The organism is Bacillus sp. TL12, from assembly GCF_022625245.1.
Classification (GTDB): domain Bacteria; phylum Bacillota; class Bacilli; order Bacillales; family Bacillaceae_G; genus Bacillus_A.
Genome location: NZ_JAJJBY010000004.1, coordinates 1 through 115,343, shown reverse-complemented (window position 1 = coordinate 115,343; position 115,343 = coordinate 1). Strand labels below are relative to the sequence as shown.

Annotated in this window: 119 protein-coding genes, 6 pseudogenes and 2 other annotated features (1 of these 127 running past the window's edge); of the genes and pseudogenes, 31 read left to right on the top strand and 94 right to left on the bottom strand. The window is 34.7% G+C overall.

Annotated elements, in window-relative coordinates; genetic code table 11:
* The 15 genes from LOK41_RS05610 to LOK41_RS05540 all read right to left on the bottom strand — a co-directional run.
* Positions 1–136: the beginning of a 2-keto-4-pentenoate hydratase gene (locus LOK41_RS05610; RefSeq protein ID WP_241815624.1), read on the bottom strand. It extends 653 nt beyond the left edge of the window; 136 of the gene's 789 nt are visible here — the first part of the coding sequence; it begins with the start codon at positions 134–136; its stop codon lies beyond the left edge, outside the window.
* Positions 127–1,164 carry a 4-hydroxy-2-oxovalerate aldolase gene (gene dmpG, locus LOK41_RS05605; RefSeq protein ID WP_241815623.1) on the bottom strand — a complete coding sequence of 346 codons (1,038 nt, stop codon included), beginning with the start codon at positions 1,162–1,164 and terminating at the stop codon, positions 127–129. Before dmpG ends, LOK41_RS05610 begins: the two co-directional genes overlap by 10 nt.
* Entirely contained in the window at positions 1,151–2,050 is a 900-nt protein-coding gene (locus tag LOK41_RS05600; RefSeq protein WP_241815622.1) for an acetaldehyde dehydrogenase (acetylating), read from the bottom strand. Before LOK41_RS05600 ends, dmpG begins: the two co-directional genes overlap by 14 nt.
* A gap of 33 nt (positions 2,051–2,083) precedes the next feature.
* Positions 2,084–2,863: a 2-keto-4-pentenoate hydratase gene (locus LOK41_RS05595; protein ID WP_241815621.1), complete on the bottom strand. Its 780-nt coding sequence runs from the start codon at positions 2,861–2,863 to the stop codon at positions 2,084–2,086.
* A 76-nt stretch (positions 2,864–2,939) separates the two neighbouring features.
* The gene (locus LOK41_RS05590) at positions 2,940–4,409 is read right to left on the bottom strand and encodes an aldehyde dehydrogenase (protein WP_241815620.1); all 1,470 of its coding nucleotides are present in this window, start codon (positions 4,407–4,409) and stop codon (positions 2,940–2,942) included.
* Between the two features lie 11 nt (positions 4,410–4,420).
* On the bottom strand, positions 4,421–4,879 hold the full coding sequence (locus tag LOK41_RS05585) for a RidA family protein (protein WP_241815619.1): 459 nt from the start codon (positions 4,877–4,879) through the stop codon (positions 4,421–4,423).
* Positions 4,851–5,894, bottom strand: a complete 1,044-nt coding sequence (locus tag LOK41_RS05580; protein WP_241815618.1) for an amidohydrolase family protein — start codon at positions 5,892–5,894, stop codon at positions 4,851–4,853. The genes LOK41_RS05585 and LOK41_RS05580 overlap by 29 nt, the downstream gene beginning before the upstream one ends.
* Positions 5,879–6,418 (bottom strand): 3-hydroxyanthranilate 3,4-dioxygenase, encoded by a 540-nt coding sequence (nbaC, locus tag LOK41_RS05575; RefSeq protein ID WP_241815617.1) that lies wholly within the window; start codon positions 6,416–6,418, stop codon positions 5,879–5,881. The genes LOK41_RS05580 and nbaC overlap by 16 nt, the downstream gene beginning before the upstream one ends.
* Before the next feature lie 23 nt (positions 6,419–6,441).
* Positions 6,442–6,990, bottom strand: a complete 549-nt coding sequence (locus LOK41_RS05570; protein WP_241815616.1) for an FAD synthetase family protein — start codon at positions 6,988–6,990, stop codon at positions 6,442–6,444.
* 19 nt (positions 6,991–7,009) lie between these two features.
* Positions 7,010–7,756 carry an IclR family transcriptional regulator gene (locus tag LOK41_RS05565; RefSeq protein ID WP_241815615.1) on the bottom strand — a complete coding sequence of 249 codons (747 nt, stop codon included), beginning with the start codon at positions 7,754–7,756 and terminating at the stop codon, positions 7,010–7,012.
* A gap of 152 nt (positions 7,757–7,908) precedes the next feature.
* Positions 7,909–9,381, bottom strand: a complete 1,473-nt coding sequence (locus LOK41_RS05560) for a 4-hydroxyphenylacetate 3-hydroxylase family protein (protein WP_241815614.1) — start codon at positions 9,379–9,381, stop codon at positions 7,909–7,911.
* A 203-nt stretch (positions 9,382–9,584) separates the two neighbouring features.
* Positions 9,585–10,736 carry a stage II sporulation protein P gene (gene spoIIP, locus LOK41_RS05555; RefSeq protein ID WP_241815613.1) on the bottom strand — a complete coding sequence of 384 codons (1,152 nt, stop codon included), beginning with the start codon at positions 10,734–10,736 and terminating at the stop codon, positions 9,585–9,587.
* A 15-nt stretch (positions 10,737–10,751) separates the two neighbouring features.
* Positions 10,752–11,003, bottom strand: coding sequence for a hypothetical protein (locus tag LOK41_RS05550; RefSeq protein WP_241815612.1), 252 nt, complete (start codon positions 11,001–11,003; stop codon positions 10,752–10,754).
* Positions 11,004–11,058: 55 nt separating this feature from the next.
* Positions 11,059–12,027 (bottom strand): SPFH domain-containing protein, encoded by a 969-nt coding sequence (locus LOK41_RS05545; protein ID WP_241815611.1) that lies wholly within the window; start codon positions 12,025–12,027, stop codon positions 11,059–11,061.
* Between the two features lie 2 nt (positions 12,028–12,029).
* Positions 12,030–12,458, bottom strand: a complete 429-nt coding sequence (locus LOK41_RS05540; RefSeq protein WP_241815610.1) for an NfeD family protein — start codon at positions 12,456–12,458, stop codon at positions 12,030–12,032.
* A 263-nt stretch (positions 12,459–12,721) separates the two neighbouring features.
* Between LOK41_RS05540 and LOK41_RS05535 the strand changes: the two genes are divergently transcribed.
* Positions 12,722–13,954, top strand: a complete 1,233-nt coding sequence (locus LOK41_RS05535) for an MFS transporter (RefSeq protein ID WP_481748795.1) — start codon at positions 12,722–12,724, stop codon at positions 13,952–13,954.
* Positions 13,955–14,036: 82 nt separating this feature from the next.
* Here LOK41_RS05535 and LOK41_RS05530 read toward each other — a convergent pair whose 3' ends face one another.
* The 4 genes and pseudogenes from LOK41_RS05530 to spoIIP (LOK41_RS05515) form a co-directional block, all read right to left on the bottom strand.
* A complete protein-coding gene (locus LOK41_RS05530; RefSeq protein WP_241815608.1) occupies positions 14,037–14,483 on the bottom strand; it encodes an NUDIX hydrolase in 447 nt (148 codons plus the stop codon).
* 23 nt (positions 14,484–14,506) lie between these two features.
* Positions 14,507–15,247: a M15 family metallopeptidase gene (locus LOK41_RS05525; RefSeq protein WP_241815607.1), complete on the bottom strand. Its 741-nt coding sequence runs from the start codon at positions 15,245–15,247 to the stop codon at positions 14,507–14,509.
* 11 nt (positions 15,248–15,258) lie between these two features.
* Positions 15,259–15,755, bottom strand: a pseudogene (locus tag LOK41_RS05520) (N-acetyltransferase family protein).
* Between the two features lie 212 nt (positions 15,756–15,967).
* Entirely contained in the window at positions 15,968–17,122 is a 1,155-nt protein-coding gene (gene spoIIP / locus LOK41_RS05515; protein ID WP_241815606.1) for a stage II sporulation protein P, read from the bottom strand.
* Positions 17,123–17,211: 89 nt separating this feature from the next.
* Here spoIIP (LOK41_RS05515) and LOK41_RS05510 point away from each other — a divergent pair, with 89 nt between their 5' ends.
* On the top strand, positions 17,212–17,505 hold the full coding sequence (locus LOK41_RS05510) for a hypothetical protein (RefSeq protein WP_241815605.1): 294 nt from the start codon (positions 17,212–17,214) through the stop codon (positions 17,503–17,505).
* 26 nt (positions 17,506–17,531) lie between these two features.
* Complete coding sequence (locus LOK41_RS05505; protein ID WP_241815604.1) at positions 17,532–17,831, top strand: permease; 300 nt, start codon at positions 17,532–17,534, stop codon at positions 17,829–17,831.
* On the opposite strand, the gene LOK41_RS05500 is transcribed toward LOK41_RS05505, so the two are convergent.
* The 4 genes and pseudogenes from LOK41_RS05500 to cbpA all read right to left on the bottom strand — a co-directional run bounded on the left by LOK41_RS05500 (position 17,819) and on the right by cbpA (position 21,095).
* A complete protein-coding gene (locus tag LOK41_RS05500; protein ID WP_241815603.1) occupies positions 17,819–18,334 on the bottom strand; it encodes a DUF1572 domain-containing protein in 516 nt (171 codons plus the stop codon). The genes LOK41_RS05505 and LOK41_RS05500 overlap by 13 nt on opposite strands.
* Positions 18,335–18,441: 107 nt before the next feature.
* Positions 18,442–18,592: pseudogene (locus LOK41_RS05495) on the bottom strand (tRNA-binding protein); the annotation flags it as partial.
* Between the two features lie 66 nt (positions 18,593–18,658).
* Positions 18,659–19,996 carry a branched-chain amino acid transport system II carrier protein BrnQ4 gene (gene brnQ4, locus LOK41_RS05490; protein ID WP_241815602.1) on the bottom strand — a complete coding sequence of 446 codons (1,338 nt, stop codon included), beginning with the start codon at positions 19,994–19,996 and terminating at the stop codon, positions 18,659–18,661.
* A 451-nt stretch (positions 19,997–20,447) separates the two neighbouring features.
* Positions 20,448–21,095, bottom strand: coding sequence for a cyclic di-AMP binding protein CbpA (gene cbpA / locus LOK41_RS05485; RefSeq protein ID WP_241815601.1), 648 nt, complete (start codon positions 21,093–21,095; stop codon positions 20,448–20,450).
* A gap of 448 nt (positions 21,096–21,543) precedes the next feature.
* On the opposite strand from cbpA, the gene LOK41_RS05480 reads away from it, so the two are divergent.
* From LOK41_RS05480 to LOK41_RS05470, 3 genes are all read left to right on the top strand, one after another.
* Positions 21,544–22,431 carry a hypothetical protein gene (locus LOK41_RS05480; protein WP_241815600.1) on the top strand — a complete coding sequence of 296 codons (888 nt, stop codon included), beginning with the start codon at positions 21,544–21,546 and terminating at the stop codon, positions 22,429–22,431.
* A gap of 212 nt (positions 22,432–22,643) precedes the next feature.
* Positions 22,644–23,951 carry a hemolysin family protein gene (locus LOK41_RS05475; RefSeq protein WP_241815599.1) on the top strand — a complete coding sequence of 436 codons (1,308 nt, stop codon included), beginning with the start codon at positions 22,644–22,646 and terminating at the stop codon, positions 23,949–23,951.
* Between the two features lies 1 nt (position 23,952).
* The gene (locus LOK41_RS05470) at positions 23,953–24,435 is read left to right on the top strand and encodes a DUF456 domain-containing protein (RefSeq protein ID WP_241815598.1); all 483 of its coding nucleotides are present in this window, start codon (positions 23,953–23,955) and stop codon (positions 24,433–24,435) included.
* A 24-nt stretch (positions 24,436–24,459) separates the two neighbouring features.
* On the opposite strand, the gene LOK41_RS05465 is transcribed toward LOK41_RS05470, so the two are convergent.
* Together LOK41_RS05465 and LOK41_RS05460 are read right to left on the bottom strand one after the other, a co-directional pair.
* The gene (locus LOK41_RS05465; RefSeq protein ID WP_241815597.1) at positions 24,460–25,080 is read right to left on the bottom strand and encodes an NAD(P)-dependent oxidoreductase; all 621 of its coding nucleotides are present in this window, start codon (positions 25,078–25,080) and stop codon (positions 24,460–24,462) included.
* 112 nt (positions 25,081–25,192) lie between these two features.
* Positions 25,193–25,375 (bottom strand): hypothetical protein, encoded by a 183-nt coding sequence (locus tag LOK41_RS05460; RefSeq protein WP_241815596.1) that lies wholly within the window; start codon positions 25,373–25,375, stop codon positions 25,193–25,195.
* A gap of 188 nt (positions 25,376–25,563) precedes the next feature.
* On the opposite strand from LOK41_RS05460, the gene LOK41_RS05455 reads away from it, so the two are divergent.
* Positions 25,564–26,349: an SDR family oxidoreductase gene (locus tag LOK41_RS05455; RefSeq protein WP_241815595.1), complete on the top strand. Its 786-nt coding sequence runs from the start codon at positions 25,564–25,566 to the stop codon at positions 26,347–26,349.
* Between the two features lie 44 nt (positions 26,350–26,393).
* On the opposite strand, the gene LOK41_RS05450 is transcribed toward LOK41_RS05455, so the two are convergent.
* Both LOK41_RS05450 and cls read right to left on the bottom strand, forming a co-directional pair.
* On the bottom strand, positions 26,394–26,852 hold the full coding sequence (locus tag LOK41_RS05450) for a spore coat protein (protein WP_241815594.1): 459 nt from the start codon (positions 26,850–26,852) through the stop codon (positions 26,394–26,396).
* A 32-nt stretch (positions 26,853–26,884) separates the two neighbouring features.
* Positions 26,885–28,069 carry a cardiolipin synthase gene (cls, locus tag LOK41_RS05445; protein WP_241815593.1) on the bottom strand — a complete coding sequence of 395 codons (1,185 nt, stop codon included), beginning with the start codon at positions 28,067–28,069 and terminating at the stop codon, positions 26,885–26,887.
* A 159-nt stretch (positions 28,070–28,228) separates the two neighbouring features.
* On the opposite strand from cls, the gene LOK41_RS05440 reads away from it, so the two are divergent.
* Positions 28,229–28,315, top strand: coding sequence for a YjcZ family sporulation protein (locus LOK41_RS05440; protein ID WP_000505094.1), 87 nt, complete (start codon positions 28,229–28,231; stop codon positions 28,313–28,315).
* A gap of 128 nt (positions 28,316–28,443) precedes the next feature.
* Here LOK41_RS05440 and LOK41_RS05435 read toward each other — a convergent pair whose 3' ends face one another.
* From LOK41_RS05435 to LOK41_RS05405, 7 genes are all read right to left on the bottom strand, one after another.
* Positions 28,444–29,313 carry a TIGR03943 family putative permease subunit gene (locus LOK41_RS05435; RefSeq protein ID WP_174102563.1) on the bottom strand — a complete coding sequence of 290 codons (870 nt, stop codon included), beginning with the start codon at positions 29,311–29,313 and terminating at the stop codon, positions 28,444–28,446.
* Positions 29,314–29,316: 3 nt separating this feature from the next.
* Complete coding sequence (locus LOK41_RS05430; RefSeq protein WP_174102562.1) at positions 29,317–30,213, bottom strand: permease; 897 nt, start codon at positions 30,211–30,213, stop codon at positions 29,317–29,319.
* 199 nt (positions 30,214–30,412) lie between these two features.
* Positions 30,413–31,354: a magnesium transporter CorA family protein gene (locus tag LOK41_RS05425; protein WP_000932385.1), complete on the bottom strand. Its 942-nt coding sequence runs from the start codon at positions 31,352–31,354 to the stop codon at positions 30,413–30,415.
* A gap of 184 nt (positions 31,355–31,538) precedes the next feature.
* Entirely contained in the window at positions 31,539–32,918 is a 1,380-nt protein-coding gene (locus tag LOK41_RS05420) for a putative polysaccharide biosynthesis protein (protein WP_174102561.1), read from the bottom strand.
* Between the two features lie 96 nt (positions 32,919–33,014).
* Positions 33,015–33,617 carry an undecaprenyl phosphate transporter UptA gene (uptA, locus tag LOK41_RS05415; RefSeq protein ID WP_241815592.1) on the bottom strand — a complete coding sequence of 201 codons (603 nt, stop codon included), beginning with the start codon at positions 33,615–33,617 and terminating at the stop codon, positions 33,015–33,017.
* A gap of 188 nt (positions 33,618–33,805) precedes the next feature.
* Positions 33,806–34,423, bottom strand: coding sequence for an NUDIX hydrolase (locus LOK41_RS05410; RefSeq protein ID WP_241815591.1), 618 nt, complete (start codon positions 34,421–34,423; stop codon positions 33,806–33,808).
* Positions 34,424–35,013: 590 nt separating this feature from the next.
* Entirely contained in the window at positions 35,014–36,090 is a 1,077-nt protein-coding gene (locus LOK41_RS05405; RefSeq protein ID WP_241815735.1) for a CotH kinase family protein, read from the bottom strand.
* 199 nt (positions 36,091–36,289) lie between these two features.
* On the opposite strand from LOK41_RS05405, the gene LOK41_RS05400 reads away from it, so the two are divergent.
* Complete coding sequence (locus LOK41_RS05400; protein ID WP_241815590.1) at positions 36,290–36,754, top strand: CotG/ExsB N-terminal domain-containing protein; 465 nt, start codon at positions 36,290–36,292, stop codon at positions 36,752–36,754.
* 42 nt (positions 36,755–36,796) lie between these two features.
* Here the strand turns inward: LOK41_RS05400 and LOK41_RS05395 are convergent, their stop codons facing one another.
* From LOK41_RS05395 to LOK41_RS05370, 6 genes are all read right to left on the bottom strand, one after another.
* The gene (locus LOK41_RS05395; RefSeq protein WP_241815589.1) at positions 36,797–37,414 is read right to left on the bottom strand and encodes a phosphoserine phosphatase 1; all 618 of its coding nucleotides are present in this window, start codon (positions 37,412–37,414) and stop codon (positions 36,797–36,799) included.
* Positions 37,415–37,429: 15 nt separating this feature from the next.
* On the bottom strand, positions 37,430–37,825 hold the full coding sequence (locus LOK41_RS05390) for a Rossmann-fold NAD(P)-binding domain-containing protein (protein ID WP_241815588.1): 396 nt from the start codon (positions 37,823–37,825) through the stop codon (positions 37,430–37,432).
* Positions 37,826–37,848: 23 nt separating this feature from the next.
* On the bottom strand, positions 37,849–38,265 hold the full coding sequence (gene fosB, locus LOK41_RS05385) for a FosB/FosD family fosfomycin resistance bacillithiol transferase (protein WP_241815587.1): 417 nt from the start codon (positions 38,263–38,265) through the stop codon (positions 37,849–37,851).
* A gap of 57 nt (positions 38,266–38,322) precedes the next feature.
* Entirely contained in the window at positions 38,323–39,984 is a 1,662-nt protein-coding gene (locus tag LOK41_RS05380; RefSeq protein WP_241815586.1) for a peptide ABC transporter substrate-binding protein, read from the bottom strand.
* Between the two features lie 147 nt (positions 39,985–40,131).
* Entirely contained in the window at positions 40,132–41,076 is a 945-nt protein-coding gene (locus LOK41_RS05375; RefSeq protein WP_241815585.1) for a DUF2628 domain-containing protein, read from the bottom strand.
* A 155-nt stretch (positions 41,077–41,231) separates the two neighbouring features.
* Entirely contained in the window at positions 41,232–41,684 is a 453-nt protein-coding gene (locus LOK41_RS05370; RefSeq protein WP_241815584.1) for a methylated-DNA--[protein]-cysteine S-methyltransferase, read from the bottom strand.
* A gap of 132 nt (positions 41,685–41,816) precedes the next feature.
* Here LOK41_RS05370 and namA point away from each other — a divergent pair, with 132 nt between their 5' ends.
* On the top strand, positions 41,817–42,857 hold the full coding sequence (gene namA, locus LOK41_RS05365; RefSeq protein WP_241815583.1) for an NADPH dehydrogenase NamA: 1,041 nt from the start codon (positions 41,817–41,819) through the stop codon (positions 42,855–42,857).
* Positions 42,858–42,898: 41 nt separating this feature from the next.
* On the opposite strand, the gene LOK41_RS05360 is transcribed toward namA, so the two are convergent.
* Complete coding sequence (locus LOK41_RS05360; protein ID WP_174102551.1) at positions 42,899–43,558, bottom strand: oxidoreductase; 660 nt, start codon at positions 43,556–43,558, stop codon at positions 42,899–42,901.
* 548 nt (positions 43,559–44,106) lie between these two features.
* On the opposite strand from LOK41_RS05360, the gene LOK41_RS05355 reads away from it, so the two are divergent.
* Both LOK41_RS05355 and LOK41_RS05350 read left to right on the top strand, forming a co-directional pair.
* A complete protein-coding gene (locus tag LOK41_RS05355; protein WP_241815582.1) occupies positions 44,107–45,060 on the top strand; it encodes a metal ABC transporter substrate-binding protein in 954 nt (317 codons plus the stop codon).
* A gap of 138 nt (positions 45,061–45,198) precedes the next feature.
* A complete protein-coding gene (locus LOK41_RS05350; protein WP_241815581.1) occupies positions 45,199–45,669 on the top strand; it encodes a GNAT family N-acetyltransferase in 471 nt (156 codons plus the stop codon).
* 10 nt (positions 45,670–45,679) lie between these two features.
* Here LOK41_RS05350 and LOK41_RS05345 read toward each other — a convergent pair whose 3' ends face one another.
* Both LOK41_RS05345 and LOK41_RS05340 read right to left on the bottom strand, forming a co-directional pair.
* Positions 45,680–46,630: a CobW family GTP-binding protein gene (locus LOK41_RS05345; RefSeq protein ID WP_241815580.1), complete on the bottom strand. Its 951-nt coding sequence runs from the start codon at positions 46,628–46,630 to the stop codon at positions 45,680–45,682.
* Positions 46,631–46,732: 102 nt separating this feature from the next.
* Positions 46,733–46,918: a hypothetical protein gene (locus LOK41_RS05340; RefSeq protein ID WP_241815579.1), complete on the bottom strand. Its 186-nt coding sequence runs from the start codon at positions 46,916–46,918 to the stop codon at positions 46,733–46,735.
* An 18-nt stretch (positions 46,919–46,936) separates the two neighbouring features.
* On the opposite strand from LOK41_RS05340, the gene LOK41_RS05335 reads away from it, so the two are divergent.
* Positions 46,937–47,839, top strand: coding sequence for an aldo/keto reductase (locus LOK41_RS05335; RefSeq protein ID WP_241815578.1), 903 nt, complete (start codon positions 46,937–46,939; stop codon positions 47,837–47,839).
* Positions 47,840–47,875: 36 nt separating this feature from the next.
* On the opposite strand, the gene LOK41_RS05330 is transcribed toward LOK41_RS05335, so the two are convergent.
* Both LOK41_RS05330 and LOK41_RS05325 read right to left on the bottom strand, forming a co-directional pair.
* Positions 47,876–48,460, bottom strand: coding sequence for a GNAT family N-acetyltransferase (locus LOK41_RS05330; RefSeq protein WP_241815577.1), 585 nt, complete (start codon positions 48,458–48,460; stop codon positions 47,876–47,878).
* A gap of 255 nt (positions 48,461–48,715) precedes the next feature.
* Positions 48,716–50,185, bottom strand: coding sequence for a flavin monoamine oxidase family protein (locus LOK41_RS05325; protein WP_241815576.1), 1,470 nt, complete (start codon positions 50,183–50,185; stop codon positions 48,716–48,718).
* 184 nt (positions 50,186–50,369) lie between these two features.
* Between LOK41_RS05325 and LOK41_RS05320 the strand changes: the two genes are divergently transcribed.
* Positions 50,370–50,573, top strand: coding sequence for a DUF3896 family protein (locus LOK41_RS05320; protein ID WP_241815575.1), 204 nt, complete (start codon positions 50,370–50,372; stop codon positions 50,571–50,573).
* Positions 50,574–50,668: 95 nt separating this feature from the next.
* Entirely contained in the window at positions 50,669–51,670 is a 1,002-nt protein-coding gene (locus tag LOK41_RS05315) for an LLM class flavin-dependent oxidoreductase (RefSeq protein ID WP_241815574.1), read from the top strand.
* Between the two features lie 56 nt (positions 51,671–51,726).
* On the opposite strand, the gene LOK41_RS05310 is transcribed toward LOK41_RS05315, so the two are convergent.
* From LOK41_RS05310 to LOK41_RS05300, 3 genes are all read right to left on the bottom strand, one after another.
* Entirely contained in the window at positions 51,727–52,680 is a 954-nt protein-coding gene (locus tag LOK41_RS05310; protein WP_241815573.1) for an alpha/beta hydrolase, read from the bottom strand.
* A 304-nt stretch (positions 52,681–52,984) separates the two neighbouring features.
* On the bottom strand, positions 52,985–53,440 hold the full coding sequence (locus tag LOK41_RS05305) for a DUF3939 domain-containing protein (RefSeq protein WP_241815572.1): 456 nt from the start codon (positions 53,438–53,440) through the stop codon (positions 52,985–52,987).
* A gap of 97 nt (positions 53,441–53,537) precedes the next feature.
* A complete protein-coding gene (locus LOK41_RS05300; RefSeq protein WP_174102540.1) occupies positions 53,538–53,981 on the bottom strand; it encodes a Dps family protein in 444 nt (147 codons plus the stop codon).
* 239 nt (positions 53,982–54,220) lie between these two features.
* On the opposite strand from LOK41_RS05300, the gene LOK41_RS05295 reads away from it, so the two are divergent.
* Positions 54,221–55,261, top strand: a complete 1,041-nt coding sequence (locus LOK41_RS05295) for a YkvI family membrane protein (protein WP_241815571.1) — start codon at positions 54,221–54,223, stop codon at positions 55,259–55,261.
* Between the two features lie 32 nt (positions 55,262–55,293).
* Here the strand turns inward: LOK41_RS05295 and LOK41_RS05290 are convergent, their stop codons facing one another.
* The 4 genes from LOK41_RS05290 to LOK41_RS05275 all read right to left on the bottom strand — a co-directional run bounded on the left by LOK41_RS05290 (position 55,294) and on the right by LOK41_RS05275 (position 58,077).
* A complete protein-coding gene (locus LOK41_RS05290) occupies positions 55,294–55,662 on the bottom strand; it encodes a DUF3979 family protein (protein WP_241815570.1) in 369 nt (122 codons plus the stop codon).
* A gap of 182 nt (positions 55,663–55,844) precedes the next feature.
* Positions 55,845–56,159, bottom strand: coding sequence for a hypothetical protein (locus LOK41_RS05285; RefSeq protein WP_241815569.1), 315 nt, complete (start codon positions 56,157–56,159; stop codon positions 55,845–55,847).
* Positions 56,160–56,315: 156 nt separating this feature from the next.
* Positions 56,316–57,365 (bottom strand): ribosome small subunit-dependent GTPase A, encoded by a 1,050-nt coding sequence (gene rsgA, locus LOK41_RS05280; protein WP_241815568.1) that lies wholly within the window; start codon positions 57,363–57,365, stop codon positions 56,316–56,318.
* Between the two features lie 184 nt (positions 57,366–57,549).
* Positions 57,550–58,077, bottom strand: a complete 528-nt coding sequence (locus tag LOK41_RS05275; protein ID WP_241815567.1) for a DinB family protein — start codon at positions 58,075–58,077, stop codon at positions 57,550–57,552.
* Between the two features lie 199 nt (positions 58,078–58,276).
* Between LOK41_RS05275 and LOK41_RS05270 the strand changes: the two genes are divergently transcribed.
* The 3 genes and pseudogenes from LOK41_RS05270 to LOK41_RS05260 form a co-directional block, all read left to right on the top strand.
* Positions 58,277–58,624 (top strand): DUF4257 domain-containing protein, encoded by a 348-nt coding sequence (locus LOK41_RS05270; protein ID WP_174102534.1) that lies wholly within the window; start codon positions 58,277–58,279, stop codon positions 58,622–58,624.
* A gap of 84 nt (positions 58,625–58,708) precedes the next feature.
* A complete protein-coding gene (locus tag LOK41_RS05265; RefSeq protein WP_174102533.1) occupies positions 58,709–58,933 on the top strand; it encodes a hypothetical protein in 225 nt (74 codons plus the stop codon).
* Positions 58,934–59,050: 117 nt separating this feature from the next.
* Positions 59,051–59,251, top strand: a pseudogene (locus LOK41_RS05260) (ArsR/SmtB family transcription factor); the annotation flags it as partial.
* A gap of 40 nt (positions 59,252–59,291) precedes the next feature.
* On the opposite strand, the gene LOK41_RS05255 reads toward LOK41_RS05260, so the two are convergent.
* The gene (locus tag LOK41_RS05255) at positions 59,292–60,242 is read right to left on the bottom strand and encodes a S8 family peptidase (protein WP_241815566.1); all 951 of its coding nucleotides are present in this window, start codon (positions 60,240–60,242) and stop codon (positions 59,292–59,294) included.
* Positions 60,243–60,463: 221 nt separating this feature from the next.
* Positions 60,464–62,344: an FtsX-like permease family protein gene (locus tag LOK41_RS05250; protein ID WP_241815565.1), complete on the bottom strand. Its 1,881-nt coding sequence runs from the start codon at positions 62,342–62,344 to the stop codon at positions 60,464–60,466.
* 269 nt (positions 62,345–62,613) lie between these two features.
* On the opposite strand from LOK41_RS05250, the gene nadE reads away from it, so the two are divergent.
* Positions 62,614–63,432 (top strand): ammonia-dependent NAD(+) synthetase, encoded by an 819-nt coding sequence (nadE, locus tag LOK41_RS05245; protein ID WP_241815564.1) that lies wholly within the window; start codon positions 62,614–62,616, stop codon positions 63,430–63,432.
* Between the two features lie 141 nt (positions 63,433–63,573).
* On the opposite strand, the gene LOK41_RS05240 is transcribed toward nadE, so the two are convergent.
* From LOK41_RS05240 to LOK41_RS05230, 3 genes are all read right to left on the bottom strand, one after another.
* On the bottom strand, positions 63,574–63,771 hold the full coding sequence (locus LOK41_RS05240) for a DUF4083 domain-containing protein (protein WP_241815563.1): 198 nt from the start codon (positions 63,769–63,771) through the stop codon (positions 63,574–63,576).
* Between the two features lie 127 nt (positions 63,772–63,898).
* Positions 63,899–65,059, bottom strand: a complete 1,161-nt coding sequence (locus LOK41_RS05235; protein ID WP_241815562.1) for a transglutaminase domain-containing protein — start codon at positions 65,057–65,059, stop codon at positions 63,899–63,901.
* Between the two features lie 206 nt (positions 65,060–65,265).
* Complete coding sequence (locus LOK41_RS05230) at positions 65,266–66,018, bottom strand: YwqG family protein (protein WP_241815561.1); 753 nt, start codon at positions 66,016–66,018, stop codon at positions 65,266–65,268.
* 236 nt (positions 66,019–66,254) lie between these two features.
* Between LOK41_RS05230 and LOK41_RS05225 the strand changes: the two genes are divergently transcribed.
* Positions 66,255–66,395 (top strand): YjcZ family sporulation protein, encoded by a 141-nt coding sequence (locus LOK41_RS05225; RefSeq protein WP_241815560.1) that lies wholly within the window; start codon positions 66,255–66,257, stop codon positions 66,393–66,395.
* A gap of 88 nt (positions 66,396–66,483) precedes the next feature.
* Complete coding sequence (locus LOK41_RS05220; protein WP_241815559.1) at positions 66,484–67,449, top strand: patatin-like phospholipase family protein; 966 nt, start codon at positions 66,484–66,486, stop codon at positions 67,447–67,449.
* Positions 67,450–67,544: 95 nt separating this feature from the next.
* Here LOK41_RS05220 and LOK41_RS05215 read toward each other — a convergent pair whose 3' ends face one another.
* The 5 genes and pseudogenes from LOK41_RS05215 to LOK41_RS05195 all read right to left on the bottom strand — a co-directional run bounded on the left by LOK41_RS05215 (position 67,545) and on the right by LOK41_RS05195 (position 71,235).
* Entirely contained in the window at positions 67,545–67,856 is a 312-nt protein-coding gene (locus LOK41_RS05215; protein ID WP_241815558.1) for a hypothetical protein, read from the bottom strand.
* Positions 67,838–68,860 carry an anti-sigma factor gene (locus tag LOK41_RS05210; RefSeq protein ID WP_241815557.1) on the bottom strand — a complete coding sequence of 341 codons (1,023 nt, stop codon included), beginning with the start codon at positions 68,858–68,860 and terminating at the stop codon, positions 67,838–67,840. Before LOK41_RS05210 ends, LOK41_RS05215 begins: the two co-directional genes overlap by 19 nt.
* A pseudogene (locus LOK41_RS05205) lies at positions 68,850–69,350 on the bottom strand (sigma-70 family RNA polymerase sigma factor). The gene LOK41_RS05210 and the pseudogene LOK41_RS05205 overlap by 11 nt, the downstream one beginning before the upstream one ends.
* A 197-nt stretch (positions 69,351–69,547) precedes the next feature.
* On the bottom strand, positions 69,548–69,715 hold the full coding sequence (locus LOK41_RS05200; RefSeq protein ID WP_174102521.1) for a DUF3933 family protein: 168 nt from the start codon (positions 69,713–69,715) through the stop codon (positions 69,548–69,550).
* 68 nt (positions 69,716–69,783) lie between these two features.
* Positions 69,784–71,235 (bottom strand): aminotransferase-like domain-containing protein, encoded by a 1,452-nt coding sequence (locus LOK41_RS05195; protein WP_241815556.1) that lies wholly within the window; start codon positions 71,233–71,235, stop codon positions 69,784–69,786.
* Positions 71,236–71,356: 121 nt separating this feature from the next.
* Here LOK41_RS05195 and LOK41_RS05190 point away from each other — a divergent pair, with 121 nt between their 5' ends.
* Entirely contained in the window at positions 71,357–71,968 is a 612-nt protein-coding gene (locus tag LOK41_RS05190; protein ID WP_241815555.1) for a LysE/ArgO family amino acid transporter, read from the top strand.
* Positions 71,969–72,163: 195 nt separating this feature from the next.
* On the opposite strand, the gene LOK41_RS05185 is transcribed toward LOK41_RS05190, so the two are convergent.
* The 8 genes from LOK41_RS05185 to LOK41_RS05150 form a co-directional block, all read right to left on the bottom strand.
* Entirely contained in the window at positions 72,164–73,417 is a 1,254-nt protein-coding gene (locus tag LOK41_RS05185; protein ID WP_241815554.1) for an MFS transporter, read from the bottom strand.
* A gap of 241 nt (positions 73,418–73,658) precedes the next feature.
* Entirely contained in the window at positions 73,659–73,865 is a 207-nt protein-coding gene (locus LOK41_RS05180; RefSeq protein ID WP_174102517.1) for an alpha/beta-type small acid-soluble spore protein, read from the bottom strand.
* A 142-nt stretch (positions 73,866–74,007) separates the two neighbouring features.
* Complete coding sequence (locus LOK41_RS05175; RefSeq protein ID WP_174102516.1) at positions 74,008–74,850, bottom strand: sugar phosphate isomerase/epimerase family protein; 843 nt, start codon at positions 74,848–74,850, stop codon at positions 74,008–74,010.
* A gap of 150 nt (positions 74,851–75,000) precedes the next feature.
* Positions 75,001–75,981, bottom strand: coding sequence for a DUF6005 family protein (locus LOK41_RS05170; protein WP_241815553.1), 981 nt, complete (start codon positions 75,979–75,981; stop codon positions 75,001–75,003).
* Positions 75,982–76,004: 23 nt separating this feature from the next.
* Positions 76,005–76,277, bottom strand: coding sequence for a petrobactin biosynthesis protein AsbD (gene asbD / locus LOK41_RS05165; RefSeq protein ID WP_174102514.1), 273 nt, complete (start codon positions 76,275–76,277; stop codon positions 76,005–76,007).
* Complete coding sequence (locus tag LOK41_RS05160) at positions 76,274–77,512, bottom strand: AMP-binding protein (protein WP_241815552.1); 1,239 nt, start codon at positions 77,510–77,512, stop codon at positions 76,274–76,276. Before LOK41_RS05160 ends, asbD begins: the two co-directional genes overlap by 4 nt.
* Entirely contained in the window at positions 77,499–79,346 is a 1,848-nt protein-coding gene (locus LOK41_RS05155; RefSeq protein ID WP_241815551.1) for an IucA/IucC family protein, read from the bottom strand. Before LOK41_RS05155 ends, LOK41_RS05160 begins: the two co-directional genes overlap by 14 nt.
* Before the next feature lie 66 nt (positions 79,347–79,412).
* Positions 79,413–81,248 carry an IucA/IucC family protein gene (locus tag LOK41_RS05150; protein WP_241815550.1) on the bottom strand — a complete coding sequence of 612 codons (1,836 nt, stop codon included), beginning with the start codon at positions 81,246–81,248 and terminating at the stop codon, positions 79,413–79,415.
* Between the two features lie 640 nt (positions 81,249–81,888).
* Between LOK41_RS05150 and LOK41_RS05145 the strand changes: the two genes are divergently transcribed.
* Positions 81,889–82,335, top strand: coding sequence for a GNAT family N-acetyltransferase (locus LOK41_RS05145; RefSeq protein WP_241815549.1), 447 nt, complete (start codon positions 81,889–81,891; stop codon positions 82,333–82,335).
* 130 nt (positions 82,336–82,465) lie between these two features.
* On the opposite strand, the gene LOK41_RS05140 is transcribed toward LOK41_RS05145, so the two are convergent.
* Together LOK41_RS05140 and LOK41_RS05135 are read right to left on the bottom strand one after the other, a co-directional pair.
* Complete coding sequence (locus LOK41_RS05140; protein WP_241815548.1) at positions 82,466–82,942, bottom strand: DinB family protein; 477 nt, start codon at positions 82,940–82,942, stop codon at positions 82,466–82,468.
* A 231-nt stretch (positions 82,943–83,173) separates the two neighbouring features.
* A complete protein-coding gene (locus LOK41_RS05135; protein ID WP_241815547.1) occupies positions 83,174–83,710 on the bottom strand; it encodes a GNAT family N-acetyltransferase in 537 nt (178 codons plus the stop codon).
* Positions 83,711–83,863: 153 nt separating this feature from the next.
* On the opposite strand from LOK41_RS05135, the gene LOK41_RS05130 reads away from it, so the two are divergent.
* Positions 83,864–84,853 carry a Gfo/Idh/MocA family protein gene (locus tag LOK41_RS05130; protein WP_241815546.1) on the top strand — a complete coding sequence of 330 codons (990 nt, stop codon included), beginning with the start codon at positions 83,864–83,866 and terminating at the stop codon, positions 84,851–84,853.
* A gap of 73 nt (positions 84,854–84,926) precedes the next feature.
* Here LOK41_RS05130 and LOK41_RS05125 read toward each other — a convergent pair whose 3' ends face one another.
* The 13 genes from LOK41_RS05125 to LOK41_RS05065 all read right to left on the bottom strand — a co-directional run bounded on the left by LOK41_RS05125 (position 84,927) and on the right by LOK41_RS05065 (position 101,821).
* Complete coding sequence (locus tag LOK41_RS05125; RefSeq protein WP_241815545.1) at positions 84,927–86,252, bottom strand: aspartate aminotransferase family protein; 1,326 nt, start codon at positions 86,250–86,252, stop codon at positions 84,927–84,929.
* Positions 86,253–86,318: 66 nt separating this feature from the next.
* Complete coding sequence (locus LOK41_RS05120) at positions 86,319–87,743, bottom strand: sodium:solute symporter family protein (protein WP_241815544.1); 1,425 nt, start codon at positions 87,741–87,743, stop codon at positions 86,319–86,321.
* A gap of 23 nt (positions 87,744–87,766) precedes the next feature.
* Positions 87,767–88,723, bottom strand: coding sequence for an agmatinase (gene speB, locus LOK41_RS05115; RefSeq protein WP_241815543.1), 957 nt, complete (start codon positions 88,721–88,723; stop codon positions 87,767–87,769).
* Between the two features lie 286 nt (positions 88,724–89,009).
* Positions 89,010–90,383 (bottom strand): sigma-54 interaction domain-containing protein, encoded by a 1,374-nt coding sequence (locus LOK41_RS05110; RefSeq protein ID WP_241815542.1) that lies wholly within the window; start codon positions 90,381–90,383, stop codon positions 89,010–89,012.
* Positions 90,384–90,561: 178 nt separating this feature from the next.
* Positions 90,562–91,239: an MgtC/SapB family protein gene (locus tag LOK41_RS05105; RefSeq protein ID WP_174102502.1), complete on the bottom strand. Its 678-nt coding sequence runs from the start codon at positions 91,237–91,239 to the stop codon at positions 90,562–90,564.
* 268 nt (positions 91,240–91,507) lie between these two features.
* A complete protein-coding gene (locus tag LOK41_RS05100) occupies positions 91,508–92,158 on the bottom strand; it encodes a YkyA family protein (protein ID WP_241815541.1) in 651 nt (216 codons plus the stop codon).
* A 17-nt stretch (positions 92,159–92,175) separates the two neighbouring features.
* The gene (locus tag LOK41_RS05095; protein ID WP_241815540.1) at positions 92,176–92,997 is read right to left on the bottom strand and encodes a peptidoglycan-N-acetylglucosamine deacetylase; all 822 of its coding nucleotides are present in this window, start codon (positions 92,995–92,997) and stop codon (positions 92,176–92,178) included.
* A 162-nt stretch (positions 92,998–93,159) separates the two neighbouring features.
* Positions 93,160–94,158 (bottom strand): LCP family protein, encoded by a 999-nt coding sequence (locus LOK41_RS05090; RefSeq protein WP_241815539.1) that lies wholly within the window; start codon positions 94,156–94,158, stop codon positions 93,160–93,162.
* A 217-nt stretch (positions 94,159–94,375) separates the two neighbouring features.
* A complete protein-coding gene (locus LOK41_RS05085) occupies positions 94,376–96,685 on the bottom strand; it encodes a glycoside hydrolase (RefSeq protein WP_241815538.1) in 2,310 nt (769 codons plus the stop codon).
* A 187-nt stretch (positions 96,686–96,872) separates the two neighbouring features.
* Entirely contained in the window at positions 96,873–97,778 is a 906-nt protein-coding gene (thrB, locus tag LOK41_RS05080; RefSeq protein ID WP_241815537.1) for a homoserine kinase, read from the bottom strand.
* Entirely contained in the window at positions 97,775–98,833 is a 1,059-nt protein-coding gene (gene thrC, locus LOK41_RS05075) for a threonine synthase (RefSeq protein ID WP_241815536.1), read from the bottom strand. Before thrC ends, thrB begins: the two co-directional genes overlap by 4 nt.
* A complete protein-coding gene (locus tag LOK41_RS05070) occupies positions 98,826–100,121 on the bottom strand; it encodes a homoserine dehydrogenase (RefSeq protein WP_241815535.1) in 1,296 nt (431 codons plus the stop codon). The genes thrC and LOK41_RS05070 overlap by 8 nt, the downstream gene beginning before the upstream one ends.
* Positions 100,122–100,279: 158 nt before the next feature.
* Positions 100,280–100,513, bottom strand: a binding site (T-box leader).
* Positions 100,514–100,626: 113 nt separating this feature from the next.
* Positions 100,627–100,862 (bottom strand) — a binding site (T-box leader).
* Between the two features lie 320 nt (positions 100,863–101,182).
* The gene (locus tag LOK41_RS05065; protein WP_241815534.1) at positions 101,183–101,821 is read right to left on the bottom strand and encodes a pyridoxamine 5'-phosphate oxidase family protein; all 639 of its coding nucleotides are present in this window, start codon (positions 101,819–101,821) and stop codon (positions 101,183–101,185) included.
* A gap of 87 nt (positions 101,822–101,908) precedes the next feature.
* Between LOK41_RS05065 and LOK41_RS05060 the strand changes: the two genes are divergently transcribed.
* Positions 101,909–102,514 carry an NUDIX hydrolase gene (locus LOK41_RS05060; protein WP_241815533.1) on the top strand — a complete coding sequence of 202 codons (606 nt, stop codon included), beginning with the start codon at positions 101,909–101,911 and terminating at the stop codon, positions 102,512–102,514.
* 164 nt (positions 102,515–102,678) lie between these two features.
* On the opposite strand, the gene LOK41_RS05055 is transcribed toward LOK41_RS05060, so the two are convergent.
* The 6 genes and pseudogenes from LOK41_RS05055 to LOK41_RS05030 form a co-directional block, all read right to left on the bottom strand.
* Positions 102,679–103,020 (bottom strand): SdpI family protein, encoded by a 342-nt coding sequence (locus tag LOK41_RS05055; RefSeq protein ID WP_241815532.1) that lies wholly within the window; start codon positions 103,018–103,020, stop codon positions 102,679–102,681.
* Between the two features lie 175 nt (positions 103,021–103,195).
* Positions 103,196–104,041, bottom strand: coding sequence for a peptidoglycan-N-acetylglucosamine deacetylase (locus LOK41_RS05050; RefSeq protein WP_241815531.1), 846 nt, complete (start codon positions 104,039–104,041; stop codon positions 103,196–103,198).
* Positions 104,042–104,166: 125 nt separating this feature from the next.
* Entirely contained in the window at positions 104,167–105,039 is an 873-nt protein-coding gene (locus LOK41_RS05045; RefSeq protein ID WP_241815530.1) for an aminoglycoside 6-adenylyltransferase, read from the bottom strand.
* Between the two features lie 162 nt (positions 105,040–105,201).
* Positions 105,202–105,848 (bottom strand): annotated as a pseudogene (locus LOK41_RS05040) (O-methyltransferase).
* A 136-nt stretch (positions 105,849–105,984) separates the two neighbouring features.
* Positions 105,985–106,704, bottom strand: a complete 720-nt coding sequence (locus LOK41_RS05035) for a 3-ketoacyl-ACP reductase (protein WP_241815529.1) — start codon at positions 106,702–106,704, stop codon at positions 105,985–105,987.
* Between the two features lie 292 nt (positions 106,705–106,996).
* The gene (locus LOK41_RS05030) at positions 106,997–108,757 is read right to left on the bottom strand and encodes an ABC transporter ATP-binding protein (protein WP_241815528.1); all 1,761 of its coding nucleotides are present in this window, start codon (positions 108,755–108,757) and stop codon (positions 106,997–106,999) included.
* Positions 108,758–109,072: 315 nt separating this feature from the next.
* Between LOK41_RS05030 and LOK41_RS05025 the strand changes: the two genes are divergently transcribed.
* Positions 109,073–109,837 (top strand): alpha/beta fold hydrolase, encoded by a 765-nt coding sequence (locus tag LOK41_RS05025; protein ID WP_174103443.1) that lies wholly within the window; start codon positions 109,073–109,075, stop codon positions 109,835–109,837.
* Between the two features lie 176 nt (positions 109,838–110,013).
* On the opposite strand, the gene entFM is transcribed toward LOK41_RS05025, so the two are convergent.
* Positions 110,014–111,315 (bottom strand): enterotoxin EntFM, encoded by a 1,302-nt coding sequence (entFM, locus tag LOK41_RS05020; protein WP_241815527.1) that lies wholly within the window; start codon positions 111,313–111,315, stop codon positions 110,014–110,016.
* Between the two features lie 652 nt (positions 111,316–111,967).
* Here entFM and LOK41_RS05015 point away from each other — a divergent pair.
* Positions 111,968–112,150 (top strand): hypothetical protein, encoded by a 183-nt coding sequence (locus LOK41_RS05015; RefSeq protein WP_241815526.1) that lies wholly within the window; start codon positions 111,968–111,970, stop codon positions 112,148–112,150.
* A 55-nt stretch (positions 112,151–112,205) separates the two neighbouring features.
* On the opposite strand, the gene LOK41_RS05010 is transcribed toward LOK41_RS05015, so the two are convergent.
* Together LOK41_RS05010 and LOK41_RS05005 are read right to left on the bottom strand one after the other, a co-directional pair.
* Positions 112,206–112,805, bottom strand: coding sequence for a nitroreductase family protein (locus tag LOK41_RS05010; RefSeq protein ID WP_241815525.1), 600 nt, complete (start codon positions 112,803–112,805; stop codon positions 112,206–112,208).
* Between the two features lie 237 nt (positions 112,806–113,042).
* Entirely contained in the window at positions 113,043–114,026 is a 984-nt protein-coding gene (locus LOK41_RS05005) for a D-alanyl-D-alanine carboxypeptidase family protein (protein WP_241815524.1), read from the bottom strand.
* A 100-nt stretch (positions 114,027–114,126) separates the two neighbouring features.
* On the opposite strand from LOK41_RS05005, the pseudogene LOK41_RS05000 reads away from it, so the two are divergent.
* From LOK41_RS05000 to LOK41_RS04990, 3 genes and pseudogenes are all read left to right on the top strand, one after another.
* Positions 114,127–114,342 (top strand): annotated as a pseudogene (locus tag LOK41_RS05000) (LD-carboxypeptidase); the annotation flags it as partial.
* A 284-nt stretch (positions 114,343–114,626) separates the two neighbouring features.
* A complete protein-coding gene (locus tag LOK41_RS04995) occupies positions 114,627–114,968 on the top strand; it encodes an EamA family transporter (protein WP_174103433.1) in 342 nt (113 codons plus the stop codon).
* Entirely contained in the window at positions 114,961–115,299 is a 339-nt protein-coding gene (locus LOK41_RS04990) for an EamA family transporter (RefSeq protein WP_241815523.1), read from the top strand. Before LOK41_RS04995 ends, LOK41_RS04990 begins: the two co-directional genes overlap by 8 nt.
* Positions 115,300–115,343 lie beyond the last annotated feature (44 nt).

Sequence of the window (115,343 nt, the reverse complement as noted above, 5' to 3'; positions counted from 1 at the left end):
GTTTTTGTAATATGTAAGCATCTTCTACTGTTAAATCCGGATGCTGATCCGTTACCTTTATCACTTCTTTTCGTTCTCTCTCTGCCTGAAGTAAATATTCAATAATCTCTGAATCTGCGCCTTTAACTAAAGCCATATTTTACACCCCGTTTTTATCTTCGCTAATTCAGCTGCTACATCTAAAATCATATCTTCTTGCCCACCAACTACTTTTCGTCTGCCAAGTTCTATTAAAATATCACGAGCATCTACACCAAATTTACGAGCAGCTCTCTCGGCATGTAGTAAAAAGCTTGAATAGACACCGGCATATCCCATGACAAGACTACCTTTTTGAATTTCTTGTGGTCCTGGTAACAGCGGAGCAACAATATCTTCTGCCAAGTCCATCATTTTATATAAATCTATATCTAGCTTATATCCCATGCGATCCAGTACAGCTAACAATACCTCTGTTTGCGCATTCCCTGCTCCTGCTCCAAGACAGCGAACACTTCCATCAATACGAGTTGCTCCTTCTTCAATTGCAGCAATTGTATTTGCTACTGCAACAGAAAGATTATTATGACCATGAAAGCCAATTTCAATATTTAAAGATTGACGTAATGCCTGAATTCGTTCCCTTACTTCATGCGGTAATAAAGCTCCCGCTGAATCTGTTACATAAACCGCTTGTGCCCCGTAACTTTCCATAAACCTTGCTTGTTCTACTAATTTCTCAACTGGTGCCGAATGCGCCATCATTAAAAATCCGCACACTTCCATACCTAACTCCCGCGCAAAATGAATATGTTGTGCAGAAACATCCGCTTCCGTTACATGAGTTGCTACACGAACAAGCCTTGCTCCAACGCTTTTTGCTTGTTTTAATTCATGGATAGTACCAATACCAGGAATTAGTAAGACAGCTACCTTTGCCTGTTTACATTCTTCGACTGCCGCTTCAATGAGTTTCATTTCATCTACTAACGATCTTCCATATTGCAGCGTAGAACCACCTAATCCATCTCCATGACTGACTTCAATATAATGCATACCAGCCTCATCTAACGACCCGGCTACAGACCTAACTTGTTCCTCAGTAAATTGGTGCCTCATTACATGACTTCCATCACGCAAACAAACTTCCGTTATTTTAATTGGCATGTCACTATTTCGTTTCATTCATCACACCTCGCTTCTGCTCTTCTATTATTCGGGATGCAAATTCTTCACCAACTTTTAATGCGGCTGCTGTCATAATATCTAAATTACCAGCGTAAGGAGGAAAGTAATCCCCAGCTCCTTCTACCTCTAAAAATACAGTCACACGGTTCCCGTCAAACATCGGTTCTTGTTTTAAAGCATATCCTGGAACATACGATTTCACTACTTCAACCATCTTGTAGATTGCTTCACTAATTGATAATTCATCCATATGTTTGACTTCACAATATACAGTGTCCCTCATTAAAATCGGAGGATCAGCAGGATTTAATATAATAAGCGCTTTTCCGTAGTCCGCTCCCCCAACTTCTTCGATCCCACGCTTTGTTGTAATCGTAAATTCATCGATATTTGCCCGCGTACCTGGCCCTGCACTTAAACTCGAAATGGTAGCAACTATTTCCGCATATGTAACGTCCGCTATTTCGTTAATAGCATGGACAATTGGAATTGTTGCTTGCCCGCCACATGTAATCATGTTGACGTTTCGTGCCTCTACATCATTATCGTCTTGTATAGCTGGACAAACAAATGGTCCACATGCCGCTGGTGTCAAATCTATCACTAACTTCCCTAACTCTCTTAATACGTCCGCATGATACATATGAGCTTTAGCTGAAGTAGCATCAAATATAATATCTGCTATGCTAGGATTCTCAATAATTGCTTGAATACCATTATCAAAAATCTCATATCCTTCTTCCTTTGCTCGCTTTAACCCGTCTGATTCAGAATCTATCCCTATCATAGCAGCCATTTCAATGACTTCACTTTTTTTTGCTTTATACATTAAATCCGTACCGATATTTCCAGAGCCTATAATAGCCGCCTTCACTTTTCCCACATATATTCCCCTCCTTTTCAAACAACCATAGAACTATACAAATTTAATAGAAACCGAACCAAGTGATCCAAAGTCAGCTTGAATAACATCATTACATTCAACCGAAACAGCTCCTGATAATGCACCTGGTAAAATTAATTCCCCAGCTTTCAATGAAATTTGAAATTCACTAAGTTTATTCGCTAACCAAGCAACAGCTTGCGCAGGATGCCCTAATGCTGCCGCCCCTGCTCCAGTAGCAATTAAACTATTGTTTTTATAGAGTGTCATTCCAGCTGTACGCAAATCTACTTCAGACACATTAGAAAACTTATCACCAACAACTACTCTCGCAGAAGAGCCATTATCTGCTACTGTATCGGCAAGCTTAATCTTCCAATCTGCAATACGACTATCAATAATTTCAAGTGTAGGTACAATATATTTCGTTGCCATTAACACATCTACATATGTAATATTCGGGCCACTCAAATCCTCTGCTAAAATAAATCCAATTTCCGCTTCTACTTTTGGAGATACAAACGAATCTACAGCTATTACACTTCCACTTTCTACTTTCATATCATCTAGCAAATGTCCGTAATCCGGTTCATCCACTCCAAGCATTTGCTGCATTACATCACTCGTAAGCCCGACTTTCTTCCCAATCACTGTGCGTCCTTGTTTTAACTTTTGTCCAACTACTTCGAGTTGAATGTTATACGAATCTGAAACGGATAGATTTGGATACCTTTCCGTAAAAGGAGAAATTGGTCTACACGTTTGTTCTGCCTGTAATAGTTCATCTGCTAATTCCTTTATTAACACTTGCATATATCTCACCTCATTTTTAGAATCTATATTTAGAACCCATCAACGGAAATACCATTCCGCTGATGGAAGTTTCACTTTATAATTTCATCGTAACTGTCTTTGCTTCTGTATAAAATTCAAAACTATGGCGTCCACCTTCTCGGCCAATACCACTTGCCTTAGAACCACCAAATGGAGTACGTAAATCTCGTACATACCAACAATTAATCCATAATAAGCCCGAATCAATTTGCGAAACAACTCGCTGTGCTCTTCTAAGATCATTTGTCCAAACAACTCCTGCTAAACCATAAATAGAATCATTTGCGATACGAATTGCATCTTCTTCTGTCTTAAATGGTATAACAACTAAAACTGGACCAAAAATCTCTTCTTGAGCTACACGCATACAATTATCAACATCATATAGTACAGTTGGTTCATAGAAGTTTCCTTGTGCTAAACTTTCAATTCTTTTTCCACCATGTGCTAATTTCGCTCCTTCTGAAAGACCTATTTGTACGTATTGATCAACTGTTTCCAAATGTGATTTTGAAACAAGCGCTCCCATATCTGTATCTTCATCAAGAGGATCTCCTACTTTTATCTTTTTCACAGCTGTTACAAATTTCTCTAGAAACTGTTCATATATGCTTTCTTGTACAAGTAATCTTGAACCAGCTAAGCAAATTTCTCCCTGATTCCGATAAATTGCTTCAATCGATCCTTGTACCGCTTCATCTAAGTCAGCATCTTCAAATACAATATTTGCTGATTTTCCACCTAATTCTAACGACACTGGTATTAAGTTTTCTGAGGCATTCCGCATAATCGTTTTCCCTGTATTACTTTCTCCAACAAATGAAATACGTCTTACAGAGGGGTGCGTCGTCATTTTCGTTCCTACCGTACTTCCTGGTCCAGTAATAATATTGAGTACACCTGGAGGTAGCCCAGCCTCATTCGCAATTTCACCAAGTATAACCGCACTTAACGGCGTGTAAGATGCTGGTTTCACAACTACTGTATTACCAGCGGCTAGCGCAGCTGACGCCTTCCATGTCATCTGCATAAATGGTAAATTCCAAGGAATAATTAAGCTTGTTACCCCTGCTGGTGCATATTTTGCATACGACATAAAGTTATGTTTATCATAATGTTCATGTACCATATACTTTGCCATCTCAGCGAAGAAACGAAAATTATGGGCAGAACGTGGAATATCAAAGCCACGGCTTTCTTTTATTGGTTTTCCGACATCAAGCGTCTCTATATACGCTAATTCATCTACCTTTTCCATGATCAAATCTGACATTTTGCATAAAATAGCTGAGCGTTCTTCCACAGGCATTTTACTCCATATGCCGCTTGTAAATGTGCGCCCTGCCACGTCTATTGCTCGCTTAGCATCCTCTTCACTTGCTTGCGCAACAGAGGCAAGTCTGCTATTTGTTGATGGATTAAATGTATCGAACGTTTCGCCGGACATCGCATCGACATATTGACCATCAATAAATAACTTCGCATCTTTTACTTTTATTTTTTCAGCTAATAGTTCTTTATTCATATTCTTGCCTCCTACTCTTCAATTTCTAAAACCATCTCGATTTCAATTGTTGTGTTATTCGGCAATTGAGCCATTCCAACAGCGGAACGAGCATGTTTCCCCTTTTCTCCAAAAACATCTACTAATAAATCAGATGCCCCATTCATCACCTTTGGTTGATCAATAAAATCTTCCGTACTGTTTACAAAGCCAAGTAACTTTACAACTCGTTTCACCTTACTTAAATCACCTAATTCATTCTTTACCACACTTAATAAGTTCAACATCGACTGTCTTGCTGCCTTATATCCGTCTTCTATCGATATATCCTTACCTAATTTCCCATGGTACTGGTCAACACCTTGTCCAGCAGTAAATAATAAATTTCCAACCCGCACACATCCAACATAATTCCCCACCGCTGGACGAATAGCTGGTAACGTAAGTCCCATTTCATTTAATTTACTCTCTGGTGTTTGTACTTTCTGCATATACTACACCTCTTCTTTTCATATCAATATTTAAGAAGCTCGCTGCATTTCCACCAAGCATCGCTTCCTTTTGTTCCTCCGATAGCTCAGGCGTCTCGTCAATTACTTTACCTGGATGAATTTCTCGTAGTAAAAATGGATAATCCGATCCCATAAAAATCTTTTCATGCCCAAATCGTTCAATCATGTATTTAAGGTTAATAGGATCATAGTTTAAAGAATCAAAATAAAATTTCTTTGCATAATGGCTAGGAGGATATGTAGTTAATCTTAGATGCGGCCATACTTGCCATCCTTGATCTAATCGCGGCAAAATATATGGAAAAGAACCACCACCATGAGCAAAACAAATCTTTAATCCAGGAAACTTTTCCATCATGCCGCTCCAGATAAGTGTAGCTGCTGCAAGAGCCGTTTCACTTGGCATCCCAACGGTATACATAAAATTATGATGCGGCATTCTATCTCGTCCTAACGTTTCCCATGGGTGAATAAAAATTGGAACCTGCCATTTTTCAGCCATTCGGAAAAATTCAATAAATGAAGAGTCATCTAAATTTTTTCCATTTACATTCGTTCCAATTTCGATTCCATGTAAATTTAATTCCTTTATGCATCGCTCCATCTCACGAACTGCAGTTTCTCCATCTTGCATCGGCACTGTCCCCAATCCAACGAAACGATCTGGATATGCCGAGACTGTTTCCGCAATAAAATCATTTTGAATACGCGCCATCGCTTCAGCTTCTTCTGGTTTTGCCCAATAAGAAAATGTAACAGGGATCGGTGATAATACTTGTATATCAACACCTTCGCGGTTCATATCTTCAATTCTTTTCTCCGGACACCATACTTGATCTGTCACATCGCGAAAGTTTTTCCCTCCAACCATAATGGCAGCACCACATGTACAAGTGCGATTTAATATCGGCCACCGGTCACCACCAAACTTCTCTTCAAAATCCGGAAATGTTTCAGGAATAATATGTGTATGAAAATCTATTCGCACTTCCATTCCTCCACTTCTTCTGGCATAATATATCCACAGTTTTTACACGCTCGAATTTCCTTATTTGAATTAAAGCTATGAATTGCTTCTTTCACTTGTTTTTCAATATCGCTTAATTGCACTCGTACGCGATGCATTTCATGGTTACATTCGTCGCAGAACCAAACAAAATCCTCAAGCTCTCCTTGATTACGCTTCCTTTCAATTACTAATCCAAATGTGTCTGCGACGCGATGTGGTGAGTGTGGTACCATAGCTGGCAACATAAACACGTCACCTTCTTTCACTGTAACGACTTCACGTTTTCCTTCTTCCGTAATACATTCCACATAGCATTCACCTTTTATTTGATAAAAGAATTCATCTGAAGGATCCACATGGAAATCACGTCTTCTATTTGGTCCTCCTAAAATCATGGCAATAAACTCTGAATCTTGCCAAATCACCTTGTTATTCACCGGTGGTTTCAATAGTTCTTTATTTTCATCAATCCATTTTAGTAAATTAAAAGATTGTAATGTTTTTGACATGCTTTTTCCTCCTTATAATTCACTTATAGTGTTTTAATAGGCCATCCTAATAAGGAATGAGACCTTTGTAATTCTCCTTGAAACAAATGATTTCGGATCCTCGTTGAAGAAATTCGTTCCCCATCTTCACAACAAATCTCTTCAACGATAGAAACTGCAAAATATTTCATCAGTAGCTCTATATCACCCTCGCGATTTTTTCCAAATCGAAAGTCTTCTCCTACATAAATTCCAGCTGGACATAGCCTTTGTAACTCTTGAATAAAGTGACTAGCCGTTCTCGTTACATACGATTCATCAAAACGATTCACAACTACATGTTCAACACCAAGGTCTTGAAATCGATTTAATTTCTCATCAATTGATGTTAATACTTCAGCTCCCTGAAAATAAGTACGTGGTGGTGGATCAAATGTATACACGACATTTGTAATTTTCAATTCTTTAGATTTCTCCACCGCGTTTCTAATAACAGTTTGATGTCCTTTATGAACACCATCAAAAGCCCCAATGGAAACAATCGATTTTATTAATTTTGGTACATAATTATCATGTATATAAATGATTTTCACCTCTCTTTTTTAATCGGTGTCAAATATCTAAATAGCCAAATTCCTTTGAAATCAAATTTGCAGTATGCATCACACTTCGAATCATCACTTGGCGATTGCTTCCTTGCATATACGTGACTGGACCAACTATATTAAGAGCCGCAATCGTTCTTCCAGTGTAAGAACGGATAGGAGCTGCAATACCATATAAACCATGCTCGTTTTCGTTATCACTTATGGAATATCCTTGCTTACGAATTGTCTGTAGCTCCTTTTGAAATTTCTTCATACAGGTAATTGTATTTGGTGCCCTAGGCAAAAGCGCATGCTCTGAAGTGTACTCTAAAGAAGAAGGGTTAAATGAAAGAAGTACTTTTCCCGTACTTGTACAATATGCAGGCTTTCTAGATCCAACATGAGTTGAAATTTGAACTGAATCCTTTGATGAAACTTTCAAAATAAATACAACGTCTCCTCGATCAAACATACCAATATGTACTGTTCCATTAAATTTCTTCACAAGTTCCTCTACAATGGGAATTGCCCCACTATAAATCTCTTGTTGGAACATCACTTGATTGCCCCACTCTAACAATTTCCAACCCAATCGATATTTTCTTTGCTCATCTTGAATAAGCATCCCTTCTTCACATAATGTACGAACAAGATGGTGAACTGTACTCGGATTCATATTTAATCTCGCTGCAATTTCAGAGTTTCCTAATACTGGTTCATCACTCGTGAAACAATTTAGAATTTTGCAAATTTTACTGATAGAAGCGATCAAAATAACTTACCTCCCCTATTCCAGTTACATATTTTCAGGTTCATATATAGCTAAACATATAAGAAGATTTACATCCTAACAGTAAAATTCTTGTTATCTATTTGTAGCTCCTTCCTTTTTCACCCAAAATGTAAGCGTGAACATTTTTGAGTTTAACTTAATGCACTTTCAGACGAACTTGTTTGCAAAGCATTATTCACAAGAGAAAGAGATTGCTGCTTTTTATACGCGTTATAAAACATCCCCATTTTTCGAACTGGATCACCAGAATAATAACGCTCATATTGTAATAAACGTTGTCCAAAAGCTTCACCACATAAATCCCAAGCGAGTTTAAATAAGCGCACACGTTCCTCAGAAGATATCCCTTCACGCCCAATATAATATTTATGCATATCATCTTGAATCTCTGGATTCATAAAATCAGCACCCGTTGGTGACATCAACAGTCCACCAGCACCAATGGTTTGAATAATTTCAATAGCTCGTGGATACATTTTTGGTAATAAACTACGTATTGTATCAAGCGGTAATCTCGCAGGAACAGCTTCGCCATATGCATTCGTTTCATACTCATATTCTGCTACTTGTAAGAGAGCACGAATTGTTTCTACATCTTGCATAAGTTCCGCTAACTGATTTTGTACATTTAAAAAACCATCTACTCCAATTGAATCTGCTAGCTTTATAGCTATTTCAGCTGCAAAAGAAAGTTTCACTAGGCCTCTTACTCCCGATTGGTGCGCAGGCTGATGTCCAATTCCAGTTTTCGGATACAGTTGATTTCCAGCTTCTACACTTTGATAAATGAATACTTTGTCCCAAGGGATGAATACATTATGAAAAACAAGTAATGCATCCATTTCTTCAAACCTTGAAGCCAGTGGATGATCAAACAAAGAACGTTTGCCATCTTGCATTGGCTCGCGACAAAGAATCCTTAATCCTGGTGCATCAATTGGAACTGCAAAAGAAATCGCATGACGCTCATCACCTGGTTTAAAACTTGGATAGGAGTAAATGATTACTTCATCTGTAATTGGAGCAAGTGTTGCTAGCATTTTCGCGCCACTTACATACATTCCTTCCTCCGTTTCTTTCACCACACCTAAGTGCATCGTTGCATCTTCTTGCTGATGTGAAGCTTTACTTCGATCATTTTGTGGATTGATAATCGCATGTGTTAAAAACAAATCTTGATCACGTATATGTTTATAATAATTTTTTATATTTTTTCCCCATTCAGGATCGAACTTTTCAAAAAACCAAGAGTTACTTGCCATTGAAGTGACTGTAACATTTAAAAAGTCTGGCGTTCTTCCCATTAAACCAAACGTCGCTTTTGCCCACACCTCAAATAATTCCCGACGCGCTTTTAAATCCTCATAATTTCTTGGTACTAAAAATGCATTGGAAATCCGTTCTCCTGTCTCTTCACATATATGGGTAATTTTGTCCTGACACTCTGGATCATGTTGCATATCATACAATTTAGCAATTTGTAAAATCGGTTCCCGAAAAACATCTTCATTTACAACATCCGTTACTCTTCTTCCACCAATCCAAATTTCAGGATTTCTCGCCTTTAATCCTTCAATATACTGAGCCCCTGTTCGAATCGCCATTTTTACCCCTCCAATATATACATTTTGAAGTTTATTATACAAATAAGTTTAGAAATTCTAGTCACTCTTTTTAATTGACAGAATTATTAATTATTATAAACCAATCTCTACTCGAAACGACTGCCTTATTTCACATTATGAAATTCCAGTAAAATTTTTAAGGGACATATAAAAAAGGAACAGTTTCCTGTCCCTCTCTTACATCATTCATTCACCTTCTCTGCATCCCAATAATATTTACTAAACGCTTCTGTCAAAACACCAATTGTGTTATACAGTTCTTCCAAATTATTATCAACACCACCAACTTCAATAAGCATTGCGTTTTGAGATAAATCTTGATTATAAACCCCATTTCCGTCCTTTTTATATTTCGGGAAAATCCCTCTACTTAATCCGTAATAATTTTCATCTAAATATGAATTTATTGCTCTTGCAATCTTTTCATTATGGGAACGTCCTTTATTCTCCATTCCAATAATAAAATATAGTCTCGCATAAGATTTCCCATTAATCACTTTTGTCGTAACATTCTTCCGCTGATCATCCCTGTGAATATCAATTGGAAACATAATTTTATCATTTTGCGCTAATGCTTCTTTTACATATCCATGAGATGCGGTATATGCTTGATACCATTTCCATTTCTTATTCGCTAATAAATCCCCCATGTTTGTTTTATCATGAAGAACAGGTATTCCCTGTCCTTCCAACTGTTCTTTTAGACGTTCGCCTAAAAGCGAGACATTTACATCAGGACTTGATGGATTTTCCGCTCCAGGTAACAATGGATAGAAAGATTCCCAACTATGCGTGTGATAAATATATACGGCGCTCTCACCTTTTACATTGTTTTTATTTTTTTGTACAGGATTCTTTTTACCTGCTTCTGTGACTTTATCTTTTGCCACTTCTCGCTCTTTCGTTATCTCTTCAATCGGGACACTCGATTCATTCGGAATGTTTGTATAGTCCGTTCCTTCTCCAGCTACGATAATATGAGAATAGTACTTTGACATCCCTGGCACTTCTTTCCCAACAAACGTTCTTAAATCTTGTATTTTAAGATCCGTCGCAATAGAAAATAACACATTCCCAATTGATTCTCGTTTATTCGTTTTAAAATAATCCGATGCAAAATAGCGATTTTCACTCTCAAACATTTGCACAAAACCTTGCATCGAAACTTTACCAAACCACTGACTCGCATAATACGATTTCATTGTATGTAAAAGTGAAGTTACAATAGACGCCACTACTATCACTACAAATACATATGATAAGATTAAAAATGGGAATTTCTTTCCATGTATACGAGTTGCATACTTTTTCAATGTATCACCCTCTTTATACATGGGTATGTACAAGCTTTATATAATATACATTTTCACTAGACTTGTTACATTTAATATAACCGCTAAAAAGAGTAGTAACGCAAATACCCTTTTATTTGATAGATATGCGTTAATAGAACTTATAGAAAAACAAGCGATATACAGCCAATGTAACCAAACAGAATAATTTAAGTATGTATGAAAAATAATATCTTTCATCACCCAGCACCAAATCAATGTAAATGCTACAGTTCCGCAGATTTCCAAAACTTTCAAAGTTCGGTTCACTCCATCACCTCCTAAACAAAAAAGAGAAATGGCAGCCCATTTCTCTTTCTCGTTGCTATTGTTCTTTCGGTGTATCAGAAGAAGGCAATTTTTTCGCTTGTTTTTCTTTAAAAATTTCTCCAATTGCACCAAGTGTACCAAGTGTTTCAATTGCATTTGATGGAATGAAGACTTTATTGGCAGGTCCTTTTGCAACCTCGGCCAATGACTCAAATGATTTATAAGCAAGAACGCGTTCATCTAAGTCAGCTTCACGTATTAATTCAATACGGTTTTGTTCTGCTTTCGCAATCGTTTCAATCGCTCTTGCTTCCCCTTGTGCTTCCAGCTCTTTTGCTTCTCGTATACCTTCGGCTTCGCGAATACGCGCTTCTTTATCCCCTTCAGCCATCAAGATTTTACTTTGTTTTTCCCCTTCAGCTCGAAGGACTTTATCTTGTTTCGCTGCTTCTGCTTCTAAAATAATTGCACGCTTATTACGCTCTGCTTTCATTTGTTTTTCCATTGCTGCTTGCACATCTTTTGGCGGATTAATATCCACTACTTCTACACGTTCAATACGAACGCCCCATTTTTCTGTCGCTTCATCGAGTGCTAAACGAATTTCTGTTGAAATCTTTTCACGTCCTGATAACGTTTCATCCAGTTCCATCTTACCAATAATTTGACGCATTGTTGCAGATGTAATATTACGAACACCATATTCATAATTTGAAATACCGTATGTTGCAAGTTCCGGTTCCACGATTTGATAGAAAATAATCGTATCAATTTCTACTTGTACGTTATCTTTCGTAATCACTTTTTGCGGCGGTACATTTGTTTGTTGAATACGTAAATCATGATAAACACGAACACGATCTACAATAGGAATTAAAATGTTTAAACCCGGATGCATGATGCGTTGGAATTTACCAAATCTTTCAATAACTGCCACCTTTTGTTGTGAAATGATTTTAATTGTTAATGCTACAAATACAACAACAATTAATGCAAAAATAATCGTTAATGTTAATGCTACCATTTTTATTCACTCTCCCTTTTCACATGTAAAACAGTGCTGCTCCTCTTTATAACAATAACTTTTTCTCCAGCGGAAATGGGAACATCTGAAATCGCAGTCCAAGTATCTCCATCCACTTTCACAATTCCATTCTCTCCAGTTGTAATCGCTTGCACGATAATTCCTTGTTTGCCAGTCAGTTTATCGACAGTATCAGTAAACCCCTTCGCCTCTCGAAAATTTTTAGAGATTCGTTTCGTAAAGAAAGTTAATGTTAAACTTACAATCGCCCCTACAACAACTTGTAGGAATAGCGCTTCTGGGGCAAATAGTGCAATTAGACCTCCGACAACCGCTCCAATTCCAAGCCATAACATGTAAAAGGTAATCGATAACATTTCTGCGATAAATAAAATACCAGCTATAATAAACCAAATTACCCATCCAGCCATATGCAACCCTCACTTTCTTTTTTATTTTCTATATGTATATGAAAAAAAGAATTGTTTATCACGTCCTCCTCATGAATACAGGACGTTTCAACGGAAGCTACTATACATATTCACTGCTACAATGAGTATTGCTAAAATAGTATATTAATATATTCTTTATTATACATGAAAATCCCTGTATAAAAGTTACAAAAAATAAAATTATTTCAAAACTCTATTCATCAGATTATAATGAATATAAATAAAAATTAATTATCATTTGGATGGAGGTACTAATATTGCACCAACAATCATTGTCTTTTTACTGGTTTTCCAAAATGTGCATCACTCTCGCTGATGTTATGTATGTAATGATTCTTACTACTCATATTTATATAACGACCAAATCTGCTACCATTACTGCTCTTTTTCCATTACTAGGAGTCATCGCTAGTTTTATTGCAAGTATATCTGCACCACTTTTAATGAACCGTTTCCGATCTTATTCCTTACTTTTTACATTACAAGGGATTAGGACTTTCCTTTTGATTCTTTTAACCGCACTATTTCCCTTACTATCATCTAACATCACTGCCCTTCTTATTTTTATTATTCTCATTTCATTATGTGGGGGCTGGAGTTCTCCTTTATTATACGCTGTTATTCCACGCCTCACCTCACAAGAAAAATTAGTAAAAGTTAATAGTGTCTTTTCCTTTTCAACACAAATTGTTCAAGCAGCTGCTTATTCGTTCACTAGTTTAGTTGTCCTTTTCATTGGAGCTACTTCTACACTTATGATAAACAACATATTAATGATTTTGGGATGTATTGCATTATACATTTCATTGCGCACTATACAAGTTGAACAAACAACAGAAAAGTCAGCTTCTAAATTTGCTACTTTAATAGAGGGTTGGAAACTATTATTCCAACATCCACCTCTCCGTACAGTGATATATATGGATTTAATCGAAACATTTGCTGGAACGATTTGGATTGGGGGCATTACGATGGCGTATGTAACAACCGCTCTTCATAAAGGAGAAGAATGGTGGGGCTATATTAATACAAGCTACTATATCGGAACATTAATTGGGGGATTATTAGCATGGCGAATAAGTACGTATATTCAAAATAACTTAATACGCTCAATGGCTTTAGGATCACTTCTATTTAGTGTGCTCACTTTCTTATATGGCATAACAAGCAACGGATTTATTGCACTGCTCCTTTGCATTCTAATGGGACCTGCTTATCAAATTAGGGATATTTCTCAAACAACCGTTTTACAATCAAGCATGCCACCACCTCTATTATCAAAAATATATACAGCTCACGGCACACTTATTTCGGCTGTTTCCGGAATTTCTATGCTAAGCGTCGGTATTATTACCGATATGTTCGGTGTCCTGACAATATATATCATTGCTGCTTTTCTCATTTTATGCTCTGCTTGTTTATCTTTTATTTTGTTAAAACATACGAAGCAGCAAGAAAAGGATGTTTCTCTTTGATTACACATTCAAGGAAAATAAAAAAACGTCTTAGACGAACAAAATCTGTCTAAAACGTTTTTTAGTGCATGAACAAATCTTTTCATTTCACATACATCTCTTCAAGTAAATAAATAAATTCGCCTTGATTTCCTGCTAATACAGGGCATTTTTCGATATCAACCCATTCATAACAAAACACTAAGCCTCGGTCGTCCTCTCCCGCACTTACCATATGTTCCCATGTATCCTTTACATGTGTTAGCAGCGAAATATGAAAAAAGTGGCGTTTTTGATATTCCTGTTTTTCTTTCACATGAATGATATAATCACCAATGAAACGTTCTATATATACATGCCGTAAACCCGACTCTTCTAACACTTCACGCAGTACTGCTTCTTCTAATTTTTCTCCCTCATCAACTGTTCCACCCGGAACCTGTATACCCGCTTCTGGCATATCACGATGTGTAAAAACAAGTAGCTGCATAACTCCTTCTTTCTCCCTTGTAATGTATGCGTATACCTTTTTCTTATATAACATCGTCATCTATCCCCTCTCCCCTCAACTCATTATTTCATTGCTTCTTCTAAGGTGAGTTGATTTTCATATAAATACGTAGCTTGTGGATTTCCTACATAGCGTACATGCCACGGTTCATACCGATAACCCGTAATCGATTCCTTCTCTTTTGTATATCGGATGACAAAGCCAAATTTATGTGCATTTTCAGCTAGCCATTTCCCTTCTTTTGTATCCCCAAAAATGGCTTCTAATTGAAACTTGGCAGATTGTGATGTAATATCCATCGCGAGTCCCGTTTGATGTTCACTCGTTCCTGGTACCGCACTCGACATCGCTGTTTTCGCTTCTCCATCTTGAATCTTATACATTGTATTTAGTGCTTTTTGTCGATCAAAAGACCTGAAACCTGAGACTGCAAAGAGAAAAACCCTCTCTTGATCACCTTGCTTGAACATATTTTCAAGTGCCTGTGCTGCCTCTTTCCTCATTTTCTTCTTCTCTTGATCTCCTTCACTTGAATAACGCACTTTTGGAACGACTAAATCTTGCGGCTTATAACGATCCGGTAACCGTCTACTTTTATTTACAAGCACAAGTATAGAATCCGGATTATTCACAACTGCAATATCTCCTTCTACTTGAGCAATAGTTTCTTGCTCTTTTGGAAATGTAACTATACTATTCACTTCTTGTGCTTGCTTATCTTTATACATTTTATAGTTAATGCCTGCTACTCCAATAATAATTGCAACTACTACGACACTCAGCAGTGTCCACCTTTTTTTCATAAAACGACCTCTTATTTTAATAATTTGGCCATATAATACTCGTCGATATTTTCCCCACCAACAATGAGAGAAGCTTTTTGACACCTTCTTGTTCAAATCCTACTTTTTTATATAGTACTTGAGCTCGCGTATTATGGGCCATTACTGTTAGTTTTAAACGCCATACATCATGTAATTTTGCCCATATCTCTACCTCTTTAAACAAATCTGTTCCAATTCCTTTTCCGCTATACTCTTGTAAAATTCTAATTACAATCGCTGCTGCATGTTTGTTTCTTTGCACATTACCACCATTAACTAAAATAAATCCGACTAATTGCTCACCTTCTACTGCTACAAATATTGTAGAATTATTGTTTTCTATAAAGCGTTTAATCATACTTTCTTGCTGCTCCACTGTCATATTCCGTTCCCCTGGTTCCAATAACATAAAAGAAGTTTCTTCATCTAATTGTTTTCCTAACAATAAAAATGCTGCTGCGTCCTCTACTTGAATTTCTCGTATCATCTCTATCACCCTGTCGATTTTATAATGTAAAAAAGTCTTATCTATAAAGAGGATTTCGCTATTTTTTTATGAAATACCTTTCTATTTTTCACAGGAGAAATAGACAAATTTCGATATTAGTATAATGAAGATAAAATTCTTTTTATAAAAAGAGCTTGGTTCCTATTTTCCTATTCTTTTTGAACAAAAAAACGTAAGCACCACGCCTACGTTTATCCATTCACCTTTTCTGCTTGCCAAAAATATTCACTAAATGCTTTCGCCAATACATCGATGGAACGATTTAATTCTTCAGAGGTGTTATCTACACCCCCTACTTCAATTAAAATTGCTTGTCCTGACAAGTCCTGATTATAAACACCGTTCCCTGTTTGAAACCCCTTTTGTATAACTCCTCGACTTACACCTGGATATTTTTTATTAATCGCTTCATGTAGTGCAGTTGCTAATTGTAAGTTTTGGGCGTAATTTTTATTCCCTTTTCCAATGACAAAAGCAAGCTTCGCATACGATTTATCTCCAATTGCTTTTGTCGTGACATTTTTACGAGCGCTATCCCGGTGTAAATCAAAAAAGTATTGTAGTTCTTTATTGCCTGCCATCGCCTCCTGTACAATTTCCCGAGACATTTTGTAAGAACTTGTATCATTTAACCCTCTACTAATCAGTCTCTTCCCAACATCTGTTTTATCAAGAACTGCTCCTATTCCTTCATTTTCTAATTGTTCACGGAATCTATCTCCGAAAATAGAAATATTCGTCACAGAACTCGTCGCTTTATTTGCGTTTGGATTATTTGTCAAATTTAATAACGGCAAATAAGACTCCCAGCTGTGAGAATGATAGATAAATGCAACTTGTCTTTTCCCCGTCGTTTGAGCAGGTTCTTTCTTTTCTTTATTTGTATCCGTTTTAGGAACCTGTCCAGTTTCTCCCGTTCTTTCTTTCACCAATTCTTCAAGCGGAACACTTGATTCTATTGGTAAATTAGAATAATCGGTCCCTTCACCAGCAATGACAATTTCTGTATCATATTTTCCAAACCCAGGAAGTTCTTTTCCGACGAAACTACGCACATCATCAAAACGAATATTTGTCGCTGTTGAAAAAAGAAAAGATGAAATCGAAAAATCTCGATTTAAATTTCGATATTCTTGTGTAAAATAATGATTTTCCTTTCCAATCACATACATATATCCATTCATTGATAACTCATTCAACCAATTATATAAATATGCTGACTTTGTTTCTTTCAATGAAGTCACCATCATACTAATAAGAAAAAAAGTTGCTAACATCATAAGGACAACAAATACAATAAGCTTACGTACACTTGTTAGTTTCACATAAAAAAAGCCTCGATTCATAACATCACCCTCTCTGTTCCAACTTATGTACAAGCTATAGAGAATAGACCGCCTAAATTTCGGCTATATTGTCATAGAGGTGAAATGAATTGAAGCTAATTATCGGTATAGTTCCTATTGTTTTATCCGGTGTTTTTTTATTATTTGCAGCACATCCTAAAATTCGTGTTTTCTTAGATATTTGTGCATATCTTTCATTATATATACTTGGTGTACTAATTGCTTTTAGCATATATGATGTTGTGCTGCACGGATTAGTATTTATGACAACCATCCACGGTGTCTTGTTGAATCCATTATTTCTCATCACCGGGGCTTATATAGGAGTATATTCTTTATATCTCCTTATTTATAAACTAGTAACAAATGTAAGAAGAACATAATACCTATTTTTTAATGGAGTGTAAAAATGAGACCAACTTTTATTTGTCATAAATGCAAAAAAACAATTACCAGAAAGCAAGATCTTGTTACCACAATGTTTTACATACGCATCTACTTATTCCACAACACTTGTTTTAACCAACAAGTTTTCTTTTCCAGTTTTATTCCTATTAATACGCTATTTGGAGCATATTTCATTTGGTATACTCTCGCTATAGGGAGTATTTTAACCATAAGCGATCCATCAGTTATTTGGATCTTCTTTTTAGTACCTACTCTATACCATTTCATTTCTTACTATTATATTGAACGTCACTTTCGCTGATAGCGATTTGACTGTCCTTTCGGAATACTTAAACACTTCCACTCTTTTTCTTTCAGCAATTTTCCAACATAAATAATTTGTCCAATATGTGATGCATAATGAGCAATCTGCCTTTCAATCGCTTGCATAACACTATGGGCTTCCCCTCGAATATGCACGATCTTTAAAAGGTCTTGCGGAGTTAATGATTGCAGCGCTTGAAAAACATACTCGCACCCTACTTTCCATGCTATTAGCACTTCTGCTTTTGAAGCATAACCCCCTTCAAATTCACCATCGCGATTTCGATCTAGCTTTTCACCATCTGTCGTTAAAAAGTCCGTCCATCTTGAGCGCATATTCCCATGTAAATGTTTGATTATAATTGCAATACTATTTGCTTCTTCATGAGGCTTCCAACTGATTTGTTCATATGATAACTGTAAAAGTGTCCGTTCTCCTTGCTTTTGCATCGCCTTGAAGTTTGAAATCGCACATTCTAAATAGACCTTTCCAACATCCATTCTTAATCCTCTCCCCTATTAACTAATTGGTGTTCCATTAGGGATTTTTATATCTAGCTGCATTGACCACTTCATGGCTAAAGCACGTGGGCTTTCCCGCTCACAAATTCTGTAATTTGAGCACTGAACTGCTTCATACCAAGTTCACCAAAGTCAATTTCTAACTTAATCGCAGGTACACGCGCTTCTTTAAACTCTTCTGCTTTTTTATCGTTCCTACACGTACATCTAACTGTAAAAACCTTCAAAATTATCCATTTCATCACTCCTTCCAAGCTAATATTTAGACAAAACATACAAATTCCCTCTAAAAAAGAAAGATGCCTAAGCACCTTTCTTTTGTAACTCACTTGATTCATTTGGTTTATATAAAAAGTAACCGATAACCCCACCAATACAGGATGGTAATAACCATCCAATGCCTTCTTTATATAGAGGAAGCATTTGCAGGACATTTGTTATTGCATCGAACTTAATATTTACACTTTCTAAGCCGTTAAATATACTAATTACTAATGCGCCCAAAATTGCACCGATATATATTGTATTTCGCTGTCCGATCCATTTATGGAAATAAGACAGTACAATTAGTACAATCGCAACAGGATAAATAATCATCAATACTGGCAATGTTACAGCAATAAGCTGTGTTAACCCTAAGTTTGATACAACTAAACTAAACACGCATACCAATGTCACGATCATTTTATGTGATAATTTTGGGAATAAATTTGTAAAGAATCCTGCACACGCTGATGTAAGTCCAACTGAAGTTGTTAAACAAGCAAGTGTAATAACAAGGGCCAATAATATTTTGCCACTCGTTCCATATAACTCATTAACAACTTTCGTTAAAATAAGACCTCCATTATCAGAAACGCCAAGTGATGTACTTGTCGAACCAAGATAAGCAAGTGATAAATAAATTAATGTTAAACCTAATACAGCAATAATGCCGGATACAATTGTTGTTTTTGCAATTTGTCCACTCTCTTTTATCCCTTTTGAACGAATAACTTGTACAACAACGATGCCAAAGACAAGTGCACTAATCGCATCCATCGTTAAGTATCCTTGAATAAATCCACCAAAAAACGCATTCTCTTTATATGCCTCTATAGGTGCAGCGGGTGCTCCGATTGGATCGATAATGGCTTTCCCTACAATTACAGCAACAATTAATACTAATAATGGAGTTAGAAACTTGCCAAACCAATCAATCAATTTTGATGGGTTTAATGATAAGTACCACGTAATACCGAAGAAAACTGCTGTGTAGAGAAACAACATGTACCATTCTGAAGCCATTGTTTCCGTTAAAAATGGTTTCATCCCCATTTCAAAAGAAACCGCTCCTGTACGTGGGATGGCAAAGAATGGTCCAATTGCTAAATAACTAATCAGTGGGAAAATAAATGCAAATATGGGGTGCACTCTAGAAGATAGCGCTTTCAAATCCCCTTCTACAAAAGCGACAGCCGTTACAGCTAATAGAGGAAGTCCGACTCCTGTCACAAGGAATCCAATTGTGGCAATCCAAACATTTTCTCCTGCTTGTTGACCTAATACCGGCGGGAAAATTAAATTTCCTGCTCCTAAAAATAATGCAAATAACATTAAACCGATTGCTAGTGTATCTCCTGGCCTTAATCGTCCCTTCATCTCTCTTTTGCATAGCATGTCTTCATTGTTTTTGTCTCTTTCACAATATACTATGCATCCTCCTCTCTATCCATAGTGATTATATATACCCCTTAAAAAGCAATGTCTTTTCCCATAATTTCTCCATTTCCCCTTTTCTTACTCTGATTAATAATTTTGATTTTTTAGAATATTCAAAACATCAGAGTGTTATACCACAGAGTTACTAGGTCAGACCTCTTTGCTTTTGTCAAACATATAGTAACACATTTAGTTGAAAAATAAAAACATATTTTTTATACGAAATTTTTAGAAAAACTAAATAGTATGCAAACCTTTCATTATTCTTTTAGAAAAATATTTTATAAACAAATAAGCTACTGTTCATTTTGTTATTTTTAAATAACGATAGGTTTTCTCTTCCTATATATAATGAAAAGCCACCTAAATCATACAGATGGCCTTTCATCTTCTACTCTATTGTTTCCACTTCACGTGGATTATTCATTTCTTCTACGTATACAACACGAAATCCATGATCTTCTAAATCCTTTAATAAAATTTCTAACTCTTCTGCTTTAAATTCTTCACCTAGTGTGAACATAATTCTACGCACTAATAAAGCATTATTGTCGAATGTCATTAAACTTTGAATACCACTATATTTTTTTAGAACGGTGGATAATTTTTGAATGGCTCCATTATAATCCTGCGTTCCAACCATGACAGAGTATACACTAGAATGAACTCCCCATGCATCTTCTAATAGTTCAAACACCTTTTTATGAGTTAAAATCCCCAAGAATATCCCTTTTTCATCTACTACTGATAAGTATGGTAACTTCTTAATAGTAAAGAATACTTTGAAGAAAGAAGAATCTTCCCTCACATACCCTTCTTTATCATTTAACAATTCTGATAAATCATCTTCTAACGATCCTTTATATTCTAAAATATCTACTTTGTACACATTTCCTAGAAATTTCCCTTGTTTTGCATCTAAAACTGGAACACAACGATAACCAGTTTTATTTAAATGATCCAGCGCTTCTCCAACTGTAAATGAATTAGAACAAAATAGTACTTCCTTTTTAGGCACATAGTTCCCTTTAATCCTCATAAAAAGCCTCCTTATGTTAAAATACTTTCTGTGCCATAACTATATTATATTTTCAGAAAAAAATAAACGTTTTATTTTACTTTTCTGAAAACTCCCTGTATTGTTGTCATCATTTGTTCATGAATGATTCATTTTTTGAAAAAGTTAATAGCTTATCATTCTGTACCTAATTGCCGACTAGAAAAATTATCCTGAATTAACTAGAAGTAACATCCTCATTCATGAATCCTCCACTGATGGAAGTTTTCCTTTGTAAATGGGGCTTCGCTTTTTATCATTATATTTAACTTCGTAAATAATGCCGAGCTTCCTGCAAATGAATTACTTAAGTATCGTAACTTATACCCATATGTAAAAAAAAAGATATTGTAACTTGTCCAAAAAAACGTTAGAATAATAATAATAATAATAAGAATTTTCTGAATATTCAAAGAGTAGGTGAGCAATTATGTCTTCATTATTTCGTTCTTACACATATCGCTTTTTAATTGGATTCCTAATCATTCTTATCATAAGCCCTCTTCCCGCTATATTATTAACGCATGAATCTTCTTATTTAAAAGGTTTACTTGGGATTTTTTATAATTTCGCTCATTTCCCGTCCATTTCTATTCCAATGATTGATTGGATACGTGAATCCATTCTTTTTTCATCTCAACCTATTATAGATTCTACTACAACGGTACATGTTCCAGGACACTCTCCCCTTCTATTCCCTTATATATGGGAAGTATACTTTTTATCAATCGTTCGCTTTACGCTCACACTAGCAATTGGTTTTTTCGTTAGCCTAGCAATTGGACGTTTATTCTTAAAAACACCAAAGCAATTTAAAAAGTACATTTCAATATTGCGCTGGATTCCATACTCATTCAGTACTGCTCTATTACAATGTTCTATCATTTTAATTTCTTTATACATTGCAAGGTACATAACCATTCCATTTCTTTCTTCCCTCATCATCATATGTAGTACATCAATGATTATCGTTATACAGGCAATCAAAAAATGGATTCCGTTTTTAAATAACACTGAAGAACATAATATACGTAATTCATCGTTTCTTATTAATACGCTATTTATGGCAATAGCTTCAAACCATAAATCTATTTTAAGCTCCATTATTCTGTCATTTTTTTATATGGAATGTATTTTTCATACGAAAGGATTGCTACAATTTATGATTCAATTTGGAGGAAATTCACCAACTGTTATTACAATTGGACTGCTACTCATTTATATTCCGTATATCATTCTTTCCTTTCTTCAATCTGCATGGACAACAAACCAGTCTAAACATCAAACTTACGCTATCTCAAAAACAATAATTAAATAAATTAACTTTAAACAAGCTCCCTCCTTTTCAAAATGGAGGGTTATTCCCCTTTTATTCAGGGTAAAATACCAACAAATTCATGAATGTTTAGAAAAAAATTCCAATATTTACTCATTTCCTTTGACTATTATTTTCATTTCGATTTATTATAAAAGTATAACATACTTGCAGGAGGTGACATCTTTATTCCCGCTTCGGGGTAGAGAACACACTTGGACATATTAAATATTTTTCTCATTTTTGTACTTATTCTCATTTCTGGCTTTTTCGTGGCATCTGAATTTGCGGTGGTAAAAGTACGAAAAAGCCGAATTGATCAGCTTGCAAATGAAGGAAATAAGCAAGCATTAGCTGCCAGAAGTGTTGTTTCTAACTTAGATGTGTACTTATCAGCATGTCAGCTTGGTATTACCATCACTTCTTTAGGACTCGGTTGGCTTGGCGAACCAACTGTAGAACACTTACTACGACCCTTATTTGAAAAAGTAAACATTACTGGCACAATGGCTAATACACTATCATTCATCATTGCATTTAGTATCATTACTTTTTTCCATGTTGTATTAGGGGAACTTGTTCCAAAATCTTTCGCGATTCAAAAAGCTGAAGCAATTGCATTGAAATTTGCTAAGCCACTCATTTGGTTTGATCGAATCATGTATCCTTTCATTTGGTTGCTTAATAGTACAGCCGTATTCTTTACAAAACTATTTGGCTTAGAACCAGCAAAAGAAAATGAACTTGCTCACTCAGAAGAAGAATTACGATTGATTTTAGGTGAAAGCTTTAAAAGTGGTGAAATTAATCAAACTGAATATAAATATGTAAATAATATTTTCGAATTTGATGATCGTGTTGCCAAAGAGATTATGGTACCTCGTACAGAAATGGTTTGTCTATCTATCGAAAATACATTAGAAGAAAATATGGACATCGTGGCATCTGAAAAATATACACGTTATCCGATTATTGAAAAAGATAAAGATGATATTATCGGGATGCTAAATACAAAAGAAATTTTTCACGATCAAACGAAGGGGATTCATAAACCTTTAGAAGCTTATATACATCCAGTCTTAACTGTATTTGAAACAGTGCCCATCCGTAAAACATTAATTCATCTTCAAAAGAACCGTGTGCAAATGGCAATTGTAATGGATGAATACGGCGGAACAGCTGGACTATTAACAATGGAGGATATTATTGAAGAAATTATTGGTGAAATTCAAGATGAGTTTGATGCAGATGAATCACCAATGATTGAAAAGCGCACGCCAAAACTCACTGTACTAGATGGAAAAGTACTCATTTCAGAAGTAAATGATATGTTTGGTTTACATATTGATGATAGTGATTTAGATACAATTGGTGGCTGGCTACTCTCCCAAGCTGTTGATCTAAATATTGAACCTGGATATTCAATTGAATATGCTGGTTTCCAATTTAAAGCTTTAGAACTTGACGGGCATCAAATTAAGAAAGTTGCTGTACATAAACTAGATAGTAAAAAGGAGATATAAAGTGACTGTTTTATTAACACTTTGTATAATTGCTTGTTTTATCATATCGTTTATTGCGTTTATCTATCCAATTATCCCTGGCATACTTGCACTGTGGGCTGGATATCTTATTTATCATTTTGGTATAAATGGCGGGGAGCTAACAACAAGTTTTTGGATCCTCCAAATCATTTTTACCATCATTATTTTCGTTGCTGATTTTATTGCAAATGGATACTTCTTAAAAAAATACGGAAGTACCAAATGGAGCGAACGCGTGGGAATGATTTCTATTATTGTCGGTTCCTTTTTCTTCCCACCATTTGGTCTCATTATCATTCCATTTCTATCAGTTTTCGTGACAGAAATAATGCATAAAAAAACACCGCAAGAAGCGTTTATGGTAGGAATTGCTACAGTCGTCGGCTTTTTAAGCAGTACAGTGGCAAAAGCGATTTTACAAATTATTATGATTATCATTTTTGTATGTTACATTCTTTTTTAACCATCCCTTTTCAGGGATGGTTTTTTAATATGCAATGCCTACGCGGCTATTTTCATATACTTCTTCTTTGATTAAAGACCACGCAAAACGCGCCGTATCTCCTATCGTAATTTTCGATCCATCCAGTGGTAACATATTTATCTCTGTCCGGTATGTCCCTGTTTCTTCACCATCAACTAAATGTGTAGGACAAACAACGGTCCAGCATAGTCCACTATTTTTTAATGCTACATAAGCTGATAAATGATCCTCAGCAGCTATCGTACTTCTTCTTTTTGATTCATCCGATTGAAACCGATATATCTTCGGATTTGTTCGTGCTTGTAAAATGCCAGCAGTTCCTATTGCAATAATCCTTGTTATCTTATCTTCTTTCATATGTTTTATAATACTAGGCATGCTGTCCGATAAGGTTCCATTCCCATCAGTTCCAAGAGCACTTAAAACGATATCAGCCCCCTTTAACGCTTTCTTCACATCATTTTCCTGTAATACATCCCCTTCTACTATATGTAGATTGTTATGTTTTACTACAAGCTTATTTTGATTACGAACTAATACTGTGACATCATGTGAATCTTTTAATGCTAGTTTCATTAACTGTGACCCAACTCTTCCAGTTGCTCCAAATATGCATATTTTCATCTCTCTGCTCCTTATTCTCTATTTCTCTCTATTTTTTCTCAAAAACGAAAAATATACAACTAAAAAAGCTTCCTCATCACCTGAGGAAGCTCCACTATACAATACTATGCTATTATTTTTTTTCCTTTGAATCTGAAGAATTGCTATCTTTACTCGTTTCCTGATCTGTCTTCTCATCTTGCTGCGTTGTTGTTTCTTCCTCTTTCTTCTCTTCCTCACCATTATTATTACAACCTACCAGAAATAAAGAGCTCGCAAGTGCCATTACAGTTAAAGATTTAACCCATTTATTCATTTGCTTATCCCCCTTTTGATAGAATATGTACAATCTCATATTACTTCTCTTTTTTGAAGGAAATATGAGAAAAGAGTAAAGATACGGTAAATGTTTGTAAATTTTCTGATAACATCAATCTTATCTTTTTAATTTCTCAGTGTTTTCACATATAATAAAAGTAATATAAAACAGAAAGGTTGATACATATGGAACTTGGATTAGCTGGAAAAACTGCTCTAGTTGTCGCTTCTAGTCAAGGATTAGGAAAAGCAATTGCTACGGAGCTCATAAAAGAAGGAACAAACGTTATGCTACTTAGTCGTAATGAGGAAAAGCTAGCATCTTTACAAACAGAATTAATCACGCTTAATAAAGGTACCGCCATGTATATAGTTTGTGATGTTACAAATAAAGAAAGTATAAAACAAGCCGTAGAATATACTGTACAAACCTTTGGTGCAATTGATATTTTAGTAAACAATGCCGGCGGTCCTAAGCCCGGTACATTTGAACAATTAACAGACGAAGATTGGTACAATTCATTTGAACTTAATTTATTAAGCTACGTTCGTATGATTCGTGAAGTACTTCCATATATGAAACAGAAAGGTGGGAAAATTATTAACATTGCATCGTCTTCCATTAAAGAGCCTATTCCCGGATTACTATTATCAAATACATTCCGCGTCGGCATTACAGGTTTAGCAAAAACATTAGCATCCGAGCTTGCTCCATATAACATTTTAATTAATACCATTGCTCCAGGACGTATTGCTACAGACCGCATCGCATCTCTCGATGAAACAGCTGCCGAAAAACGTGGAATTGCAGTAGAAGACGTTCAAAAACAATACGAAGCAATTATACCTCTTGGAAGATATGGTCGTCCTAGTGAATTCGCTAAATTTGCTACATTCCTTGCATCTGATGCAAATACTTATATGACCGGACAATCTTTTCTTGTTGATGGTGGAATGGTGAAAAGTTTATAATTCTTATATAAAAAAACAAGACGGTTACTATTCCGTCTCGTTTTTTATGCAAATTTTTCATTTTCGTATATATGTCCAATCTTATATTCTCTTTTCACAACGTATTGCCATACACTATATGCATACCGATTCATTTTAACGAAACAACTTTCCAGAAAAGATCGAAACTCTGGATTTGCAACTTCTACTGCAACTTGGGCAAACCTGAGTGCTAATCTTTTTAAATTTGAAATATAAGAAATAGCAATTTCGATATCGCTTTTATTGGTATCTTTCATTGGTATGTTATTTTGTATAAGGGGAGACTCCAGTTGTTCACAAATTATATGCTGTACATTTTCACCCTCTTGAAAATTTACCTGTTCATTGTAAGCTTGTAAAATATAGGGCAAATGTTGTTTTAATATATTTCCTAGTTCTTCATCATTCACCTTATTCATACACTCACCAATCATATGAATCACTTCATAACTACACTTCATTAATTCTTCCATGCATCTCATATTATAGCTCCCCCCTTCTTCTAAATATATGCCTATAAATAGAAAGCCAGAACATTTGCCACCTTTGCTAGAAACCAATCCCAACTACTAATTTTGTCAAAATCTTTGTCCGTTAATCGTTTAGAATCATGAAAATCCTTCTGTAATTTCCCCCATACTTCCGCAACAACTGCTTTATCATAGATAAAACAGTCTGATTCTGTATTTATATAAAAACTACGCATATCAAAATTTGCTGTCCCTACATCAGCACTTATATCATCAATGATTGTCACCTTCCCATGAAAAAAGCCATCTCGGTATTGATAAATTTCCGCTCCTTCATCTAGCATCTTTTTTAAATGTGGATAAGCAGCTTGTTTTAACAACAGTGCATCACTTTTAAAAGGAACAAGAATTTTTACAGCAACTCCACGCTGTAATGCCTCTTGCAAAACACTTATCATTTCTTTTCCTGGTACAAAGTATGGCGTTGCAATAACAATTGACTTTTTAGCCTGCTTCAATAGTCCACTATACTCTTTCCAAAATCCTTTTCCATCAGAAAATATATACTGATATTTTGCACTTCCTTGTATAGAATTCCCTTTATATAAAGAAAGCTTTTCACCAGTATCCGTATGCCAATCTTCTGCAAATTTCCGCTCCATATCAACTGCTCCATCTCCTTCAATACGCAGTTGATAATCACGCCATCTCCCGAATTTAGGATCCTTTCCGAGATACTCCTCTCCAATGTTAAAACCACCAACATAAGAAACTTTCCCATCAATCACTGCAATACGACGATGATTACGTTGATGCAGTGAATAAAAAAGATTCTTTAATTTAGGTTTTTTACTAAAAGTAAACTTAACACCCTTTTCTTTTAAGCGTTGAATCACTTTTTTCTTAATTTTATAGCCACCAATACGGTCCACTGATAATTTCACATCTATACCACTCAATGCTTTTCTCTCTAATAGTTGTAAGAAATCACGACTTACTTTATCTTTACCTACAATATAAAAATGAAGATAAACAAATTTTTCAGCACGATTTATATCTTCAAACAAGTTTCGATTCAAATCTTCCCCGTTTGTATACAATTGAAAATTCCCATTTCGAATTTGTGATATTTCAAGTTGATTCGTCATTTTCTTCCCCATTTCTAGATCGATGTTCATCCATATGACTACACCTATGATACATAACAAGATGGTTATACATTTTTTCATGGATAAAACCCTTTCTTCAAAAGCCGTCATTTCTATATCTTTCCTTTTTCTTACGTTAACATACAAGAAAAATCCACAAATTCGTGATATATGTCCCTGTCAAACAAGAGTGAATTTGCATATTGTATGTTGTATCTTACAATAAAAGGAGGAAATAAAATGGGCTTCGCACATGGAAATGGATTTGCGTTACTTGTTGTATTATTTATCCTCTTAATTATCGTCGGCGCTGCTTGCTTTTGCTAATTAGCTCCTCTAAGGCGATATGTAGATGAAAAAACTATAAAAGCGGACACCTAAATTTAGGTGTCCGCTTTTCATTTCATATCACTTATAAAGTTAATAACGTTGCAATAATAAAGAACCGATTATAATCAATCGGCTCCTCTAAATACATATTGTTCTTTCGGCTGTTCAACTTTATTCCACTTTGTTACTTCTAAAACCGGAATGTTTGCGTGGAATGGTTGATAAAACTCAGTTGAAATTTCACCTTCTACTTCAATCCAATCATCGTTTTTCCATTCTACTCCCTCTGGTTTTTTCACCAGCATACCATATACACCTGAATCGGCTACGCAGTGAATAATACCAAAGCGGAATAAGAAGTATTGCTCTTTCTTTGCAGAATCATCTCGGAAGACAAATCCTTTAAAAGTAAGTTTCTTTCCTGTAAATTCTCCAGGATAATTATAGATTGTTTCCATTCCTTTTAAGAAGTTCTCATCATTTAAAGCAACTTTATCTTTATTTACAAATTGCTTTTTCCCTTTCTCCATTACATCTCTGTATCCTTCTTTCGCATAATAAATACTCGTATCCGGTCTTAAAAATTGTCTTCTCATAAATGGATCTTGACTATCTGGTTGTGAAACTGGAAAATGAAACCCTTTTGCTTTCACAATGTCCGAATCTAATGTCGCGATTGGAAAGAATAACCCTGTAATAATAGGAAAACAAAATAAGGTATACGAAAAAGTACGTTTCCACCATGTATTCTCATCTTTTGAATGATCATGTCCACAGTGACTATGATCGCAACCACAATTATGCTGATCCTTTTCCTTTTGATGTTCCTTTTGGAAAACAACAATAATTTGAACAATTGTTAAAAATCCTAAAATAATTGCAGCAGTTGTTGATAAATACGCGTACTTCATATTAATATATTTCGTTATATTTCCAGAAATATGAAGTTGTGCAATTAAAATTGTAAACCCGAGTAAAATATATGCTCGAAACATAACCTACCACCCCATCGCATAAATGAGTAGTGAGCTTGCATAAACAACGAGTGTAACAGTCACAGTCACAACAATTACAAATTTCGTTTTAAATGTCGCAAGCATCATAAACATATTTTTAATATCCACCATCGGTCCATATACGAGGAACGCGACAAGTGACGCTGTTGAAAACGTACTTTGGAACGAGGAAGCAATAAAGGCATCCGCTTCTGAACATAGTGATAAAATAAAAGCAAGTCCCATCATAACAGCTGATGAAGAAAACGGCCCTTGACCTATATCAAGCAGTGTTGAAGTTTGTACAAACGTTTGAACAGCAGCAGCAATTAACGCTCCCATAACTAAGTATTTTCCCATTGAGAAAAACTCTTCAACCGCATGTGTACAAACATCCCACATTTTTTTACGCAGCGGACGCTTATGATCCACTTCCGGAAAATGGTCATCACGTAGTTGATGATCTTTAAACATAAATGATAATATAAGTCCAACAATAATTGCGACAATAATTGCCACAATTGAACGATACCATACCATATGCATACTACTTCCAAACGCAACATATGTTGCAAATAATACGACCGGGTTAATAATTGGCCCTGTTAACATAAATGCAATTCCAGCATATGGCGGGACACCTTTCCCAATTAAACGCCTTACAATCGGAACGATTCCACATTCACAACCTGGAAACATCATGCCAAGAAAAGTAGCCAATAAAACAGACAGAAATCGATTTTTTGGCATCCATTTTGCCACCATATCTTCTGTCACAAACATTTGAATGAATCCTGAAATAAATACACCAATTAGCACAAATGGTAGTGCTTCAATTAAAATTGAGATGAAAATCGTATTCATTTGCAGGAATGCTTTCGGTAACTGAAACAATTCCATGATGTATTTCCTCCATCTTTTCATTAACAATATGTAATTTTAACGTCAAATAACAATTTGAACAAGTCTTATAAAATTTTAAAATAATAATATCCCATTTATTTACAACAATATTCCACATACTAAAAAGCCATCACTATAAGCAAAAAAGCTGCTCTAGCGCAGTTTCATAACTATGCTAGAGCAGCTTTCTTGAACGTTAAAAATAACGTTTTTTCCAAAAAATAAACGCTAAAGTGCAAGATAATGTTGCACATATAATCATTACAATTATAAAACCATGCGGATTTTCTTGCAAAGGAATCGTCACGTTCATTCCGAAGAAGCTTGAAACCATTGTCGGCAATGATAAAATAATCGTAATAGAAGTCAATAACTTCATAACACTGTTTAAGTTATTCGAAATAACGGAACTAAACGTATTCATCATACCACTTAAAATATTACTATATATTTCAGCCATTTCAATAGCCTGTTTATTTTCAATTAACACATCTTCTAATAAATCTTGATCATCTTCATACATTTTAATAAACGTATTATTACGCATTAACTTTTGAATAACAATTTTGTTTGCTTTTAAAGATGTTGTAAAATACACTAAACTCTTTTCAAGACCGAGTAATGTAAAAATCTCTTTATTTTTCATCGACTTATTTAACTCGTGCTCTAAGTCGATTGTTTTTCGATTAATTTGTTTTAAATATCGTAAATAATAAGTAGAAATCGTATATAAGAGCTGCAGTGCAAAACGAGTCTTTTTAAAAGTATAAAATTCTTTAATACGCTGATTAATAAATCGTTCGAAAATTGGATTTTCTTCTAAACAGATTGTAACGAAGCATTCTGGCATTACAATCATACCAATTGGAATTGTATCGTATATTGAATTTCCTTCTTCATCATGCCTTACTGTTGGAATATCAACGATAATTAATGCATTATCGTCCTCTTTTTCAATCCTGGATCGTTCTTCATCATCCAAAGGGTCTTTAATAAAATCCAATTCTACATTCAATGTTTGCACGAGAAATTGAATTTCTTCTTCTGTTGGATGGAGTACATTAATCCAACAACCTTTTTGAATTTCTTCTATTTCTTGTAGTTTTCCGTTTCGGTCTGTTAAATAAATATTTAACATACTATCACCCCGATTCTTTTTACATGTGGGAATCTACCTCACTTAAACAACAGTTTTTGAACCGCTATTTTCAGCATATGAAACAAACGTTCAAATTTCAATAGAAAATTATTTTGAAAACGCTTTTCTTCACAATTTCTTTCAAAATAGAAAAAGACAGAGATTGCTCTGCCTTTTCGAAAGCTCATGTTGCCTTTATAACATATTTAGAAAGCATCCACAAGTTAAACGTCACTGAAACAGTGTAGCCTGCATATGTTGAGATGATAAAACTGGTATAGTCAAAGTGCGGCAATAATACAATATTTAGTACGACCTTTACTATAATTCCTAAGCTTAAACCTAGAACTGTTTTTTGTTGTTGATCAACCCCCTGCAACATCGCAGCAGTAACTGTAAATAACGAAAACAATATACATGCTGGTGCGTAGTACTGTAAAACAACACTTCCTACACTTGGATCATTTCCTATTCCAAATAAAAGAGTGTAGATAGGTTTTGCTAATACCATCATTCCGATTGCTGCCGGAATAGTAATCCCTACAACAAGTATATTTGTTTTCGTGAAATGTTTATATAGTAATTGTTCATTTCCAGCTGTATAAGCTTTCGTCATCTCAGGAACGAGAGACATACTAAAAGCTGTTGCAACGGATACAGGAATAAGTACAACCATTTGTACAAGCCCAATTATCGCATTTATTTTTTCGGCCTCGCTTTGTACATAACCTATCTCTATTAACAGTTTATTGATTGTAAACGTATCAATTGTTTGATACAACGGAATCGCGAGTCCAACAGCAACAAATGGGATTGAATACGTAAATAGCTCTTTATATAAAGCAAAAAAAGACTTCGTTGTTTGCGGAATACTTGCAATCTCTTTTTGCTTTAAGTATTTCCTTCTTCTCATATAAAACCCAATCAAAACGGTTAATCCCGCTACTGCTCCCATGAATGCTCCAAAAGTTGAGACTCCAACAGCTAACGAAACAGACGCTTTCAAAACATGCAACACAACAAAGCTTCCTATTAAAATTGTTAACACACGAAAAAACTGTTCCACAACTACACTAGATGCTGATGGCCCCATAGATTGAAACCCTTGAAAAAAACCACGTAATAAACTCATCACTGGTACAATCAATAAAGCAAAACTAACAATTTGAATATTATACGTAACAGCAGTCATACTATTACCAGTTTGATCACTTCCATCAATCACTAGCTTCGCAAGATACGGTGCTAACATATAAAGAACTAGAAATGAAACAGTCCCCATAAAAATCATGAAAAACATTCCACTTTTCAACACCCGTTTTACCGTATGATAATCATTTAGCTCATCATATTTTGAAACCATTTTAGAAACAGCAAGTGGCAATCCCATCGTTGCAATACTTAACATAATCGTATACGGCCGATATGCATACGTATATAATACATATCCGCTCGTACCAACCATTGCCGTAAACGGAATAACATATATAAATCCGAGCATTTTAGATATCATCGTTGCCATCGTTAAAAATAATGTTCCACGTAAAAACGGTGATCCTTTCATTTCATTCCTCCGCTACGCTTTATTACTACACATTATGGACAACTTCTTTATTTTAGAACTAAAACACATGAAAAAAAGCCAATGAAATCATTGACTTTAACGAACAGTTTTTCTCTTTTTCAAAACTTTCAAACCGAAATAAAGTGCTATAAAGAGTACCGCTCCAATAATTATGTAATGCGTATAATCCGCTGCATATTCTTTAATATGACGCCAATTTCCACCTAGTTTTTCTCCTAAATAAATAAAGAGAATTGACCATGGAATAATCGCAACTACAGTATATACTGTGAAAAGTTTTAATGGCATTTTCGCTAATCCTGCTGGTATTGAAATAGCATGACGTACAACTGGAATGAAGCGAGCAGAGAAGATTACTCCCGCGCCATAACGTTTAAACCAACTTTCAGCTACATCTAAGTGATGCTTGTTAATCAATAAATATTTACCATACTTTTCAACTACTGGACGTCCTCCGTAATACCCTAACCAATATAAAAAGATTTGTGCTAATGTACCACCAATTGTACCGGCGATAACTGCACCAACGAAACTTATTTTACCTTGCGCGACTAAAAAGCCAGCATAAGAAAGGACGATCTCACTCGGAATGATTTCAATCATTAATCCTAAGGCAACACCAAAGTACCCTAAACTTGCAAAAAATTGCAACAACTGCTCTATTAAATTCGCTAACATTTGCTTTCCTATCTCCTTTTCTGCTCACATACCTTCCTATTATCTCACAAAGATTTATGTATGCCAATATATTCCTCATTCTCTACCAAAATATGTACACTTCTTTACAAATATACCAGACACAAGTAGAGGAAAAAAGAGATTTATACACGGTGAAAGATACTAAATATTACCTGTACACCTTTTTCTTAATCAAGTATGGCATTTTTATTTCTATCTTTCATACAAGCAAACATTTCTTTAATTTGCCACTCTGTATTTCTAGCGGTTGATAACTCTGGGATTTCGTTTTCACCAAAAAAGTTTACTTCCTCTGTTTCAATACCTGTTTGTTTTTCTCCTCCAACGATTTCACAACCAATGAATATTTTATATACATGTGTTGCTGCTGGCGATGGAAAATACTTTTCTTTGTCAAATACTGCTAATAATCGAAAATGGTCAACTTTATAGCCCGTTTCTTCCCAAACCTCTTTTGCTGCCACTTCTGTTGGCGTATAACCAACATCCGCCCATCCACCTGGAAGAGCCCATTTCCCATCACTTGTTTCTTTCACAAATAATAATTTGTCATCCTTATATACGACAGCCCGAATATCTACTTTCGGTGTTTGATAACCTGTTTCATTAGCAAATAATTTTTCTACCACTTCCCAATCAGTCTTCGTGTAATGAGACATCATCGTAACTGAAAGATCACGTAATTGCCCGAAACGTTCAATATCATACACATCTTTTGAATACGTTAAACCCGCCTGAGCAATGGCTTGTATTTGTTTTACCCAATCGATCCATTTCGCTTCCATATTCTCACCATCCTATAAATAATATAATATTTGCATTTATTTACCTCACCTACACAAATAGTATCCTATTCACGCAAAATTTAAAAGAAATCAAATAATTTTATAAAAGTCTAGTGTTTTTTTTTATGAAATATATTAATCTATTTTGATTTTCCGACATACAGGTTGCTGCTACGAAGAAGAAAAGGTTACTTGCACTCATGTTCTCTCCCTATTTTGACTTGGCATGGGGCGGAAGAGGATACGATTGTTTCTATGCATAACCGGATGCTCTCCGCCTAAAAAGAAAGAGTTTAATATCGATTTTTTAATTTGAATTTCTATAAAACAAGAAAGAGATTGACAATATATCAACCTCTTTCTTGTTTTATCTTGCTATATATATCCATTTTAATTTTCCGACATATAAGCCACGGTTATGAAAAGAAAAGAAGGTCTTCACTCGTTTTCTCCTTCTGTTTTCACATGACATGGGCGACTACCCATGAGCGGATCCTCTCTCCTACATAAAAGGAAGGGGTTTATGTAGGTCTTTCAATCCACATTTATATATTTGCGAGCAGTAAGCCCCCACTGATTAAACTTTCACTTTATGACAACTCATCTAAATGTTCATGTATATATTCACGCCGCTTATTTATATATTGAAAAATAAACTCTGCTTCTTGATCAAAAATATCTATTTTATCTTTCATATAGGGATCTTGTATAAGGTATGGACGAATCGCTTCACACATCTCATCTACTTTCGGCTTTATAAAAGAAATTGTGAATTTTTCTTCCAAAATTTCTTCAAGAATATTGCGGTATTGTTTTCGAAATACCGGTATATCAAGAATTCTGGCACTCAACGTATTATATCCTTGTATTCGAATGTATTCATGGTTAAGTGGCCTTCCCTCTACATCACGTCCCCATGTAGCGTCATAGTCCCATGGGATTATTTCAAATAAACTCGTTTCATCATTATGATACAATGCATAGTTATGAACAAAACCATCAAAGTTTTGAGTCAAAATAACACCTGCTAACCACCGCAAATACTTTTCAACATCAAGATAATTTACAATTCCTTTTTCATATTTTTCTCGTGATAGTACATTTGCCTGATAAACAAATTCACTAAGCTGCTCTTCACTATGTTCATTTGCACATTTAAACTCGTAACCTGCAGATAGATTTGTTTTAACATCCTTTTCACGCTCACTTATTAATGAAAAATTCGCATCATCATCAATTGCATAATAAATTGATCCACTCGGTAATTTACGGCTTTTCAAAAAGTTTTCATCTACAGATTCTAATTGTAAATATACCCCTTGAATTTGACCATTGATTTTAATAAAAACATGCTGTGATTTTGGCGATAATACACCAATATCACTAAAGAAGTCAAGTGATAATTTATTTCTTATAAGTGACGGATCCTTGAACTCTGAATTCAAATGAAACTCTTTTACCCCTTGAAATTGTTTCGGTTTATAGAACATAACTTGATATGATTTTTTATCAAATTCTCGAATATGCGCTCCCCGGTATACAATGTCAATATCATACTTTCTTTTTCCGTACGTTAACTTAGCAGGCACTGGATTATCAGACCAAATGTCCTTTTTTAGTTCAACAAGATACATTGGATGAATAAAAAAGTCATAAGAAGGCAACATGTTCTCCCATCCCTTCTTCTTCTCTTTCTCTTCATTCAATGTATGCTCATGATTTTGTCCATACATCCGCTATCTACCTATTTTCTATAACAATTAAACTCTTGTCACATACAGGGTGATAAACACTTTCATATCATGATTAATGTAAAAGGCCACAAAAGGCCACTTTTTCATTTTATAAGCGATAAGGAGGATTTCTATGAAACGTGATATTCAAAAAGCCGTCGAGGAAATCAAAAGTGCGGGGATGGAGGAGTTTTTACATCAAGACCCATCTTCTTTTGAGTACGATGAAGAACATTCAAATGAAGATTGTGATTGTCATAAAGATTGTGATTGTCCAAGAACACGCTGTAAGCGTATTAAAAAATGTACATTTGTTACAAAGATTACACGTGTAAAAAAATGTACGTTTGTTACAAAAGTTACACGCGTAAAAAAATGTAAACTCGTTACAAAATGCGTTCGCTTTGAAAAGAAATTTTTCTGGACAAAACGATGGTTTTGTAAAAAATCTGTATTTTATCGTGATCATGATTGTGATCATCGCAAAGATTCATTCTGTGATGATGACTCTCATTCAAGTTGCCATGATCACAAACATTCATTCTGTAAAAAGAAGAAAAAATTCGATCACTTCTGGTATAAAAAGCGTAATTGCTAATCCTTTATGCCTTCTTGTTAAAAGACCGCTCTCGCGGTCTTTTTATGCTTGCTGGAAATGACTTATATCAGCAAACTGTTTCACGCTAGCCTTTTTTTCTTCAAATTCAATAACACTTAGGCTCGCACTATGCATAAATGGATCGTCCCACACTTGTTCAACAGAAAGACCCGCAAAATGCCCCACCAACAATTTTGCAGCTGCTGCGTGTGATACGATTAAAATATTTTGTCCACTATGTTTTTCTAAAAGAAGGCTTACTCCTTCCATCACCCTACTATGCACATCATAAAAATTTTCGCCCGATGTCGAACAAAAGCGATGTGGTTCATTCCAAAACACATGTACTTCCTCCGGATACTGCGCTTCCAAATCCGCTAACATTTGTCCTTCCCAGCTCCCCATATTAATCTCGTAAAAGTGTTCATCAGCTATAATCGGAATACTTCGCTCACCCTTGATTAACTCTGCGGTATGCATGGTTCTTCCACTTGGACTACTATATATCGCATGAAGTGGTATATCCTTTATACGTTCCCCTAACTGTTTTGCTTGTAGCATTCCTTTCTCAGTTAAATTCGAGTTCTTTCTTCCTTGCATACGCCTTGCTATATTCCATTCTGTTTCTCCATGACGTGTTACATATAAAGTCGTTTTCATTCGTTTCCTTCCTCCTCATAAAATTGGTCGTAATCCCCATGGCTCTATTGTCCCTACAATATACTCATCTTCTTTACTCTGAATTCCTGCTATAACCCCTTCAGCAATTTCTTCATGAGTCAACCATCTTGAATGTTCACCTTGTAAAATAAATCCTAATATAACTCTATGATAATTACATAAAGGACTCTCTATTTTTCGGCGTTCCAATCGAGAAGCACTACTCCCTAATATATGAAACAGACTATATGATTTAGAATGTAATTCAATTTTTGGAGCATTACATGTATTCTTTACACCTTCTAACTTATCTTTATCTCGCCCAATAATAGAAACGTAAAACTCTTGATTACAAAGCCAAACAGATACGTTTTTCAGCATCCCTGTGCCACCAATAACAAGAGCATGCATACTCTCCCCCATCCCCTTATTCATCAATAAAATTTCATATGTGGTTTCTCTTCCTTATAATACTTCAAGCGATCCTCTAATGTACCTGAATGAAATTCAAACTTATGTCCATCTGGATCAATAAAATAAATAGACTGACAGTCTCTTACATCACGTTCTCTTCCTTGTAAAATATGAACTTTATTTTCCTCTAAGCGCTTTAATAGATGAACAAAATCCTCTTGTTGAACAGAAAATGCAAGATGTGTATATGACTGATGAATTTCATTTCTTGCAATATCTGTTTCTTCATTGAGTGCGATCCACACTCCACATACATCAAAATATGCAAGTTTTCTTCCTTTTACTAATAACTTCCCCTCTAATACTGTTTCATAAAATTGAATAGACTCTTCTAAATCTGAAACTGAAAAACAAAGATGATTAAGGCCGTTTATCAACATAAATCCTCCTTACAAAATAAGAGATGAGCGAATATTCACTCATCTCTTATTTTACTATTTTTTTGTAACATATGCCCATTTATAACTAAAATCTCCACCGAATGTATGGTTTGCAATTCCTTTTACATATGGTTTTTCCAAATATGCGGTACTTTGCTGATAAGTAGGTGAAATTGCAACATCTTCTCCAATTAAGATTTTTTCTGCTTCAGCCAGTGCTTTCCAGCGTGCAGCATCGTCTTTTAACAACTCACCTTTTGACTTAGCAACTAAGTCATCATATTTTGGATTTGAGTACGCCATTTCATTAAATGAACTTCCTGTCACAAACATGTCAATATACGTCATTGGATCTGGATAATCCGGACTCCATGCCGATAAAGAAAACTCATACTGTAATTTTTTCTCTAAATCTAATTTTTGTTTATATGGTTGTTGTTTTAAATTCACTTTAATTCCAGGTAAATTTTTCTCAAGCTCTTCTTTAATAAAGTCGCCAACTTTTTTCCGACTACCATCATCATCGTTTAGTAATTCAACTGTAATTGTATCTTGTCCCAATTCTTTTTTCGCTTCTTCCCATAACTTTTTCGCTTTTTCTACATTATCTTTGCTGTCACGGAAATTTTTATTAACTGTACGGAAATCCTTCCCATCTGGACCCGTTGTAAATTTTTCTGGTACTAAGAAATATGCTGGTAATGAACCATTATTTAAAATGACATTCGCAATCCCTTTTTTGTCATAAGCTAAATCAATCGCTTCTCTCACCTTTTGGTTTTTAAAAGTTGGATTTTGCTGATTAAAACGTAAGAAATACATACGTGGGTCTAATTTCGTTTTAAACTCATCTGCTTTGCTCTTTTTATATTTATCTACAAACTCAGAAGTTAAGATGACACGATCTGCTTGATCACTATCATACAGGTTCACACCTGTGCTCGTTTCCTTGACAATACCAACGTTAATCTCTTCTAGTTTTACAGTGTCTTTATCCCAATAGTTTGGATTTTTCTTTAATTGATAACTTTGTTCATGTTTCCACTCACTTAACGTAAATGGTCCATTATATAAAATTTTATCAGCTTCTAATGCATAATTTGCCCCTTGCTCTTTGACGAACTTCTCATTTAAAGGGAAGAACGTTGGGAAAGATGTAAGTTCAAGAAAGTACGGTGCTGGTTGCTCTAGTTCAACTACTAATGTTTTATCGTCTTTTGCTTTAACACCTAATTGCTCTAATGGTAATTCTCCTTTATTTACTTTTTGTGCGTTTTTCACATCAAATAAAATAAATGCATATTCAGCCGCTGTTGCTTTATCAAGCGCACGTTGCCAACCATATACGAAATCTTGTGCGCGAACCGGCTCACCATTCGACCATTTTGCATCTCGCAATTCGAAAGTATATGTTTTCTTATCCTCACTAATTTTCACATCTTTTGCCATTCCTGGAGTTGGTTTATTGTCTTTATCTAACCGATATAACCCCTCCATTGCATTAACAAATACTCGGAATGATACGGAATCTGTTGATTTTGACGTATCCATCGAAGGAATTTCTGCTGCTTCTAGTAAATTTAGCACTTGTTTATCGGCCATTCCCTTATTCGTTTCTTTCTTCGTTGTCGATGCTTTCTCCCCATTCCCGCAACCTGCAACGAACATACTTGTTGATAATGCAAGTGCCGCAAGCGTTGAAACTTTTTTCTTCATTCTTCCTTCCCCCAATCTGTATGTATACAATAAAGCATGTATGATAGTATTATACAAAAAATTCTGATTATTTCAAATGTTTTTCTAGTATAAAACAAAAAAAGAAATGAATATAAAAGCTACTTCATTTACTCTTACATCCATTTCTTATAACATTTCTTTCTTATCGTCTTTGTGTAATCCATCTTCCAACTCAAAAAGATCTTGCGTCCGAAATACATTTTCCATCATTTTTAAAAATTCTTGTTCACCTTGCGGCTCACCGTTAACTGTAAGAGAATAAGGTTCAATTTCATGTAATCTGTAATCGACAACAAATTGAATAACGATTTTCTGTCTTGTCATTCCACTAGTGTATCCATGAAACTCTACTAATTCTAGTCCATCTTCACCGCGATAATACACCCAGTTTGGTTGCTGAAAATGCTGTTCAAACGATTCTCCAATTGAAAAGAACGGATACTCATAAAGAGAACTTGCTCGTACTTTTTGAATAACATCTTGATCTGTCGGAAAGAAAAAGTGACTCATAAATATACTAGCAGCTGTCAAAATTGTAACAATAGTCGCTCCAATTCTACTTGTTCCACCACTATCACGAATAAGATAACCTTCAACATCGTTATTCTTTATTCCTCTTGCTTTTATCCGATATATTTTCCGTTCAGCAAATCGATAATATAATCCATTGGCAAAAATCCCAATTCCAATCATCATTAAAATAAGCAATAAAAAAGTAAGCGGCACCATATTAATGACTGGAAGTGCAATATTGAACCCCATATAATAGGAGAATGCATCACAAGCTACTAATAAGGTTACAAATAAACAAGCAGGTAAGTAATACTTTCGATATCCAAACCACCCAACATTAAAAATAGCAGCCCATCCATTCCAGCTCCATCCTGCTATTCGTTTCTTTTCTGTGTTCCATTTCCTTTTATAATACGGATAGTGTGCTCCCACATATTGTTCCATATCTTTTTCTAGTGGTGAGATTTCCGTTTTTGTTCTATTATGTAAAACTTGCTGACAATCTTCACAATTGAACTGACCGTCAGGACAAGGATTCCCACAATTTATACAACGCAAAATAATCCCTCTTCCCGTGATTTATCCCCTACTTATGCTTCTGTTGTTCAACCTACTTAAAAACTTAGTTGGTTGAAGAAAAAGCCTTTCATACGATGATACCTTCCCATAAATAATAGATTAAACCATTCATTTTAATACAAAAAGTTTCATCATTATTTCAAAATCCCCTCATGTTTTAATAACCATTCTTTTCGCCATAGACCACCTGCATAGCCAACTAACTTTCCACTTTTTCCAATTACTCGATGACACGGAACAATAATAGAAATTGGGTTGCGACTATTCGCTCCGCCAATCGCACGCACTGCCTTTGTGTTACCAACCTTTTCCGCAATATCTAGATAAGAAGCACTCACTCCATATGGGATCGTATAGAGCGCATCCCAAACATTCTTTTGAAATTGCGTTCCAATCGCTGACAATGGTACTGTAAATTCAGTTCGCTTTTGATGAAAATATTCATCTAATTCAGTAAGACACTGTTCTACAATTTGATTTTTAATCTCTTCTTTCCGTTCCTCTACAAAAATAACAGACATAATTCCTTCATCATTTGCAGTGATTTCAAGCAAACCTATTTCGCTATCATAATACGCTCGGTACATGCCCCTATCCTCCAATTTGATTCATTTCAATCATTGTAACATATATATACAAAATTTCGAGAATAAGCGTTTCATTATGGAAACAAAAATGATAATGATACAATAAAGGAAACTACATAAGGGGGAATAACTATGGACTATCATCTTTTTTCACCTTATACGATTAAAGACATTACATTAAAAAATCGTATTGTTATGTCACCAATGTGTATGTATTCTTCAGAAAACGAGGATGGAAAGGTCACAAATTTCCATCATATCCATTATGCATCTCGAGCAGCTGGTCAAGTAGGCCTTGTTATGCTTGAAGCTACAGCTGTTGTACCTGAGGGACGTATTTCTAATAAAGATTTAGGTATATGGAATAATAATCATATTCCAGGGTTACAAAAAACGGTGTCACTCATCCATGAAAATGGCGCAAAATCAGCTATTCAGTTAGCACATGCTGGACGAAAAGCTGAATTACATACAGATGCTGTAGCACCCTCGGCTATTGCCTTTAATGATACAATGAAAATCCCGGTAGAAATGAGTAAACAGCTAATCAAAAAAACAATTTCCGCTTTTCAAGATGCTGCATATCGTTCCAAACAAGCAGGATTCGATATCATTGAACTCCACGCGGCTCATGGTTATCTCATTAATGAATTTCTTTCACCATTATCAAACAAACGAACTGATGAATATGGTGGACCTCCTGAAAACCGTTACCTTTTCTTAAGAGAAATCATTGATGCTGTAAATGAAGTTTGGAATGGCCCTTTATTCGTTCGTATTTCTGCAAATGACTATCATCCTGAAGGATTAACAGTACATGACTATGTTCAATTTGCAAAATGGATGAAAGAACAAGGTGTAGCTGTAATTGATTGTAGCTCTGGTGCAGTTGTCCCTACTCAAATCGACGTTTACCCTGGCTATCAAATAAAATATGCAAATCATTTAAAAAAACAAGCGGACATCGCGACAGGTGCAGTAGGACTCATTACAAATGGTATACAAGCAGAAGAAATTTTAGCAAATAATGAAGCAGACTTAATCTTTATTGGTCGCGAGTTACTTCGTAATCCATATTTTCCAAGAACAGCAGCGAATGAACTTGGATTTGAATTACAAGAACCACGCCAATATCAACGTGCTCGTGGTAAAATAGCCCCGACTCGCCGCTAATACGACATAAAAACGAGAAGGGATTCCCCTTCTCGTTCTCATTATTTCATCATTGTAATCTCTGTGGAATTATAAATATGGACACCAGATTCTTCACGTAGTGCCGCTAAATACATCCCTTTTGCAACCTGCTCAGTTGTAATCGGCTTATACTTTTTTAAAGTGCCATTAAATACAAATGGTAAGACGCCAAATATCTTCTCAGCCATTCTTTCTCCAAAACGAAATTCTTCTCGATCCCCAAGCAATAGTGATGGTCTAAATATATGAATCCCACCAATCACCAACTTTTGAAGTTCTTCCTCCATCTTTCCTTTTACTTGTGAATAAAAGAAAAGTGATTTTGGATTGGCCCCCATAGAAGAAATAACAAGAAAATTTTGCACACCTTGTTTTTCTGCTAAACAAGCTGCTCGTAATGTAAATTCATAGTCTACTTTTTTAAAATTTGCTTTCGTTTTTGCTTTCTTAATTGTTGTCCCAAGACAGCTAAAGACATCATCAACAGCAAAAAATTCTTTATATTCTTCTAATATAGAAAAATCGACTTGTTTCTGCTGTAATTTTTCATGTTCCCATTGTAGTGGTTTTCTGACAAAAATCATAACCGAGTCATAGTAATCTGAATCAAGTAATAGCTGCGTCACTTCTTGTCCAACTAAACCACTTGCTCCCAGTACTAAGGCTGTTCGTTTATTCATCTACTTTTATACCTCTTTATCTACTTTTATTCCGTCTGAACGGGTAGCATAACTCCCACTTGTGAGAGTTTTCCTTTATCTCATTTTATCATAAGCAAAGCACTATGCATGATGCAAGTGCTTTGCTTACTCTTTTTCGTTTTCTTTCTCTTGTGGTAGTTTCGTTATATTTGTAGAATCGCCGAGATTACTTATTAATGTTTTTAAAAAAATCAAAACACATGTTAATGGCAAAACTATTGCTAGCACTAACAAAATTGCTTCCATCAAGTAATCCAATCGCTCATCTCCTTTTTATACCCTCTACCCCAATATATGAAAGTAGTATTGTCACATATGCAATAAACAGAAAAATAATACTGTTCTTTTTGACAACTTTATAACAAAATCAAATCGTAATGATTATTATTTATTGCAACTTTCGTAAAGATGTATTATACTAAGTTCGCAACTTAAAACGTAATTATTCCGTTTTATAACAAAAATATATTTTTTCTCTTATTTCTGGAGAAAATAAAATTGGAAAAGAAAGAAAAGAGGAGAATTACATGAAGAAAAGATTAATGGTATTTTCTTTTATACTTATTTTCACATTAATTTTCGCTGGGTGTTCCGGCAAAAAAGACGGATTAGCAAAAAAAGATGGAAAACTTTCTGTATATACAACCATTTTTCCACTTGCTGATTTCGCAAAAAAAATCGGCGGGGACTATGTAAATGTCGAAACAATTTATCCGCCTGGCGCTGACTCTCATACATATGAGCCAAGTCAAAAACAAACAGTACAAGTTGCAAAGGCAGAGCTGTTCGTATATAACGGTGCAGAATTAGAACCATTTGCAGAAAAAATGGAAAAAACATTAAATAAAGAGAATGTAAAAGTTGTTAATGCATCTAAAGGCTTCGATCTTATCGCTTCATCAGAAGAAGAACATCATGAGCACGAGGAAGATCATAAAGAGGAAGAACATCACCATCACGACAAAGATCCACACGTATGGTTAGATCCTACACTTGCGATGAAGCAAGCTGAAAAAATTAAAGATGCACTCGTAGAATTACAACCAGATCATAAAAAAGAATTCGAGAAAAACTTCGCTGCCTTGCAAACAAAATTCACTGATTTAGATGATCATTTTAAATCTGTCGTTTCAGATGCAAAAACAAAAGATATTTTAGTTTCTCATGCTGCATATGGATACTGGGAAAAACGCTATGGTCTAAAACAAATACCAGTTGCTGGAGTTTCAGCTTCTGATGAGCCATCCCAAAAAGAACTTGCTAACATTTCAAAAACAGCAAAAGAACATGGTTTGAAATATATCTTATTTGAAACATTCTCTACTCCAAAAGTCGCAGAAGTGATTCAAAAAGAAACAGGAACGAAAATTTTACGTTTAAATCACCTTGCTACTATTTCTGAAGATGATGCAAAGAAAAACAAAGATTACTTTACATTAATGGAAGAAAACGTGAATGCTTTAAAAGAAGCTACAAACTAAATATCTTTATCTTTCAGACAGCTGGAATTTTTTCAGCTGTCTTTTTCATAGGCTATTACTTGACTTAAACGGAGTAACAAGTAAAATTATCCATATTAGATTCAAAGATATAACATTTTATGAAAGCGAGTTGGAACTATGAATCTTCACATTTGTGAAGTAACAGCAAATAATTGGCGTTCAGTCGCTGCTTTAGACGTAGCAAAGGAGCAGCAACACTTTATCGAAAGTAATGCATTTTCTTTAGCGGAATCTCTATATGAAGGAAATGGAACGTCAGTAGGCTTATATGATGCAGAGACACTTGTTGGATACGCAATGTATGGTTGGCATTCAGCAAAAGATGATAGCGTATGGATAGATCGTTTTATGATTGATCATCATTTTCAAGGAAATGGCTATGCGAAACGTTTTCTCCACCTACTCATCCAGTATTTGCAACAAACATTTCAATGTAAAAAAATTTATTTAAGTCTTCATCCAGAAAACAAACTAGCAATGAAACTATATGAGTCTTTCGGCTTTCACTTAACTGGTGATATTGATGATGATGGGCCCGTTGTTGGTGTTGTGATGGAATTGCTTATAGATAAAAAACAAGCCTGCTAAATTAGCAGGCTTATTTTACACATTCTTTAAAATGTTCTTGGAACCATTCTTTATTAATGTCTTTCCCAATAAAGACCACTTCACTCACTCGCTCTTCTCCCTCTTTCCACTCTCTATCATAAGAAGCAGCAAACAATGTATGAACACCTTGGAAAACAATGCGGCGATCTACTCCATCAATCGAAAGAATTCCTTTATATCGATATAAATACTCTCCTAACTCTTGAACAACAGCTGACATCCATTCGTTTAACTTTTGCAAATTAAGTGGACGCTCTTCACGTAATACAAATGATTTCACACCTTCTAAATGATGGTGCTCTTTATGCGGATAAATTTCTAATGTATCACGCGTTTTAAACGTTTGAATTTCTAACAAAGCAGGAATATTTACTTCACAATTTGTCGTTGGAATTAATTTTGCCGTCGGATTAATCCCTTGTAACTCAGTAAGAAGTTCTTCCTTTTTCGCTTCTTCAATTAAATCTACTTTATTTACTAAAATCATATCAGCAAAGGCAATCTGCTCTTTTGCTTCTAATCCTTTTTCAAAATGTTTATGTATATGATAACTATCTACCACTGTCACAACGCCATTAATTTTGTATGCTGATTGAATCACTGGATCTAAAAAGAACGTTTGGATAATCGGTCCTGGATTCGCAAGACCTGTCGTTTCAATCACTAGACCATCAAAATCCATTTTCCCCTCTGCTTTTACATCCAATAATTGTTTTAAAGCAACAAGTAGGTCTTCACGCACTGTACAGCATAAACAACCATTTGTCATTTCCATAATTTCTTCTTCTACATTCATAATCAATTGGTTATCGATGCTAATTTGACCTATTTCATTTACAATGACCGCTAGTTTCTTACCATGTTCTTCCGACAAGATACGATTTAATAATGTCGTTTTCCCAGATCCAAGAAAACCAGTTAAAATTGTTACTGGAATCATTTCGTACATCTCCTTATAATTATATCTTCGTACATTATACCATATAGATAAAATGAAACTTTAATCAGTGGAGTTTTCTTCATCCCTAATGATTAAAGTTTCTCAAATCGAATTTTCAAGGCAGTAATCCTCATCCACCTTCTTAGTTGCTCTCGTACGTAGATTTACTTCCCATTCATACAGAATAAGATTGTTTTTTACACCAAAGGCATATCCATTGTAAGTACAATCTAATAACTTTATAATAGTACCGAATAAGAAAGCCTTTTCAAAAATATTATCATTCATCAAGGGGGCCTACTCAAAATGGAACGAATTCAAATGGCTAGTGATCTTGAATTTTCTCGTATCATTCAAGGATTTTGGCGTTTAGCAGAATGGAATATGTCAAAACAAGAATTACTTTCTTTTATCGAAAATTGTATGGATATGGGGATTACAACTTTTGACCACGCCGATATTTACGGGGGATATACGTGTGAAGCATTATTTGGAGAAGCATTACAATTACAGCCTTCTTTACGTGATAACATGCAGATTGTCACTAAATGTGGAATCGCTCCCCCATCACCGAAATTTCCAAAACGATATGTTGCTCACTATAATACGAGTGCTGAACATATCGTGAAAAGTGCGGAGCAATCACTGCGGAACTTACATACTGATTATATTGATTTATTACTGATTCATCGCCCTGATCCATTTATGGACCCAAGTGAAGTTGCAGAAGGTTTCACACGTTTAAAACAAGAGGGAAAAGTACGTCATTTTGGTGTATCTAATTTTTTACCTTCTCAATTTAATATGCTTAGCTCATATTTAGATTTCCCGCTTATTACCAACCAAATTGAAGTATCTGCGATGCAGCTTGAACATTTTGAAAAAGGTACAATTGACTTATGCCAAGAGAAAAGAATCAGTCCTATGATTTGGTCTCCTCTGGCTGGCGGAGAAATCTTTACAGGACAAAATGGACGTGTTGTACGCTTACGCGAAACTTTACAAAAAGTCGCGAATGAACTCAATGTTGATAGCATCGATATTGTCATGTATGCATGGCTACTTGCTCATCCAGCAAAAATGATGCCAATCGTTGGTTCTGGTAAACTGGAACGAGTGAAAGCAGCTACCGCTGCAACAAAGTTTACATTAGATCGCCAACAATGGTTTACCATCTTTGAAAGTTCTAATGGGCATCCTGTACCGTGATGAGCAAATAATTCATGAAAAAGCAGAGCTAATACATTACAGCTCTGCTTTCTCATATTTGTTTCTTGTCATCGCAAACACACATGTATCCCTGAGTCCGCTACCATCTACTGCTACACCGCTACTTTCTAAAATACCCTCTAATTTAAAACCCAATCTCTCAGGTATCGCTCTACTTTTTACATTTCGTGAATCACAGCGAATCTCTACCCGGTTTGCCTTTAACTCTGAAAAAGCATAATCCATAATCCCTTTCGCCGCCTCTGTCATATAGCCTTTTCCACCAAAGCGAGAATCTATCCAATATCCAATTTCAAATTTTGGTATTTCCCAATCAATACGATGTAATCCAGCTGAGGCTACAAATTCGCCAGTTTCTTTTAAAAATACTAGTAATCTCAAATCTTCACGTTGTAAAAATTGAATATGTGACCTTCTTATACTCGTTTCGATTTCTTTTTCTGTTTGCTCCTTTTGAGCGAACACCATCCACGGTTTTAGTTCTTCTATCGATGCATTGATAGCTTCATAGACTGCTTTTCCATCCCCTGGTTTCGGCATTCGAACAAAAAGCCTGTCTGTGTAAAATTCAGAAGGAAAATCAAGTAATAACGGATTCATTCCAAACACCCCTTATTTTTCTTTTATATATAATAATATTTAATCTCAATCATATAGTAAATGTTTTTTCTGATTTTTCTAACCATCTATACTTCACCTTATAAAAAATCGTTAAGATAACATACCTCTCCCATCATTCCTGTCCCAAATATTATTTATAAAGCCAATCAATCTCAGCTTGAAAATTATTTTCTGCTTCCATCATTTTTCGTTGCTAAGTCATTCCTTTCAAAGAAATAAACACTATAAGCCCCGCTACCTCAATTGATTCACCTCTACAGCTGTACGTATTCCAGACTCAATGGCTCCTTGTATCCATCCATGATAAAGCGTTGTATGATCTCCTGCAAAATATATTTTCCCTTCAGGCTTTACAATAGCTGGTTGCAGTTCTGTTTCTTGACCAGCTTGAAAAATAGCAAATCCTCCTAATGCATATGGATCTAATGTCCAACTTTTGGATACTCCTGATATAAATTCATCATATACTTGACCGCCTAATATAGTTGCTAAGTTTTGTAATGTATAATAAATACGATCACCTTTTGTTTGTCCATCCCATAACAATGCATCATACGACCAAGTATAACTCCCAAGCATCATAGCCGGTCCCTTCGAACTAATTCCATGACTAGGATAATACGCATAGCGGATTGGTAAATCTGTAATAATCCTCCCCCCTAATTGACCCTGTTCTTCCCAAAAGCGACTTTTAAATTGAATTCCTATTTTAGTAGCCGCCATATAATGTAGTTCACGAATCGCTTTCCACTTTTCATGTGATACAGAGTCAAATGGATCAATTTCTACAAAGCGCATTGTGGAAAATGGAATTGTAATAATAACTAAATCACCTGTTATACTGCTATATTCAAACGTCTCTTCATGTCTACAATATGCTGTCACACCTTTATCATGTTGATGAAGCTTCATTAGTTTTTGATTGTATACAATCTCATTCTGTAACTGAGGCAAAAAAGCTTTCGGAAGCTGATCATTGCCTCCTATAATTTCACAAAAACCGCTTTCCTGCTGCAGTATATATAAGAAACGCAATGTTTCCACAAATGACCTTTCTAAAAATCCTTCTAAATCTAAAAGCACACCGATCATTTCAATTGCTACTGGTGAAAAATACGTATTATATTGATACGGATGATACTTTAAAAACTGTGCTGTTGAATACTTCCCAAAGTCTTTTTCAACAATCCCCCAGTTTTTATCGGGATTCCTTTTAATGAAGTCAATAATTGGCTGCACTGCTAGCAATAATAATTCCTCTGATGTTTTTCCTTCCTCATTCATCGCCACCGGATAACGTAATATACTAGGGGTCTTCTCATATTGCCCCAATGTTGTTTTTCTACCATTCACATAAATAATATCTGTCTCATTTCGATTAATAAAAGGAGCCACTTGTAGCCCGAACTTTTTTATATAAGCCATCGTTAGCATATGTATATATGGAATACGCATTGCTCCCACATCTAAATATAATCCTGTGTCTTCCATTCTAATCGTCTCAATTCGGCCGCCTATACGTTTATTCGCTTCTAAAAGCTTCACATGGTGGCCTGCGTTTTTAAGTAGCGATGCTGATACTAAACCAGCCATACCAGCACCAATTATGATGATTTGTTTTGGCACTACTGTTTTCGGTAGTCCTTTATCAATAATTTTCAACATTTCATCCATTGTGACACGGGATTGTATATGCTCTTGCATCATTCCACCTCTTATCTCGTAAATACAAAATTGCAATTCACTGAATTGTATTCATGAGTATGGTAGAACAGCACAATATATTTCTGAATATTCACTAACAATTCACAGAGATTAGCTCTCATCACTCCGTTCTTATCATATAATAAAGATACAGATAGGAAATGTAAGGAAAGGATTGATAAAAATGAAACGTACTTACGACTATCCTGAAACAAAAAAACATTTAGAATTTAAAAAACAACTATTATGTAAAAAATTATTAAATGTAAATTTAACTGAAGAAGAGCGTAATCAAATTAAGATGGAAATCGATAACTATGAATATATTTTAACATTAGTGGAAATGAATCATTATGAACGAGGTATTTCTCATAATAAGCGGATGTGAAAACATTCGCTTGTTTCTTTGAGCATTTCTTTACGCATTTTTTGTAAGTAAATATATAATAGAATGTACATTAATATAATAGAGAGGTATATTCTATGATAAAACTAAGCGTATTAGATCAATCACCTATTTCTGATGGCAGTACAGCAACTGAAGCTTTTTCCAATACAGCAGCTCTTGCTCAAGAAGTAGAAAAACTAGGATTTACTCGCTTTTGGGTGTCTGAACATCATAATTCTGTCAGTTTAGCTGGTTCAAGCCCTGAAGTGCTCATATCCCATATTGCAGCGAAAACAAATCGTATCCGTGTGGGTTCTGGTGGCGTTATGCTTCCTCACTATAGCTCATATAAAGTAGCCGAGAACTTCCGTGTATTAGAAGCACTTTATCCGAATCGAATTGACCTTGGCGTAGGTAGGGCACCAGGCGGTATGCCAATTGCAACACGCGCGTTACAAGAAGGAAAAATGATTTCTCTCGATCAGTATCCCGAACAAATACAAGATGTGGCAATGTACCTACATGATAAAGTTCCTGAAAATCATCAATATGCCAATCTAAAAGCTTCACCTGTCATTCCTACGGCACCTGAAATATGGATGCTTGGATCCAGCGGAGAAAGTGCAATGATTGCAGCAAAACAAGGAGCTGCTTTTGCCTTCGCTCAATTTATTAACGGCTATGGTGGCCCTGAAGTGATGAAAGCTTATCAAGAACAATTCCAGCCATCTTTCTTAGGAGACAAACCAAAATCAATTGTTTCTATTTTTGTTGTTTGCGGAGAAACAAATGAAGAAGCTGAAAAAATCGCGTCTAGTCTAGACTTATCAATTCTATTATTAGAACAAGGAAAGCGTACAACTGGTACTCCTTCCATTGAAACAGCACAAAACTATCCTTATAGTGCCTATGACTTGTTCCGCATCAAAGAAAATCGACAACGTATGATCGTTGGAGATCAGACACAAGTAAAAAAACAAATCACGGAATTGAGTAAAGCATATAACACAGAAGAATTTATGATTGTAACCATCTCTCATCAATTTGAGGATAAATTAAAATCGTATCGTTTATTAGCAGAAGCTTTTCATTTATAATATACAAAAAAGAGTGCATCACCCTATATGACGCACTCTTTTTTCACCTGAATTTTTTATAAATCTGTATCCTCAATGTATCTAATTGCTTCTTGTAAGATTTCTTCAAAATTCTCTGGATAATCATGCTTTAAGCCTTCTATAACTTTATATTTATACGCTATATTTTTCTTTTTTAATAATGCCACAAACTTCTGTGTACATTCAAAGCAATCTTCATCCTGATCTCCACAAACAATATATCCTTTGATACCTCTATCTTTTAATGTGTTCAGCAATTTTCCCCACTCTTCAACTTCAGGGAGCCACGGTGCTACAAAAATAAATCCTTTTACTTTTATATTTTCTTTTAATATTGTATGTAGCGCCACCCTTGCACCAGCAGAAAATCCCCCGATAATTGTATGATCAAGCTCACCATGATTGTTCGCTATAATACTTTCATAATGTTCCTTTAACTCACGGGACCCTTTTTCTATATGATCCCACACATAACCTTCTGAAAATTGAATTTGAGAAGACTGCGGCAATGCTAACAAATAACCATGCGGTACAACCGATTGCCAATATGGTGCTGCTATCTTCATATTTTCTTGATCGCCATGCAATGCAATGAATAAATTGCTATAAATACCGCTATTTCCTTGTATCAATTTCAAATGAACTTGTTCAGACTTCTTTGCTACTTCTTCCCTCTCTTTACAAAGCTGAACCATCTGATGAAATTCTTCATGTTTATGGAGAGGTTTCAAATCATCGTCCGTCATTAAATACTCATAGCCATACCAAAATTTATTTTCTATAATCGCTTCTTTCATTATATGTAAAGCTTCTTTCTCAAGCCCTGATGCGCTTGCTAATGCATATTTAAAGTTATACAGTTGAGCTTTATTACCACTAGTTACTTTATCAGCGTTTTTTGTAATATATTGATACGCTTCTAAACTACCATTCTTTGTATAACATTCTAAAGTCCCATTCAACAAACCAATATAAGTGATGTTACTCATCCATCATTGCCTCCCGTAACTTTTTTAAAATATAAACTTCGCTAAAAGCTTTTGTACCATCCTAAGGTTTCAGCAGATGGGTACTATGATAGTCTGCCTATCTATTAATAGTGACTTCCTCTATCCTTAGGACACTGTTTGTTAATTAGATGATAATTTTTCATTATACATCACTCTTTTCTGCTACTCTCTTATTATTTAATCACCTTTAGACAGAGTAATCAATCTATTCAGAATTATATATTTCCATTTAAATTTCTTATAAACAAAAAAAGACAACAATATATAAATTGTTGCTTTCATGTTAAACAATATTCTTTTTACTCTTATCTGGTTTACTTGAAACTAAATAATGTTTCTCTGAAATATATAAATTTCTTTTTAATACACGATCTAGATATGGTGCTAGTTTCAATCCACATATGAGACGATTCTCATCTTCTTCTACAATAGGAAACATTTCTTTTTCTGTCACATATTGATCTACTGCTCTTTGCACAAGATCAATCTCTTTTACAAGCTCCAAATTTTCTGCTGTATGATCAAATACCTCAAGCGTTTCCTTCGTTATAATGAACGTATTTGTAGGAAATGCTGGTAAATACGGCTTTAACAAATCATAATTCACTGTATAGTCTTCATTGACTAATACTGTATAAACAATATTTGCATTTTTTTCAAGAAATCGAGCCATCGCTTGCTCTAATTCATCTTTCGTAATTGACCTCTCCTCTTTTCCACTTTTGAAAAAGCGAAACATTGCATCGCCTCCTTTTTTACTATATTATACCATAAAAAGAATGCTTAAAAATCATAAAAAAACCTATTGAAAGAATTTCCAATAGGTTTTTGATATCTTATTTTAAGAATGCACTTAACATCCAAACATGTTGTTCTAATGTTGTATGAATAGCTAATAACATATCTGCTGATGTTTCGTCTCCAGCCTCATCTGCTACTTCCATACCCTCTTTTAACTCCTGAATAATCGCTGAAAAATCATTTACTAATGCTTGTACCATTTCTTCAGCTGATTCCTTACTTGAACCTTCATGTACTGTCGATGTTTCTAAATACTCTTTCATTGTTGCTAATGGTTTTCCTTCTAGCGCCAAAATACGCTCTGCTAGTTCATCAATATACGTTGCTGCTTCTGTATAAAACTCCTCAAATTTTTCATGTAATGTAAAAAAGTGTGGACCTGTTACATACCAGTGATAGTTATGGAGTTTTACATATAACACATTCCAGTTTGCTACCTGCTTGTTTAATACTTCAACAACATTCGTTTTTGTACTCATTCAATCCACTCCTCTTATTACTTTATAATTATTCTCTTTTGATAATGCAGTCTTATTGTACCATAAATTCCCTACTTGTCCAAATCATCCGCTTATATGTAACAAAGTTGCAACAACTTTAATCATTCCCTATCGTTGAAAATCCATGCCTCTTTCTTTTACTTCATATGTCTAATTGTCCAAACTCACACATATGCATAATAATAGGTCAAGCTCATCATAGTAGAAAGAGGGATTGCATGAATAATCAGCAATGGCAAGTGGCTAAAAAAGTTGCTGCTACTTATATTGGGACTGTCGTCGGAGCTGGATTTGCAACAGGACGAGAAATTGTTGAATTTTTTACGATTAACGGATTATACGGCACAATTGGAATATGCATTAGTGGCATTTTTTTTATTTGGCTAGGTACAAAGATGATGTTACTTTCCTCACAAATTGGTGCATTTTCTGCTCAGGAATTTAACAGATATTTGTTTGGTGATGTATTTGGAAATGTGATAAACACTTTGTTATTACTCGTGCTTTTTGGTGTAACAAGTGTTATGTTATCAGGTGCAGGCGCTGTATTCGAGGAACAACTTCGTCTCCCACGACAACTGGGTATTTTCATTACAGTTATCGCATGTATCATTATTGGTAGCCGAGGATTGCAAGGTGTATTTGAAGTAAATACACTTGTCGTACCAATTATGATGATTTTCATTATCGGACTTGCTATTACAACTTTTATTCATGGCACAACACCTATCCTAAACACTGTTCCTACAGAAGACTGGAATATGAAATGGGTAACAAGTCCACTTACATATGTCGCCTTAAATCTTTCTCTCGCCCAAAGTGTCCTCGTACCGCTAGCAAGTGAAGTAAAAGATCGAAAAGCGATTCTATGGGGCGGAATTTTAGGAGGAGCTGGGCTGAGCTTTATTTTATTATGTAGTCATTTAGCCATATTATCTGTTGACCAATTTTATCAATATAACATTCCCATGGCTGAAGTAGTAAAAAGGTTTAATGCTACTTTTCATTTCTTCTTTGTCCTTATTATTTTCGGAGAGGTGTTTACCACATTAGTTGGAAATATATTTGGGATGACAAAACAAATGCAGTCTATCACTGGTTGGAAGAGCAACCACATTGTTTATTTTATTTTATTAATCAGTTATGCTTTTAGCTATATCGGTTACAGCGAGCTCCTTCACATTTTGTATCCAATCATCGGATGGGTAAGCATTATTCTCCTCCCAATAATCGCATATAAACAACTAGAAAAAACATAGTAAAAAGCATCCATTATTTACGGATGCTTTTTTCACTCACAATCTTCACAAACTTCCCAATATAGCCCCATTTCCACTGCAAGAAATGGTTTTAATTGTAATCGAATCATTCGGCTTGGCATACGATCTAAAACAAATTGAATTCCGTCTTCATCCTCTTCTAACTCGGTTTTTAAGATTGCTATTCGTTGTATAGTTGTAATTGGATGACCCTCTTTATATAAAGTAATTCGTAATTCATCATATTCATTAAAAAACAATTCTACACTCATATGTTCTGCTGATACACTATTGACAATTGAATACTGACCATTTTTTTCTTGGATTACATATTTCCAGCTATTTTTCCCCTCTTCGATTGGAGCAGCTTGAAATAATGACATCAAATCCTCGTATAGCATAAGATAACCCCTCTCTTACTAAAAAACAATGAGTATTTTGTATACCCTTTTTCTCTATCACTATCAAGCTTATTGTACCATATATTATTCCTCTTTCCTTATTCATCTGCCTAATAACTTTTCCACTATAATCGAAATTCACAAAAATAAAACAGGGATGGCGTTATCATCCCTGTTTTTCATTACAATACTTTTCCTGTCGCAGCTAAAGCTAATACCACTATTAAGCTTGCAAAGAGTAATGATACAATAAAACTAAAAATTGGTAATGTTTTCTTTTCATTCTTTTTAAACAATAGTCTTAAACTAATAATGATATTTAATGGCACAAATATGAAATAAAAATATTTAATAAATTGCATTGCACCACCCGAGCTATTAAAAAGCGTTCTAATTACAAACACTTCAATTAAAAAGATAAGAAAAAATGAAATACTTAACCAAAACGAGGCATAGCTAAGCCAAGAATGTCTTTTCGTTCCCCAATACACTCCCATACGTTTCTCCTTTATAAATAGTCTACTTTTCAATAATTATACGCGCATGCAACAAATCCCTTTATTTTTCGACGATAATTTTCTATTTTCTACTTACAAACAACAAAAAACCAAAAATATTTTATCAACTTTTGGTTTCCTGTCCTATTTCCTATTCTATTTTTTTCGATTCTGTTTCGTCATCTTTTTCCATTTTCCTCGTTCAGCACGTGCAAGTACCGGATCTTGTTTTCTCATCGCGTATGCAATTTCTTTTTGTAGTTTTTTATAATTTCTCAAGCGGTGCACTGCTAAAATCCCTTCTTCAATGGCGGATTGAACTGCACATCCAGGTTCATTTTCATGGTCACAATTTCGAAAACGGCAATCTTTTGCTAATTCTTCAATATCAGAAAATGTCGTATGGATGGCCTCGCTTCCTTCCCATAGTTGTAACTCTCTCATTCCTGGTGTATCAATCACTAAACCACCACTCGGTAATCGAAATAGCTCACGATGAGTCGTAGTGTGGCGCCCTTTACTATCCTCTTCTCGAACATCACCTGTTTTTGCAACTTCGCTTCCAATTAACGCATTGAGTAAAGTCGATTTTCCTACCCCAGAAGAACCCACTAAGGCAATCGTCTTTCCTGGAGCTACAAACTGTCGCAATGACTCAACTCCAATTTGTTGCAAACTATCCACTACAAAGATGGGAACGCCAATTGCTACCGCTTCTGTTTCCAATACCTTTTGTTCCAAATCACCGCAAAGATCACTTTTCGTTAAAACAATTACAGGCATTGCCCCACTTTCATAAGCTAACAATAAATATCGTTCAATTCTTCTTACATTAAAGTCATGGTTAAGTGCGTTTACTAGAAACAGATAATCAACATTTGCCGCGACGATTTGTTCAGCAGTTTTATCTCCAGCTGCTTGTCTAGAAAAAGAACTCCTTCTTGGAAAAACACTATGAATAATCGCTTTATTTGCCTCTTCCATTTTCTTTATATGCACCCAATCACCAACTGCTGGATAATCACTTTTAACCAATGCTTCATGACGAAATTTCCCAGACAACTCAGCGATATACTCACCATCTTCGCACATAATTCGATACATATGTTTATGTTCTAATAAAATACGTCCTACTGCAAATCCCTCTAAAGACTCCTCTTCAAAAAAAGAATCCCATCCAAATAATTCTAAATAAATTTTATTCAAGTTTATATCCTCCCTATTTTGGGCCTAATGGAAGGATTATGCGCTCTTTACAAAGTACCGCCTTCTCCGTCCACCTTTACCTTTGTATCTGCTTTTACATTCATATAAGTCATCACCATAATACATCACTCCGTTCTTATTTTAGTTAATCTCATTATATGTAATATTATTTTGAAAAGCTACTTTATTTTACTAAATTTTCAGATATATACTTTTTTATCGTTCTTATTTGTCCACGATGGCTAATCTCATCCTCTAATACGTGGAACCATAAATAGTACTGATTATATACAACTCCGTTTTCCCATCTTCCTTCTGACATTAACCATGCATCATCTTTTTCTTTTAAATATTGTAGAGACTCTTTCCTAATTTCATTTAAAATTTGTATATAATATTGTATGTTATATCCACAAATGTTTCTGCCGGACTCTCCTAAAAAAAGAGCATCCTCCCATATTTTCAGTTCTTCTTTTGTCAAATCACGATTTTGAAAAGAAATAAGCTGATGAACCTTTTCTCTCGCAGCAATATGTTTTAGCAACGCACCGATAGAATTTCCATCATCGATTAAGAAGAAATCTAAATGTTCTACTGGTAAATCTTTTATTTCTTGCAATGTAACCGCTCTAGTATGCTCAAGCATACTAACAAGTTGTCCAATATTGTGCGTATAATCCTCTACACTTCTTATTCGGTAATCTATTTTCATGTTCTCATCCCCCTTCTCTCTATTTATAATAATGAAAACCAATGTTATGTAATAGACTGAAATATATCGAAATTTTCTGTTATAATGAAATTGAACATACATATAGCCAAACCAAATTTTCTCAATATTTGTATATGGAATTGAAAAAGGAATCCATACAGCGGAATCCGAATTTTATATACTAAAAGGAGTGGATTTGATGGAGATGTATCAATGGCTATCTGCTGTTCTCATTGGTGGTGTTACTGGTTTCGTTTCCCATCTTATCAATAACCAAGGTAAGTTATTGCTTCCACGCCGCTTAAAAACATTTTTTCATCTTGGTTTTTTCACTGATATTTTAACAGGTAGTCTTGCTGCACTACTTGGACTTGTTTTATTCGATGCAACAACAGTAAAAGAAATTGTGAAGGTTTCTATTGTTACTGCCATCTCTGGTCAAACCTTTTTACTTCACCAAGCTCTTGGTGGTGAACAAGCAAAGAATACTCAAATCGGAAAAGCGGATGAGAAAATTCAAGAAATTGACAAATTATTACGACGTTAATATATACTTCATTTTAAAATTATTGTTATAATGTATAAAAATATTTCTGAATTGCGTCGTTTGTCAGAAGAAAGGGTGTTTCGTATGCCAAAAAAGAAAATAGAAGATTTCTTAACCGACTCTGAAAAAGGGGAACTGGTAGAAAACTATAAATGTTTACGAGCAGCCCGCACAAAACATGAAGCTAACCATTTTGGTGAAAAAGTCAATCACCTATTAGATAAAGCAAAAAAACGAATTATCGAAGAAGCTGGAATAGAGGATGAAAATGCTGCAACTGTTCAATCTAAACGAAAAGCACTGTTTTAGTAATGTGTCTAAAACAGTGCTTTTTTGTTTATTTCAAATTTTATAGCTTTAAGAAAAAGCCCCTGTTTTTCTCCTACTCCTTTCTTCATATATCGTTCACTTTTTCTAAACACTAGTAATGAACAATTATGTGGTTCACTAAATATTCCTGTAGCAAAATCAACCTTATCCCATCATTTTAAAGTTTTACGTGAATCTGGTGTTATGTACACTCGTCTAGAAGGTACGCAACGCTTTGTTTCTATTCGAACGGAAGATTTAAATACTAGATTTCCCGGATTATTAGATGCTGTCTTGCAGGCAACAGAACCGTACTAAAAAACATCTCATACCAATATGAGATGTTTTTTAGTAACAACTATTCTTTTAACAAATCTATTAATCCATTTCCTTCTGATGTTCGCTCATACCCTAAAGGTACAGTACGTTTAATAAGCTGTGCATAAATTTCTGGCTCTGTTAACTTTCTACCATACTCTCTCTCACATTGCTTAATAAGCAGTGCTAATGCTCCAGCAATGTGTGGCGTCGCCATCGATGTTCCGCTTAATACTGCATATTTTCCTTCTGGATAAGTAGAGAGGATCCCTTCCCCCGGTGCAACTAAATCAATTTCTTGATTTGAATTACTAAAGCAAGCAAGTTTCCTTTCTAAATTTACAGCTCCTACTTCAATTACTTCTGAATAAGCACCTGGAAAGTCTAATTCTTCCGTTTTATCGCTGCAATCTCCATTGTTTCCTGCAGCACATACAACAAGCACATCTTGTTTCACTGCGTGTTGTATAACTTCATGTAACTCCGGGACATCTTGTGGTCCTCCAAGTGACATTGAAATAATTCGTACTCGTTCTTGGTTAGGTCCTCTCCAGCGCACTGCATAATCAATCGCCTCAATAATATGCTGATAATTCCCAGAGCCGTCCCCAGACAACACTTTTAATACTAGTAATTTAGCAAGCGGTGCAACACCTAGAACACCAACCCCATTTTCTGTTGCTGCAATTGTTCCTGCAACGTGAGTACCATGCCCATTATTATCAAGATAAATATTAGGATTCCCTTCATAGTCATCAGTAAAATTCCTGCCACCAATAATGCGATTTTTTAAATCTACATGATTCATATCACAGCCTGTATCTAATACTGCCACGACAATATCTTGTCCTTTTACACTCTTTTCCCAAACCTCAGGAGCATGAATCAGTTGTACACCTGGTGGAATTTCGTTTACTTGCTCAACTACTTTATCTACCGTAAACGGAATTAATTGAATACCTTTTTGTTTATTGGCCGTACTACTATTCATCTTAATCCCTCCTAAAAATATATTAACCTCTCCATTTGAATACGCTTACACTTATTGATAACATTCGTTTTCCCGCTCCTATTTTCCTGCTTCATAATTTTTTCTCAATATAAAAAATGCCTTATATAAATTGGCCCAATACTTTATTTCATTTGAATACCAAACAAAATAAAAAATCTCCCAACATCATGTATTAGGAGATTTGTATGAACTACTATATATTAACTCATTCGTAATCTTTCTTTCAATTGCTTTAAATAACGTGATCGAATCAAGATAAAGTACGTAATTTGAATCCCTACAAAGATACTTAATACAATCGCATTTTCTTTTACAAGCGAATACTCAAACATTTGCCCTAAAGCGGTTAATGCAACCGCACCATGTAATGTTGCAACACTAATTGGAACAAAGAATAATAATGCCAATCGAATTGTTACTACTTTTGCTAACTCACCGCTTGTTAACCCTATTTTTCGAATGGAATCAAATAAACGTTGGTCATCTTCTAAGTCAGAGAACAGACGGAAGTATAGAAAACTACCTGCACAAACAAAGAATACAATACCAATAAAGAATCCTACAAAAAAGATAGGTCCAGCAAATTGTAAAGCTTGATTTTCATCATATTCTGCCGCACTAAATCTTGAATGTTCTTGATAAGGTTTTATTTGATTTGTAAGTTCTTTTCCAGCTTTTATTTCATTTTTTGTTTCCTTTGTTTTATACAAATAATCTTTTACTTCTTTAAATCCATCTGGCAATAAATTATATTGGGTTTCTGAAACTACATATATATTTCCAGTAAGTACTCTACCAAGAGAAGATGAGTTTACTTTTTTCACTTGCAACGATTTGTTATCATTCGGCAATTCAATTGTTGTTCTCTCTTTTTTCGGTGGACCAGGTATTTCTATTGATAGAAATAGTACTGCGTTTTCAGTTAATATCTCCACCCGCTCCCCGGTTAACTTTGCATACTTTTTATAATCAGATTCTCTCACAAACGTCGCATCTCTTAATGATTGATTTTCGGTTTGCTTTGATACAATCTCCATTTTTTCAGCAGATATATGATGTTTCTTCAATGTTTGCTCAATAGTTTGTACATGCTGTGATTCATTTTCATTTCCTTGTTTAGAGTGATACTGAAATGCAATTGGTTGCTCCATGATTCCTTTTGTCATAGAAGCAAAACCTACTAATGTACCAATAGCTGAAAATGCTACAGTGGAAATAATCGTAACAATAAAGAACATTCGCGCGTTATCTCTCATACGATACGCTAAATCTGAGAGAGTTATAATATTTGTTCTTTTCCAAAACAACCGTTTACTCTTCTTGCATGATCGAATAATAAATACGCTAAGTTGCTTATATAATAAATATGTTCCAATAGTAACAACTGTCGTTACAGGAATAAGCATAATAAATACCATAGCACCATGCGAGGTTAGTGCACCTACATATCCCGCACTAAGCAATAATACAGCTAATACTGAAGAAATAATAGATGCTTTTGGTTCAGGTTTTGCTTTTACCGAACCTCTAAATAGTTTCATAATTTGATTTTTATGAATTAATCCTGCACTAAAGAAAGAAATGATAATAAATAAGATAAAAAACATCGAGCTTGTTACAACAGTTGCTGTCGTTGGCACATAGTATGATAGAGACAAATCCACCTTTAATAATAAAGGTGCTACTACAACCATTACCCCTGAAAATATCATTCCACAAATAATCCCCGTAATAATAGCCGCAATCCCAATTATCACATTTTCAAAAAAGATAAGACGCTTTAATTGAAATTTCGTCATGCCTAACATCATCAAAATTCCCAATTCACGCTTTCTTGTTTTCAAAAACATTCCCATTGAATATAAAATAAAGAAAAAAGTAAAAAGATAAATAATAACTTGTGCAAACGACATACTTACAAATACATATTGACCTAACTGACTAGCACTTAATGCTGGATGAAATGCAAAAAATGAATAAACAAAAAAGGCCATAATTGCAAATGCACTACTTAAAAAATATGCTGAATATGTTCGTCTGTTTCGCGTTACATTACGAAACGCTAATTCCCTAATATTCATATTGTTTCTCCGCCCTTTCAATCACTATATCGCTATCATAATAAAGCGCGGAAATATATGCCATCGATTCAAATGACAAAAACCTTACATTTTTGAAAGGTTACAGAAAAATTGATTAAACGAAGTAGTTTCTTTATAATAACTACATTCATATTCATACCTTCAACCTATTGTATATTCGTTAATTTTGCGAAATAATAAGAATGGAGATTTATGAATCAGTACATATATACTTATCGCTCGTTCTATATGAATAGGAGGAAAATATAATGACATTACAAGAACAAATTATGAAAGCACTACATGTTCAACCTGTAATTGACCCGAAAGCAGAAATTCGTAAACGAATTGACTTCTTAAAAGACTATTTGAGAAAAACGGGTGCAAAAGGATTCGTACTTGGTATTAGTGGTGGACAAGATTCAACGCTTGCGGGTCGACTAGCACAGCTTGCAGTTGAAGAAGTTCGCAATGAAGGAGGCAATGCAACATTCATTGCTGTACGTCTTCCATATAAAGTACAAAAAGATGAAGATGATGCACAATTAGCACTTCAATTTATTAAACCAGATCAATCGATTGCTTTTGATATCGCTCCGGCTGTCGATGCATTTTCTAACCAATATAAAGACCTATTAGGCGAATCGTTAACAGACTTTAATAAAGGAAATGTCAAAGCTCGCCTTCGTATGGTCACACAATATGCAATTGGCGGTCAACAAGGTTTACTCGTTATCGGAACAGACCATGCTGCTGAAGCTGTAACAGGTTTCTTTACAAAATTCGGAGATGGTGGCGCTGACCTTCTACCGCTTACAGGCTTAACAAAACGTCAAGGAAAAGCTGTATTACAAGAATTAGGTGCCGAAGAACGCCTTTACTTGAAAATGCCAACAGCTGATTTATTAGATGAAAAACCAGGACAAGCGGATGAAACGGAATTAGGTATTACATATGATCAACTTGATGATTACTTAGAAGGAAAAACAGTTACGGCGGATGTAGCAGAAAAAATTGAAAAACGTTATACAATAAGCGAACATAAACGACAAGTACCAGCATCGATGTTTGATGATTGGTGGAAATAATCATCAAAAGACAAAAGAAGCCAGTTTATATTGGCTTCTTTTTCTAGATTTTCGAAGCATTAATGTCTCATCACTAACACTATCCTTTTACAGTCCCTTAACGATATACAGCCACTTTCTTCCTCCCCAGAACATCTATGGTTATTTTTTCTCCCTTTCAAGCAATTCAATTATTCTATCAATCTTTTCTTCTATACTTCTAGAACAAGTTTTGTTTACAGTGGCTCTTAATACTAGCCTTTTTACAAACAAAGTAAATGAGATACAAAATATAACAATTAGTCCGATTATCACACATAGGTAAGCGATTGCAAATACATCATTTTCAAACAAAGACATTCAGCACTCCCACCTTTTGTTTTTGATAATTTTACCATATTCTAACTATAACCTATTCCTTTCCAATCATCACGAACAATCCACACACAAATACAAAAAGAGCACCTGTTATAGATGCTCTTTTTTATTAATACGTAAATGTGATTGTTGCTAATGAATAACCTGCCATCGCACTATACGGCGCAACTTGGTATGAAACTCGCTTCGCTCCTATTGGCCAAGAAATTTCATTTAATACTTTTTTTATATCTTGCATTGTTCCATCCATCGACTGTTTATAACGCATTTCCACTTTTGTAGGCTTTGCAGTAAATTGCTTCTGCAATTTCACTTTAAATTCATTATAATTTTCAGCCCCGTATTGCGACGACAGATAAATTAAGTTCGTATCCTTTAGCATTTTTTTGTACACTACTGCTTTAGGAGTACCTGTTTTTATTTTATCTGTTAATTCGTTATAGTAATTAGTTGATGCTTTTGGATACTTACTTCGATCCCATTCATGATCCTTGCCTAACTGCTCGTCAGATATATTATAATACGAATACGTAACACGCCCTGCTTTATCTGGAACTGGATCATCGAATGTGGTATCCATATGATACCACTTATTCTCAATCTTTACTAAGTTCCATGCATGTGCCTGCCCATTCCCTTTCCCTGTTACAATATGCGATTGAATACCTGCTTCTTGTAATAATTGATAGGTTAATAATGTATATCCTTGGCAAACGGCTGAACGATTTACTAACGCTTCATATGCCGTATAAGCCTTATAAGACGTATCATATGAAACATGTTTCACAACGTAATCATGTATAGCTTTCACCTTTTCATGCTCATCCATACCAGGCTTCAAGGTAGAATTTATAATTGACTTAACTTGTTTTTTCACATATTGGGTTTGTTCTTTTGATTCACGATATGTAATTTTTAATGTAAACGTATAGTTTCCTGGTATCCCTCTTATGGAATACTTTGTGCCCGCTACATTATATTTTAAGTACTCATCTTTATCTATTATCTTCGTATACTCTTTATAGAGCGTATCCAGTACTTCCCTGCCATTTTTTACTTTTGTTTTATACGTAATTATAATATTTTCTTCGCGATTATCAATATGTTTTTTTAATTCTTTGCGGAAACCTTCTAAGAGTTTAGTATCTGTTTGCGTAACAGCAACTTTTGAGTTTGTAGCCGCGTAAGATACCGCTGGAACTTGTAAACCACCAATCAAAATCGTTGAACATAGTGCAACAGTTGTTATATATTTGTTTTGTCTTTTCATCTCATCTAGTCACATCCTTCTATTTAAATCATATGAAAGAAATGTCCATATATCTTTAAAGTATACAATACTTTTTCAAAAAGAAAATATGAGATTATACATATTTATTAATTGCTATTTTACTATTATTAAAGGGAATTTCGATAATATTTCAGAAAATATAAAAAAACAGCAGTTCTTCCATTAGAAGTAACTACTGATTCTTTCTAACAAGTCTGTAATAAAACGCATGTATTTTCAAACCGATGATGTTTCAAATCATCATTATCAATACAGAAATATAACATTCCTAAATCTCCCCACACCATATTACAGTTTTGATAATCAGAATCGACTTGGAATAAGAGTGTTATATTGTTAACATTCGTACCAATGCATTCTCCAGCTTCTTGAAACACTTCTTCTTGAACAGAGAAAGGTTCACCCAATAATTGATGGTTATCATAATGATCTGGGATTAATTCCTCAAGTAACTGCAGAAAACGATCCGAATCTTCTTCGTCTTCAATAAAGAGCTCTGGCAACTTATATGTAAGTTCAAATGAAATTTCACATTGTGTAAATTTCGCTAGATTTCCATCCATTCTTTGTAATTGTTCAGTTGAGACATCGCAATACAGAACACATCCAGCCTCGTGTTGATTTATCTCTTCCTCAAAATGATTGCCGTAATAAAAGAAATATAACATCCCCTTCTCAGGAAAATTGTGATTCATACCCATATCTTGTAAATCAGTTAAATTAAATTGTGCAATAAAATCTAATGAATTCCCTTCGTAGGTTGGATATTCGAATGAAACCGGCACATCAGGAACTCCGCCCATTTTAGAGCTACCAATTGGAAGTATATCCATCTGCTTAGGAACCACTTTTATACAAGGAAATATAGTATCTATTAGTTCCTGTTTTAAATGTGCCAACTCATATTTATCAATTAACGACTCAATTTGTTTTTTCATAAATTCTCCTTACATCATGTACTTATTGGTATCTTCACACAAATATTGTACAACATTCATCACGAAAAATGAAAACAAACAAATCAAAAACGGGCTTATCTCTAGGACGCGAATAAGTTTAAAACAGCATAGTATACAGTGTTCCTACAAACAAGATATTTCATCATCTCTTCTAGTAGATCCTCACATTATTCATTCTGCTTCATTCCAACTTTTATGATAAGGAGGCATTCCACATGGGTTACGGATACGGTTGTGGTGGTTTTGGATATGGCGGTGGAGGTTGCGGTTACGGTGGCTTCGCTTTATTAATCGTTTTATTTATCCTTCTAATCATCATTGGAGCTAGCTGCTGGGGCGGCTTCATCGGTTGCTAAGTACACTTGAACAACTATTGTAAAAAAGCACGTGAATGACGTGCTTTTTTACTACATAACAAATCCAATCTTTGAAAGGAATATTCTTATGAAAATTGATGGAGTTTTTGAAGGCGGCGGTGTTCGTGGAATTGCACATGTTGGGGCGATTTGTGCCCTAGAAAAACAAGGCTATGAATGGGAGCGTGTAGCCGGGACATCAGCCGGTGCTATCATTGCAGCTCTTCTAGCAGCCGGTTACTCATGTACAGAACTAAAGGACATTATAAGTAACATGGATTACCATCAATTCACAAAAAAAACTTTACTTGATAAAATCCCTTTTGTAGGAAAAGCTTTAAGCGCATGGACGAAATTAGGGATTTATTCAAATGACTTTTTAGAAAAATGGTTAGAAGACCTCCTACACAAAAAAGGAATCCATCATTTTAGTGACTTGTCTAATCCACAAAATTTAAAAATCATCGCTTCAGATATTAGCAATGGAAAAATGGTTATTTTCCCCGATGATTTACCAAACTATGGATTTACAAATCACGATTTTTCTATTGCAAAAGCAGTCAAAATGAGCAGTACCATTCCGTTTTATTTTGAACCAATAAAATGGAAAACACCTAAATGGAAACAACCTTGCTATATGGTTGATGGAGGTATTTTGAGCAATTATCCAATATGGATCTTTGATTGCACTTCCATCCCAAGCTGGCCTACTTTTGGATTTCATTTTGTAAAAGATAAAATTCAAGCTGAACCTGTCCCTTATGAAGAACCTATTTCTATGTTCAAAGGTTTATTTAAAACTATGATGCAGGCACACGATTTACGTCATCTAGACAAAGAAACAAAAGCGCGCACCATTACAATTCCAACCGGAACCATTACGAGCACAAAATTTCAATTAACTACCGCTGAGAAAGAATGGCTCTATCAGTCTGGTTTTAACGCTGCCGAGAAATTTTTAAAGTCTTGGAATTTCAAAAGATATATTAATCAATATAGGAGTGGAAATCGAGAACGAAAAACATATCAACAAAACCACAGCCTAGATGCATAGTGCTCTCCTTTCAAATTTGATGAGTTCTATTCTTATCTATTTTACTTTTTGTACATTAAAAAAGAGCGAATCTACATTCGCTCTTTTCCACATGTTTACGGCGTAAAGCTTATCATCCAACCTAACATAAATCCAAATACAGCAAACAGTAGCATAAAGATAAATAAACTACATGCCCACAATGCATATTTTCGACTTTTACTTTTTGTAATCATACCTATGACTGAACACAACAATCCAGCTCCAACTATTTGTAGAAAACCTTCACCTAAAAATGTTTCTTGAATAAGCAATGTAATGTTCAAATACAATAACGCTAGAAAGGCAATAATTAATGAAATAATCCCCATCCACGTTTCTTGTTTATAAATATGACTCTTTCTTTGCTTTAAGAATGCCAATTCCATAATCTCGCTTCACCTACTTTCAATTTTCTAACCTTTTCATGAGTCATCAATTTTTCAACTTCTGCTTTAGGCCCAGTAACAACTGCCCCGTATGTTTTGATTCCGTTTTTTTCAAGGAAAGAAATACGCTTTGATAGCTCTAATGTTTTCGCTCTAGATAGCTTCACCGCTAAATTTTCATGCTTCCGTAATGACTTTAACACACCAATAAATTGTTCCTCATGAGGTGAGTCACTTAAAAATGGGCCATTTGGACTTGAAATCATATCTGCTGGAAAACCAATCGGGGCAACATACACACCATCATCATTTTTTTGCTTCTCCTCTAGCCCTGTATTCACGGCATACCAAACAATATCAATATTAGGAAACATGCGCTTTACCTCTTGTATACTTAATAATTCTCTAAAAGATACAAATGCTTCTACAACAGATTCTTGTGGAAGACCTTTTAATATCTGCGCTTCTTCACTGCTATTATAAGACATATTATAATTATTTGGATGAGACAATACTTCATTATCTATATATAGGATTTCAGGAATTTTTTCATCTATTGTATATTCACGGCTTACCTTCGTTACGTTACTTAATAAATAATTTGTTTTCTCTTCCCCAATCCGAATATCTTTCTTCCCTATCCTTTTATACAAATCAAAATGCAGTTGTAAACTAAGCGGTAACAATGTTTGCTCCATGTCTCTTTCCTTCATAAATACATTTGGTTCCGTTACACTTAGCGTTTGTTTTACTACATTCCGTATCTCCATTGCGTTTGTCGGTGCCAATACATAGTATGCGAGTGTAGCTACATATAAAATAGGTTGAATAAGTAATAAAAAAGTAAATACAATCAAAACATTGGTAAGACGGGCTCGTTTTTTTCCTCTTTTCAACACTTGCTCCTGTTTTCCCTCAGGAAGAGAAGCCGGTTTTTGCTGAAGAGCTTCTTGTAGCAAGTCTTTATAATCTTCTTGTTCAGAATGAGGCTTATCATTTGTCATTTTGACTCTTTTCCTCCTTTAACAATTGTTTTAATCTCTTTCTCCCGCGAAAGATGTGACTTTTATACGTGTTTAACTTTAAATCTAATACAGAAGCACCCTCTTCGTACGTTAATTGATGTACGTCACACAATAAAATAGCTTGTGCCTCTATCACAGGTAAAGTATGAATAATCTGAATTAATTTTTCATAACTATTTTTTGCGACTACATACTCTTCTGTAGATTCACCTGCTTATATTGTCTCTAATTCCTCCGTTCCTACAAAAGCTATTTTTTTCTCTTTCCTCACAAAATCAATAAACGTATGATATGCCACTTTAAAAAGCCATGATTTTACCTGTTGGTTTTCATAATCTTCCAGATAAAGATACGCCCGATAAAAAGTCTCCTGCATCAAATCCTCCGCTACGTGATGACTACGAGAAAGGGAAAATAAATACCGGTACACATCGTTTATATAAACCTTATATATTTCTTCAATTTCCATTCCCCTCCTCCTTTCATATATAACACGAATGAACGCGCTAAAAAGTTGCATTATTTTTCCTTTTTTATATTTTTTTCGGTCATTAAGAAAGTATTAATAACCACCTATTTTAATACTAAGTTTTAATTATAAATAAAATTTAAGATATTATGACTAACTTTAAACCTCTTAAAAAAGCTACCAAAATGGTAGCTTTTTTAAGGATACTGTAACCCCACCGCTTCTTCAGCAGTAACAACAACGTAGCGTTCCCCTGTTCTTAACCCTAATAATTCAGCTTTTTCAATCGCTTCTTGTCTCGTTTCTGCATAGGCAGCTAAATACTTGATTCCATCAATAACCTGACAAATGACATATTGTTTCATTTTTCTTTCCCCTTTTTCAGTTACTCGCATTTATAATATCATTTTTTACTTTTAAAAAAATATAATTATTATACTGCAAGATTCTTTATCAATCTTGCAACCTTTTCAATTCCTTTCTCTATATCATGTATTGAGGCATATGAATAGGAAAGACGTAAATATTGACTTGCATTTCTATCATACACATTTCCAGGATTGAGCAGAATTTTTTCTTGTAATGCTTTTTCAAACAACTCCCGCATCGAAATGTTTGGTTTAATATGTAACCAAATATAAAATCCACCTGTTGGTATTTGCCAAGTTGCTACATCTCTACAGTATTTCTCTAGCATTTCGAGCATAAAGTCTCTCCGTTTTTTCAACTCAATTCGTATTTGCTGTATATGTTTCTCATATAACTCACTTGCAAACCATTCTGCAGCAGCTCGTTGTGATAACGAACTCGAGCCGTAATCCATTTGCATCTTTATATCCGCCAATCTTTTAATGACTGGTTCTGGTCCAACAACCCAGCCAATTCTTAAACCAGGACTAATCACTTTTGACATACTTCCAATATGTAATACAACCCCATTTGTATCATATGCCTTTAATGGTTTAGGCGAAGGCGAATCAAGCCATAAATCTTGATACACAGCATCTTCAATGATAGGTAATCCAATTTCATTACATACCTTTATAACTTCTTGCCTTCTTTGTTCACTCATGACAAGACTTGTTGGATTATGAAAAGACGGGATGGTATATAAAATAGAACCATTGAATTGTCTTTTATATTTTGAAATAAGTGATGGTTGAATCCCATGTTCATCCATTGGAATACCAAACAAACGCATTCCTGCAGACTGAAAAACATTGAGCGAGTATAAATATGATGGTTTTTCAAGTAAAATGGACGAGCCTTTGCGTAGAAGTCCCATCGAAATAAGCTGCAGTGCTTGAATTGCTCCCGAAACAATTAATATAGATGCTGGCGATGCAAGAATATCATATTTTTGCAAATACTTTGCTATTTGCTCCCTTAATTTGAAGTCTCCTCTTGGTTCCTCGTATCCTAAAGGGATTTCCCTATAAGAAAGTTCCTTCATGATTTGCTTCATTTTCTTCTCAGGTAAAAGCTCTGGTGAAAGTTCACCAGTACCTAGTCGGATGATATTGGGGTAAAATTCGGCTTGATTAATTTCTTGAATGGTCGGGAGATTCGGATAATAAATACCTGTTTCTACATAGGAATTCCAGTTTGGGGGAGGCGCTAAAGTCGATACACTCCCTATATCGTTTCTCACAATTGTTCCCCTTCTACCCTCTCCCTCAATTAATCCTTGCGCTGTTAATTCATCTAGCGCCATTACAATTGTACTTCGATTCACTTCAAATGCTTGAGAGAAAGCTCGCTGCGACGGTAATTTTGTACCAATCGTCCATTCTCCATTTATAATTTTCCCTTTTATATACTCCTCAATTTGTTTATATAAGGGAACCGGAGAGGATCCATTTGGCTTCCAGTCAAATCGCTCCATATTATCACCACACTTAGTTTTGGTTGGTTTGTTATCCAACCATATGGATGGATACAATTTTGATTTTCTTTTATACAATATACACTATCATATTTCAGCTATTTATATGGGAGGGAATGAAATGACTGAAGCAATCCTTCACGGAATGATTCTTGCATTTGGACTCATTATTCCATTAGGTGTGCAAAATGTCTTTGTCTTTAATCAAGGTGCTAGTCAGCCAAATATTTTGCGAGCTATACCAGTTGTTCTAACTGCATCGATCTGCGATACAATTTTAATTTTGATTGCAGTACAAGGTGTATCACTGATGCTGTTGACCTTTTCATGGCTAACAACAACACTTTATGTAATTGGATTTTTCTTTCTCCTTTATATGGGATGGATGATTTGGAAAAGTGATGCCACAAAAGAGACGATTGAAGCAAAAGCAATGGCTATCAAAAAACAAATTATCTTTGCTGCCTCCGTTTCCTTATTGAACCCACATGCAATTCTAGATACAATTGGCGTCATTGGCACAAACTCTATTCAATATGTAGGCAGCGAAAAATGGGCTTTTACTTTCACAACAATTACAATTTCTTGGATTTGGTTTATTGGCTTAGCCTTTGTAGGAAGAATACTTGGAAAAGTTGATTCCTCAAGAAAGACAATTACAATTCTAAATAAAATTTCAGGGGTTATTATTTGGGGAGTTGCTCTTTATATGTTGAAACAAGTTATTTTTTAGAAAAAAGGATACCGTTTCAGTATATTTATAGGTAATTGTTAAACAATAATTGAAAAGGAGCCGTTACTTATATGGAATATAGCAAAGATTAGAAATTTATCCCTATGACATCCAGCAAAAAATGAGATAGCAAAAAAATCCATTTGTAATGATTTACAGATGGATTTTTTTTACTATCTCTTATTAAATTTCAAGTTAAGATGTAGGTTCCGGAATTGAATTTAAAGGTTCATTCTTCTTTTTAGGTTTAATCCATATAATTGTAATCATTGCCCCAGCAATTGCAAATATACAGGTTAAGTAAAACACTTCATGATCTGTCCCCTTCATAAAGTAAGAATAAAGTGGGGGGCCTGCCGCCACACCGATAAAACGCATCGAACTATAAAAAGAAGTAACCGTCCCTCTCTGTTCCTTTTCAATCCCTTGTGTAATAAGTGCATCTAAACACGGTAACGCTATACCGATTCCTACTCCCATAATTACTAAACAAAAAAGTAATAAGTAAATACCTTTCAAAAATAATGGCAAAATGACCGATATAGCAGCTAGTGTAAAACCAATGTATATACACTTTTTCATCACAACTTGGTTATCCCCTATTTTCTTTCCTGCCCTATACGAACCTATTGATAGTACAAGTAAGGGGATTGCAAGTATACATCCTTTCCATATTCCATGAATGTTGTATTTAGATTCTAATATGGTGGACAAATAAAAAAGAATCCCAAATAAAATAAGCATTATAATAGCACCTAATATAAAAATTGCGATTAACCATCTCCCCTTTTCTCGGAAAGTCAAACCAATTGATTGGATGAATTCTTTGAAAGGCGGCGCTTGTTTTTCTTGTTTCTTTGCTTTTACTAACAGTAATAATAAGACAATAGCAACAGCGCATAAAGCTGGGATAGCCCAAAACGGCAAAAACCATACGACTGCTGCAAGTGCAGATCCCAATATTGGACTAAGAACTTTTCCAAATGTGTTTGACGTTTCAATAATTCCTAAGCCAGTACTTACTTGCTTTTCATCTTTATATAAATCGCCGACACATGGAATGACGACTGGCATTGCTCCAGCAGCACCTATTCCTTGAATTGCTCTTCCAATAAGAATCCATACATAAGGATTTTCTACTTTCCATGATACCCAACCTGTTATGCCGCCTCCAATAGCTGCAATTAATAAACTTGGGATCATGACCATTTTACGTCCCCATCGATCTGATAAATAACCAGCAATAGGAATTAATAAAATCGCTAAAATAGAATATATCGTAATGATCATAGATGCTTGAAAAGAAGAAATATGTAGTTTCTTTTCGATTGTTGGAAGGATTGGAATGAGCATTGAATTTCCTAATGTCATAACAAGTGGAACAGATGCAAGTGCAATTAAACAACAGTTTTCTTTTTTTAACATCTTGATTTCGAAACCTTTCATCATTTACTTCTTTCTATGTAGTAGCCCTGATAAAATTCAATTGTAAATTTCATCAGGGCTACTATATTTCATCTGCTTTTTAACTTATATAACAAAAGAAATTGGAGTATAACATAGCATTACTTCTATTCTTTCAATCCTTACAACAGTATATCCATGCTATAAAATGGAAAAATTCATTTTCACTTTAAGAAAACAATAAAAAAGAAAGGAAGAAGTCTTCCCTTCTTTCATACAGCTTACATTAACGAGTATACCCGCCACCAAGCTGTTGTTCTGCCATAGCTACAAGACGTTTTGTGATTTCACCGCCTACAGAACCATTTGCACGAGAAGAAGTGTCAGCACCAAGTTGCACACCAAATTCTTGAGCAATTTCATACTTCATTTGATCAAGAGCTGCTTGTGCTCCTTGTGATACTAACTGATTAGAATTACGATTTCTAGCCATTTCCGTTCACCTCCTTTACATATTAAAATGTATAGATTTCAAAAAAAAATACATGGTAAATTATGGGTTTGTTTTTCAAGGCTATTTTTAAATACACTTACATTTTGAATTTCATAATACTAACGATAGAAAATGTTTCACTTTATGGAGTCAATACTGTCAGTTGCTTTCTTCTCAACTGAATAATCTCTTCTCGTAATACCTCTTTTGCATCATATCCAAACCATTCTAGTGAAGCAAAATGTTCCGTACCTTGAATTTCTCTTATGATTTCTTCGTAGTTTACAACCCCTTCAAATAACGGAACCATTCCTTTTCGACTACCAGCTGAAGCGTATACATTATTCGGCTCAAAGACATCTAAATGAACAGCCGAAGATATATTTTTCATATGGTAGTGCTGTACCCACGGTTTTAACTGACGATAACTTTCTACTGGATCCGTACCAGATTCCCACATATGGAGAAAGTCGAGATTAATTTTTAAATATGGGTGATTCACTTCTTCTAGTAATTGTAGAGTTGAATCCAAACAATCTGTTAATGTATTCGGATGTGTTTCCAATAGCACGTACATATTGTGCTGTGCAAATAAATCACAAATCATGCGAATTCGTTTCACATATTCCTGACGTTCTTCTTTTGTAAAACTGTTGCTTCGTTTTTGTCCAGCAAATGTACGAATCTTATTTGTATTACACCAATTCGCTAGCGCTGCTAATCGCTCTGATTTTTCCATTGTTCTCCCAAAATCTGCTGACAATGAAATATCTAAATAATCACTTATCATTGTGATTTTCAAATTTTTATTTTCCAAAAAATCTAGTTGTTCTTCTGTCACTTTACGCTCTTGCCCATATAAATTTTGTGCATGAATTCCCCATAGTTCAATCCCTTCAAATCCGTTCTCATAGGCAAATTGAACAATATCAGTAAATGAAATTAGCTGATGGCGAAACGAAATAGTACATAACGAATATTTCATACATTCAAACCCCTTTATCTCAAATTCAATGATGGTTGTTTATCCCGCTAGTTGTGGACAGTAACACTCCCACCTCAAAATTCAGCGAAAAGCAAAGAAGTTTGGTAGGAGATGAACTGTCCGTAAAAGCCTATTGATTAAAATTTCACTTTATAAAGTGACAGACTGATTTATTCTTATCTTTTTCCATGCTACAAACTGTCTCTCTAACTCCTGCTTAATCGCAAATTCAATCTCATTCATCTCATTTAATTTTTCAACTATTGATGATAACATCTCTTTATTTTTTGTCATTGCCATTTTTATTACTTTATACTGTACATTTGTAAATCCTTGTACGATATCTTCTACTCGGTCACACCAATAATCAAATTCTGTTTCAGAGTATTGTAATGTTTCACGAAAATATGCAAATGCATGTTCATAACTATATTTACGAATGGTCAATACAGGTATTTGTTTCACTGCTGCTATTAGTTTAGAAAATTCCGCTTCACCTTCACCATTTACCATTCTTATGACCAAATTTTTTAATTTCATCGTTAATTCATTGTAATCCCTTTTGAATGTCTCAACAAAATAACTTTCTACTGCTTCCTGAGAAGGCTCTCGAACAGCCTGTACATCAATGAAATATCCTCCACCGAACGGATTGTTTTCAATGGAAGGAATCACTTTATCCTTTGCCATATTCCCTTCCCAGCGAAAATCCGGATCCAGCATAAACCATTCATCTTCTTGATTTGTTTTTGATATCATTAAATAGTGTGGGAATGGTTTTTGATGGAATTTATTTTCCCTCTCTGGCAATAATGACATATCTACCATTACAATGACATATCGATTTTCTGGCTTTGTTTCTACTAACTCTAAAAAGGTCTCTACATTCGTTTGTTTCTCTTTTGAATGATCGTACCATTCATTTACTTTTATTCCGTATAGTTTTTCATACCAATGTAAGTAACTGTCATGGCTAATATTTTCAGAATGATAAGAAATGATCCCTTCCTCTGTTATATCAAAATCCCCATCCCATAAACCAAAGTAAAAAGGTCGAAAATCTATATCACTACGTCTTTTAATAATTTCACAAAAACAACTCACTAAACAGTGCACTTTAATTGAAGTCATTTTCTCACCCGTTTTCTAAAATATTAGTTATTCGCATCCACCTGTAACGGTTGTAGTTCTTCCATAAAGTCCAGTAAAGAACCTATAGTAGAAAAAGCTTTCGGATCCACTTCATCTTCAGGAACACATAATTGTAAATCCATTTCGATATAAACAATAAGCTGAAGCATCATGACAGAGTCAATATATAAATCTTGATTTAAACGCATTGTATCTTCCAAATAAGTAACATGTTTTAATTCCATTTTTTCGATCATAATTTTTAATAACGCTGCCTTTAACATTTTACGATTCACGTTGTCATTTCCTCCATTTCTAATAGTTTACGGCTTACCTTCCCAGTTGCATTTTTAGGAATTTCCGTAACATTTTCAATTTCATGAGGGACTTTATAGGACGGTAAATGCTGTATACACCATTCTCGTATTTGAACAGGCTCAATACTAGAAATCACTTTCGCTTTTACAATCTCACCCATTACAGGGTGTTTTCCGCGATACACAATTGCCTCCTGAATACCATCTAAACGGAGCATTGTCTCCTCTACTTCTATCGGGAATACCTTCAAACCTGACACGTTAATTACATCATCCATACGCCCCACAAAATGTAGCCCACGTTCTGATTTATATCCTAAATCTTTTGTATAAATCACTTTTTCTCCTATTGTTACTACTATTTCTTCAGGCTCGTTTTGATCACCACTAATACGAATAGACGCGTGAGGAAGTGGTTCTCCTAAATCTAAATGTGTGTTCATATTGTGACAAATACTAATGCAACCTGCTTCTGAGCATCCGTACTGCTGCATCATATACTTTGTCATCCCCTTAAGTTTATAAAATAATGATTCTGGTAACGGTGAACCTGACGTCATCACTTTATGAAACTGAAATGCTCCTTGTGGAAAACTTCCCATAATATGTAGCATAAGTGGTACCGCATATACGATATGTTTTGGTGTATTACGAATGATATTTAATGCAAATTTCGGGTTTTTATTTGTAATAACAATTGGCTTACTGCCTCGCATGATTGCAGATAACGTCCCGCAAATTAATCCATATGAATGGGAAACAGGAGCCAATACAATTGGTACTTCATCAACTTCACACTGTAAAGCTTGATTATAAGCGTCAATTTCTCTTTCAATTTCTTCCCATGGCCTTTCAATGAGTTTCGGTTCACCAGTTGTTCCTGAACTATATTGCAGTAAGGATGGTTCTTTTTTTATTTCGTGCTCACTATTTAATGTTATGAATTGCTTAAAATCTCCATATAAGAGCCCAAAACATTCGGCACGTTTTGCCATTTCAATAGCTGTAGCTTTTGGCGTCTCTCCATGAATAAGTAGCACAGATGCTTTTTTTTGTTTTAAGAAAAGGATAAGCGTAGTAATATCAAAAGGATCTGTTATACAAAGAGCAAATCTCTTTCCATTCACTTCTTGAAAATGTTCCATATTTTCATACATTTGTAGTCTTAATTCAAAATCATTCTTGCTATATTCTTGTTTGTTAACGATTAGCATGATTTACCTCCATAACAACAGTCTTACTCTTTATAAGTTGCAGTGCATGATATAAAGGATTGGGCACTTCATGTACAAGCGATTCCACATCTTTATATATGCGACGTCTTGTTAATTGCTCCGCTCGAAATGTAGGTGTGTATAGCTGTAACTCCTCAAAACGTCCATATAGATACTGAGAACTTGTAAAGTGATTCTCTAATTCTTCTACAACAAGCATCCAAAATCTCTCTTCATTAAATCGATATTCATCAGCAAGCAGTAACGCTAGTTCACCTAAATTAAATAAGAAGAGCGCATCTAAGATCATTTCGTGTAAACTACGCATACTGTCCATTTCAAAAAAGTCATTGAGCTGTCCTTTTGCATACATACTGTGTACTTTTGCAAAATCGGGACACTTTTCTGGCATTTTTAAATATGGACGATAAAACTCAAGACCTTCATGAAAATCTTTTAGCGCAATCCGGATCGGCATTCCTTGTTTATGAATAAGAATCATATTTTGTCCATGTGATTCTAACGCAATGCCATGTTCCACTAATAGATGTACAACTGGTAACACCGCTTTTTGAATAAGCATACGAAGCCAATTTTCAATGCCGTTTTTCTTTAGCCAGGGCTCAATAATAGGCTTTCCGTCTTGGTCTTTTGCATATAAAGCATTAAACGGTACGGCTTCTTCTGTCTCTTCTAAATGTACATGAATACTTTCACGCCAAATACATCCTAACGAACCGTAAGTAGCTTGACCTGGTGGATCGTACGTTACACCGGCAAATTCTTGTAATAAAACAACACGCGCCTTATCCCTTAAATATGAGTCATCCCTTACCAAATCTGTCAACCAATTTGAAATAATAGGTGCACTAACAACTGAGTGTGGTTTTAACGTCCGAACAGTTGATGTATTTAACAAGTTCATAGAAAGCTTCACATAAGGTCTCATACAATTGGTAGCATTTTGTAAAGTACGCATCGATTGCTGTGCAAAATATTCATCTTCTGATTGTTCTATAAAAATAATGTGCCTATTGTGTATATGTTCAGCATAATTCGGGATAATATAATTCTCCCATTGCCACGGATGAACGGGCATGAATGTATAATCATTTGGATTGCATCCTATATTTCGAACAGTAGAATAAAATTCAATTCGTTTCTTCTCTCCTATTTCTGCTCCCACAAAGTGATTGAAATCTTCCTTGGACAGAGCTCCTATATGAGTATATTTATTATGAATGGCAATCCAAATGAGTTTCATCGACTGTTTAAATTCGAAACCATATTGGTAATTATCACGATAATGAAAGCCAATTCGTGCCTTATAACTTGGATGATACGGATGTCCATCCATTAAGCGATTTTCCAGCTCATCGTATGTTTTCTCTATAAGCTTCTCTTTTGTTTCGTTTCTTTCATATTGAGCCATTGTATCTTTAAAGATTGTTTGTTCTAACTCTTGAATAAAGGAATGTAATTTCGCTTCATCTACCTGAATCATTTTAAAAACTTCATTTGAAAATTGTGCAATTGATGTTACTTCTTCTTCTCTATCATTTTGTATTCTTACAAGTGGTTTTTCGGTTAACCGAATACGGCCAAATGTCATTCGCTCTTGACCACAACATCTGTATGTGACGCTGTTTCCACTTTCATCAAACCCTGAAATGATAAAAAATATATCTTCTCCCTCTTGTATGCGAATTGGAGAAATGATTTCCTCATAAATTAAGGACTCTATTAATTGACGAAAAACTCTTCGTCTAACAGCAATATAACGATCCGATTGAACCGCTTTCATTACTCTCGTATGATAAACCTCTTCCTTCATAGCTGCCTCCATGATAGAAAATATTAAAAATACCATTTTTTGTATTACGTGAAATTTTAAAAATATTTATGAACGAACAACGCTTTCTCTTTTATTGCACTCTGCCTCCACTTCTTGAAAGAGAGGATTGTCAACCTTGACATAAATAGCTTGCTCAAGAGGGCTTGTTAATTCATCAACATCAAAAAATCTTGTTAATAAATTTGCTTTACACGGTAATTCTTTATCTTTCAATAATTCTTCTAAAAATGTAGATGGTTCACGATTATATGGAAGGAACGATTCTAGTACACTCCGTAATTCGGAAAGGAGAATTTCCTCATCTATTAACCTCGATGTACCAAATCCATTTATTAATCCAAACATATGATTAAAAATTAAGTAATAACGGAAACGTTCATCTGCAATACTGTCATCATATAAATTCCCACTCTTTTCACCAATACCAGGCAATTCGGCATCCAAAATATGTTTCATTGAATTACAGAAATAAAATCCTTGATTATCACGGAAATAAAATTTTGTTGGATAACCATCTTTCAGATGAATAACACTATTTTGTTGATGTGCCTCTAATGCAACTCCATATTTTAAGTACATCCATACCATTGGTTTTAAGGAAATATTCATATAGCGCCTGAACCAATCTAAACTTACCTCTTCACAACTTCTTCCTTCTTCTTCTGCAAGATGATGAATAATATTTGCTAATCTCGTTTTTTCACCTGGAAGCGCATCTTGGGTAAGTCCTGCAATGAGGGTTGCATTGTTTGCATTCTCACCATAGAAAGCATTTTCACGAATAATTACTTCAAATCCTGATTCTTGTCCTTCAAGTCCTAGCGTAATATAAGCTGGATCACATATAAAATCAAATCCTGGGAATTTATCTCGTACTTCTCCAATTTTTGTATTTAATATTTCTTTTCCTTCTATTCCACTTTCAAGCTCTTTCAATTTATTTACACGCATTGAATTTGTAACTTTCACAGGAAAAGAAAATTTAAACATATAGTTTGATTCTGGATGATACATTGTTCTAAGTGAAGATGTTGCCATATATGGTTTTCCAACTGGTCCGAAATACTCAAGAACACCATTATCTATCCAATTCTTCACATGAGGTTGATATAATAACCATTCTGCTTGAAGTGGATGAATTGGAATTAAAGAATAGTCATCTTCTTCACAATAACGTTCAATAAATTCCGTACTGATAGACGGATCTTTCCTCAACTCCCCTTTTATAATTTCTGTTGCCTGTTCCATAAGAATGGATTTTTCCTTTACTAAATCTTTATGCGCTCGAAAATAATGAAGTTGACACTCACCCTGTAATTCAGGCGAATACATTGAACTTTTCCAATTTAATATTCCTTGTCTACTCTTTGGGGTAGGATGGTTTAAATGACCAAAAAGTAAAGATTGCTCTGCTTCTATAAAAGTCGTATGGAATCCATATAACTTTGCAACATCTTGCTCTCTCTCCCCAATAAACTCCTTCATATTTTGACAACTTTGAATAACTCGAAGTAGAAGTTCGTCCGGGTTTGTCCCCTCTCCATAGTTCATGGACATCTCTTTTATTAGTAATGTAATAACCGTTACATAATCAGCTTTCACAACATGAAAATCTGTTCCAATTTGATAATAGAAATGTTTTCCAAACAGATGACGATCTGTTGGTGATTTATATATAACTTCTGCATACAAAGTAATGTTTTGCGCCGATAACCGACAGCATAAATATGTTGAAACAGCACCTGTGTCCTTTGTATCACTAAAGGTGGTACTCATATTCTCATCTTCTGTAATCCATTCCCCGCTTCCTGTTTCACGTAAATAACAATTTAAAAAACTTTGCATTGTTGCATGTTCCGCGATTTGTTTCGCATGCTGCATACTTGTCCTCCTCTTTACAATAAAGCTATCGGAAATTTTTATTTTTAATAATAACTAACAGAAAAAATGATTATCATTATCAAATAAGATTTTAATTGATTATCATTATCAATTCAAGTATATCTTTCAGAATTTTTTTATCATAATTAAATTTTCATCTTTTCGGTCATATTTCTTCTATAATTTTCAACTCAATTATAATCTAATCTCTCAGTAGGCTATAGAGATGGTACAGGAAAAATCTTAAGTTATGTAAAAAGCGCCATCCTTTCTGTATATTTCTACAAAAAGAATAGCGCTTTTTCTATAGCATGGATACAAATTCACATTAACTTGAAAACGATTGGGTACGGAAACGATTCGTACCCCTATGTAGAACAATCGCTTAGCGTACAAAATTCGCGTTTTGTTAGCAAGACTCTAACAGACTATATTTGCACCAGAATCAATTAAATTTTGATAGAATTAGAAAGTATTTAAAAATGTCAAATATATTATTTAGAAGTTTAAATCCTAACGCTAAGGAGGTGTTGTCTATGCAAAAGGAAATAGTATTTTTAGGGTGTAAATATGAGGGGATAACGTTTTAATAGCCCAAAAACTGCGTGGTTCCCTTCTATATTCGAAAGGAGTATCCATATTGAACAAACTATCTTTAAAACCCATTGACAAAAGTAACTGGGAGGAGGCTATAAAATTATCAGTAAAAGAAGAACAACGTATATTTATCGCCTCCAATCTTTATTCTATTGCAGAGGTTCAATTTTTAGATAATTTCTATGCAAATGGTATATATCTTGATAATAAATTAATAGGATTTACAATGTTTGGAATAGACTCTGATGATAATAATTATTGGATTTATAGACTAATGATTGATAAAGAATACCAAGGACAAGGTATAGGTATACAGGCTATATTTCTCATTATAAAAAAAATAAGAAGTATTAATAATAAAAATATTCCTCTAATCATGATTGGATATAATCCTAAAAATCTTTCAGCAAAAATTGCTTATAGGAAAGCTGGATTTGTTGAAACTGAATTATCATCTTGGGGTGAACAATTGGCGAAGTTCACCTTATAAAACACTATACATGCCTATCAACTTAAGAACGGAAACACAATGAACTCTCGTTCAAATAAACTAAAAAACTCTTAAAACACTATTTATCCTTAAAAATAGGCATGTATGATGAGGCCAATTAGGTATTATATCAGTAATGTCCCTTTTCAATCAAAAATGTAGTGATTTGATTAAAATGGAAATTGTCATGATCTACCATTGCATTCATGTAATCTTGTAAAGACTGATTTTTATCTTGAATCATATATATTTTGCTGAAATCCTCTTCCGAAAATGCTTCTAGAAAGTGAATAAGGCTAAAACGAGCTTCTTGGAATTGCTGGATGAGTTCATCTTTTGCAACTCCTGATTTAGCATAATTTGCGGATTTTCTATTGAATTCATCTACATTGATGTTTGCCTTTGTTAAGCATTTTTGTGATTGTAGTAATGAAAGTCGTTCAAGGATGAAGCGATCCCAAAACAAAATATGCGCCACAATTTCTGACGTCGACCATTTATCTAATTGAATAGGAATAAACCAAATTTGATCGTTAAGATTTAATAATGACTGCAATATATTGTCAATAGAAGCATATCGGGCTAAAATCTCATCTTTCGTTCGCAATAAAACACTCTCCCTTCACTTTTCATTCAATTCTTTCTTATTCAACAGAAAGTTAATCAAAATCCTATGTTTACATAAAATTAAATAGAGAGATCCATCAATTTTTTAACTTGATATGCATGGGGCATACTCCTAGTAAATAGCGTAATAAAAAGGAGATATACATAATAAGTTGTATATCTCCTTTTAAAATCTATTTATTGTTTACATAATTATATTATTTAACTTCTTTCAATCATGTATTAATAATTTATAAAGATTATCTATATCTCTCCAACAGTAAGCTGTCTCTTGAATATTCAATCTTTCTAAAAACTTTGTATGGACCCGCTCTGGAGAAAACTTTTCATAAAAACCTATTGAAGGATTATTGGATATAACCCAGACTAATACAGAACACATATCATTTTTCATAAATTCTGACACAAGCGTTTGAAATAATTGCTTTCCGACTTTATATCCTTGGTATTCTTCCAAAAGATAAATTGCGTATAATTCTCCATCACAGTCATATTTTCCTGTTCTTTCGAGCCCACCGTCAATAAATCCTATAATTTCTCCATCTAACGTTTCTGCCACATACCTATATTGATTTCCTACCGCTTGTTTAAAAATGTTTTTCCATTGTTTTTCCCGACTCTCATACGTTGTAGCCTCTATCATTTCATCAGATAGTATTCCTTTATAGGTTGTTTTCCAGCTATCAACATGCACTTTCGTGATTCCTTTTATATCGTTTGCTGTTGCTCTTCTAATTTTTATGTCCATCTTTTCTCCCCCTCTTGTTCCTCTATTATAGCAAAGGAAAATATAGCAGCTATATCAGGTAAGCAAATCATTTCGTATTTTTCTTTCTTCCCTATATAATTAATTTCCTACGGCAATTCATATCAAAATCATTTGAAAAAAGGAGAAATTAAGATGATACGATTTGGGATTATTGGAACCAATACAATTACCACTAAATTCATTGAAGATTCACGTACATTACCAGATTTTTCTCTTACAGCTGTATACTCAAGAACAAAAGACAGAGCGAAGGAATTTGCAAGTAAATATAATGTGGATACTACTTTTACAGACTTAGAATGCATGGCAAAAAGCGATGTAATTGATGCCGTTTATATCGCAAGTCCAAACTTATTTCATGCAGAGCAGGCTATTCTCTTTATGAAACATGGCAAACATGTATTATGTGAAAAACCAATCGCTTCGCATACAAAAGAAGTAGAAAAAATGATTCAAACTGCTAAAAAGCATAATGTCGTTTTAATGGAAGCGTTAAAATCCACGCTTATTCCAAACTTCCAAACCATTCAAGATAACATACATAAGATCGGAAAAGTTAGACGTTATTTTGCAAGTTTCTGCCAATATTCTTCTCGTTATGATGCTTATAAGGAAGGAAAGATTCTAAATGCTTTTAATCCTGCTTTTTCAAACGGCGCATTGATGGATATTGGAGTGTATTGCATTTATCCAATGGTTGTATTATTTGGAGCACCATCTCATGTACAAGCAAATGCCTACCTTCTAGATTCTGGTGTAGATGGAGAAGGTAGCCTTCTATTAAAATATGCTGAGATGGATGCGGTTATTATGTACTCTAAAATAACAAATTCATACGTTCCTTCTGAAATTCAAGGTGAAAACGGTAGCATAATCATCGATAAAATGAGTTCCCCTACAAAAGTTGAAATTCGTTATAGAGACGGTCGTGTTGAAGATATTACAAAATCGCAATCAAATAATACAATGTCCTATGAAACACAAGAATTTATTAGATTGATTCAGCAAAATCAATTAGAGTCCACTGTAAACTCTCATACTGCTTCTATGATTACAATGAAGGTTATGGAAGAAGCTAGAAAACAGATTGGTCTTGTATTTCCAGCCGACTTAAGAAAATAATTTACATATTTAAAAAGGGGGATTCTTCATCTCCCCCTTTTTAAATATGAGATTAATTTTCAGCCGATAGTCTTTAGTTTTTCACCAAAACCCTAAGCTCTTCCTCATATTCCGAAAGTGCCTCATCTAAAATTGTTAAACCCGCATCAATTTGATCTCTGTTTACAGAAAGCGGTGGAATCATTCGAATTACTTCGCTTGCATTTCCACAGAAATAAAATAATACACCTTTTTTCAATGCAATATCTAATATTTTAAATAATCCCTCACCATTAGGTGTCCCTGTTTCTGGGTTAATAATTTCAATTCCGATCATTAATCCAACAGCTCGAATACTTCCAATCATAGAATGTTTTTGTTTTAAGTCATACAACTTTTGAACTGCATAAGCCCCCATTTCTTTAGCATTTTCAATCAACTGTTCTTCTTTCATTACTTCAAGCGTTGCTAATGCCGCTGCACATGCAATTGGATTTCCTCCAAAAGTCGTACCATGCGCTCCTAAAGGCCACTGTTGCATCAACTCTTTTGAAGCAACTGTTGCACTCAGAGGTAATCCTGACGCAATTCCTTTTGCAATTGCCATAATATCCGGTGTTACTCCAAATGTTTGTGCCGCAAACCATTCACCTGTACGACCAAAGCCTGTTTGTACTTCATCAAAGATTAATAGAATACCATGCTGATTACAAATTTCACGAATTTTCTTTAACCATCCTGTTGGCGGAACAACATATCCGCCTTCTCCTAATACCGGCTCTACAATTACACATGCAACTTCTTCTGGTGTAACTTGATGGTTAAACAACATTTCAAAGTCCTTTTCTAGTTTTTCCACACAATGTTGCTCCGGATCAACCCCTTCTGGACAATTTTTTATATTCGCATATGGAATTTGATACGTTAGCCCATTAGGCTGCATAAACTTACGATATTTACTTTTTGAAGTTGTTACACTTAATGATCCCATTGACCTCCCATGAAAACATCCTAAAAAAGAAACAACATAAGGCCTTTTCGTCACATATTTTGCTAACTTAATTGCTCCTTCAATCGCTTCTGTACCACTATTTGCAAAGAAGAAACAATCTAGCTTAGGTGGTAATACCGTACTGAGTTCTTCCGCAAGACGTAAAATTGATTCATACATAATCACTCCGGATGGACCATGAGTCAGATTATCAGCACTATCCTTAATTGCTTGTACAACTTTTGGATGACGATGTCCGACATTCGTCGTTGCAATACCTGATGTGAAATCAAGATATTTCTTTCCATCTAGTCCAAAATAGTAACATCCTTCTTCTTTCACAACCGGTAAATTTGGATGATCTTTTGCCATACTCGGTGCTAGTAATTGCGGCATTCTTTCAATTAAATGATTCCAGTTTGTATTCATTTTGAATTCCTCCTTATTATTGTGCATCATTTTCCCATCGTGTATAAAAATCATTGATTCATTTTTTTATGCATCTATATCTACATTGGTATGCTGTTCTTTCCACTCCTCATATTTTTCAAATTCCGGAGACGTTAAATATGAAATGATGACAATTGATAAGATACTACACGCCATTCCATATAAAATTGGATCTGTAGCCGAAAGTCCTTGCACGATTAACCCCCCTATCGTTACGGTTGCACTTAAAATAATCGAATAAAAGGCAGCTTTATCTGTTACACGTTTCCAAAACAACCCTAAAATAATCGGAAAGAACACTGAACCAGATAAAATTGCATACGCAACATCTAATGCTACAATAACGTCCTGAATCCAGATAGCACTTATTATTACAAATATTCCAACAATTAAGGTTACGATTCTCGACATTCGAATCATTGCCTTCTCACTCAATTCCTTAGATGAAGTCCCTTTTATGATGTCATTCACTATCAACGTTGAAGATGCTAATAATGTCGCCGAAGCTGTCGACATTAGAGCTGAAACAACACTTGCAATAACAATCCCTAATAAGCCTGCTGGCAAAATTGTAATTGCCATTGTTATAAACGCACTTTGTGGATCACTTAAATTCGGGAAAACTACAGCCGCACACATACCAATTACACTGATTGCAACCGCATACAAAAGACAATATACCCCAGCACCAATCGTACCTTTTTTCGCAATTCCCACAGTCTTTGCCGTGAAAATTCGCTGCCATATGTCTTGCCCAATTAGTACTCCTAAACAATATAAGAGAAAGTACGAGAAAATCTTATCTCCGCCAATATTAGCGATTTCAAAATACCCATGCGGTAATGTTTCTTGCAAAACAGCCCATCCTCCGGCCTTTTGTAAACTAAGAGGCAACATGATTGCAAATACTCCAATTGTCATTACAATAAACTGAAATATATCGGTCATCGTTACAGACCACATTCCGCCAAGTAGTGTATACATAACAACTACACTACCACCTAATAACATACAAAGTTTAATATCCCATCCCAGTAGTACATTCAATATCGTTCCCATTCCAATTACTTGCGTGACAGTGATCATCGTTACGTATATAAAAGTAATCAATGAAGTAATCAGTCTTGTTTGCGAATTAAAACGTAATCCCAGTAATTCACTGATTGTAATAATTTTAAATCTCGCTACTTTTTTAACTAAAAATATTCCTAATAAAATAATTCCAATACCAATCATCGCAACAAGCCATATCCCTGAAATACCAAATTCATACCCTAACCTTGCTGTTCCGATTGTGGATGCCCCACCAAGGATTACTGCCGCTAGACAAGCAAGATACATTACTAAACCTAAACTCCGGCCAGCAACCATAAAATCTTCAGATGTTTTGGCTTTCCTTGCCCCTATGAAACCAATACCAATAATAATTATAAAATAACCAACCATTAGCAATATATCTACTGTATTCATAACATCCTCCTTTTCAATACATATTATTTTAGTCTTACTACATTACGTCGTTTTTGCATCGCTACAAGAGTAATCATTTCATATGCAATGCTTGATGCTGCAATTGCCGTAATTTCTCCGCTATCATACGCAGGCAACACTTCTACTAAATCGAATCCAACAATATGTAATCCATCTAACCCTTGCACAAGTTCCACTGCTTCAATCGTTGTAGGCCCACCAATTTCAGGCGTTCCCGTTCCAGGTGCATATGCAGGATCTATAAAATCAATATCAAATGAAACGAAGGTTACTGCATCCTTTACTCGTTCATGAATTCTCCGTAACACTTCTGTATATCCAATTTTCCGCACTTCTCTCATTGGAATCACTTCAAAACCTAAACTTCTTGCATCCTCTATATCATTTGGCCCATACAAAGGACCACGTATCCCTATTTGAATAGAATGCTCGACATTAATAAGGCCTTCTTCAACCGCCCGCCGAAATGGAGTTCCATGCATATATTTTTCTCCGTAGTAATGATCCCATGTATCACTATGAGAATCAAAATGAACAAGAGCTATAGGGCCGAATTGCTTTGCGAATGCTCTTAAATTTCCTAATGAAATAGAATGATCTCCACCTAATATAATAGGTACAATCCTTTTTTCTAATAATGGTGTTAAACCTTCTACGATGTTGTCATATGTGCGATGAATATTGCTAGGTACAATATCTAAATCTCCATAGTCTACACCTGAACAATAATCAAAAATATCAATCGCTTGATCTGGATTATATGGACGTAGTAAACTCGAAAAATTCCTGATATGATTCGGTCCTAAACGCGCTCCCACACGATACGACTGTGCAGTATCAAAAGGAATTCCTAACACTGCAAAATCTACATTTTCAGTCGTATTTTTTTGTTCTAGTCTCATAAATGTTTTCACTCCACAAAAACGAGGCGACATAGCAGAATCTTTAGGCTTATACATCTTCTCACTCCTACAAATTATTTTTCTGTTACTTTAAATAAAACGATTCTTCCATTAACGGGATATTCTTCACCTCATACTAATAAGGTTGACCTTATCAATTTATCCCCTACTTATTTCCCTTTTTCTTTTATCGAATTTTAAATCATTGAAAATAAGTACTCCTATATAGAAGGTAAATTTTCTCCTCCTTTGTACTGTTTATATATGCAAATAGTATGCCAATTTTAAAATCAAGAAAAAGATGGAGAAAAATACTTCCCCCATCTTCTCGCCATTCATAACTTCAATTTATCTTATACTTCTTCAACTTTCTTACTACAGAAGGCTGACTTATCGCTAAATTCTCTGCTATTTTCACAGTCGTCTTATATTGTTTCTTAGCATCCAATAACACTTGTTTCTCTACCTTTTCTAGTATTTCTGTAAGGGTTTGAGGCGAATTTACAACGAATTCATCACTAGGAGTAGCTTTATAGTAATCTGGTATATTTTCAATGGTAATTAACTTTGAATATGATGTAATCACGAGCCGTTCTATTATATTCATTAATTCTCTTACATTACCTTTCCAGTTTTGTTGTAATAAAATTTGTATAACAGCTTGATCTAATTCCCTCTCCCTTTTATATTGAGTACAGAATTTATTCAAAAATAAATATATCAAATTCATAATATCTTTAGGTCGCTCACGTAGTGGAGGGATCAAAATTGGTACAACAACTAAACGAAAGTATAAATCTTGTCTAAATTTTTTAGTCGCTACCAACTCTTCTAAATCACGATTTGTCGCGACAATAAGACGAAAATCCGCCTTTTTAAGCTTTGTTCCACCCACTCGATAAAATTGCCTTTCTTCAATTAACTTAAGAAGTTTTACTTGTTGGTCAAGTGAAAGCTCCCCTACTTCATCAAGAAACAACGTTCCCCCGTGAGCTAGTTCTGCAAATCCAAGTTTCCCGTTTTTTTTCGCTCCTGTAAAAGAGCCTGCTTCATACCCAAAGAATTCAGCCTCAAATAAAGACTCAGGTATAGCAGCACAATTCACTTCAATAAAGGGCCCATATTTTCTCGGGCTCTTATCATGAATATAACGAGCAATAGCTGTTTTCCCTACTCCTGATTCCCCAAGCAGAACTGTATTTACATCCACTTCTGAAACTTGATGTACCGTCTCCATTGTTTTATACATTGCAGGGTCATCAGCAATTAACCCTACTGATATAATTTTTTCACGTAATGCAAGTTGAGCTTCCTCTTTCACACGCTCCAGTTCCTCTTGCATATGATCTAAATATTTCTGAATTTCTATCAAATCCGAAACATCATAAGAATAACTTACAACCCGATACACTTCTCCTTCCTCATCAAATAAAGGTATGCCTGTTACTAGCAATTTATTTCCTGTCTTTGTAAGCTGAACAACTGTAATTTTCTCTTTTTTCTGTATAATTAACGGCGTTACAATTGGCGTAATAATGCCCGTTCTTTCCAATTCATAAATAGAAGCACCGATTAAACTTTCATACTCAATTCCATATCTATCAGCAGTAAATTGTGTCGCTTTTAAAATCGTTCCATTTACATCTGTTACAATCAAATCATCCATTAAAGATTCTAATATCGTTTCTGTTTCAGAAATAAATTCTGTATATAACAAATTTTTCACCATCCTATAAACAAAGAAAATTCAGTCTATTTATTAATGAATAGTTTATTTGATTTTGTATAGATATGTAAAGCATAAATTATGCCTCATATTGTTTTTCTATTACTTCATACAACAAGAAAAAACCCCAGTTTCAATTGCATAACTGGGTTTTTTTACAATACATACTTTATCTACTTTCAACTTCAACCGAAACAATGTGATCAATTTCTTTTAATGAACTATATAATTCAGTTGTATATAAGTCTTCAGGTGCTAATATAACCATTTCTAATTGCTGAGACTCACTGTCAATATCTTTAATTTTCACGCGCTTCACTTGCATGTTTAAGTTTTTAATTTGTTTAAAAATACCATCTAATTCTCGATGCTCTTTTACGATAATTTTAATTGCTAAATCCTTTTGTCTTAAAGAATAAGGGCCAGCTATTTTAACAAGGTGTGGCAATACATTTATAGCTAATATAATGAGAACCATTGCAACTGTTGCTTGTATATAAAAACCTGCTCCAATTGCAATCCCTAAAGCAGATGCTGCCCAAACCATTGATGCCGTTGTTAATCCTGAAATCACATCATTATTTCTTCTTAAAATTACACCCGCTCCAAGGAAACCAACTCCACTCACAATTTGAGCCGCTAAACGCATTGGATCCATATTGGTATGTCCTGGTGAAGAGTAAACATTAACTGATTCAATTGAAACTATCGTAATTAAACAACTCGCTACAGAAATGACCATACTTGTTTTCACACCAAGTGGTTTATTCTTTAGCTGCCTGTCTATTCCTATAAATAAGCCTAGAAAAAGTGCCAAACCTAATTTGAGTAAAAATTCATATGTCATTTTTCATTCTCCTTACTTATATGATGTTCAACATTTTTGTTCTTAAACATCATTTTTTTCCTTTAAATATTAAACTATAACTCTTTTAGCACTTCAATTCCAGTCTTTTCTATTCCTACAAGTAAAAAAGTCGAAAAACATAGAAATACATGTTTTTCGACCTTTTAGTCTTAATTTACTTAAATCTTTTCAATCTAGCACTTTTTTACAACCAAGCTTACCTAAAGTTACATACTACTTATATTAGAAAATATTATGTACTTTATTTTTATTCCTTAACCTTAATTTTTGCTTCTTTATAGAATGCTAGTTTTCCTTCGTTATACTCTTTTGTATATCCGTTAAATTTCTCTTTTTCTTTTTTCATTCCTTCCGTTAATGTATTTACTTCTTTCACTTTCTCGCTAATTTCTTTTAACTTTGTTTCTTTTACTTTTAATTTCGCATAAAGCTCTTTTTCAATCGCCATTGATTTCACATAACTTTCGTTCATTTTTTGAAAAGCATCATAACGATTTTTATAAGCTTCTTCTACTTTTTTCGCTTGTTTTTGTATTTTTTTATCTTCAATTTTCTCTACATTACTTTGAACTGATTTTGTTTCTTTCTGTGCTTTCTCTAATGCCTCTTTTTCACTTTTTAATACTTTTTCACGCTCGTCCACATTTGAGACTGCTTGATCTAGTTTTTGTGCAACCGCCTCATTATGCTCTTTTCCTTCTGTTATAATTTGAGTATATAATTCTTGTCCTTGTTTTTCCAACACTTCTAATTTTTTCGCATCTTCAAACAACGACTTCTCTTGTTTAGCTGCATTTTCAAATGCAACAAATAAATTTTCTTCTGGTTTTTCACCAAAGCAACCTGATAATAGTCCTACTGACATTGCTCCAACTAGTGCTAATTTTCTATAAGCCAACTTCTTTTCCCCCTATGTTACATACGTTTATCATGCCAAAAATTCAATGGGAAGTGATCACTTTCATGATATGCTTCAAACTCATAACCTTTTTCTTTTAAACCTTTTATAATTGCCGGTACTGCTGCAACAGATTGCGGATGAATATCATGCATTAAGATAACTTCTTTAGGATTCGTTGCACCTGCAAGTACATTTTCAACAATCTTTGCTGAAGCAGCATCAACAGGCATTTTATTGTATTTCCAATCTAGAGAGTCAATCGTCCAATCCCAAACTTTAAAGCCACCTTCTACAACTTTATTACGAAGTGCTTCATTTAAACCAGGCATAGAACCGTATGGAGGACGTGTTAATTTGGGAGATTCTCCAATAATATTTGCTATTAACCCTTGATCTTCTTTCATTTCATTTACATACTCGCCACTTGTATACAATTTTTTAAAATCATGTGTCATACTATGCATACCTACATAATGGCCTTCTGTTTTCTCACGTTTTACTAAATCTGAAAACTGTTTTACATTTGCACCAATTAAGAAGAATGTTGCTTTCGCATCATTTTGTTTTAATATATCTAACAGTTCAGCTGTATATTTTCCTGGTCCATCATCAAATGTAAGATAAGCCACTTTTCTCACTTGCCCATTAAATTGAGTTGGTGCTATTTTATTCATCTCCACTTTTGACTGTTCGCTTGCAAGTTGTATTGAATTCACTTGATTTGCTACTGCTCTCGCCGGTGATGTAATGGATTGAAACATAAAATACCCAACTGCGATCGCAATAATAGCCACGATTGTAACTATTATGCTTTTTACATTAAATACATTTCCCATTCTATGAAATTCCTTCCCTTCTATTATTCTTATATAATTCTTCCATGCATAGTATATATATATCTATTTTACTATATATGTAAACATTTTTAAATAACTACAATGGTATTTTAATCTATTTAATATATAGAAAAAGGTTGGCTAGACGCCAACCTTTTTCACTTAGTTTCGAACTGCTTTTGGCGTAATACCTAGATGTTCATTTAACTTTTTAGAGATATCTTGCACATTTTTTTCGTTTGGAATGTAGTAATAAATCCCACCCATACGTTTATCTGTGCCTTCTACTTGAATTTTCTCCATTTGCAAATCAGTTCCAGCCATATTTCTTGTAACAGAAAGCATATCATCAAATGTTAAGTTTGTTTTCATATTACTATCAACTGCATCTAAAAGAGAACCTAATTTACTAATGGATTGAACAGACATTGCTTTTTTCGCAATTGCTTCAATAACAATTTGTTGTCTTTGACCACGCATTGCATCACTATCAATTTTACGTGTTCTTGCCAACGCTAGAGCCTGCTCTCCATTTAAATGTTGATAACCTTTTTCTAAATGAATCATACCTGCTTGGTCTTTACTATCTTGTTCTGTAAATGTAACTGGTACATCCACATCAATACCACCAAGGGAATCTACAATTTTCACGAAAGAATCAAAATTAAATTTCACATAGTAGTCAACCGGAACATTTAAAAATCTCTCAACTGTGTCCCGCGTACTTTCAACTCCTCCAAATACATGAGCGTGCGTAATTTTATCCATTTTCTTTTTCGATGGGATATACACACGAGAATCACGCGGAATACTTACTAATTTTACTGATTTATCATCTTTATTGATTGTCGCTAATAGTAGTGCATCCGTACGAACAGCTTCTCCATATTGCCCTTTTCGAATATCACTTCCATCAACACCCATAATTAAAACAGAAATATTATCTTTTAATGGTTCAACCTCTTTATCGCGTTTAGCCGATTTTTCTATTTGTGCATACGCATCACTTACAACTGCTTTTGCTTTATTATATAAAAATGAACCATATCCTACTCCTCCAAAAATGAGCAGTAAAAACGGAATCAAAATGAACCATTTCACAGATTTTCTTTTAGAACGTTTCTTTTTACTTCTTGTATTTTGTTCTAATTCAGAGCTCATGTTCATTCTCCTCTCTTTCTCTTTTCCTAGTATACTCCATGTTTATCAATCTTCATATTGAATTTCATTTCATTCTCCTTACATTTTTGTAAGGTTTCATTGTAAAGAAGTAAAATCAATATGTATTTCATTTCACATTATACTCTCGTGTTTTATTTTAACAATACGTCAAATGACATTTACAAAAATTCACATTTTTATTTTCTACATTTATATTTTACTTTTCATTCACTTCAGGTTTATAAAGCATTCGCTCGCCTTCGACAAAAATAACAGCCGATTTCGCTTGTACTGTTGTACCTTCTGTTTTCATATCTTGATTAGAAAAGTTTACAATTACTTTTATGTCCTTTCCATAAGAAGCTGTTTGCACAAGCTTGTCTTTTGAAAGATATGCAAAGTTCGTCATCTCTTCTTTTACTGCTTTTTTATGGAATGTTTCCCATGTTTTTAAATGATGCGTAATTTCATTTTTATGCTTCTTCCATTCCACTTCATCTAAGTGATATAAAGGCGGAACGTTATATAATAGTTCATATAACATACGATTTCCGACTTCACCTTTCACCTTCAAGCTACCCCATTCCCAATGATGAGTTGTAATGACAGAGTCATTGTACACTAATTTATATAAAGGTATTGAATACACGGGATTTAAGTATACTTGCTTATACTCTTCTTTCACTGGCACTTGTTTTGCGTACTTTTCTGGAACGTTTTGATTTGGTGACCAGTAACCTCCAACATAATATGGACTTGTCTTATTTTTTCTCATATCTTCATCGGCCCATTTAATAACAGGTGTTTCAATACCATGTGCAAAAGCGATCACTTGACTTGCAAAATCATTTCCACCTTCAGAACCAACAACCATACCTTTTTCTTTCGCGATGTAATCCATCCGTTCTATACGTGCTTTTAAGTCTTGTTCTTGCGTTGTAATATGTTTTGGAGAATAATCATCATAAATCTCCCCTGTCGCATCACAATCAATAAACCATGAATTATATGGAGTACCACTGTTTAATATGCCACTGACCCGTTCTTTCACACTAGGCAAGGACAATGTCGGATTTAATTTACGACCTCTCCCTAGAAATCCTTGTATTTTCTCTCCATTCTTTTTCGCAATCGTTGCATCTTCAAAAAGAGAAGGGTCTTTAAAAGAAGCGGTATTCCAATTTTTATCCCCTTTTTCATGTATCGAATGATAAGAATCATATGGACCAACTAAATATCCCATTTTCTCAGCTTGCTTCACAAATTCTGGTTGAATGAATCCTTGCTCCCAGTTCGGCATTCCAACCCATGCATGATTAATACCAGCTTCATTCATTTCTTTTAAAACATCCGTACCATCTGCACTCCCCCATTTCTCAACATCCTCAACTGCGTCACCAAGTGCCGATTTTAATAAATGTTTATTTAAGCGATACAATTCCGTTTCAGTTAAGTGATCTACGCTTTTTTTCAACAATCGTTTTGCTTCATCATCAATTTCCAGAAAAATATCTTCTTTGTAAAACTCCTTCATTACTAACACTTCATTTATATAACGCAAAACAACATTCTTTTGATACTTATCAATAAAATCTTGCTTATTAATTTGATCAAACACATTCAATTCGTCAGGCTCTTTGCTATATTTTTGAATTAGTTCTTTTATCCATCCAAATATAGGACTATTGATTTGTTGTCTTAATGCTGGCCAATCTACATTACTTTGCGCTAAAGCATTTTGATTCCAAAAATAAAAATGCGCTGCTCCGTATAACTTTTCAATTTCTTTATTTTGTTTTGCTTTCTCTTGTAATGTTTTAAATTCACCTTTCTCTACAATATTCTTCTTATATAATTTCGCAATATTTACTGCATCATTATCAGTCACATACAGTTGAAAACCGTACGATTTATTTTTGTTAATACTCGGAAATTCATGAGTAAAATCAAATCCAATTTTCGGATCAGTATGAAATTGCACTTCATTATTAAACATATTGTTTGCAACAAATACCGTGGAATATTTCGAACCATTTAACGCAAAAAATTTCATTGAAAATGACTCCGCAAATGAATACGTTTCATCCTTTAAGAATTTCTTCCAATTCTCATCATCGCTCGGAATATACTTACCTTCCCATAAAGGAAGTGTATAATTTTCAGCTTGTACTTTTGGCCAAGTAAAGCTTTCTGCACCTGTAGATTTAATCTCAATATTCACATGATCTTTTTTCTTTTCTAAATTCACTTTCACCTTCTGATCTGGATATTCCCACGATGTATGTGTATCATCTTTTTTCAATTTTGATACTTTCATTTTCGGTAAAGGCTGTGATGCTTGTTCCTTCACTCCATCATGCTCAACTGTTAAAGCAAACGTTTCTGGATTCACCTCATACGTAAAATCTTTATATGTTACTTTTTTTGTTTTGAATTCATGTGAAACATTTTTTTGTTTCCAATCGCATCCCGTCAAAGTCGTAATTGTCATTGTTGTAAGAAGACATACTGTCATCATTTTTTTCATCTTCTGCACCTCCACCACTGAATATACAGGTGGTTTGTTACAGGAATGTGGCAATGCGAAATAATAAAGAAATCATTATAGATAAGAACATGATTCATTATAAAAAGCTCCAGTATTCCAATGAGCATAGCAAAAGGGTACAGACTTAATCTTTTAGATTAAGTCTGTACCCTTTTGCTTTCGTACTTTATTTTCTCACTGATAAACCTGCACTTTCCTCTCTTTTCACAACCGTTCCTTCATGATTAATTTCTAACTGACAAGCTTGCATAGCCGGAAATACTTTTGCTAATTGCACAGCAATTTCCTGACGTTTTTCATAGGGAGTCAGAATAAAAACTGCTGGTCCAGCACCACTAAGCGAAGTTCCATATGCTCCAATTTTTTTTGCATACTGGCGGATTTCTGGTAATAAAGGAATAAGCTTTGAACGATATGGTTCATGAAACAGATCCCTTTCCATCATTTCACCAACAATTCCCCATTTCTTTTGGCATAAAGCTGCCACTAATACGTTACTTACCGCGCTAGCACGAACTGCATCATGAAAATGAAATGTCTCTGGTAATACAGAACGACTTTTATTTGTATTTAATTCTTCATCAGGAATAAGAGAGATTACACCTAATTCTTTACTCTCTATTCTAACAACAGATACATGATCCCCATCTATCGCTCCAATAACAGTACCTCCTAAAATAGAAGCAGCTACATTATCAGGGTGCCCCTCGAAATTCGTAGCAAGGTGAATCTTTTCATCTGTTGTTAAATGTAATTCCCCAAGTTGATTTGCAAGTTCTATTCCCGCTACAATGGCTGATGCACTACTACCTAATCCTCGCGCGAGTGGAATATTACTAGTAGCTTCTATTATATGCGGAGATAAAGAAGGACATACTTTAAGTGCCGTACTTACAATTAAATTTCTTTCATCATTCGGGATTGAAGAATCAAATGAATGTGCAACATGCCAATGAGTTGATTTTTCTTTCACAGCTACTTCTAAATATAATGATAACGCTATTCCAACAGAGTCGAAACCAGGACCTACATTTGCTGTACTAGCTGGAACACGAACTTTAAATGGAATCACGAAACAATCACTCCTTTAATATGTTCTTTTATTTGTTCCATATCATTTGAAACACTTGCAATCTCCAAATGATTAGAAGCAATGGCAATGTCAGGATCTTTTAAACCATTTCCTGTTAACACAGCAACAACTGTCTCTCCCTTACGAATCTTTCCTGCTTGAACATGTTTGATTACACCTGCCAAAGAAGCATTTGACCCTGGTTCTGCGAAAACTCCCTCTGTTTTCGCTAACAAACGATAAGCATGTAAGATTTCTTCATCTGTCACCATATCAATTTCACCATTTGATTGTTCCGCTGCTTCTACAGCATATGACCAGCTTGCTGGATTACCAATGCGAATCGCAGTTGCGACTGTTTCTGGTGAATCAATGACGTGACCTTTAACAATTGCAGCTGCTCCCTCTGCTTCAAAACCATGAATTCTTGGCTTTTTAAATCCCTTCTCTTTTTCATACTCACAAAAACCTTTCCAATACGCTGTAATATTTCCAGCATTTCCAACTGGAATAGCAAGAACATCTGGTGCTTTTTGCAACTGATCACAAATTTCAAACGCAGCTGTTTTTTGACCTTCAATTCGATATGGATTCACCGAGTTTACTAATGTAATCGGCTCTTCTGCCGCGATTTGGCGTACAGCTCGAAGTGCATCATCAAAGTTTCCTTCTATTGAAATAATCTCTGCTCCATATGCGACTGCTTGCGCTAACTTTCCGTGAGCAATTTTCCCTTCTGGTATAACAATAATACACTTCATCCCAAGGCGAGCGGCATATGCCGCTGCCGATGCTGATGTATTTCCTGTTGAAGCACAAATGATTGCTTGTGATCCTTCTTCTTTTGCCTTCGCTACAGCCATTACCATTCCTCTATCTTTAAAGGATCCTGTTGGATTAGCACCTTCATATTTTCCATATAAATGAATTCCTAATTCTTTAGAAATATTTAGAAGTGGAATAAGTGGTGTATTTCCTTCCATCAAGCTGACATCTGGTGTGTGATCATTCACTGGTAAATAAGAAGCGTATTGCTTTAATAATCCTTTATACATATTGTTTCTCCTCCTCAATAGCGTAATAACTCTTTATTTCATTCGCTACACTCTCTATTGACGCTAAAACTTTTTCAAACTGATATTTTGAAGTTTGATGAGTCACAATTACAATTTCCGCAAGCTCTTGATTTAGTGGTAATTGCATAATTTCTTCTAGGCTAATCGACTCATTAACAAAACATTCTGTGATTTTTTGAAACATTCCTGGTTCATCCCATAGTAAAATACGTAAAAAGTATTTCGAAACAACTTCTTCATCTTGTTTTAATGTATAAGGTACTGACTCTTTTCGTACATCTTGACTTTTCATTACTTGATTCATATTTTTAACGATTGAAATAATATCACTTACTACTGCAGATCCTGTTGGTAATTTCCCAGCCCCTGGTCCATAAAACATCACTTCTCCAACAGCATGACCGTGTACATATACAGCGTTAAATTCGTTGTTCACATTAGATAGTGGGTGATGGCTCGGTAATAAAGTAGGCGCTACACTTAAGTTAATAGCCGAACCTTGCTTCTCTGCTTTCCCAACCAGTTTCATAGTAAAACCTAATTTCTTAGCCATTTCTAAATCTTCTTTTTCTACATTTCGAATACCTCGAACACGTACATCATCTAAAGAAACATTCATCGAAAATCCTAAGTTTGCTAGAATAGCCACCTTTCGCGCAGCATCTAGTCCATCTACATCTGCTGACGGATCTGATTCTGCAAAGCCTAACTTTTGCGCTTCTTGTAGTGCCTGTTCATATGACCAGCCATTTTGACTCATTTTTGTTAATATATAATTTGTTGTACCATTTACAATTCCCATAATCTTTTCAATATGATCAGAAGCTAAGCCGTCTGCTAGTCCTCTTAAAATTGGAATTCCTCCAGCTACGCTTGCTTCATAATACAACTGACAGCCATTTTCATTTGCTAATTTTAATAATTCATTCCCATATACAGCCATTAAATCTTTGTTTGCAGTTACGACATGTTTTTTATTACGTAACGCCCTGACAATAGCCTGTTTTGCTTCTTGAATTCCGCCCATCACTTCTACTACGATATCAATATTGGGATCTTCTAAAATTTCATTTGCATCACTTGTTATCCTTATTCCATCAATTGAAACATCACGTTCTTTTTCCACATCACGTACTGCCACCGCTTTTACTTTTACTTTATATCCTGTATCAAGACTAATTTTCTCCTTGTGATCTTCCAAAATATGAACGACACCGCTCCCTACAGTTCCAAGCCCTAATACTCCAATATGTATTACATTTCCCATTTTTAAATCTCCTCCTATTTTTTAAAATACTTGATAATTAACTTTTTCCTATTTGCGCAGTCAATGGTGGTTCTCGTTCGAATCAATTGTTTCACTCCAACCGCACCTCCTTTCAATTCAGCAATAAATTTTATAAAAAAAAACACACTCATCCCTAAAAAAGGGACGAATGTGTTTTCGTGGTTCCACCCTTGTTCCAATTCAAATATACTTTCATTTTGAATTGCTCAAGTTCAGATAACGGCTGAGACCGCCAATAATTACTAGATTACTCGTTCACTACCGGAGTTCAAAGGTGGTAAGATTATTTCTCGTGTTAGGAAGCTCACAGCCCTTGGCTTCCCTCTCTGTAAACCGTAAAAATAATCTCATGTCCTTATCATTACTTTTCGTTCATGTCTATTTGTTTATTCATTATACGCACATAAGCTACAAAATCAAGAAGTATTTTTATTTTTCTAAATCTTCAAAATTGAATTCCATAAAAAAACACACTCATCCCTAGTAAAGGGACGAATGTGTTTTTCGTGGTTCCACCCTTGTTCCAATCCAAATATACCACTCATTTTGGATTGCTCAAGATCAGGTAACGGCTGAGACCGCCAATAATTACTAGATTACTCGTTCACTACCGGAGTTCAAAGGTGGTAAGATTATTTCTCGTGTTAGGAAGCTCACAGCCTTTGGCTTCCCTCTCTGTAAACCGTAAAAATAATCTCGTGTCCTTATCATTACTTTTCGTTCATGTCTATTTGTTAAATTATTATAATTACGACAATTCAAAAAAGCAAGCCCGTTTTTAAGAAAGACATTTATATATTCTTTTCTCCACAAGATAATTACACTTTTATATTTTATTTTAAGATAGTAATTCAGACTACTAAAAAATAATTAAATCTGTATACTTCTCTTTTAAAAATAGAATTCACATAAAATCATCAACTAAAATAACCATAATTCCAGGTTGAAACACTGCTCCCTAATAAAGCAAACACCCTTTAAATCTCTAAAACATTAATTATATCTATATATTTTATCAACCCATGTAGTATCCGAAATTTTTAATACAATCTTTTTGTATAACTTTCTTCTAATGAGCGTGCGACTTCTTCTTCATTTGCGTTCACTTTGGCATGATCAACAAGCATTTTTGCCGCTGATGGTAATGCTTCTTTTTCTAACCAAGAATCTGGGTTCCATAACTTAGACCTTATAAAAGCTTTTGCACAATGAATAAAACATTCTTCCACTTCCACAACAATACCCAGCAACGGACTACGACCATTTACTTGCATCTTTTCTAAAATTTTTTCATCGTTTGTAATAGCTGCACGCCCATTCATTCGTAATGATTCTCCAAGCCCTGGAATAAGAAAGATAAGCCCCACCTTTGGATTAGATAAAATATTAAGAATCGAATCTACTCGGCGATTCCCCGGCCTTTCCGGAATTACAATTTGATTTTCATTTAAAACATATACAAATCCAGGTGCATCTCCTCTTGGTGAAGCATCACAATGTCCAAACTGATCTGAAGTAGATATTACAAGAAATGGCGATTTAGATAAAAAATCACGACAATGATAATCAAGAGATGGAATCACTTTCTTCACCGCACGCTCACTTGGATACCCTAAAATAAGACGTAATTCTTCTTCCGTTGAAATGAAAGAATTGACTTTTGTTTCCTCCAGTCCCATTCAATATACACCCCTTTTATTTTTCTTTATTTTCCCAAAATTACATACAATCATTGTATACTAAACTATATAGAAAGGGGAATATAAATGACAGAATGGTTAACGATATTTGATACAGAAGGAAACAAAATTGGAAAAAAGCTACGTGATGATGTACATCGTGACGGTGATTGGCATGAAACATTCCATTGCTGGTTTGTGGAAAAAGAAAACGAAGACATGTTGTTATACTTCCAATTACGAGCTAAAAACAAGAAAGATTTCCCAGGAAAATGGGATATTACATCTGCTGGACATATTATGTATGGTGAAGATGTACGAATAGGTGGTCTTCGTGAAGTAGAAGAGGAATTAGGGTTCTCCTTTCAAGCTACTGATTTAGAATACAAAGGCATTTTTAAAATCAATCACGAAACCCCACACTTCATTGACCGTGAAATGTGTCATATGTATTTTCACGCTGTTACAAAATCACTTCCTTTTGCACCAGGTGATGAAGTTGAAAATGTAATGAAAGTAAATGCAACTTCTTTCTTACAACTGTTAAAAGGGGAAATTTCCTCTACAACAGGAATTCCAGTTGTAAACAAAAACGCTAAACCGATTACAATAACATTCGAAGATATCTACCCATATGAACTTGAATACTATGAATTTGTTGTGGAAAAAGGACACACTATGCTAAAAAAATAGTTTTTTTAAGTTTAAATTATCAAGGATTGGTAAAGTAAAACTTCAATTAGCCCTCACCAGTTGGGCTTTTACGAGCAGTTAATTTCCCCACCTAACGTCTTTGCTTTTGCTGAACTTTGAGGTGGGAGTCTTACTGCCCGTTAATGCGGGGCAAATACAATTTATTATTCCTCTAGTGTCTTTAATTTCTTCTCTACCTTTACAAACATATGAATGATTAATATAATCATAAGACTTAAGATTACAATCGTTGTATGCGTATATTTAAATAGCAATCCAATTGCGCTCCCTACTAAAATCATAAAAACACCATTTTGTTTCATAACTTCAGCACTATATCGATTTCCAGCATTCCATAGATCTTTATTTTTCATTGAGCGCTTTGTTCGATACCCGTATACTGCGTTAATATCTGTTGGTGGATTTTTTTGCAATATGAGTGCAGTTAGTATAAATATAATACCGATTAACATGCTCATCCCTATATTTACAAGTGCATATGTCATCTTATCCCCCTCTCACATCCACACACCTATTTTTCAATACACATCTTTATTATACAATAAAGATTAATTACAACCCTATATTTTCCACAACAAAAAAATACACCACTCTTGTTTAAATGATGTACAAACTGAATACAGTATTTTATGTTCATTACCTAATCTTATTGTTTTATATTTACTTCCTCTGTTTCGACGTTTGAAACATGCTAGGAAGCGTCACAAATCGTGACCCTTTTGCTTTCAGTTGAGGAATAATTCGATCTAATGAGTCTACGGATCCTTGCAAGTTCGCTCTTGGGGTAGAGTGTTGTAATATAACACTTCCCGGAAACGCATTTCCTAATACAGTATTTGTAATCTGCTCTGCACTTACACCTTTCCAATCAACTGTATCTACACTCCACTGTACAATCATAAAGTTTTGCTCTGTCGCCCATCCCAACTGTTTTTCAAGTATTTCACCATAAGGTGGACGTATAAACTTTGGCGCATACCCCACCAATCTCTTCAATGTCTCTTCTGTTTTTACAATTTGGTTCCGGTATTCTTCATCACTCACTTTAGCTAAATTGGGATGATTGTACGAATGATTCCCAATAATATGGCCCTCATTCGCAATTCGCTTTACTACATCAGGATACCTTTCTGCATTTTCACCTAGAAGAAAAAAAGTACCTTTCACACCATAACTTTTTAGCTTATCTAATATTTGCGGGGTAAATACAAGGTCTGGCCCATCATCAAATGTAAGAGCAACCTCAGCTTTATTAAATGGTCCTGAAAACGCATAAGCATATTTTTCAACCCATGAAAACGGAGTCCAAGAGCCTCGAGCCTCCTCCCCACTTTGCACTTCGTTACCTAAATCAACATTTGATAAATTATGAATCGAACTAGGATAATTTTGATAATAAAAAGGATCTGAATACGGTATATAAGAATACGAAGTATAAAAAGGGATATTACGTTCTAGATTCCACTGAAAAGGACTAAACATTTCGGATGGATATAAGTAGTACATGATAAAAATCTCCCTTATATTTTATATGTCGTTCATTCAAATTTTGTTAGAAAGGTCCATATTCACAAACAGAAATAAGACCGTCCCACCTTTGGAACGATCTTATTTCCCTTCTATCTAAACACTTAATAAATTTTTTGACTATCTCTCGGTAAAGACTTCACATACTCTAAATAGCTTGTCACTCTATCATCATCAATTTGTGGATATTTGTAACTAAAATAGCTAGCAATCCCGATTGCAGTTTCTCTAAATAAATTCCCCATTACAAAGACAGACTTCCAAATGTTTTCATACTCCGCATTTGAAAAAGTCTCCACATATTGTTTCCACACGTCCTGCTCAAGGTATTTTTCAAAATACTTCCCAAACTTTCCAGCGCTTACTGTAAAATTTGTCTTCACCCCAATATGCCACTCTAGCATCTGCACCAGCATATCTCGCACAGGACCTTCAAGCATCTCTTTTACATAAGGTAGTTCTTCTCTCCACAGCCCTTTGGCAACATTGGTACTACACCACCAAAACTCATTACAGCAATCTGCAAATTCTTTTTCACTTGGCCTAGTTATAAGATAATCTGAATCACTTGCTGGTGAGAACGGTTCAATACATCCATCTTTATCCAGAAGAAGTACACTTAAGCTATCTCTATCAAGAAGTTCATTTACTAATTCTACTGGAACTAAAGTCAAATCGATTCGATTCCCGTCTATAAACTGCATCAAATAAGGAAATCTTCCATCCTCTTCGGGTGGAATTAAAGTGCTTTCTTCTGGCATTTGTACAATCATTCTTTCTCCAAATCTATTAACCCAGCTGTGATCAGATGTGAATGACCTTATACCTTTCACCACATATATAATATCGTAATCTTGAAAACAATCTTTCTTCACATTTGGATTCACACGAGAGCCATTCATAATAACTGCACGAATCCGTTCATCATCTCTCGCTGTATTTAATATTAAATCCATCATTTCTTTTTCGCTTCTCATATTTTTATAACCTCCAAATTTTATTATTCCACTGTACTCTATTCATTTCGGAGGAGCACGAGAAGGATTTCCTGTATTCCATACACATTATAACATATCAAATATTTTCTTCATTTTTTCTCCTCCTAGTCTACTAGATCTATAGCCGCCATTTAAATTTTATCACTCTGTTACAAGCGTCATTACAAATCCATCATATCCTTTACTTCCTACTGTTTGAATTGCTGTGGCAGTAACACGTGGTTCATTAGCTATTAACTCATAAAAACGACGTATTCCTTGCACGCGCTGGTCATCACTTGAAGCATCAATCACTTCCCCTTCGCGCACTACATTATCTCCAATAATTAAACTACCCGGCTTTGAAAGTTTTAGAGCCCATTCAAAGTATGTAGGATTGTTTTGTTTATCCGCATCAATAAAAATCAGGTCAAATGGCTCATAATCTTCATTAGCAATTTGTTGTAACGAATCTATCGCCATCCCCGTGCGAACATGAACCACATCTTCCAAATTAGCTCGCCTTATGTTAGCACGAGCAACCTCAGCGTGTTTTTCATTTACTTCAAGCGAAATAAGTCGACCATCTGTTGGTAATGCTCTTGCAAGCCATATGGTGCTATATCCCCCTAAAGTACCAATCTCTAAAATGTTCCGTGCCTTTTGGATTTTCACAAGTAATTGTAAGAACTTCCCTTGCGTTATTGAAACATCATGTGCTGGCAAATCAGCTGCAGCATTCACTTGAAGCACCTCTTTGGTACTAGTAAATCTGTAATATACTCATCAACAGCTGTCCATATATCCATATGTTTCACGTAAATACCATTCCCTTCGAATTGTATGGAATCATACTTCAATAACTTTCACTCCTATTATACATAAAATTCAGAATCAAAAAGAAATAAAAAAAGATTTGGCTTTAAACCAAATCTTTTTTATTTCTTACGGATTAGTAGACCAAAGCCCAGCAGATTTAATAAATGTACGTTTATTTAATTTCAGCTGTGCTACGATAAACTCTGCAATATCTTCTGCTTGCATAACTTTATCTGGATTACCATCCGTTAATCCTAGATCTACTGCCATATCCGTCGCAACTGTACTTGGTGTTAAAGCTGTTACACGAATGTTGTGTTTGCGTACTTCCATCGCTAACGATTCTGTTAATCCAAGAACACCAAATTTTGAAGCACTGTATGCACTTGTTACCGGTGCACCTTTTTGTCCTGCTGTAGATGAGATGTTAATGATGTCACCAGACTGTTGTTCAATCATACTTGGTAATGCAGCGCGAGTTGCATAGTATACACCCATTAAGTTGACTTGGATAATTTTTCCCCAATCAGCAACATCTAGTTCTAAAAATTTTCCGAACTTAGAAATACCTGCATTATTAATTAAAATATCAATAGAACCTAATCCGCTTTTTAATGTTTCAATAGCAGTAGTAACTTCTTCATATGAAGATACATCAGCAGTAGCTATAACAGCTTTCACGCCTTCAGCTTCCACTTCTTTCGCAACTGCTTTTAAATTTTCTTCAGAGCGCGCTAAAAGACCAACATTTACACCTTCTTTTGCTAAAGCAATTGCTACAGCACGGCCAATTCCTCTTCCTGCTCCTGTAATTAATGCATTTTTCCCTTGTAATAATTCTGCCAAATATAACACTCCTCAATCACTCTAAATTGCTTTCTTCTATCATGAATTCTATCTGTATTTAGTCTGAAATGCAATTATGCACTTTGATGTGCGTAGGTTACTTGTAAGTAACTATTGTGTTCAATGTACAATTCACAAATTATCTATGTAACTAGTTTTGGATAACGTATCCTTTAAAATTCTCGGCATCAAACCATCACCTCTCTCCTTTCATCATGCCAGTTATAATGATGAATAAGCAGTGAAGTTAAAGAAAATCTCCACTGCTTCAAAACCCAATACTACAATCGTTTTATAGCGCTCCCTCTTTAATTTTCAATTGCTGCGTTGCAAATTCTCGGTACATATCATGAGAACGTAACAATTCATCGTGAGAGCCACTTCCTGTAAGTTTTCCTTTTTCAATAAAGATAATTTTGTCTGCATCTACAACAGTAGAAAGTCGGTGTGCAATTACTAAAGTTGTTCTGCCTTTCATTAAGTTATTTAACGCTTTTTGAACAACAGATTCCGATTTACTATCAAGACTGGACGTCGCTTCATCTAACATTAAAATTTGAGGATTGCGGAGCAACGCACGAGCAATTGCAATTCGTTGTCTTTGGCCCCCAGATAATTTCACACCACGTTCCCCGACTTCCGTATCATATCCTTTCGGTAAATCATCAATAAACGCATCGACATATGCCATCGTTGATACACGCTGTATTTCTTCGTCACTTACACCCCCTTCAACTCCGTAGCAAATATTATCTCGGATTGTCCCATCAATTAACGGACTATCTTGTGATACATATCCAATTTGACGTCTCCATGATTGTAATGAGTATGTTGAAATAGGGTCTTTTCCTAACTTTATTACACCACTTGTTGGTTCATAAAAGCGTTCTAATAAAGAAAACAATGTCGTTTTCCCACTACCACTAGGTCCTACAATTGCAGTTACTTTTCCTGATTCAATGGTGAAATGAATATTTTGTAGTACCTTTTCGTCTTCGTTATACTCAAAATCTACATTTTCAATCAAAATGGATTGCTTTGCATTCGTTACCTGAATACCATCTATATGATTTTCAACTTCATATTCTAAAATAGTATGAATACGTTCTGTTGCACCAATTGCCTTTTGAAATTGTGTAAAGAACATAGAAAGTTGACTCATTGGCATAATAATTTGCACTAAATATAGAATAAATGCTACAAGTTCTCCCGTTGTTAGTGCACCACTAGAAACACGCATTCCACCATATCCTACAATAATAACAAGTAACGCCATTAAAACAAATGACATAACTGGTGTAATAAGAGCCTGAACTTTTCCTTCTTTCAAACCAAATTGTAATAACTTTTGAATTCCTTTGTTACCACTTTCATATTCTCTAGATTCTGTATTTGAAGATTTCACCAAACGTATTTCCGATAACACTTGGTTTAACACACTTGTAAAGGAAGCTGTCTCATCTTGCAACGTTTTAGAAATTTTATACATCATTCTTCCAAGTGGTACTAAAATCAATACAGATAACGGAATAACAGTTAATAGTAGGACTGTCATTTTCCAATCTAAAACAAACAATACAATTAACGATCCAACAATAGAAATACCACCCGTTAATAAGCTAGACAGGTGCTCTGATATTAACGTTCTTACAACACCTGTATCGTTTGTCATACGGCTAATTGTTTCACCTGTTCTGTTTTGGTCATAGTAAGAAACAGGTAAAATCAAAACCTTTTTCCATAGTCGTTCTCTAATTCCAGCTACAATTTTTTGCCCAATATAATTGAGTAAATAAATGGATAACCCTGACGCGATTGTTTGAACTACAAAAAATGTAACTAAGCCAACAATTTGCATTGTACTGATTGAGGAAATCGAAAAATTATCAACTAACCCTTTTGTAAGCATTGGAATAAACAAACTTGCTCCTGTTGAAAACAAGCTCATTACTAATGCAAAAATAAAAATACTTTTTTGGGGATGCGTATCTTGAATGAGGCGTATAAAATTCCTCCAACTTCCCTTTTTCTTCTCTTTATTGTGTATTTCCATTCCTATTCATCTCCTCATTTCAAACCAAACTGTTATTTCTAATATTAGCATACGATATGAATGTAAACTGAATGTAAACAGTCTAATCATTCATTCTCTTATTTGGTAATAAAACACATCAAATCTCATCTTTACAACAAGTATAATAATCTGATATTATTACCTGGTACTTATAAAAAGGAGTATTCTTTCGTTTCAACAAAAGGAATTATACAATACTGATTCAAATATATATAACATGTATTTTTACAACCTACTTTTGTAGGAATATTAGACAAACCTTACAAACCTTCATTGATTGAGAGGAGTATCCCTTTGCAAACAAACAAGAATCCCGAAAAGAAAACCATTATATTCATTCACGGATTAGTTGGAAATCGTCGTGCCTTTAAAAAGGAATATAAACGATTTTCTTCTTCCTACAATATAATAACGTATGACTTACTAGGACATGGTGAAGACAAAGGACAAGCAATCGAATTTTCTTTAGACCGATTAGTACAACAGCTATCCGACCTTTATGAAAAAGAAGGAATTCAGCAAGCTCATATTTGTGCCCTAAGCTATGGTTGCTATATCGCTACTATATTTGCACACAAATATCCAGAAAAAGTATTAAGCCTTTGTCATATTGGTGGACATTATAATAATCCATCCCTTTTATATAATGTTTTTCGAAAGTTTTGGGATAAAAGAGAACATGACTATTCTACTTGGCTGTATCAATATGCAAATACAATTTTCCCAAGCGGAATATTAAAAGCAAATCCTTTTGCAGTCATTTCAAAAAACATTTATTATCGCTTTGGCTTACAACTGCACTCGTCCATTATTGTTGAATCGCTCAAGCACCGTTTAGAATTTGATTTAAAATCTCGTTTAAAAGAGCTGTCGCAACCTATTCTATGGGTAATGGGAGAGCACGATCACCTCTACAAATCTTGTCTATTTGACTTAAAATCTATTCTACCAAATGTATTATACAGAGAAATCCCACTAGCTGGACATGCCGCAAATTTATTTCGCCCTAGCTATTTCCATGATTTATATTCTCGCTTTTTACACGGAGATTTAAAATAGAAATATATATATTCGTACAAAATGAAAAGGAGAGAAACATTTATTTATAAAAGTGTTTCCCTCCTTTTCATTTCTATCATTCATTTATATTTACAAAAGCAAAACTAAAGATAAGAAAAGCTTTCTAGTTTCCTAGAAAGCTTTTCCTTATAATATTGAAGAATTAAATTCTCTTATTATGCTTTTGTATAACCAGCTAGGTGCTTACTCCAGTAAGGATTGCTTACTGATTGAACTCTCACACCAGTTTTTTCAGTTTCTGCACTGATGAACTGACCATTTCCTAAGTAAATACCCATATGAGTCATACCACCAGCATTAGTAGTATTGCTAAAGTATACTAGATCGCCTGGTTGTGGATTGCTAGTATGTTGTTTGCTGCTCCAGTAGCCAGCAACAGTTTGACGTCCACCAGAGTGACCTGCTTGTTTTAATACATAGTAAATGAAACCACTGCAGTCAAAGCCAGCAGGTGTTGTACCACCCCATGTATATGGTGAACCATTTAGTGATTGTGCAATAGACACAATTGATGATCCGTTCGCAGATGGCGTTGACGGTTTTTCTGTTTGTGGTTTTTCTACTTGTGCATTTCCTTGCTCACCACCAGTAGTTGGACGAGAAGGCGTAGTTACATTTGCAGTACCGCCTTTTACAAACTTCACATAGTCTGCACTTACATAACCAGTTCTGCCGTTATGGTTAATTTTGTACCAGCCATTTTCCACACCAGAAACTTGTAGTGTTTGACCATTTGTTACGCCACCAATTACAGCGTTATATGTAGCTGGACCTGTACGTACTTTTAAAGCACCTGTATTAACCACATATGATCCACCAGTTTGAAGTGTAACATTATTGTTAGTAGCTGGTTTCTCTGTTTGGTTAGATACAGCTGTACCACCTTTTGTCACGAAGTCTTTGCTTATGTATCCAGTTCCACCATTATGGTTAATTTTAAACCAATCCTGTACTTCACCTACAACTTGTACTGTTTGGCCTTTATTTACAGAACCTAAAACAGTATGAGACGCGCTAGGACCTGTACGTACGTTAAGTGAAGAAACGTTAACTGTATAATTACCTGTTCCTTGTTGAACAGCAGTTTCTTTCTTTCCACCAGTAGTTACGAAGTCTCCACTTACATAACCTGTTTGACCATTTACAGATACTTTAAACCAGCCATTTTCTTGACCAGTTACTTGTAGCACTTGACCTTCTGTTACTTTAGAAATAATGTTATGCTCTGTGCCAGCACCTGAACGAACATTTAGTACATCAGCTGTTACTGTGTATTTTAGTTCAGAATTTGTTTCTACTGCTTTTGTTTCAATTGTTTGTTTTTGAGTTTGAGTTTGCGTTTGTCCATTGATTTCTTTCAGTGCATCAGATGACACTTGTGCATGAGCAGAATCCATTCCAGGAACTGCTACGCCAGCTACAGATGCTGCTGCTAAGCCTGCTAGTACTTTCTTCATAAGTTGTTTTTACTTCCTTTCCCTAAGACCCTCTAAAAAAACGAACTTAATAATCTATAATATTCTCAAAATCAAATATGCATTAAATTCCATTTTTTGACAAGGGTTTTATTTTTCATACGTCGTTAATTGTAAATGATTGACGTGAATTTTGTGTGAACTTCATGTGAACTTTCATTTCCAAGACAACGTTTTTATAATAAAACATTTCCTATTTTTTATCGCGAAATGAAATGGAAGACTCTACTCCTCATCATATCACTACAAATAAAAAATCTGCTTGTCTTATTAAATCATATCAACGCTCTCAGATAAAAGCTCCCCTTGATGAGTCACCCTTCTATCATTACAAAATTTTAATCATTTAGCAACTCAATAGTATTCTAAAAGATTATATTTCTCTTACTTGAGATGTCGTTAACTTTGTATATGGTCTTCCAATGGGGCTTTCGTTGAGTCTAATTGCACGATCAAAAACAGGTGATCTTACGTACGAGTATTATTTGTCATTGTAACGTTATTTCTTATTTGGAAAAATATTGTGTATTATTTAAGGATTGCCTAAACAAGAACTAGATAATATGGTATTTGTAGAACTTAATTGATAAAATAACCTTTATACATCGAAATATCAGGAGGCTTATTGTTACTAATGGAGCAAATTATCAATAATAGTTCAAAACATTATACAGAATTTCATTATGCACTTGTATACTTACTATCCTTACTAACATTCAAAAAAGTAGCAGCCATCGAAATCAAAAAAAATGAATTAAAGGCGGCTATAAAACAACAAAGAGATGAAATTGTAAAAGAAAACCCTTATAAATTATAAAATCTATGACAGATATAAAAAAGGATTATCAATTTTGATAATCCTTTTTTATACTTTATTTATAAATTTTCACTCGAGTTTCTAACGGCTGGAACTCTTTTTCCCCTGCCGCTACAACTGGTTTACCAAACGGCATTTGTGCAATTAACTTCCAAGATTCTGGAATATCCCATTCTTTTCTTACTTCATTATCAATTAATGGATTATAATGTTGCAGCGTTGCACCAAATCCTTCAATTTCTAACGCTGTCCAAATCGCAAATTGCAGCATTCCTGATGATTGCTGAGACCAAGTCGGGAAATTGTCTTTATATAACGCAAACTTTTCTTGAAGATCTTCTACTACTTTACTATCTTCAAAGTATAAAACTGTTCCATAGCCACTTCTAAATGCGTTCATTTTTTCTTCAGTTGGTGCGAAATTATTTTCTGGCACAATTTTTCTTAATGTTTCTTTCGTAATATTCCACAGTTTGTCATGTTGTTCACCTAATAAAACAACAACTCTTGCACTCTGAGAATTAAAAGCTGAAGGTGTATACTTTACGGCATGATTTACTACTTCTTGAATTTTCTCATCAGAAACAACTTGCTCTTTACTAATTGCATAAATGGATCTTCTGTCTTCAATCGCTGAATAAAAATCTTTTGCCATACTAATTCCCTCCAATTTTTATTTGAGGCTTACTAATATGTATTATGCTATATTCCGCCTCCAACTTATTAATAATAAGCTTATAACTTTATTATATTTACAAAGGAAAATAATTTCAACCAATAACACTCATACTTTTTCAGTTTTTGTTTTTGATACCTTTTATATTCCTTTAATATAAAAAAAGCAGCTTATCATCCACTCAATTCGAGTTTTAAACAAGCTGCTTTCCTTCACCTACTTAACAATTTCAAATCCGTAGGACATTAATTTATGTGTTTCTGTAAAACGTTTCATTTTACTCTTTGTACCCATAACCACTGTTACGATTCGCTTATCACCTTGTTTTGCAGTCCCTGTAAAACAATAACCCGCACTATCAGTAAAGCCTGTTTTCAGTCCATCCATTCCTTCAATGTATAATCCTTGATTAGCCGGATTTAACATTTCATTGGTATTTGTAACAATCGTACTTTTAAATGCTAGCTGACTTTGACGTAAATGTGTAACATCTAATATCTCTGGGTAATCCTTTACAAGATGATACGCTAACTTCGCTACATCAGCTACAGTCATCTTTGTTTCACTTCCATCAGCTTCTTGTAATCCAGAAGCATTTGCAAACTTAGTCGCTTCTGACAACTCCAGTTTTTTCGCTGTTTGATTCATAAGCCCTGCAAAATCTTGTTCTGTCTTTGCTATATGTTCTGCTAAAGCAACCGCAGAATTATTGGCAGATTGGATCATTAACGCGTGATATAAGTCTTTCACCGTTACTACATCTCCCATTTGCACTGGAATTCTAGCGCCCTCCGCTTGTGCTGATTTAGCACTTATTTTCACTTGATCTTCCCAATGAACCTTTCCTTTATGTATATTTTCTAAAAGGATATATGCCGTCATCATCTTTGACATACTCGCTGGGGCAAGTACATCTTCTTCATGATTTTTATACATGACTTGTCCATCACTCACATCAATGATTATCGCGGCTTTTGCTTCAATCACTGGTGTATACTTTTGCGGGATTACTTTTTCAGATAATCCTGTTTTTGGTAACTCTGCTACTTGTAGAGGCGGACCATCTATTGTCATTTTTTCTTTTGCTTTGGAAACATTTGTCGCATTCTTTTCTAAAATACTCCCCTGGAAAAAGAACCAACATGTACCCAAAATAATAGCACAGAGTATTGTTATGCTTCCCCACCCTAACCTTTTCATCACTAAATCTCCTTTTACTCTACCTATTTATAATTTCAAATTTAACCATAACAACAATGCCTTTAAATCGTCAAGGTCAAACAGGAAAGAATCTACAAGAATCATTCTTGGAAAACATGAGCAATTCAATGATTGCGGTACAAATCGAAAACCATATGAAATATTACTCGAAGTGCTAAAGGACCGTAAATTGCTATTTCTAGCAAACTTTGATTGTTGCCATACCCATCCAACGATGACAATGCCAATTGGTGTGCAAGTGGAAATGGATGCCACGAATAAAAGAGTAAGTATCATTAAACAATGGAAGAAATAAATATGTGGTTTAACGATTCTATGAATTTCTTCATTTTAATAATGTAATACAATCACATGATGAATATAAGAAGAGTGATTTTTATACGAAAAGCCACTCTTCTTCTTATATTGTTTTGCAACATCAGTCATGGTACTATATACCTTGGAATGTGAAAAATTAGACAAAGAATACACGTTACACAACTTTATATTTTTTCGACGTACATTCCATGTAATAAGAAAATATAGATGAAATACATTCTTTTCAAATTGATGTATTTATATCTAAAAGAGAGTGAATATATGAAACCAAATATTAAAAATTATGTATTTTTACATGTAGCTTTCTTGCTATATTCTATCATCATGGTTTACATGAAATGGGCAGCTAAATTCCCAATCACATCCATTTCATTTTTCGCTGCTTACTTTGGACTCGTTGTGTTTTTATTTGGCTATGCAATTATTTGGCAACAAGTAATTAAACATTTCGAAATATCTAGAGCATACTCTCACCGAGGTATTATCCTACTATGGTCAATGCTGTGGTCTGTCCTCTTTTTTGGCGATACGATAAAGTGGAACCATTTACTTGGTGCAGCTATTATTATTGTTGGAATTGTGGTGGTGACAAAAGATGAATAATTATATGTTGTTATTTATTTTCGGTATAATTTTAGCCAATTACTCACAAATTTTACTTAAAAAAGCAACTCTACAAGAATATGATTCCAAATTAAGAGAATATGTAAACCCTTATGTTATTATTGGCTATTCTTTATTTGTAATTAACGCCGGGCTAAATGTTATTGCTTTAAAAGGCTTATCATTAAAACAAGCATCTGCATTAGAGTCACTAAGTTATCTCATCATTTTAGTGTTTGGTTGGTATTTCCTAGGTGAAAAAATTACAAAAAGAAAAGTTATCGGTAACATCATTATTGTAATTGGGGTTATTGTCTTTTCCATACAATAAGAAAATACGTCCTTATTGTATAGAAAAAAGTCCGTTATAAATAA

Bases quoted from the DNA above. Each gene is read 5' to 3' on its own strand.
- dmpG (WP_241815623.1), bottom strand. From the start codon at position 1,164: ATGAAACGAAATAGTGACATGCCAATTAAAATAACGGAAGTTTGTTTG.
- LOK41_RS05595 (WP_241815621.1), bottom strand. From the start codon at position 2,863: ATGCAAGTGTTAATAAAGGAATTAGCAGATGAACTATTACAGGCAGAA.
- LOK41_RS05590 (WP_241815620.1), bottom strand. From the start codon at position 4,409: ATGAATAAAGAACTATTAGCTGAAAAAATAAAAGTAAAAGATGCGAAG.
- LOK41_RS05585 (WP_241815619.1), bottom strand. From the start codon at position 4,879: ATGCAGAAAGTACAAACACCAGAGAGTAAATTAAATGAAATGGGACTT.
- LOK41_RS05580 (WP_241815618.1), bottom strand. From the start codon at position 5,894: ATGGAAGTGCGAATAGATTTTCATACACATATTATTCCTGAAACATTT.
- nbaC (WP_241815617.1), bottom strand. From the start codon at position 6,418: ATGTCAAAAACATTACAATCTTTTAATTTACTAAAATGGATTGATGAA.
- LOK41_RS05560 (WP_241815614.1), bottom strand. From the start codon at position 9,381: ATGGCGATTCGAACAGGGGCTCAGTATATTGAAGGATTAAAGGCGAGA.
- spoIIP (WP_241815613.1), bottom strand. From the start codon at position 10,736: ATGTATAAAGAGGGTGATACATTGAAAAAGTATGCAACTCGTATACAT.
- LOK41_RS05545 (WP_241815611.1), bottom strand. From the start codon at position 12,027: ATGGTAGCATTAACATTAACGATTATTTTTGCATTAATTGTTGTTGTA.
- LOK41_RS05540 (WP_241815610.1), bottom strand. From the start codon at position 12,458: ATGGCTGGATGGGTAATTTGGTTTATTATAGCTGGTATTTTATTTATC.
- LOK41_RS05535 (WP_481748795.1), top strand. From the start codon at position 12,722: ATGGAGGTACTAATATTGCACCAACAATCATTGTCTTTTTACTGGTTT.
- LOK41_RS05530 (WP_241815608.1), bottom strand. From the start codon at position 14,483: ATGACGATGTTATATAAGAAAAAGGTATACGCATACATTACAAGGGAG.
- LOK41_RS05525 (WP_241815607.1), bottom strand. From the start codon at position 15,247: ATGAAAAAAAGGTGGACACTGCTGAGTGTCGTAGTAGTTGCAATTATT.
- spoIIP (WP_241815606.1), bottom strand. From the start codon at position 17,122: ATGAATCGAGGCTTTTTTTATGTGAAACTAACAAGTGTACGTAAGCTT.
- LOK41_RS05505 (WP_241815604.1), top strand. From the start codon at position 17,532: ATGAGACCAACTTTTATTTGTCATAAATGCAAAAAAACAATTACCAGA.
- LOK41_RS05500 (WP_241815603.1), bottom strand. From the start codon at position 18,334: ATGGATGTTGGAAAGGTCTATTTAGAATGTGCGATTTCAAACTTCAAG.
- brnQ4 (WP_241815602.1), bottom strand. From the start codon at position 19,996: ATGAAGGGACGATTAAGGCCAGGAGATACACTAGCAATCGGTTTAATG.
- cbpA (WP_241815601.1), bottom strand. From the start codon at position 21,095: ATGAGGATTAAAGGGAACTATGTGCCTAAAAAGGAAGTACTATTTTGT.
- LOK41_RS05480 (WP_241815600.1), top strand. From the start codon at position 21,544: ATGTCTTCATTATTTCGTTCTTACACATATCGCTTTTTAATTGGATTC.
- LOK41_RS05465 (WP_241815597.1), bottom strand. From the start codon at position 25,080: ATGAAAATATGCATATTTGGAGCAACTGGAAGAGTTGGGTCACAGTTA.
- LOK41_RS05460 (WP_241815596.1), bottom strand. From the start codon at position 25,375: ATGAATAAATGGGTTAAATCTTTAACTGTAATGGCACTTGCGAGCTCT.
- LOK41_RS05455 (WP_241815595.1), top strand. From the start codon at position 25,564: ATGGAACTTGGATTAGCTGGAAAAACTGCTCTAGTTGTCGCTTCTAGT.
- LOK41_RS05450 (WP_241815594.1), bottom strand. From the start codon at position 26,852: ATGAGATGCATGGAAGAATTAATGAAGTGTAGTTATGAAGTGATTCAT.
- cls (WP_241815593.1), bottom strand. From the start codon at position 28,069: ATGAAAAAATGTATAACCATCTTGTTATGTATCATAGGTGTAGTCATA.
- LOK41_RS05440 (WP_000505094.1), top strand. From the start codon at position 28,229: ATGGGCTTCGCACATGGAAATGGATTTGCGTTACTTGTTGTATTATTT.
- LOK41_RS05435 (WP_174102563.1), bottom strand. From the start codon at position 29,313: ATGTTTCGAGCATATATTTTACTCGGGTTTACAATTTTAATTGCACAA.
- LOK41_RS05430 (WP_174102562.1), bottom strand. From the start codon at position 30,213: ATGGAATTGTTTCAGTTACCGAAAGCATTCCTGCAAATGAATACGATT.
- LOK41_RS05425 (WP_000932385.1), bottom strand. From the start codon at position 31,354: ATGTTAAATATTTATTTAACAGACCGAAACGGAAAACTACAAGAAATA.
- LOK41_RS05420 (WP_174102561.1), bottom strand. From the start codon at position 32,918: ATGAAAGGATCACCGTTTTTACGTGGAACATTATTTTTAACGATGGCA.
- uptA (WP_241815592.1), bottom strand. From the start codon at position 33,617: ATGTTAGCGAATTTAATAGAGCAGTTGTTGCAATTTTTTGCAAGTTTA.
- LOK41_RS05410 (WP_241815591.1), bottom strand. From the start codon at position 34,423: ATGGAAGCGAAATGGATCGATTGGGTAAAACAAATACAAGCCATTGCT.
- LOK41_RS05405 (WP_241815735.1), bottom strand. From the start codon at position 36,090: ATGTTGCCTTCTTATGACTTTTTTATTCATCCAATGTATCTTGTTGAA.
- LOK41_RS05400 (WP_241815590.1), top strand. From the start codon at position 36,290: ATGAAACGTGATATTCAAAAAGCCGTCGAGGAAATCAAAAGTGCGGGG.
- LOK41_RS05395 (WP_241815589.1), bottom strand. From the start codon at position 37,414: ATGAAAACGACTTTATATGTAACACGTCATGGAGAAACAGAATGGAAT.
- LOK41_RS05390 (WP_241815588.1), bottom strand. From the start codon at position 37,825: ATGCATGCTCTTGTTATTGGTGGCACAGGGATGCTGAAAAACGTATCT.
- LOK41_RS05380 (WP_241815586.1), bottom strand. From the start codon at position 39,984: ATGAAGAAAAAAGTTTCAACGCTTGCGGCACTTGCATTATCAACAAGT.
- LOK41_RS05370 (WP_241815584.1), bottom strand. From the start codon at position 41,684: ATGTACCGAGCGTATTATGATAGCGAAATAGGTTTGCTTGAAATCACT.
- namA (WP_241815583.1), top strand. From the start codon at position 41,817: ATGGACTATCATCTTTTTTCACCTTATACGATTAAAGACATTACATTA.
- LOK41_RS05360 (WP_174102551.1), bottom strand. From the start codon at position 43,558: ATGAATAAACGAACAGCCTTAGTACTGGGAGCAAGTGGTTTAGTTGGA.
- LOK41_RS05355 (WP_241815582.1), top strand. From the start codon at position 44,107: ATGAAGAAAAGATTAATGGTATTTTCTTTTATACTTATTTTCACATTA.
- LOK41_RS05350 (WP_241815581.1), top strand. From the start codon at position 45,199: ATGAATCTTCACATTTGTGAAGTAACAGCAAATAATTGGCGTTCAGTC.
- LOK41_RS05345 (WP_241815580.1), bottom strand. From the start codon at position 46,630: ATGATTCCAGTAACAATTTTAACTGGTTTTCTTGGATCTGGGAAAACG.
- LOK41_RS05340 (WP_241815579.1), bottom strand. From the start codon at position 46,918: ATGAATGATAATATTTTTGAAAAGGCTTTCTTATTCGGTACTATTATA.
- LOK41_RS05335 (WP_241815578.1), top strand. From the start codon at position 46,937: ATGGAACGAATTCAAATGGCTAGTGATCTTGAATTTTCTCGTATCATT.
- LOK41_RS05330 (WP_241815577.1), bottom strand. From the start codon at position 48,460: ATGAATCCGTTATTACTTGATTTTCCTTCTGAATTTTACACAGACAGG.
- LOK41_RS05325 (WP_241815576.1), bottom strand. From the start codon at position 50,185: ATGCAAGAGCATATACAATCCCGTGTCACAATGGATGAAATGTTGAAA.
- LOK41_RS05320 (WP_241815575.1), top strand. From the start codon at position 50,370: ATGAAACGTACTTACGACTATCCTGAAACAAAAAAACATTTAGAATTT.
- LOK41_RS05315 (WP_241815574.1), top strand. From the start codon at position 50,669: ATGATAAAACTAAGCGTATTAGATCAATCACCTATTTCTGATGGCAGT.
- LOK41_RS05310 (WP_241815573.1), bottom strand. From the start codon at position 52,680: ATGAGTAACATCACTTATATTGGTTTGTTGAATGGGACTTTAGAATGT.
- LOK41_RS05305 (WP_241815572.1), bottom strand. From the start codon at position 53,440: ATGTTTCGCTTTTTCAAAAGTGGAAAAGAGGAGAGGTCAATTACGAAA.
- LOK41_RS05300 (WP_174102540.1), bottom strand. From the start codon at position 53,981: ATGAGTACAAAAACGAATGTTGTTGAAGTATTAAACAAGCAGGTAGCA.
- LOK41_RS05295 (WP_241815571.1), top strand. From the start codon at position 54,221: ATGAATAATCAGCAATGGCAAGTGGCTAAAAAAGTTGCTGCTACTTAT.
- LOK41_RS05290 (WP_241815570.1), bottom strand. From the start codon at position 55,662: ATGCTATACGAGGATTTGATGTCATTATTTCAAGCTGCTCCAATCGAA.
- LOK41_RS05285 (WP_241815569.1), bottom strand. From the start codon at position 56,159: ATGGGAGTGTATTGGGGAACGAAAAGACATTCTTGGCTTAGCTATGCC.
- LOK41_RS05275 (WP_241815567.1), bottom strand. From the start codon at position 58,077: ATGAAAATAGATTACCGAATAAGAAGTGTAGAGGATTATACGCACAAT.
- LOK41_RS05270 (WP_174102534.1), top strand. From the start codon at position 58,277: ATGGAGATGTATCAATGGCTATCTGCTGTTCTCATTGGTGGTGTTACT.
- LOK41_RS05265 (WP_174102533.1), top strand. From the start codon at position 58,709: ATGCCAAAAAAGAAAATAGAAGATTTCTTAACCGACTCTGAAAAAGGG.
- LOK41_RS05255 (WP_241815566.1), bottom strand. From the start codon at position 60,242: ATGAATAGTAGTACGGCCAATAAACAAAAAGGTATTCAATTAATTCCG.
- LOK41_RS05250 (WP_241815565.1), bottom strand. From the start codon at position 62,344: ATGAATATTAGGGAATTAGCGTTTCGTAATGTAACGCGAAACAGACGA.
- nadE (WP_241815564.1), top strand. From the start codon at position 62,614: ATGACATTACAAGAACAAATTATGAAAGCACTACATGTTCAACCTGTA.
- LOK41_RS05240 (WP_241815563.1), bottom strand. From the start codon at position 63,771: ATGTCTTTGTTTGAAAATGATGTATTTGCAATCGCTTACCTATGTGTG.
- LOK41_RS05235 (WP_241815562.1), bottom strand. From the start codon at position 65,059: ATGAAAAGACAAAACAAATATATAACAACTGTTGCACTATGTTCAACG.
- LOK41_RS05230 (WP_241815561.1), bottom strand. From the start codon at position 66,018: ATGAAAAAACAAATTGAGTCGTTAATTGATAAATATGAGTTGGCACAT.
- LOK41_RS05225 (WP_241815560.1), top strand. From the start codon at position 66,255: ATGGGTTACGGATACGGTTGTGGTGGTTTTGGATATGGCGGTGGAGGT.
- LOK41_RS05220 (WP_241815559.1), top strand. From the start codon at position 66,484: ATGAAAATTGATGGAGTTTTTGAAGGCGGCGGTGTTCGTGGAATTGCA.
- LOK41_RS05215 (WP_241815558.1), bottom strand. From the start codon at position 67,856: ATGGAATTGGCATTCTTAAAGCAAAGAAAGAGTCATATTTATAAACAA.
- LOK41_RS05210 (WP_241815557.1), bottom strand. From the start codon at position 68,860: ATGACAAATGATAAGCCTCATTCTGAACAAGAAGATTATAAAGACTTG.
- LOK41_RS05200 (WP_174102521.1), bottom strand. From the start codon at position 69,715: ATGAAACAATATGTCATTTGTCAGGTTATTGATGGAATCAAGTATTTA.
- LOK41_RS05195 (WP_241815556.1), bottom strand. From the start codon at position 71,235: ATGGAGCGATTTGACTGGAAGCCAAATGGATCCTCTCCGGTTCCCTTA.
- LOK41_RS05190 (WP_241815555.1), top strand. From the start codon at position 71,357: ATGACTGAAGCAATCCTTCACGGAATGATTCTTGCATTTGGACTCATT.
- LOK41_RS05185 (WP_241815554.1), bottom strand. From the start codon at position 73,417: ATGATGAAAGGTTTCGAAATCAAGATGTTAAAAAAAGAAAACTGTTGT.
- LOK41_RS05180 (WP_174102517.1), bottom strand. From the start codon at position 73,865: ATGGCTAGAAATCGTAATTCTAATCAGTTAGTATCACAAGGAGCACAA.
- LOK41_RS05175 (WP_174102516.1), bottom strand. From the start codon at position 74,850: ATGAAATATTCGTTATGTACTATTTCGTTTCGCCATCAGCTAATTTCA.
- LOK41_RS05170 (WP_241815553.1), bottom strand. From the start codon at position 75,981: ATGACTTCAATTAAAGTGCACTGTTTAGTGAGTTGTTTTTGTGAAATT.
- LOK41_RS05160 (WP_241815552.1), bottom strand. From the start codon at position 77,512: ATGCTAATCGTTAACAAACAAGAATATAGCAAGAATGATTTTGAATTA.
- LOK41_RS05155 (WP_241815551.1), bottom strand. From the start codon at position 79,346: ATGAAGGAAGAGGTTTATCATACGAGAGTAATGAAAGCGGTTCAATCG.
- LOK41_RS05150 (WP_241815550.1), bottom strand. From the start codon at position 81,248: ATGCAGCATGCGAAACAAATCGCGGAACATGCAACAATGCAAAGTTTT.
- LOK41_RS05135 (WP_241815547.1), bottom strand. From the start codon at position 83,710: ATGGACATAAAAATTAGAAGAGCAACAGCAAACGATATAAAAGGAATC.
- LOK41_RS05130 (WP_241815546.1), top strand. From the start codon at position 83,864: ATGATACGATTTGGGATTATTGGAACCAATACAATTACCACTAAATTC.
- LOK41_RS05125 (WP_241815545.1), bottom strand. From the start codon at position 86,252: ATGAATACAAACTGGAATCATTTAATTGAAAGAATGCCGCAATTACTA.
- LOK41_RS05120 (WP_241815544.1), bottom strand. From the start codon at position 87,743: ATGAATACAGTAGATATATTGCTAATGGTTGGTTATTTTATAATTATT.
- speB (WP_241815543.1), bottom strand. From the start codon at position 88,723: ATGTATAAGCCTAAAGATTCTGCTATGTCGCCTCGTTTTTGTGGAGTG.
- LOK41_RS05105 (WP_174102502.1), bottom strand. From the start codon at position 91,239: ATGACATATGAATTTTTACTCAAATTAGGTTTGGCACTTTTTCTAGGC.
- LOK41_RS05095 (WP_241815540.1), bottom strand. From the start codon at position 92,997: ATGGGAAATGTATTTAATGTAAAAAGCATAATAGTTACAATCGTGGCT.
- LOK41_RS05090 (WP_241815539.1), bottom strand. From the start codon at position 94,158: ATGAGCTCTGAATTAGAACAAAATACAAGAAGTAAAAAGAAACGTTCT.
- LOK41_RS05085 (WP_241815538.1), bottom strand. From the start codon at position 96,685: ATGAAAAAAATGATGACAGTATGTCTTCTTACAACAATGACAATTACG.
- thrC (WP_241815536.1), bottom strand. From the start codon at position 98,833: ATGTATAAAGGATTATTAAAGCAATACGCTTCTTATTTACCAGTGAAT.
- LOK41_RS05070 (WP_241815535.1), bottom strand. From the start codon at position 100,121: ATGGGAAATGTAATACATATTGGAGTATTAGGGCTTGGAACTGTAGGG.
- LOK41_RS05065 (WP_241815534.1), bottom strand. From the start codon at position 101,821: ATGGGACTGGAGGAAACAAAAGTCAATTCTTTCATTTCAACGGAAGAA.
- LOK41_RS05060 (WP_241815533.1), top strand. From the start codon at position 101,909: ATGACAGAATGGTTAACGATATTTGATACAGAAGGAAACAAAATTGGA.
- LOK41_RS05055 (WP_241815532.1), bottom strand. From the start codon at position 103,020: ATGACATATGCACTTGTAAATATAGGGATGAGCATGTTAATCGGTATT.
- LOK41_RS05050 (WP_241815531.1), bottom strand. From the start codon at position 104,041: ATGTACTACTTATATCCATCCGAAATGTTTAGTCCTTTTCAGTGGAAT.
- LOK41_RS05045 (WP_241815530.1), bottom strand. From the start codon at position 105,039: ATGAGAAGCGAAAAAGAAATGATGGATTTAATATTAAATACAGCGAGA.
- LOK41_RS05030 (WP_241815528.1), bottom strand. From the start codon at position 108,757: ATGGAAATACACAATAAAGAGAAGAAAAAGGGAAGTTGGAGGAATTTT.
- entFM (WP_241815527.1), bottom strand. From the start codon at position 111,315: ATGAAGAAAGTACTAGCAGGCTTAGCAGCAGCATCTGTAGCTGGCGTA.
- LOK41_RS05015 (WP_241815526.1), top strand. From the start codon at position 111,968: ATGGAGCAAATTATCAATAATAGTTCAAAACATTATACAGAATTTCAT.
- LOK41_RS05010 (WP_241815525.1), bottom strand. From the start codon at position 112,805: ATGGCAAAAGATTTTTATTCAGCGATTGAAGACAGAAGATCCATTTAT.
- LOK41_RS05005 (WP_241815524.1), bottom strand. From the start codon at position 114,026: ATGAAAAGGTTAGGGTGGGGAAGCATAACAATACTCTGTGCTATTATT.
- LOK41_RS04995 (WP_174103433.1), top strand. From the start codon at position 114,627: ATGAAACCAAATATTAAAAATTATGTATTTTTACATGTAGCTTTCTTG.
- LOK41_RS04990 (WP_241815523.1), top strand. From the start codon at position 114,961: ATGAATAATTATATGTTGTTATTTATTTTCGGTATAATTTTAGCCAAT.